Genomic DNA, 115,343 nt, shown 5'->3' with positions numbered 1-115,343 from the left:
GCTTTCCTCGGGGCCCTCGGCATGACCGGGCTAACGGCGTACGCCGGCCTGCTCAAGGTTGCGGAGTTTGCGCCCGGCGACGCTGTGTTCGTCTCCGGGGCCGCAGGCGCCGTAGGCTCACTGGTTGGCCAGATCGCCAAGGCCATGGGTGCATCCCGGGTGATCGGTTCCGCCGGCACACCCGCCAAGGTGGCCCGGTTGCTTGAACTCGGCTTTGATGCCGCCTTCGACTATCACGACGGGCCCGTTCTGGCTCAGCTGCAAAAGGCGGCCGGCCCCGGCGGAATCGACGTCTACTTTGACAATGTGGGCGGTGAGCACCTGGAAGCAGCCCTGGCCACCCTTAACGTCGGGGGACGGGTGGCGATGTGCGGCGCCATTGCGCAGTACAACTCCACCGAACCGACCCCTGCACCCCACAACCTGATGCTCGCCATCGGCAAGCAGCTCACCCTCAAGGGCTTCCTGGTGGGCGGGCAGCGGCAGCACGCCGCGGAGTTCGCCGAAAAGATGGCCGCCTGGCTGGCTGACGGCACGGTCCGCTACGACGAGACCATCGTGGACGGGCTCGAGAATGCCCCGCGGGCCTTTATGGACCTGCTCGACGGCGCCAACACCGGCAAGATGCTGGTCCGCCTCTGACGTTTCCTGGCGTTTCGCCCTGCAGGTGGACCGGGTAGGGGCCGTACTTCACTGCGGCCCCTACCGGTTGGTAACAACTTGTAAACAATCTCCCGAATGGGGTCCGGGTGTGCTAGGGAGACGTGTCGCAGGCCACTAAAGTAGGTGCCATCAGTGCGCTCCGGCGCAGTGCTGCGGGCTGTCAGTGAAAACAGAATTTCAATGCAGAAACGGACACTCATTGAATTCCAGCCGTAGCGCCACTCTCTTCATCCTGGAGGAAAATTGAAGAAATCACTGCGTGCACACATCAAGCGCGGTTCAATGGCCGGCCTGGCTACCGTCAGTGCCTCCGCCCTTCTGTTGACCGCCTGCGGCGCAGCCCCTGAAGCCGGAAGCACCTCGTCAGCCGGGGCCAGCGACTACACCGGCTGCATCGTCTCCGACTCCGGCGGATTCGATGACCAGTCCTTCAACCAGTCCTCCTACGAAGGGCTGAAGAAGACTGAGAAGGACCTGGGGATCAAAGTCAACCAGGTGGAGTCCAAAACCAACAACGACTTCGAACCGAACCTGCGCGCCATGGTCACCGCGGGCTGCGACCTCACCCTCACGGTGGGCTTCCTTCTCGGCGACGCCACCAAGCAGCAGGCAAAAGCCAACCCCGACAAACATTTCGCCATCATCGACTTCGCATACGACAGCCCGGTCGCGAACGTCAAGCCGATCATCTACGACACCGCCCAGGCAGCCTTCGTCGCCGGCTACCTCGCGGCAGGCACCACCAAAACCGGGAAAGTGGCCACCTTCGGTGGCAAGAACATCCCCACGGTCACCATCTTCATGGATGGCTTCGCCGACGGCGTGAAGTACTACAACAAGCAGAAGGGCAAGGACGTCCAACTCCTTGGCTGGAACAAGGACGCCCAGGACGGGACGTTCACCGGTGACTTCGAAAAGCAGGACGTCGGCAAGCAGGTCACCCAGAACTTCCTGGACCAGGGCGCCGATGTCGTGCTGCCCGTCGCCGGGTCGACCAGCAAGGGCGCGGGGGCGGCGCTGAAGGATGCCAAGGCCGCCGGCAAGGACGTCAAGCTGATCTGGGTTGATTCCGACGGCTACCTCACAGCCCCTGACTACAGGGACATCATGCTCTCCTCGGTCATGAAGCAGATGCGTGAAGCCACGGAAACCATCGTCAAAGAGGACACCGAAGGCAAGTTCAGCAACACCCCGTACGTCGGCACCCTGGCCAACGGCGGCGTGCAACTGGCCCCCTTCCACGACCTCGATTCCCAGGTCCCCGCCGACCTCAAGTCCGATCTCGAACAGATCAAGAAGGACATTGTGGACGGCAAGCTGAAAGTCGAGTCCAAGTCAAGCCCGAAGACCTGATTCCTGCCTGAAGCGCCACCCCCGGCCGGTCCATCACCGGCCGGGCGGTGGCGCTTCTTGCTGCTGCCTGCTCACTTTTGGGCCACCGCCCGCTCATCACCGGACTGCAACCACTAGGCTGGTGCTGCAGCCACATATCCCGTCCGGTCGATCACTGGACGCTTCGAGATTGGTCAGAGTTTTTGAAACTTGAACTCAGAGGGATCACTAAACGCTTCGGGACCCTGCTCGCCAACGATCACATCGACGTGGTGGTTGAACCCGGGCAGATCCACTGCCTGCTGGGCGAGAACGGTGCCGGAAAATCCACCCTCATGAATGTGCTGTATGGCCTTTATGAGCCGTCCGGGGGTGAAATCCTCGTGGACGGCAAGGCCGTTTCCTTCCGCGGCCCCGGCGACGCCATGGCGGCCGGAATCGGCATGGTGCACCAGCACTTTATGCTGGTCCCCGTCTTTACAGTCGCCGAGAACGTGGCCCTCGGGGCCGAACCCACCAAGGCCGCCGGCTTCCTCAACCTGGATGAGACACGCCGCCGGATCAAGGAGATCTCGGACCAGTATGGATTCCGTGTGGATCCCGACGCCCTGGTGGAGGACCTGCCGGTGGGCGTCCAGCAGCGCGTGGAAATCATCAAGGCGCTGGTCCGGAACGCGAAGGTCCTGATCCTGGACGAACCCACTGCTGTGCTGACGCCGCAGGAAACGGACGAACTGCTGGACATCATGCGCCAGCTCAAGTCCGGCGGCACCTCCATCGTCTTCATCTCCCACAAGCTGAGGGAAGTGAAGGAAGTCTCGGATACCATCACGGTGATCCGGCGCGGAAAAGTGGTGGGCACGGCAGATCCCGCCGTCCCCACCGCCGAGCTTGCCGCCATGATGGTGGGCCGGGCCGTCAGCCTGACCCTGGACAAGGCGCCCGCCCAGCCGAAGGAAAAGACCTTCGAGGTCCGCGACCTGACCGTCATCGCGCCCACCGGCCACCATGTGGTGGACGGCCTGAGCTTCGACATCGCCCGCGGTGAAATCCTGGCAGTGGCCGGGGTGCAGGGCAACGGCCAGACCGAACTGACCGAGGCGATCCTCGGCCTCCAGGACCGCGTTTCGGGCTCCGTCAAACTGGACGGCAAGGAGCTGCTGGGCCGGTCGGTCAAGGAAGTCCTGAAGGCCGGGGTCGGATTCGTTCCGGAAGACCGCAAGGTGGACGGGCTGGTGGGCACGTTCTCGGTGGCTGAGAACCTGGTCCTGGACCTCTATGACAAGCCACCGTTCGCGAAGGGCATCAGCATGAGCCCGGCGAAAGTGCTGGAGAACGCCAAGGCGCGCATCGGCGAGTTTGATGTGCGCACGCCGTCGGCTGTTGCCGCCGCCGGCACGCTCTCCGGCGGCAACCAGCAGAAAGTGGTGATGGCCCGCGAGCTTTCCCGTCCGCTGCGCCTGTTCATCGCATCCCAGCCCACCCGCGGCGTGGATGTGGGATCCATTGAGTTCCTGCACCGCCGGATCGTGGCCGAACGCGACCGTGGCACGCCGGTGATGATCATCTCCACTGAGCTGGACGAGGTGATGGAACTGGCTGACCGGATCGCAGTGCTCTACAAAGGCAAGCTGGTGGGCGTTGTCCCGGCCGGGACTGGCCGGGACGTCCTGGGCCTCATGATGGCGGGAATCCCGCCGGAGGAACATGCTCGCGCGCAGCCAGCCACCCAGCAGAGCACTGGCCAGGCGTCCGCCGCTGCTGCCACGGCCTCCACTTCCGACGCCGAAGGAGGCGACCATGTCTGACAAGCATCTCCCCAAGCACGCGGCCGGCGAACCCGGCCCCGAAGCCCAGTCAGCATCGCCCGTGGAAGACCGGACGGCCGCCGTCGTCTCCGTTGATACGGCCGGCGGTGCCATGGAGCCCTCAGCCGTCCCGGCCACTGCACAGAGCGGGCAACTCCCGGGCGGGCCGGACACCGTGCTCCGCAGGATCTTCACCGGCAGCGGCATGGTCTCGGTCCTCGCCGTACTGCTGGCGCTCATTTTCGGCGGGCTCCTGATTGCCAGCACCGACAAGCAGGTGGCCACCACCTCCACCTACCTCTTCGCCCGCCCGACTGATTTCCTCTCAGCAGTGTGGAACGCGGCCACCCGCTCCTACGTGGCCCTGTTCCAGGGCTCGGTCTTCAACCCGCGGGGCAACAGCGTTGCCGCCCAGTTCGCACCGTTCATGGAGACGCTCACCATCGCTACGCCGCTCATCACTGCCGGCCTCGGCGTCGCGCTGGCCTTCCGCGCGGGACTCTTCAACATCGGCGCCCAAGGGCAGATCATCGTGGCCGGCATCCTGGCCGCCTGGGTAGGGTTCGCCCTCCACCTGCCCCTGGGCCTGCACCTGCTGCTGGTCCTGCTGGCCGGCATCATCGGCGGCGCCCTTTGGGGCGGACTCGTCGGCGTCCTGAAGGCACGGACCGGCGCCCACGAGGTCATCCTGACCATCATGTTCAACTACATTGCGCTGTACTTCCTGCGGTACTTGCTGAACACGCAGGCCTTCCAGCGGCCGGGGGAGACCAACCCCATCTCGCCCATCCTGGACCCCAGTGCCGTGTACCCCCAGATTTTCGGCACCCAGTACCGCCTGCACCTCGGGTTCCTCCTGGCCATCGCCGCCACCGTCCTGGTCTGGTGGTTGCTGAACCGCTCCACCGTGGGCTTCGAGTTCCGGGCCGTCGGCGCCAACCCCAAGGCTGCACAAACCGCCGGCATCAACGTCTCCCGCTCCACCATCCTGGTCATGGCCATTGCCGGCGGGCTGGCTGGGATGTCCGGCGTGGCCCAGGTGGCGGGCACCGAGAAAGTCCTGACCGACGGCGTCGCGGCCACCTACGGGTTCGATGCCATCACCGTCGCCCTCCTGGGACGTTCGACACCGTGGGGCACCTTCGCAGCGGCCCTCCTGTTCGGCGCCTTCCGCGCCGGCGCGGTCCAGATGCAGATCCAGACGGGAACCCCCATCGACATCGTCCTGGTGGTCCAGTCCCTGATCGTGCTCTTTATCGCGGCACCACCCCTGGTCCGGGCCGTCTTCGGCCTGAACCCCCGGCGCAGGAAGCAGGCCCGCACTGCCAAGCCCCGCAAGGCAGCAACCACCGGAGGTGCAGCATGAGCACAACAGTTTCCTCGCCCCGACCCGGACAGCCGCAGCCGGGCAACGCCACCCCTGAATCCGGTCCGGCCGCCGTTTCCCTCAAGCCGGTGACCTGGCGGACCCCGATCCTGCTCACCGCCTTCGGACTGATCGCCCTGGTCTTCTTCGGCCTGATGGCACCCAATCAGACCGCCAGCTTCGGGGTTTCGACCGGTGAGGACTTCTTCCAGCTTCCGGCCCTGCAGGTGAACGCATTTGCCGGCGGAATCGTCCTGTCCGTCCTCCTGCTGGGGCTTGCCGGCTATGCCGTCTACCTCAAGACCAAGGGCAGGCCCGCTCCAGGCTGGCTGACCGTGACGTTCATTGTCCTGTTCGTGGCCGCGTTCCTCATCTGGGTGGTGGGCGGTGCCCGTACCCCGAACATCTCCCTGGCCGGCCTGATCGCCGGCTCCGTCACGCTCGCGGTCCCGCTGGTGTTCGGCTCGCTCTCCGGCGTCCTCTGCGAGCGGGTGGGCGTGGTGAACATCGCCATCGAGGGCCAGCTCCTGGGCGGAGCCTTCACCGCAGCCATCGTGGCCACCATGACGCAGAACCCCTTTATCGGCCTGGTGGCTGCCGCCCTGGCTGGAGCCGTGGTGTCCATGGTGCTGGCGCTGTTCAGCATCAAATACCTCGTCAACCAGATCATCGTGGGCGTGGTGCTGAACGTCCTGGTCTCGGGCGTCACAGGCTTCCTCTTCAGCACGGTGATGCAGGCCAACAAGGCCCAGTTCAATTCGCCTCCCGGGCTGGACATCATCGAGATTCCCGTCCTGTCCAGCATCCCGATCGTCGGGCCCATCCTGTTCCGCCAATCCCTGGTGGGATACCTGATGTACATCGCGGTCCTGGTGGTCTGGGTTGGGCTGTTCAAGACCCGCTGGGGCCTTCGGGTGCGGGCCGTGGGCGAGCATCCCCAGGCAGCGGACACCCTGGGCATCAACGTCAACGCCACACGGTTCTGGAACGTCACCCTGGGTGGGGCAGTGGCCGGCATCGGCGGGTCCTTCTTCACCCTGGTGGCGATTGACAGCTTCACCAAGGAAATTTCGGGTGGGCGCGGCTTCATCGCGCTGGCGGCCCTGATCTTCGGCCGGTGGAACCCGATCGGTGCGTTCTTCGCCGCGCTGCTGTTCGGGTTCGCTGACAACCTGCAGAGCATCGTGACCATCATCGGAACCCCGGTACCCAGCCAGTTCATGGCCATGCTGCCCTACCTGGTGACAGTCCTGGCGGTGGCCGGGCTGGTAGGCAGGTCCCGGGGCCCGGCGGCCAGCGGCATTCCCTATGTCAAGGGCTGACGCAGCGGTGGGGGGAGAAGACCCGGACTGGTCCGCCCTGGAGGCTGCCGCCGTAGCCGCCATGCGGAACGCCTACGTTCCCTACTCGAAGTTCCCGGTGGGGGCGGCGGCACTGACCGAGGACGGCCGGATTGTCAGCGGCTGCAACGTTGAAAATGCCAGTTATGGGCTGACCCTGTGTGCCGAGTGTGCACTGGTGGGTAACCTGCACATGACCGGCGGCGGACTGCTCAAGGCGTTCTACTGTGTGGACGGCAACGGCAATGTCCTGATGCCCTGCGGGCGCTGCCGCCAGCTGCTCTATGAATTCCGCGCGCCCGGCATGGAACTCATGACCACCCAGGGCATCAAGACCATGGACCAGGTGCTGCCCGACGCCTTCGGTCCCGAACACCTGGAGGAAACCCGGTGACAGGCAACCGCGCAGCGAACAACAAAGCCGAAGCGTTCGACGCCGTCGATATCATCCGCATCAAGCGGGATAAAGGCACCCTCAGCCCGGAACAGATTGACTGGACCATTGATGCCTACACCCGTGGCGTCATCGCGGATGAACAGATGGCCGCCCTGAACATGGCCATCCTGCTCAACGGTATGGACCGTATCGAAATCGCACGCTGGACTGCCGCGATGATCGCATCCGGCGAGCGGATGGACTTCTCCAGCCTGCGCCGTCCGGACGGCGGCCTGAAGTACACCTCGGACAAGCACTCCACCGGAGGTGTGGGGGACAAGATCACGCTGCCGCTTGCGCCCCTGGTGGCCGTTTTCGGCGTTGCGGTTCCGCAGCTCTCCGGCAGGGGACTGGGCCACACCGGCGGCACGCTGGACAAGCTGGAGGCGATCCCCGGCTGGCGCGCCTCCCTCAGCAATGATGAAATCCTGGCCCAGCTCCAGGACGTGGGCGCCGTCATCTGCGCGGCCGGGGCGGGGCTGGCTCCCGCCGACAAAAAGCTGTACGCGCTCCGCGACGTCACCGGCACAGTGGAGGCGATTCCACTCATCGCCTCCTCGATCATGAGCAAAAAAATCGCTGAAGGGACCGGCTCGCTGGTCCTGGACGTCAAGGTGGGCAGCGGCGCGTTTATGAAGGACGAGGCCTCGGCCCGCGAACTCGCGGAGACAATGGTGGCCCTGGGCAAGGATGCCGGGGTCAACACCGTGGCCCTCCTGACGAACATGAACACCCCGCTCGGGCTCACCGCGGGCAACGCCATCGAGGTGGAGGAGTCCGTGGAGGTACTGGCCGGCGGCGGCCCTGATGATGTGGTGGAGCTGACCGTCCGGCTCGCCGGGGAAATGCTCGCCGCCGCAGGAGTCCACGACGCCGACCCCGCCGCCGCGCTCAAGGACGGCCGCGCCATGGACGTCTGGAACCGCATGATTGAGGCCCAGGGCGGCGACCCCCGGGCCAAGCTGCCGGTGGCCCGGGAATCCGAGGTGGTCTACGCGCCGGCCGACGGTGTACTGGTGGAACTGGACGCCCTGGCCGTGGGAGTGGCTGCCTGGCGGCTTGGCGCCGGCCGCGCCCGCAAAGAGGATGTTGTGCAGGCAGGCGCCGGCGTGCGCATGCATGCCAAGCCCGGTGCCGTGGTCCGGGCGGGCGAGCCCCTGATGACCCTGCTGACCGATACCCCGGAACGCTTTGCCAGGGCCACGGAAGCGCTGGAACACGCTGTGGTTATTGCGCCCGAGGGATCCCGGCCGGCGCAGCGCCTGATCATCGACCGCATCGCATAGGCCCCCATGCAGGCCATCAATGACTTCATCCTCGCCGCAGCCGGGCAGCCATGGGTGCTGTTCCTGGTCCTGGCCTGTTGCGTCATTGACGGTTTCTTTCCACCCATTCCCAGCGAATCCGTGGTGGTGGGCCTCGCTGCCGTGGCCGCCACCGCCGATGTTCCCAACCCCTGGCTCCTGATGCTCGTGGCAGCGCTCGGGGCCTTTTCCGGGGACAATATCGCCTACGTGATCGGGCGCAGGGTGGGCACCCGCCGCTGGGCGTGGATGCGGGGACCCCGCATGCAGAGGGCCTTCCATTGGGCGGGCCGGGAACTGCGCAAGCGCCCGGCCTCGCTCATCCTCGTGGCCCGGTTTGTGCCGATCGGCAGGGTGGCCGTCAACCTCACGGCCGGTGTCACGCACTATCCCCACCTGCGCTTCGTGGGCCTGACCGTCCTTTCGGCATCCCTCTGGGCCGGCTATTCCGTGGGTATCGGGCTGTTTTTCGGCCAGTGGTTTGAAGACAACCACCTCCTGGGCGCCGCCATCGCGATCGTTTGTGCCGTGGCTCTTGGGATCGTGGTGGACCTTGTGATCAACCGGGTCCGGCGCCGGCCCCGGACGGTGGAGCGGATAAAGGAACCAGAAGCGTAGTTGAACCGTTGTTCGGGCAGGCCGGGGCGTAGCGAATTACGCCATGGCCATGGGACACTTAGGAACGATTTCCGCTTTGGCTGTGCCGCTTAGGCCCGTGCCATTTTGCATAGGAGCAAGACCCGCGTGGAGTTTATTAATGAGGCCGTGCTCCATGCAGCGGGCCAGTGGTGGATCTACCCGGTCCTGCTGTTGTTTTTCTTCGTGGACGGCTTCGCCATGGTGGTCCCCAGCGAGACCCTCATCGTGGCCCTTGCTGCTTTCGCCCGGCACAGCGGAGAACCGAACCTGTGGATCCTCGGACTCACAGCCCTGGTGGGAGCCATGGCCGGAGACAACATGGCCTTTATGCTCGGACGCAGGATTGGCCTGAACCGGTGGAAATGGATGCGCCGGCCCAAGGTCCAGAAGGCGTTCGGCTGGGCGCGCTATGAACTGGACAAGCGGGGCGCCGTCCTGATTTTCACTGCGCGCTACATTCCCTGGGGCCGGGTGGCCGTGAACTACGTCGCCGGAAGCACCGGGTTCTCCCACCGCCGCTTCTTCATGCTGGACGGCTTCGCCTGCCTCACCTGGGTCGGATACTCCATCGGAATCGGCGTGCTGGCGAGCTCCTTCCCGTGGCTCCACAACAATCCGCTGCTCAGCGCCGGCATCGCAGTGGTGTTCGCCATCGTCCTGGGGATCCTCATTGACCACCTGCTCCGGTGGTGGCACAAGCGCCTCGCCCGCAACGACGCCCAAGAAGTGGACGGGTGGCTCGACGACGGCCCGTCCGGAGCAACGAAGCCGGATTCCGGCAGCATGGAAATGCTCGCCCCGGTGGTTGGTGACGGCGAGGCCGCCACCAAGGAGCGGCTGGCATAGAACCCCTGCCCACCCTAAGGTTGGTACGTGACTGAGCCTATTGTTGACGCTGCCCCTGCCATCGATTTTGACCTGAAGAGCCTGCCGAAGGTGTCCCTTCACGACCATCTGGACGGAGGACTCCGCCCGGCAACCATCATCGAGCTGGCCGGGGCCGTTGGCCACACCCTTCCGTCAACCGATCCGGTGGCGCTGGGCCAGTGGTTCCGCGAGTCCGCCGATTCCGGCTCCCTGGTCCGCTACCTGGAGACCTTTGACCACACCGTTGCCGTGATGCAGACCGCCGAAGGCCTGTTCCGGGTTGCCAAGGAATTTGTTGAAGACCTTGCTGATGATGGCGTGGTGTACGGCGAAGTGCGGTGGGCGCCGGAGCAGCACCTCCAGAAGGGCCTCACCCTGGACGATGCAGTGGAAGCCGTCCAGGAAGGCCTTGAGGCCGGCGTTGAGGCAGTGGGGGAAACCGGACGCGAAATCCAGGTGGGCCAGCTCATCACCGCGATGCGCCACGCCGACCGCGGCCAGGAGATTGCCGAACTGGCTGTCCGCCACAGGAACAAGGGCGCTGTGGGCTTCGACATCGCCGGCGCCGAAGATGGTTTCCTGCCCTCCCGCTTCCGGGACGCCTTCACCTACCTGGCCCAGCACAACTTCCCGGCCACCGTCCACGCCGGTGAGGCAGCCGGGCTGGACAGCATCCAGTCCGCCCTGGTGGACGGCCGCGCACTGCGACTGGGACACGGCGTCCGGATCGCGGAGGACATCATGGTGGAGTTCGACGACGACGAGGACACCGAGGACACGATCGGCCTGGTGACCCTGGGCGATCTCTCCAGCTGGGTCCGGGACCGCGGTATCGCCCTGGAGGTCTGCCCGTCCTCGAACCTCCAGACCGGTGCCATCGCCAGCTTCGGCGAGGGCATCGAAAGTCACCCGCTGGACATGCTGTACCAGCTGGGCTTCAACGTCACCATCAACACCGACAACCGGCTGATGAGCGGCGTCACGCTGACTGACGAGTTCGAACTGCTGGTGGAAACCTTCGACTACGACCTCGACGACCTCCTGGAGCTGACCCTGAACGCCGCCGAGGCATCCTTCCTGCCGCTGGAGGAGAAGGAAGCGCTCGTCGAGTACATCAACGACGCCTACGCGAACCTTGGCTAACGACCAGGACGCCGGCAGCTCCCCGGCGGGGGAGCTGCGGAATGGGCCCACAGCGGCAGGGGTCCCCGGGCGAGCCTGCGAGCTGGGGGAGCTGCTGGGGACTATCGCCGCGCTGCGCAAGCACTGTCCCTGGACGGGCGCCCTGACGCATGAGTCCCTGGTGGAGTACCTCCTCGAGGAGGCTTACGAGGTGGCCGAAACCATCGAGGCAAGAATCGCGGGCGCAACCATGGGCGAGGCCCACTTCGACGCCGAACTGCAGGGCGAGCTGGGCGACGTCCTGCTCCAGGTGGTACTGCACGCCCGCCTAGCGGAGGAGCGCGGCGCCTTCAATTTCGATGACGTGGCGCGCGGCTTGAATGCCAAGATGGTCCGGCGCAACCCCCATGTCTTCCGCCCGGACGGGTCCCTGCAGGACAGCTTCCCGGCCACTGTGGATGAGATCGTGCAGAAGTGGGACTCGGTGAAACGGGCCGAGCGGCCGGAGCGGCAGGACCCCTTCGCAGGGATCCCGGTGGCCCTGCCGGCGCTGGCCCGGGCCCAAAAATCCATCGACCGTGCGGCACGGGCCACTCCGGTGGTTGGGTCCGTCGCAACCGGGGAAGCCCAACCACCGGCGGAAACCGGCCCCTTCGCGTCGGAAGAAGAACTCGGCGAGGTGCTGCTCGCCGTCGTACGTTCCGCCCACGCCGGCGGATACGACGCCGAGCGTGCCCTCCGCGGCGCGGTCCGGAACTACCAGCAGCACCACCCGCTGGGTTAACCGCACCATCATGACGTCCGGGGGCTGGATAGGTTTCCGTAACCCGGACCACTCTCGACTACGCTGGTCCCTGACGAGTACGTCGAGTTTTCAGCTGTATTTCCCCCGTTAATCGCCCATAAGGAGCAAATTCATGGCGCTTATCGATGCCATCCACGCCCGCGAGATCCTCGATTCCCGCGGCAACCCGACCGTAGAAGTTGAAGTTCTCCTTTCCGACGGCCAGATCGGCCGCGCGGCAGTCCCCTCCGGTGCTTCCACCGGCGAGCACGAGGCCGTTGAACTGCGTGACGGCGACAAGGGCCGTTACCTCGGCAAGGGCGTCCAGAAGGCCGTTGACGCGATCATCGACCAGATCGCTCCGGCCCTGACCGGTTTCGACGCCACCGACCAGCGCAGCATCGACCAGGCCATGCTGGACCTGGACGGCACCCCGAACAAGGGCAAGCTGGGCGCCAACGCCATCCTCGGCGTCTCCCTGGCCGTGGCCAACGCCGCCGCCGCCTCGGCTGACCTGCCGCTGTACAAGTACCTGGGCGGCCCGAACGCCCACGTCCTGCCGGTCCCGCTGATGAACATCCTCAACGGTGGCTCCCACGCCGACTCCGACGTGGACATCCAGGAATTCATGATCGTGCCGATCGGTGCCGAGACGTTCTCCGAAGGCCTGCGCTGGGGCGTCGAGGTTTACCACAACCTCAAGTCCGTGCTCAAGGAAAAGGGCCTGTCCACCGGCCTCGGCGACGAAGGCGGCTTCGCGCCGAACCTGCCGTCCAACCGTGCAGCCCTGGACCTGATCCAGGAAGCCATCAAGAACGCCGGCTACACGCCGGGCAAGGACATCGCCCTCGCCCTGGACGTCGCCTCCTCGGAGTTCTTCAAGGATGGTGCCTACCAGTTCGAAGGGAAGGCCCTGACCTCCGCCGAGATGAGCGCCTACTACAGCGAACTCGTCGCCGACTACCCGCTGGTCTCCATCGAAGACCCGCTGGACGAGAACGACTGGGACGGCTGGAAGACCCTCACTGACGCCATCGGCGACAAGGTCCAGCTGGTCGGTGACGACCTCTTCGTCACCAATCCCGCCATCCTGCAGCGCGGCATCGACACCAAGACCGCCAACTCCCTGCTGGTCAAGGTGAACCAGATCGGCTCCCTCACCGAGACGCTCGACGCCGTCAGCCTTGCCCAGCGCGCCGGTTACACCACCATCACCTCGCACCGCTCCGGCGAAACCGAGGACACCACCATCGCCGACATCTCGGTGGCCACCAACGCCGGCCAGATCAAGACCGGCGCCCCGGCCCGTTCCGAGCGTGTTGCCAAGTACAACCAGCTGCTGCGCATCGAAGAGGAACTCGACGACGCCGCACGCTACGCAGGCCGCAGCGCGTTCCCGCGTTTCAAGGGCTAGTAGCCGCATAAACCAATAACCGGTGGCTATGGTTGAAAGACCATAGCCACCGTTGTTGTTTCGGCATTGTTCCAGCCCAGCTAGTGGCGGCCCCAGGCAGGCTGCGTGTTTCAGGAGTGTCATGGCTACCCGCCGTCCCAAAGTCCCCAAGGTTGCCTCGCCCCGTTCAGGCGCAACGCAGGCAATCCATGAGACCGCCGACGTCATCCGCGCTGATTTTGGTTCGGGCAAGGGAAAACCAGGCGCCGGCCCGGCGGGTCCTGAAGCGTCTGCTCCGGCTGCGGGCTCCGCACGCGACAACCACCGCTCTGCGATCGCGGACAAGGCTCCCGGCTCACGCCCGGCCAAGGGGTCACCCCCAGCAAAAGGGTCCGACGGCGGCGCGAAGGGGAGCGGTGCCCACGGCACCGCCCGGACGGCCGCAGGAGCGGCCGAAGAGCAGCAGCCTGTACCCGCCAAGGCGTTCTCCGGGCGCATGCTCGCACTTGCCGTGGTGATGATTGCCATCACCGTCATGCTGGCACCCACGGTCAAGATCTTCTTCGACAAACGGGCCGAAATAGCAGCCCTGAACGCAGATATCGCTGCCCGCGAGGCCGAAGGCAACAGCCTCCGCCAGCAGGTCTCCCGCTGGCAGGACCCCAACTACGTGAAGCAGCAGGCCCGCGACCGCATTAACATGGTTATGCCGGGCGAAACCGGATACTGGGTCTTCGGCAGCGATCTGCCGGCCGGAGAAAGCAGTAGCCAGTCCGGTGCAGCAGCACAAGACCCCGCCGATCTGCCGTGGGTGGATTCCCTGTGGGAGTCCATCACGCGCGCGGCCACAGACTGAACCGCAACAGGAAGGACGGCCAGCGACAGTGGAACCCTACACGGCAGCCGCCCGGGACGAATCCCGCCAACCATCAGCACACGACCTTGAAGTCTTAAGCCGCCAACTGGGACGGCCGGTGCGTGACGTGGTGGAAATTCCTGCACGCTGCGTCTGCGGCAATCCCCTGGTGGCGGCCACCGCTCCGCGCCTGGGCAACGGAACGCCATTTCCCACCACGTTCTACCTGACGCACCCCGTCATCACCTCGGCTGTTTCCAGGCTGGAAGCGGCAGGCGTGATGAACGAGATGAATGACCAGCTGGCCGGCGATGAGGAACTCGCCGCCGCGTACCGTTCCGCCCACGAGGCCTACCTCGCGGACCGCGCCGCCATCGGTGAGCGCTCCGGCATCGGGGCTGTTCCCGAAATTGACGGGATCTCTGCCGGCGGCATGCCCACCCGCGTCAAATGCCTCCACGTCCTGGTGGGCCACTCGCTGGCCGCCGGCCCCGGAGTCAACCCGCTCGGGGACCAGGCCATTACAGCCATCCGCGAGTGGTGGACGGCAGACCGGTGCTACTGCGACGGCGCCTGGGATACCTCCGGGGAAGCGCCCTCCAGGGACCTGAGCCGCCACGGCCCGCAGGGGCTGCCGGACATCGTGGGACGCCCCGCACCCGTCCGGAAATCCTCCGGCACCACAGAGGCGGCGAAATGACACGCGTCGCCGCCATCGACTGCGGCACCAACTCCATCCGCCTCCTGATCGCGGACATAGGGCGCAGCAACGGGACCACCACCCTCACGGATGTTGTGCGCGAAATGCGGGTGGTCCGGCTGGGCCAGGGAGTGGACGCCACCGGCGAACTCGCACCGGAAGCCCTGGAACGCACCTTTGCGGCCACCGCCGATTATGCCCGGCTCATTAAGGAGCACGAAGCGGTGAAGGTGCGCTTTGTGGCCACCTCGGCCAGCCGTGACGCCCGGAACCGGGACGTCTTCGTGGACGGAATCCGCGCCCTGCTGGGCGTGGAACCCGAGGTCATTTCCGGCGATGAGGAAGCCGCCTTGTCCTTTGCCGGCGCCAGCAGCGTCCTGCCCATCCTGGACGGCCAGGAGGTACTGGTAGTGGACCTCGGCGGCGGAAGCACCGAGTTCGTCCTCGGCACTGCAGCCGGGGTGACGGCGGCCAAATCCGTGGACATCGGATGCGTCCGCCTCACTGAACGCCACCTGCGCCAGGACCCGCCCACCGCGGAACAGATCGCAGCCGCCCAGGCTGATGTGGACGACGCCATCGCCCGCGCACGGCAGGACGTTCCGCTGGAACGCGCCACCGCCGTCGTCGGCGTGGCCGGATCCATCACCACCATCACCGCTCACGCCATGCGGCTGCCCGAATATTCGCCGGACGCGATCCACGGCACCGAACTGCCCTTGGAGACTGTGCGTGCCGCCGCCGGCGACCTCCTGGCCATGGACCGATCGCGGCGCGCCGCCCTGCCGTATATGCACCCCGGCCGGGTGGACGTCATCGGCGCAGGCGGACTGGTCTGGGGCCGGATTCTCGAACGGCTGGCCGGGTTGACCGGCGGGCGGATCTCGACGGCCACGGCCAGCGAACACGATATTCTCGACGGCATCGCCCTGAGCATCGGCTGACCGCCCATGCAGAAACAAACAACCGGCAAGATACCACCGCCCGGGCGGGCCGGCGCGGCCCTGCTGGCACTGCTCCTGGCCGCCTGCTGCCTAGGAACGGGACTGTTCACGGCACCGGCAGCCCACGCCGACGAGTGGCGCGACAAGCAGTACTGGCTGGCGGAATCCGGAATCACCAAAGCCTGGGAAGTCTCCAAGGGCGCCGGCGTGAAGGTCGCCGTGATCGACAGCGGCGTCGACGCCAAGCACCCGGACCTCAAGGGAGCCGTGGTGGGCGGCTACGACGCCTCCGGCTCCGGGCAGCCTGACGGCCAGAAAGTGGTGGGCTCCAAGACCGAACACGGCACCCTGGTGGCAACCATGCTCGCGGGGCGGGGCCACCAGCCTGCCGCTTCCACAGCCAGCCCGTCGCCCGGACCCGCAGCCCTTCCTCCTGACGGAATCGTGGGCGTGGCCCCGGAGGCGCAGATCCTCTCCGTCTCCACCTGGCTGGGTTCAACGAACCCCTCCGGCAAAAGCGACCAGGACCAGATCCCGGAAGCCGTCCGCTGGGCGGTGGACAACGGCGCCAAGGTCATCAACATCTCCCTCGGCAGCACCACCCCGCAGTGGCCGCAGAGCTGGGATGCGGCCTTCCTGTATGCCGAGCAAAAAGACGTGGTGATTGTGGCCGCTGCCGGCAACCGGGTGGGCGGCAACATCCAGGTGGGCGCCCCGGCCACCATCCCGGGCGTCCTCACCGTCGCCGGCCTGGACCGCAAGGGAGCCGCCAGTGTCGATGCATCCTCGCAGGGAATCAGCATCGGTGTGGCTGCACCCGCCGAGAACCTGCTGGGCGGAGTTCCCGGCGGCAGCTACGCGGAATGGGCAGGGACCTCCGGCTCCACGCCCATTGTTGCCGGCGTCGCCGCACTGATCCGGTCCAAGTGGCCGGACATGACCGCAAAGCAGGTCATCAACAGGATCGTTGCCACGGCCAAGGACGCCGGTGCCCCCGGCAAGGATCCCCTGTACGGCTTTGGCGTGCTCAACGCGGAGGCTGCGCTCAAGAACGACGTTCCTGAAGTGTCGGCCAATCCCCTGGGCACCATTGCCGAGTGGATCCGGGTCCACCGCCGGGGAAACCTGGCCACGCCCGCTCCGCTGCCCACCGCCGAGGTCCCCAGTGAAGTGCCCACCCTCCCGGAGGCCACCGTGCCCGCAGCGAAGCCGCCGTCCCAGCGGGACAGTGCCCTGGGCGCCGCCGTCGTGATCGGTTTCGGCCTGCTGTTCGTTGCCATTATCGCGGCAGCGGCCATCCAGTTGAGGCGCGCTGCCAGGAACCCGCGAGAGCTGCCGGAAGAGCCGGACACCGGCGTGATTGGCACGGTGGATTCAGGCCGGAAAACCTAAGTTTGCAGCCTTCCGGACAGTTAGTGAAGATTTTCACAAACTGCTGTATCCTTGAAACTATGGCAACCACCCCAGAGCTCCAGGACCGTCCCAGGGTACTCGTCGTCGGCGGCGGGTACGTCGGCCTGTACGTAGCACTCAAACTGCAGAAGAAGATCGCGAATGCCGGTGGCATCGTCACCCTCGTGGATCCACTGCCCTACATGACCTACCAGCCCTTCCTGCCCGAGGTGGCCGGCGGCAACATCGAGGCCCGCCATGCCGTGGTCTCCCACCGCAAGCACCTCCAGCAGACTGAGCTGATCCAGGGCCGCGTCACCGCGATCGACCACGCAAACCGCACCGCCGTGGTGGCACCCGCCGACGGTGGGGCGCCTTTCGAGGTTCCGTACTTCGACGTCGTCATGGCCGCCGGCGCCATCACCCGTACCTTCCCCATTAAGGGCCTCGCGGACAAGGGCATCGGCCTGAAGACCATCGAGGAAGCTGTTGCCCTCCGCAACAAGGTCCTGGAGCGCATCGAACTGGCCTCCACCATGACCGATCCCGCTGCCCGCGCCAAGGCCCTCACCTTCGTGGTGGTGGGTGGCGGTTTTGCCGGCATCGAGTGCATCACCGAGATGGAGGACCTCGCGCGGGCCGCCGTCCGCAACAACCCGCGCATCAAACAGGAGGAAGTCCGCTTCGTCCTGGTGGAAGCCATGGGCCGGATCATGCCGGAAGTTACCGCCAAGCAGGCCGAATGGGTTGTGGAGCACCTCCGCAGCCGCGGCATCGAGGTCCTGCTGAACACCTCGCTGGACAGCGCTGAAGGCGCCCTCAAGCTCATCAACCTGCCGGACAAGACCCCGGCGCAGGAATTCGAAGCAGACACCCTTGTGTGGACCGCCGGCGTACAGGCCAACCCCATGGTCCGTTCCACCGACTTCCCGCTCGAACCACGCGGCCGCGTCCGCGTCCTGCCGGACCTGCGCATCGCCGGTGACGAAGGCATCATCGACAACGCCTGGGCCGCCGGCGACGTCGCCGCTGTCCCGGACCTCACCGGCAAGGGCCTCCCGGACGGCACCTGCGTCCCCAACGCCCAGCACGCGCTCCGCCAGGCCAAGCGCCTCGCAAAGAACCTCTGGGCCTCCCGCTGGGAGAAGCCGCTCAAGGACTACAAGCACAAGAACCTTGGTGCTGTTGCAGGCTTCGGCGAGTGGAAGGGTGTTGCGAACATCAACCTCGTGGGCAGCATCGGACTCAAGGGCGGGCTCGCCTGGCTGGCCCACCGCGGCTACCACGGCATGGCCATGCCCACGTTCGAGCGCAAGTTCCGTGTGATCTTCAACTGGATCCTCAGCTTCTTCGCGGGCCGCGACACCACGCAGCTGATGGACCTGGACAACCCGCGCGGTGCCTTCGTGGCAGCTGCCACCCCGGCTCCCAAGCCGGCTGCTGCACCCGCTGCACCCGCTGCGGACACCGCACCGCCCGCAGGCGGCGCAGGCTCGGCGGAAAAGACGAAGGTCGATCCGAAGGAATCGGTTACGGCCAACGCCAAGTAGAACCGGTTCTGCCTTAACGCACGACGGCGGCTGTCCCCTTCCGGGGATAGCTGCCGTTTGCGTCTGTGCGGCTGAGCCCCTGCGGCCGCCCTGCGCGCTCGCCCTGCCGCCCGGGCGTCCCGCCGTCGTGCCCTGCGGCCTCCTAGACTGGCAGCATGACTGGCGAGAAAAACCTCCAGGCCCTGCTCGCAGGAATGCACCCGGTGCAGCGCACGGGTGAATACGTCTACGTCCTGTGGCCGCATGGGCGGCCGCTGGCACCCGGCATCGAGGCTGCGGTCCGCGAGGCCGAAGGCCTTACCGTGGTGCTGCCCAGGGCCGAGGCGGACAAGGAAGGGCTGTCCTATGACTTTGTGGGCGCCTGGATCACCTTGCAGATCCATTCCGCACTGGAAGCCGTGGGGCTGACTGCCGCAGTCAGCAGGGCCCTCACGGACGCCACGATCAGCTGTAACGTACTGGCAGGCTTCCACCACGACCACCTCCTGGTGCCGGTCGCCGAAGCAGCCCGGGCCCTGGAGGTACTGGCTGAACTTTCCGCCCGCAGCCGGCAGCGCCAGGTGCCGGGACAGCTCCAGGAAAGGGCTGAGGGGCCACCGGTGCCTGAGCTGCAGTTGCGCGATGAAACCCCCGCCGACCGGGAGGCTATCCTCGCCCTGACGGCTGAGGCGTTCGCCATTTCGCCGGCTACCGGTCTTCCCGCCGAGGGGGAGCCCGTGGAAGTCAAGGTGCTTCGCGAGCTGTTCGAGGCCAAGGAGTACCTTCCAGGCTTCAGCCTGGTGGCGGTGCTGGCCGGCGAGGTGGTGGGCCATGTCATCAGCACGCGTGGCTGGGTGGGCGGGCACGAACTCCTCGGCCTCGGCCCCATCGGTGTCACCCCGCGGCTGCAGAGAAAGGGCATCGGGTCTGCCTTGATGAAGGAGACCATTGCCCGGGCCAACGCCGCGGGGGAGAGCGGCATCGCCCTCCTCGGCAGCCCCGAATACTATCCGCGGTTTGGCTTCGTTGCTGCTGCCACGCTGGGCGTTCTCGCGCCCGAGGATGCGTGGGGCGACCATTTCCAGCTCCTGCCGCTCGCCCTGTGGCCGGGCGGCGTCCATGGCGTCTTCCGGTATGCCGAACCGTTCACCCGCCTCTGACGGGATACCATGGAGCCGTTGCCCCAGTAGCCCAATTGGCAGAGGCAGCGGACTTAAAATCCGCGTGTTGTGGGTTCGAGTCCCACCTGGGGTACAAACTGAGCCGGCCCGAAGGCCGCGCATGAGGAAGCCGTCCGCACTGTGGGCGGCTTCCTGCATTTAATTTCGCATATGCAACGACCGTTATATAGATGTGACCTCAGTCACTTATGTTCGCATGGGATATGCATTAGCTTGAAGCTAACTCAGGAACACCTGATCCTCGGCGCAACGGCGCCGGCACGTTCGCATCCCCGTCATCCATGGGCCTGTTTCGGAAGGCAAGTTTATGTACCGAAAGAAAGTCTTCACCTCGTTTGCCACAGCGGCTGCACTCAGCCTGCTGCTGTCCTCCTGCGCCAATCAAGCGGGCCCGGGCACAAACGAGACTTCGTCAGCTGGAGGCAAGGTTGACGTTCCTGCCATTTCCAAGGTGGACGTTCCCTCGGCAGCCGTCCTTCCCAAGGGAGATGGAAAAGCGACCTGCCCAGCCACCACCACCCTGGCTTTTGCGGGTGCGCAAACAGGCCCCAACGCCCAGCTGGGTGTGAACATCTTCAACGGCATCCAGTTGGCCATCAACCAGCACAACCAGGCGAATCCGGGCTGCCAGGTGCAGTTCAAGAAGTTCGACACTGAAGGCGACCCGAACAAGGCCACGGGCCCGGTAACCCAACTGGTCAGTGAAGAGGCAGTTGTCGGTGTCATCGGCCTCCCGTTCTCCGGCGAATCCAAGGCGACCGGCAATATTTTCGAACAGCGTGGACTGGTCCACATCACCCCGTCCGCTACAAACCCCTCGCTGACCGAAAACGGTTGGAGCACGTTCTTCCGCGGTCTGGGTAATGACGCCGTGCAGGGGCCGGCCGCAGCCAAGTTCCTGACCGGAAAGCTGGGCGCCAAGAAGGTCTACCTGGTCCAGGATGACTCGGACTACGGCATCGGGCTCGCTACGTCAACCACCAAGGGACTTGGGGACGCCCTGGCTGGCTCGGATAAGGTGACCACCGGGCAGAAGGACTTCTCGGCGGTTATCTCAAAGATCATCAACGCCAAGGCGGACGCTGTTTTCTACTCCGGCTACTATGCTGAGGGCGCTCCGTTCATCCAGCAACTCTCCGGCAAGGGCTTCACCGGTACCTTCGTTGCTCCCGACGGTGTCAAAGACGATCAGTTCATCAAGCAGGCGGGCGACGCTTCCAACGGCGCCTTCTTCACCTGCCCCTGCATCCCGGGCGAGCTGATCCCTGACTTCGCCTCAGCCTACAAAGAAGTTTCCAAGGGCGCTGCGCCTGGCACATACTCCATTGAGGGCTACGATGCAGCAACCGTACTCCTCTCCGGAATCGATGCGGGCAAGCAGTCCCGGCCGGATCTGCTGGCCTGGGTCAAGTCCTACGACAAGGACGGGCTGAGCAAACACTACAAGTGGGATGCCAAGGGAGAACTCCAGGCGCCTACGGTCTACGGCTACAAGGTCGAGAACGCCAAGATCGTTCCTGTCGGCCCGATCGGCGAGTAACAACTCCATGAAATCGGCTGTGGGGCCAGCAGATGCGGCCCCACAGCCTTTTCGTGATTCGGCGACAAAGAGACCATACCCATCACCGCCGACCCGGCGGCCGCATGCTACTGGATCAGGATGTTCCCCATGCTTCCCCTGCTTGTCCATTTACCCCCCATCGAAAATGACTGGATAACGTTTGATATCCCGTCTCTCCAGCAGAACTTCTGGAGTGCCACGTTTGACGGCCTGACCTTTGGAGCTATCTACGCGCTCGTCGCGCTGGGCTACACGCTGGTCTACGGCGTCTTGAACCTGATCAATTTCGCCCACTCGGAAGTATTCATCGTTGGCTGTTATGCCGTTTTCTTCACCCTCAGCAACCTGGGCTTCGGACCCTCCGTTCCCCGCCTGGGTATCTTGGCGATCGTGCTCAACCTTCTGTTGGCGCTGGTGGTCGCGATGGCCGCCTCGGCGGTGACGGCCTTCCTGCTGGAAAGGATCGCCTATAAACCGCTGCGGAAGCGCAACGCCCCACGACTGGTGTTCCTGATCACCGCAATCGGCGCTTCCTTCACCATCCAGTACCTGATCTACCTTTGGCGTGGACCGAGCCCCGAGCTTGCGCTGACCATGTTCCGGCCTACACCCATCTTCGACGTCTTCGGAACGATCGTGGATTCGCAGCAGCTGCTCATCATCATCGCTGCCGTCATCATGATGGTGGGCATTGAGCGCTTCATCAGCAAGTCACGCACCGGCCGCGGTATTCGTGCGGTGGCCCAGGACCCGGATACGGCGACGTTGATGGGCGTGAACAAAGAGCGGATCATTATTACCACCTTCGTTATTGGTGGTCTGTTGGCGGGAGCCGCCGCCTTGTTCTACGTCATGAAAATTCCGTCCGGTGTCCAGTACAGCGGTGGATTCATCTTAGGGATCAAAGCCTTTGCTGCCGCGGTGCTTGGTGGCATCGGCAACGTCCGCGGCGCGCTCCTGGGCGGACTGCTCCTGGGCCTGATCGGCAACTGGGGACAGATCCTGCTGGGTAATTCGCAATGGACTGATGTTGTGGCATTCGTGGTCCTGGTCCTGGTGTTGCTGCTGAGACCGCAAGGCATCCTGGGTACTTCCCTTGGAAGGAGCAAAGCATGAGCATGACTGACGGGCCCACGCCTCTTCAAACGGCCGCGGCGAAGCAGGCAGCCGTGGACCGTGAGGCTGCCGAAACCAGCCCGGGGAGAAGCGTCACCCCCAGACGTGGCGGCGGGCGCAAGCCCGGAGCGCTGTCCGAGCGCTGGAATGCGCTCTCACGCCAGCAACAGTGGGCCTTCCTGATCGTTGTTGTGGTGCTGGCCTACTTGTTGCCCTTGTTGAACCCGCCCATCATCACCACAGAGCCCGGCAATAACTTTGCCTTGGCTTGCTTTGACATGGCCCGCTTCGCGCTGGTGGCTGTTGGACTCAACGTGGTGGTTGGGTACGCGGGCCTGCTGGACCTGGGTTATGTGGCCTTCTTTGCTGTGGGTTCCTACTGTGCGGCAATGCTCACCAGCCCTGACTCGCCTTTCCTGCATATTCCGTACCTGTGGACCATTCCGGTTGCCATGGCTGTGACAATGTTTTTCGGCGTGGTGCTCGGCGTGCCCACGCTTCGGCTGCGCGGCGACTACCTTGCCATCGTGACCCTCGGGTTCGGCGAAATTGTGCGCATTCTTGCCACGATCATTCCTGCGATGAAGGGCCAGGTGGGTTTCCAGAACGTGGGCCACCCGCCAGGGACGGCAGCGGACGGGGCTCCCATCTTTTCCAATTCCAACGGTGTGCCCTGGTACTGGTTGACCCTGACCATCATCATCATCATTACGCTCCTGGTGGGCAACCTCGAACGCAGCCGGGTGGGGCGGGCTTGGATTGCCATCCGGGAGGACGAGGACGCGGCTGAAATAATGGGCGTGCCAACCTTCAAATACAAGGTCTGGGCCTTCGCCATCGGTGCTGCGGTAGGCGGCCTTTCCGGCGCGCTGTTTGCCGGCCAGGTCGGGTTCGTCAACAACCAAAAATTCGATGTCACGACATCCATCCTGTTCCTGGCTGCCGTTGTGCTGGGCGGAGCGGGCAACAAGGTGGGCGCCATCCTGGGCGGGGCCCTGGTGAGCTATATTCCCTTGAGGTTCACGGCCATCGCAGAGTACAAGTACCTGATCTTCGGTATCGCACTGGTACTCATCATGATCTTCCGCTCGCAGGGGCTGCTCCCGGCCCGTCAGCGGCTGCTCGCCTACGGCCGGACCGCCTTTAACAAGGCTTCCGGCAGGGACGGCAAGGAGCCGACGGCGCCCGGTAGCGGGCCTTCCGCTACCGGGACACCCACGGGCGGCCAGAGAGGAGCGGAAGCATGAGCGCGGAAAAGGCGGCCACCGGTTCCAGTGCAGTCCCGGAACCTGCTGACGTGGACCCGTCGGTTGCCGTAGCCCCAGGGATGGATATTGAGGCCCTGGCAGAGGCAGGGGTGGACCAGGACCTGGCGGAGAAGGTTGCCCCGGACCGCGACATCGCAGTGGAGGTGGGGGATAACATTGTTGAGGTTCAGAACCTGACCATCAAGTTCGGTGGCCTGGTGGCGCTGGATAACATCAGCTTCAACATCAAACGAGGAGAGATCCTCGGACTCATCGGTCCGAATGGGGCCGGCAAGACCACCTGCTTCAATGCCATGACGGGTGTCTATAAGCCCACCAGCGGAAAGGTGCTGCTTGAAGGACAGGCCCTGAATGGCCTTAAGCAACACAAAATCACACGGCTGGGCCTCTCACGGACCTTCCAGAACATCAGGCTGTTCGGTGAGATGACGGCGCTGGAAAACGTGGTGGTGGGCCTGGACGCCCGGCACCGGACCAGTGTTGGCGGAGCATTGCTGCGCCTGCCAACCCACATCAGGGAGGAAAAGTCGGCCATCGAACGGGGGATGGCGCTCCTGGACTTCGTCGGCATTGCTGACCACGCCCACTTCCTCTCCCGCCACCTGCCATACGGTTACCAGCGCAGGCTCGAAATCGCGAGGGCGCTGGCCACGGATCCGAAGGTGTTGTGCCTGGACGAACCGGCAGCAGGGTTCAACCCGGCGGAAAAAGAAGAACTGATGGCGCTCATCCGGACCATCAGGGACGAGGGATATACAGTTCTCCTGATTGAACATGACATGAAGTTGGTCATGGGAGTGACGGACCGGATCGTTGTCCTGGAATTCGGCAAGAAAATCGCTGACGGATTGCCGCACGAAATCCGCGAAGACCCGCGAGTGATTGCGGCTTACTTGGGAGAGCCTGAAGATGACCTTGCTTGAAGTCGAAGGTGTTTCGGTCTACTACGGACGGATCCGGGCGATCCGGGAGATGTCCTTTACGGTCAATGAAGGCGAGGTGGTGGCACTCATTGGCGCCAACGGTGCCGGCAAGACCACCACCATGCGGACCATCTCCGGCCTGCTCAACTGTGCCGGCGGGAAGATCAAATTCGCCGGTGAGGACATCACGAAAATGAAAGCCCACCTCCGGGTGGTGCAGGGAATCTCGCAGGCCCCCGAAGGGCGCGGCATCTTTCCCGGCATGACGGTCAGGGAGAACCTGGACATGGGAACGTTCGGCCGGAAGGACAGGAGCGGGGTCTCCAAGGACCTGGACCGCGTGTTTGATCTGTTCCCCCGGTTGAAAGAGCGGGAAAAGCAGCTCGGCGGCACCATGTCCGGCGGTGAGCAGCAGATGCTGGCCATCGGCAGGGCATTGATGTCAAGCCCCAAGCTACTGCTGCTGGATGAACCCTCCATGGGGCTGGCCCCGCAATTCATCCGCCAGATCTTCAAAATCATCAGGGAAATCAACAACCAGGGCACCACTGTCCTGATGGTGGAGCAGAACGCAAACCAGGCCCTTGCCGGAGCGCATCGTGCATTCGTTTTGGAGACAGGGCAGATCACGCATAGCGGGACGGGCAAGGAGCTCCTGGCAAATCCTTCCGTCAAGGAGGCCTACCTGGGCGTCGGTTAGGGGGAGCAGCTGCCGCGCCGGTCACGGTTGGGTTGCACCGCAGGAGTAGCGGGAACTTTTAGCGGTGCCCCCACGTGAAAATTGGTAGCGTGAACCTAGGAGTTCACAACTCACCCATCAAATGGAGGAATCCCGCAATGGCACTTGGCGGCAACCCGATCTTCAACGGAAAGAGCTTCCGTGGAGCCACCCAGGCACCGCCTGTCCCGCAGGCGCCTTACGGGCGGCAGCCGTATGGCCAGGCGCCCTACGGGCAACAGCCGTATGGCCAGGCTCCCTACGGCCAGCAGGGCTACGGGCAGCGGCCCATGACCGACGAACAGCTGCAGCAGATGTACAACCAGCCTGCAGCAGGCCCGGCGGACACCGGCCGGATGACGTTCGACGACGTCATTGTCAAGACCGCACTCTGCCTCGGTGCCGTCATCGTAGGCGCGGCCGTCACGCTCACCGTCGGCCTGGGCCTCGCCTCGCTGCTGATGATTGTCGGTGCCCTGGGCGGCTTCGTTCTGGCCCTGGTCAACACGTTTAAGAAGCAGCCCTCCCCGGCGCTCATCCTTGCCTACGCCGGACTGGAAGGCCTCTTCCTCGGCGGCCTGACCCGCATCCTGGACACCCAGTACCCGGGCGTCGGCCTGCAGGCAGTGGTAGGTACCCTCTCCGTGTTTGCAGTGACGCTGCTGCTATTCAAGAGCGGCAAGGTCCGGGCCACGCCCAAGGCCATGCGCTTCTTTATGATCGCGATCGCGGGCTACGCCCTGTTCTCCCTGGTCAACCTCGTCATGATGCTTACCGGAGTAACCCAGGAGCCGTTCGGCCTGCGCAGCGGCATCGTTGGCGTCCTCATCGGCGTCTTCGCCATCGGCCTGGCCGCGTTCTCCCTGATCATGGACTTCACCAGCATTGAGGCCGGCGTCCGCAGCGGAGCCCCGCAGCGGTTCTCCTGGACGGCCGCCTTCGGCCTCACCGTCACCCTCGTCTGGCTGTACGTGGAAATCATCCGCCTGCTGGCCATCCTGCGCGGGGACGACTGACCGCACAGCGGCATACCGCCGTCGCACGCCGAACAGGCAACTGCGAAAACGACTGTGGGCCCCACCGGAAGGTGGGGCCCACAGTCGTTTGGCGATCTAAGCGATCCGCATGGCGCCGGCGGCCGGCGTCACCGTGAAGATGTCCGGTGCGGTGAAACCGGCACCGGCAAAAGCTTTGACGACGGCGTCACGCACCTTTTGCTCGGCGCTGACGGGCGTGAGGGCGATGGCGGCGCCACCGAAACCGCCACCGGTCATGCGGGCGCCGATGGCACCATTGGCGCGGGACGTGTCCACGGCAAGATCCAGTTCCGGGCAGGAAATTTCAAAGTCGTCGCGCATCGAGACGTGGCTTGCGTCCAACAGGGCGCCGATCGAGGCAGGCCCTTCGGCCGCGAGGTATTCCACGGTCTGGAGGACCCGGTCGTTCTCTGTGACCACATGGCGGACCCGGCGGAACGTCACTTCGTCCAGGAGGCCGGCGGCCTCCTCAAGGTCACCCACCTGGACGTCCCGCAGGGCCTTGACTCCGAGGACCTCGGCGCCCAGTTCACACGAGGCACGCCGGGACGCGTAACCGCCGTCGGCATGGGAGTGCGAGACCTTGGTGTCGATCACCAGCATCACCAGGTCCGCCGGTTCCGTTTCGAAGGGAACCAGGCTGACATCCTGGTTCCGGCAGTCCAGGAATACGGCGTGGCCTTTTGAACCGCGCAACGATGCTGACTGGTCCATAATTCCGGTGGGCGCCCCCACGAAGTCGTTCTCAGCCTGCTGCGTGGCCAGGACCATGTCCTCCGCCTTCAGCTCCGCGCCCGTCAGTTCGTTCAGTGCCGAGATGACCGCGCACTCGATGGCGTGCGACGAGGAGAGCCCTGCCCCGAGTGGAACATTTGATTCCAGCAGCAGGTCAATGCCGGGAACATCGATACCCCGCTGGCGCAGTGCCCACATGACTCCCAAGGGGTACTTAGTCCAGCCTTTGGCCGAGCCCGGCTCCAGGGAATCCAGCGAAGTGGTCACTACGCCCTGGTCCCCGTAGGTAGAAAGCAGCCGCACCGTGGAATCGCCCCGGACCCCTACGGCCACCCGGGCCGTCCGGTCAATGGCGAACGGCAGCACAAATCCCTCGTTGTAGTCGGTGTGCTCGCCGATCAGGTTGACCCGGCCCGGCGCCTGCCAGATCCCGGCAGGAACGCCGCCGAACTCCCGGCTGAACCGGGCGGCGAGATCCTCGGTACCGGCCGGTCCGGGGGTGGTAAAGGAATCGGGAACGGCGCTCACGCGGTGGCTCCTTCAGGAAGGGCTGCCTCAAGGGCAGCGGGGGATGGGGTGGAGGCCGGAACGGTGACGTTCCGCAGCCGCTCGGCCACACTTTCCGGGGTGGTGTCATTGATGAAGGCACCCATGGCGGCCTCCGACCCGGCGAGGAACTTCAGCTTGTCGGCAGCCCGGCGCGGCGAGGTCAGCTGCAGGTGCAGGTAGCTTGCGGGGCGCAGCAGTGGGTCCAGGGGTGCCTGGTGCCACGCCGAGATGTACGGCGTGGGGGTGGGGTAGAGGGCGTCCAGGCGTTTGAGCAGGTCCAGGTAGATGTGTGCCAGTTCGTCCTTTTCCTCCCCGCCGAGCGCCGCCAGGTCCGGGACCTGGCGGTGGGGAACCAGGTGGATTTCGAGGGGCCAGCGGGCAGCGAAAGGGACATAGGCGCTGAAGTTCCCGCCCTCCAGGACCATCCGGCTGCCGTCCTCGCGTTCGGAGCGAAGCAGCGAGCCCGTAAGCGTTTCCCTGCCGTCCGCGGCATCGTAGAACTTGCGGGCCGCCGCACCGAGGACTCCGGCCCGCGGGGTCACATACGGGTACGCATAAATCTGGCCGTGCGGGTGGTGCAGTGTCACGCCGATATCCGCACCGCGGTTTTCAAACGGAAACACCTGCTTGATGCCCGGCAGCGCGCTCAGGGCCTCGCTGCGCTGTGCCCATGCCTCGATGACGGTGCGGGAACGAGCCTCTGTCAGTCCACTGAAGGACCCAGTGTGGGCAGGCGTGAAGGCCACCACCTCACAGCGCCCATAAGCGGGCACCGTTGTCCCCCAGGCAGCTTCCGCCGGGACCGTCCCGAGGGCCGGGCCCAGCGACGGGAAGCGGTTCTCGAACACCACCACGTCGTAGTCGTCAGCGGGAATCTCCGAAGGGTTGCTGGCGGTGGTGGGGCAAATGGGGCACTGGTCCGCCGGCGGCAGGTGCGTGCGGCTCTGCCGATGCGCAGCAACAGCAACCCACTCACCGGTCAGGGCATCAAAACGGGCTTCTCCCGGTTCCCCGCGCGCCGGCAGGCCGCGGTGGTCCGTGGTGGTCTCCGCCGTGCGCGTCTTCGGGGCGTGGGCGTCGTCGAAGTAGATCAATTCCCTACCGTCGGAGAGCCTGGTACTGGTGATTCCCGTCATGAATCCGTCCTTTGGTGGTGCAGCAACTTAACAATATTCTGCCACACCCCGCTCAAAAGAGAATAGAAACAAACAAAAAGTAACACCCGGCTGGAGTGCAGGGACAGGAGTGGGGCTGTACGGTATTGCTCATGAGTTCCGATTCATCCCTTGAAACCAGCGTTTCTTCAGGCTACCGGGCGTATGCCACGGGCCGGCAGTATGAGCTCCGCCGCGGGGATGCCCTCGCTGTTGTCACCGAGCTGGCTGCCGGGCTCCGCCTGTACAGCAGGGGAGGAGTGCAGCTGACGGAGACCTACGACGATGACCAGATTCCGCCTGGCGGCTGCGGCATAACCCTGGCTCCCTGGGCCAACAGGGTTGAAGACGGACAGTGGTTCCTGGACGGCAGGAAGCAGCAGCTGGACATTACCGAGGTGGCCCGGAACAACGCCAGCCACGGCCTCCTCCGGAACGCCTCCTATGCGCTGGTCGACGAGTCGCAGCACTCGGTCACGCTTGAGGCCACCATCTTTCCCCAGCACGGCTACCCTTTCCTGGCGCGCCACCGGGTGCAGTACCTCCTCGCGGAAGACCTTGGGCTTGTTGTCCGCCAGACGCTCGTTAATGACGCGAAGTCCCCGGCGCCGTTTGTCCTCGGAGCCCACCCGTACCTCCGGCTTGGTGACACGCCTGTCGAAGATCTGGTGCTGACGGTTTCCGCTGACACTCAACTGCTCGCCGATGAGCGCCTGATCCCGCGCAGCGGTGCCCCGGTCCAGGGGGATACGGACTTCCGGGCCGGGCTGCACGTTGCGCCGCTGAGCGTGGACGTTGCCTTGGCCGGCCTGCAGTTCGAAGGGGGCAAGGCGCGCCACACCCTGGCGGCGCGTGACGGCAGTCAGGTCAGCCTCTGGCAGGACGAATCCTGCCAGTTCGTGCACGTCTATGTGAGTACGCAGTACCCCGGCCGGAACCGTGCGGTGGCAGTTGAACCCATGACGGGGCCGGCGAATGCCTTCAACTCCGGGCACGGCCTCCGCTGGCTGCCGCCCGGGGAATCCTTCACCCTGTCGTGGGGAATCGACTACAGCCCGGGCGCCGCGGGGTAGCAGTTTCCCATTCGGCCACGGCTGCGGAAGTATAAGGCTATGACGCCAGCCGAGGATCCCGTTACGCCCGACCCTCAACCGCCAGTACGGCAACCCGCCGCGCCACTGGCCCAGACAGGTCCGCCGCTGCGGGTCCTGACGGACCGTGAACTGGATAAGGACATTCCGTACGGGGTGCGCATCGCTGCGTCCTGGGCCTGGCGGCTCGGACTCATCCTCCTGGTGTGCGGCGCGCTGGTCTGGCTGCTGCGCCAGGTAAGTTTCCTGATCATCCCGGTGATGGTCGCCGCGCTCCTCGCCGGCCTCCTCAGCCCCGTGACCTCGTGGCTGCGGCGCCGGGGACTTCCCGGCGGCCTGGCAGTGGCCGCAACAGTCCTCGGATTTATCGGACTGATCGCCGGATCGCTGGCATTGGTCGGCAGGCAACTGCTCATCGGATTCGGCGAGCTCTGGTCCCAGGCACTGGAAGGCGTGAAGCAGGTCCAGGACTGGCTTTCAGCCGGGCCGCTGCACCTGACCGCCGCGCAGATCGACCAGTACGTCAAGGAAGCCACCGATGCGCTGCAGAACAACAGCAGCAGCATCCTCAGCGGGGCCCTGTCCTTTGGCAGCACCGCCGGCCACTTTGCCGCGGGAATGCTCCTGGCGCTGTTTATCCTGATTTTCTTCCTCCTCGAAGGCGACCGCATCTGGGCGTTCCTGGTCCGGCTACTGCCTCGAAAGGCCCGGGCCGCGGCGTTCGGCGCAGGCCGCAAGGGCTGGTCCTCGATGGTCAGTTACGCCCGCATCCAGATGTTCGTCGCAATGGTGGACGCCGTGGGCATTGGTGTTGGCGCCGCCATCATCGGCGTTCCCCTGGCGCTTCCGCTGGGTGTGCTGGTGTTCCTGGGTTCCTTTATCCCGGTAGTCGGGGCACTGCTGACCGGCATCATTGCTGTGCTGCTGGCTCTTGTTGCCAACGGCCCCGTCAACGCACTGATCATGCTGGCCATAGTGCTGCTGGTCCAGCAACTGGAAGGCCACATCCTCCAGCCGCTGGTCATGGGCAAAGCCGTTTCCCTCCACCCGGTGGCGGTGATCCTTTCCGTTGCGGCCGGCTCCTACCTGGCCGGGATCCCCGGCGCGCTGTTCTCGGTGCCCATCCTCGCCGTCGCAAATTCGGCCATTCGCTACATCGCCGCCAGAACGTGGGAACATGAACAGGTGCTGGCAGCGCCTGGCGGCTCCGTTACGGCCGGCGTCGGCGCGGACAACACCATTACGCTTGTTGATCCGCCGGATGCCCTCAGGCACGGCAACGACGCCGCGGCCGGCACAAACGCAGAACATCCCGGTGTCCGTACCAACGAAGCGGCGCCGGGGCCGAAATCCAGAGGAGATTAGTCCGTGAACATCCTTGAAACCCTTCCCGTCACGCTGGACGATGTCCTGGAGGCGCAGAAGTTGCTTGACGGGATTATTGCGCGGACCCCGGTGGAATCATCACGCGCACTGGGCAAGCTCGTGGGCGGAGACGTCTACTTCAAGTGCGAGAACCTGCAGCGCGCAGGCTCGTTCAAGGTCCGCGGCGCCTACGTCCGGATGGCCCGCCTGTCGCCGGAAGAAAAGAAGCGCGGCGTGGTGGCCGCTTCTGCAGGCAACCACGCCCAAGGCGTCGCAGTGGCCGCCAAGAGCCTGGGGATCAAAGCCCGCATCTACATGCCGCTCGGGGTGGCCCTGCCCAAGCTCGCCGCCACCCGCAGCCATGGTGCGGAGGTCATCCTGCACGGACACAATGTGGACGAGGCGCTGGCTGAAGCCCAGCGCTACAGCAACGAGACCGGCACAGTCTTTGTCCACCCGTTCGACAACGTGGACGTTGTTGCCGGGCAGGGAACACTGGGACTGGAAATATTGGAGCAGGTGCCGAACGTGGACACCGTCCTCATGGGCGTCGGCGGCGGGGGACTCCTGGCCGGTGTCGCCGTCGCCATCAAAGCACGCGCCAAGGAACTGGGCCGGGAAATCCGCATCATCGGCGTGCAGGCGGAGAACGCCGCAGCCTACCCGCCCTCACTCGCTGCTGATGCACTGGTGCCCCTGAAAAAGGTATCCACCATGGCCGACGGCATTGCCGTGGGCCGGCCCGGCCAGCTGCCCTTCAGCATCATCCGTGAGTTGGTGGACGATGTGGTGACGGTCAGCGAGGACTCCCTGGCACGCGCCCTGATTTTCCTGCTCGAGCGGGCGAAGATGGTGGTTGAGCCGGCCGGTGCCGTAGGTGTGGCCGCCCTCATGGACGGCAAGATCGAAAATCCCGGAACCACCGCAGTGGTCCTCTCGGGCGGCAACATCGACCCCATGCTGATGCTGAAGGTCATCCAGCGCGGCCTCTCCGCCGCGGGCCGCTACATGACTGTCCGCATGATGCTCGACGACCGCCCGGGTTCGCTGGCCACCATCGCCAGGATCATCGCCGAGAACGACGCGAACGTCACCGGCCTGGACCACACACGCGTGGGCGGGTCAATCAGCATGGGGGATGTCTCCATCACCGTCAACCTGGAAACCAAGGGCCACGAGCACGGCGAGCAGGTGCTCAGCGCGCTCCGGGCCGAGGGTTTCCAGCCCATCGTGGTGCACTAGGAGGCCTGATGGCCGGACTGACGGACAACAGGGGTTTCGGAGACCGGCGCACCATTGCCGCCCGGGCAAAAGGCGGGCTGCTGGTGCTGGGCAGCTTTGTGGCGCTCCTCTTTGCCATCGAACTGTTCAATGCGCTGATGCTGCGCTCGCTCAACCGGACGTTCGGGCTGCGGCCCCGGAGCGCCGACGGGCTGCTGGACATCTTCACCTTCCCGCTCCTGCACGCCAACCTGAACCATCTGTTGTCCAACAGCCTGCCGCTGATAATTTTCGGCTTCCTGGTCTTCCTGTCCGGACTGCGGGTCTTCCTGACGGCCCTGGCCTTCAGCTGGCTCGGATCGGGACTGACAGTCTGGCTGATCGGAACCGCCGGAATCACCGTGGGTTCCTCGGGCCTCGTTTTCGGACTGTTCGCCTTCCTGCTGGTCCGCGGGTTTTTCAACCGCAGCTGGCGCCAGATCCTCCTGGCAGTTGTGCTGTTCATGGGCTACGGGAGCATCCTGCTGGGTGTACTGCCGTTTGTTACCAACTACGTCTCCTGGCAGGCCCACCTCGGAGGTGCTGCCGGGGGAGTGGTGGCGGCGCTGCTCCTTCGCCCCCGCGGGGCCGGGGCGGGCAACGACTTCTGACCGCCGTCGATATCCCCGGACAGTTCTGAACCCAAAGCAAAAGCGCCGGCCGCCCCTCGGGGCGGCCGGCGCTTTTGTCTGTTCTTGCCGCTATCCGGCGTACGGCTTGGCGGAAAGGATCTCTACTTTGATGTCCTTGCCGTTGGGCGCCGTGTAGCTGAGCGTCTCGCCTTCCTTGTGGCCAAGGATGGCAGCGCCCAGCGGTGACTTTTCGCTGAAGACGTCGATATCGGAATCGCCGGCGATTTCACGGGAGCCGAGCAGGAAGGTTTCTTCGTCACCGGCGATCCTGGCAACCACGATCATGCCGGGCTCCACGATTCCGTCATCGGCCGGAGCCTCACCCACGTGGGCATCGCGGAGCAGCACCGTCAGCTGGCGGATACGGGCTTCGATCTTGCCCTGTTCCTCCTTGGCGGCGTGGTAGCCGCCGTTTTCCTTCAGGTCACCCTCCTGCCGGGCTGCTTCAATCTTCTGGACGATCTCTGCCCGGCCAGGGCCGGAAAGGTGGTCCAGCTCTGCCTTCAGGCGGTCAAAAGCTTCCTGGGTAAGCCAGGCTGCAGCTGCGCTGTTGGTGGTAGACACGGACTTCTCCTCTAATGGTCCTACATGCAAAAGACCCCGCCACGGTGGCCACTTGTGGAACAGTAACCAGCTCAGCGGGGTAAAGGTATTGCTCCATTGTAGTCAATCCCGTGGGTTTAACCGAACCTGGGAGCGGCGCGGATCACATCTTTCAGCCCGGGTTGCCCGGAATCCAGCAGCTGTCCACCACGCCGGAGACGGAAAGGGACTCTGTACGGACCGGAACCCGTTGCGAAACGGTCCGGCCGCCGTCGGCTGTTTCCTCAGCCTCTGACGGCGGGATGTCAACGACTTTCCAGCCCACGACGGCGAACTTGGAGTCCAGCGCCTTGATGGCGCACTGGACGGCCGTTCCCGGCTCCCTTGTGACCTGGAAGTCCACCTCGGCCAGCGTGGCGTCCGCGGTGGCATAGCCGATGTCTTTGAAGCTCACGGTGGTGAGGGAGTTCGATGTGGAGACCCAGGCCATGAATCCGATCCCTGCGGCCAGTGCAGCACCGCCGATGGCCCGCTTTGAAGCAGGGGAGAGCCTGCGCTTTTGGGCGCCATAACGATTGGCTAGGCTAGTGTTCGCGGGCTCGGATGGGGCCGGCTGGTCCGGGGAAGTCACCAGACCAGTTTAGTGCCCATCCGCGGGGGCCTTCCCGTCCGGCGGAGCGCCGGTTTAGCGGCCCCGCTCAGCGATACGAACAGCAGCCATAAGCCGCAACTAAGAATAGAGGAGCAGTCCTTCGATGACAGCGTCCAGCAACACCCCGAAGTGGGAGCACGGCCCGCTCCGGCTGCTCGCCGTCCATGCCCACCCGGATGACGAGTCCAGCAAGGGTGCTGCCACCATGGCGAAGTACGCTGCCTCAGGCGTGGAAGTCATGGTGGCCACCTGCACTGACGGGTCACGCGGGGACATCCAGAACCCGGCAGTGGAAGGGGAGCCGCACCCCAAGCGGGACATGGCCGGTGCGCGGCGCTTGGAAATGGAGCGGGCCGCCGCGATCCTGGGCATCAAGCAGCGGTGGCTGGGCTTTGTGGACTCGGGCCTGCCCGAGGGCGATCCGCTGCCGCCCTTGCCGGCGGGATCTTTCGCCACGCTGCCGCTGCATCACGCTGCTGCCCCGCTGGTACGCCTGGTCCGGTCCTTCAAGCCGCATGTGATCCTGAGCTACGACGAAAACGGCGGTTACCCCCACCCGGACCACATCATGGCCCACCGCGTGGCCGTTGAAGCCTTCGACGCCGCGGGTGATCCGACGCGCTACCCGGAGGCGGGCGAACCGTGGGAGCCGGGGAAGCTGTACTACGACCGGGCCTTCAGCCCCGAGCGTTTCCGTGCCCTTCATTTCGCCCTGGAGGAGGCCGGCCTTCAATCGCCGTACGCGGAGCGGCTCGCCGCGTGGCTGGAGTCCGACGCCGAAGGCCACACTCCGCCGCCGGCCCCCCACCCCACCACCACCCAGGTGGACTGCGGCGACTTCTTTGAAGTGCGCGACGACGCCTTGCGGGCGCACAGGACACAGGTGGACCCGCTGGGGTTCTTCTTCGCTGTCTCCCCGGAGATGCAGCGCCGGGCGTGGCCGTGGGAGGACTATTCGCTGATCAGCTCCCGGGTGCAGTCTGAGCTGCCGGAGAAGGACCTGTTCGCGGGGCTAAGATAGAACCGGCAGGCAATTTCTATGCCGCGTAGAAGAAGTGCCCGGACCAGGGCTGCTGTATCTGCTGCCTGCTGACACCCGTTCCATAGAAGGTATTCAACGTGCAACGTCTGCTCCTCAGCCTGGCCACCACCCCCACGCCCCAGCCCACGCCGTCACTGCGCGAGGGAATTACGCAGGACCAGGTCACGCCAGGGCTCCTGGGCTTTATTATGACGGCATTTTTTGTGGTGGCCACGGCATTGCTCATTGTGGACATGGTCCGGCGGATCCGGCGCGTCCGCTACCGCGCGCAGGTGGAGGAAGAGCGCATTGCGGCTGCTTCGGCAGCTGACATCGAAGCGGCAGAGGCTGCCGAGGCGGGATCTGCCGTGGCGGGGCCTGCGGCAGATCCAGAGGCCGGCGATTCCTTCCAGGGACCGGCCGACGGCGGCGCGGACGCGGGTCCCGGCAGCCGCCGCCAGTAACTGGCTAGCTGAGCACGGCCAGGGTTATTGCCGCGAAGTGCGCGGCGAAGGCAACCACGGTCAGCGCATGGAACAGTTCGTGGAAGCCAAAGTGGTGGTAGCTGAAGTTCGGCTTCTTCAGCGCGTAAAAGACCGCCCCGGTGATGTAGAGCGCCCCGCCCACGCAGATGAGGACGGCGGCAGGAATGTTCGCCTGGAAGAACTGCGGAAGATAGAACAGCGATCCGCAACCCAGGGCGATGTAGATCGGAACATAGAGCCAGCGCGGCGCATCCGTCCACAGCAGCCGGAACAGCACGCCCAGTACGGCGCCGGACCAGATGACCCAGAGGAGCAGGACGGCCTGGGGCCTTTCCAGGAGGGTCCAGGCCAGTGGCGTGTAGGTCCCTGCGATCACCAGCATGATGTTGGTGTGGTCCAGCCGTTTGAGGACCATCTTCACCTTCGGGGACCAGTTGCCGCGATGGTAAACGGCGCTGATGCCGAACAGCAGCACCCCCGTGGCGGCAAAGACTGATGAGGTGACCTTGCGGTCCATCGTCGGGGCCAGCGCCACGAGGACGATGCCGGCCACCAGGGCCAGCGGAGCGGTCACTGTATGGATCCAGCCGCGCCACTTGGGCTTGATCATCAGGAGCTCGGCCAACCGGACTGCGGCCTCGTCCGCAGCGTTCGTTGCGGGGCTGTTTCCGGCGCTTGTCTTGCCGTTCTGTTGCGGCGTCCGGGGAGCGTCCGGGGTGTCGCTGTTCATTGCTCCAGAATAACTTACGCCTCAGTAAGTTACCTGCGAGTAGCAATGGAGGTGCATGCGATTCCGGTCCGGCCAGCACCGCCAGCACCGCCAGTGCCGCTGCGGACGGTAGCCTAGGATGTGCAAAGCGGAACGTACAGCAAGGAAGTCAGGTGAGAGAGCGCGTGGAGTTGCCCGGGTTCCTCTACGGCTTTTATGAGCGAAGGCTGCTCAAGGACCTGTCCCGCGACCGCATTCCCCGGCACATCGGCGTGATGGTGGACGGCAACCGGCGCTGGGCCAAACAGTTCAATGCCCCCACCAGCCAGGGCCACCAGGCGGGCGCGGACAAAATCCACGAGTTCCTTGGCTGGTGCCAGGAGCTCGGGATCAAGGTGGTCACGCTGTACATGCTTTCCACGGACAACATGAGCAGGTCCAGTGAAGAGCTTGACCTGCTGATGGGCATTATCGCCAACACCCTGGACCGGCTGGACGAGGACGCCAACATTTCCGTGCAGGCCATGGGTGCCCCTGAGCTGTTGCCGGACTACCTGGGCCAGCGGCTTAACAAGCTGACCTCGCGCACCCCGGTCCGGGAAAAAATCCATGTCAACGTGGCCGTGGGGTATGGCGGCCGCCGGGAGATTGTTGATGCGGTACGCGAACTGCTGCACGACGCCGTGGCGCAGGGCAAGGACATCAGCAAGCTGGCAGACGAACTTTGCGTGGACGACATCTCCCGGTTCCTCTACACGCGCGGCCAGCCCGATCCGGACCTGGTGATCCGCACCTCCGGCGAGCAGCGCCTCTCCGGGTTCCTGATGTGGCAGAGCGCCTACAGCGAGTTCTATTTCTGCGAGGCGTTGTGGCCCGCCTTCCGCAAGGTGGATTTCCTGCGTGCCCTCCGTGATTACGCCGGCAGGCAGCGGCGCTTCGGAGCCTGACCCGCCCGGTTTACCGGGTGTTCACGCATCAGCAACAGGAATCGCCGCGTAATGGTTGCGGAAATTACTTCGGATGGATTTACGTTATATCCATCAGCAGGCAAAACCGCCGGCTGATCGGGGAGGCCAGTACATGGAGCGAGACATCGCGCCGGTTGTATGGGAGGCCGGACCCGGCCTCATGGCCGAGCCGGCTCACCACTAACACATCCGGGCTTGCGCCCGGGGCTGGAGTCGATGTGGCTACTTCTGAACAACTGCCCGCGGTCCTTTCAGACCAGGGAGAGAAAGCTACCTCTCGCGCCATGCGAGCCACCTTGGAAACCGGTGCAGCGGAAGACGCTGCGGCCGGTTTTGCTGTTTCTGGAAGGGAAGCCACCATCCACACCTTTGTGATCGACACCTCCGTCCTGCTCTCCGACCCCCGTGCGTTGCTCCGCTTTGCCGAACATGAGGTCATCGTGCCGGTTGTGGTCATCACCGAGCTTGAGGCCAAGCGGCACGATCCCGAACTGGGCTACTTCGCCCGGAAGGCACTGCGGCTCCTCGACGACCTGCGGATCAAACACGGCGGCCTGAACCGGCCCATTCCCATCGGTGACGACGGCGGCACCCTCGAGGTGGAACTGAACCACATTTCCTCAGAGGTGCTTCCGCTGGGTTTCCGCAGCGGAGACAACGACAGCCGCATCCTCGCCGTCGCGAAGAATCTAGCGAATGAAGGCCGGAACGTCACCGTTGTGTCCAAGGACCTGCCGATGCGCGTCAAAGCCTCGGCGATGGGGCTCACCGCCGACGAGTACCGCAACGAGCTGGTAAAGGACTCAGGCTGGACCGGGGTGGCCGAGGTGGAAGCCGGCGAACAGGAAATCAACACGCTCTACGGGCACGAGCCCGTCTTTATCCCGGCGGCCGCTGAGCTGCCGGTCAACACCGGACTGGTCCTCCTGTCCAACCGGGGCTCGGCCCTCGGCCGTGTCGGCCCCGACAAGCAGGTCCGCCTGGTGAAAGGTGACCGCGACGTTTTCGGCCTGCACGGACGGTCCGCGGAACAGCGGCTGGCCATCGACATGCTGATGGATCCCGCCGTCGGGATCGTGTCCATCGGCGGCCGGGCCGGAACCGGCAAGTCGGCGCTTGCCCTGTGCGCCGGCCTGGAGGCGGTGCTGGAGCGCCGCGAGCACCGCAAGGTGATCGTGTTCCGGCCGCTCTACGCGGTGGGCGGACAGGAGCTCGGCTACCTCCCCGGTTCCGAGTCCGAAAAAATGAACCCTTGGGCGCAGGCTGTTTTTGACACCCTCGGCGCACTGGTGAGCCAGGAGGTGGTGGAGGAGGTCATGGACCGCGGCATGCTTGAGGTCATGCCCCTCACCCACATCCGCGGCCGCTCGCTCCACGATGCTTTTGTGATCGTGGACGAGGCCCAGTCGCTTGAAAAGAATGTCCTGCTCACGGTCATGAGCCGCATCGGCCAGAACTCGAAGATCGTCCTCACCCACGACGTCGCCCAGCGCGACAACCTCCGCGTCGGACGCCACGACGGAATCGCCGCCGTCGTCGAAACCCTGAAAGGACACCCGCTCTTCGGCCACATCACCCTGACCCGCTCAGAGCGCTCACCCATCGCAGCCCTGGTAACAGAACTCCTCGAAGGCTAAGTCACCTGGGCAAGGGGCCGTGGCCAGGTTCGCCGGGCCACGGCCCTTGTGCGTGCCCATGCCAGGTTCTGCGGGCGAGGTCCTTAGCCGGGCCACGGCCTTAGAGCGTGTCCGTGTTTGGCTTCGTCCGGTCCGAGTCCTTCGCCGTCGCTTAGACACCTCCCGGCGCGCCGCTACGGTCGCTGGGCGACCTGCACGCCGCTATGGTCGGCGATGCGCTCCTACACGAAGCACTCGGACCGGCCGCGTGCCTAGGCGCGCCTTGGGCGCCAACAGGCACAAGGCGGGTTACGGGCCTTCTCGTAGGAGCGCATCGCGAAGCATCGGCCGCTGGAGGTCGCTCAGCGACCGAAGGCGGCCCTATGCGTCGTGTCTAAGCGACGGAGAAGGACCGTGGCCCGACGAACCTAGCCACGGACGCACACCCCAGCGACGGCGAAGTGCTGGGGGCGGACGAACCCGGCAACAGTGAGGCACTCAGGTGATCTTCAGGAACGCCGCCGCGGCTTCGTGGCCCTGAACCTCCAGGGTCCAGTCGGGGCGTTTGAATGTCTGCGGGGTGAGGCGGACGTGCTGGACTGTTTCTGCCTTGGTGCCCCAGGCTTTCCGGGTGGTGCCGTTGAGTTCGTAGCCGAGGGAGCGGGAGACGCCGAGGGAGGCTTCGTTCCAGGCGGCGGCCTCGGATTCTGCGACTTCGGCGCCCAGCCAGTCAAAGGCCCAGAGTGCGACGGCGCTGCGCATCTCCTTGCCGAAGCCGCGGCCCTGTACGGACTGCTTCAGCCACGATCCGGTGCTGACTGTCCTGAGGGCGGCGAAGTCCTTGGCCCCGACGTCCTGGCAGCCGATGAATCGGCCTTCGTGCCAGATGCCGAGGAGCAGTGTCCACGATTCCGGGGTGCATTCGGCGCGGCACCGCCAGTACCAGCGGGCCATCTTGGGGCCCAACTCCTCCTCCGGCAACTCTGTCCAGGGGGTGCTGAACGGGTTCCTGCCTGCGTCGTGGATCCCGCTGTGGGCGGCTTCCACTGCCGGCGCGATGTCCTCATCCAGGATGGGGCGCAGCTCCAGCCGCGGCGTGGTCAGCTTTAGCTCGAACAGCGGCCAGATGGAGCTTGGGGTAGTCATCCGCGAAGCCTAGCGGATCGGCGACGACGGATCTGTCACGCTCAGGCCGGGATGTCCCAACTGATATGCCGCCGGACATCGGTGAGGTTCATGGACTGGGCCAGGAAGAGATCGTCGAGCATGTACTCGTCGACGGCGATGATGCGCAGCCAATGCCCGTGTTCTTCCGCCCCGGGTTCCAGCGATTGGCTTGCCACGCACACACCCGTGCCCAGGTCCACCCGGATCCGTGACTTTCCCGGCAGGCACAACGGCGCCGCGGGATGCGCGGGATGGTAAGTGGGGGTGGGGGCCACCACTGCTTCCAGGACCGGACGGCCCTCATGCTCCCGCTGGCTGACCCCGTGCACTTCCACGGTATTGCTGCCGGGGAATTCGATGGGCACCGGGGCGTTGCCGGCCAGTTCCACCGGGTCCAGGGCCGCGGAAAACCGTCCGTTTCCGAATCCCGGCTCGCCGTAGGCTGCTTCCGGCCGGCGGCGCACGAGGCCCTGGCCGTCGTAGACGGGCGTGACCAGATGCGGCGGGAGGAGCCAGGACTTCCGGGTGGCACTGACGTACAAGCCGTCCTTGGAATCGTTGATTCCGGTGGTGCTGTGCAGGACAAGTCCGTCCTCGGTTTCGAGCCGGAGTGCGCCCGGGCGGCGCAGCCATGCCCGCACCAGGGGTGCTGCCGGGCTGGGTGCCTCGGCGAAGGGCTCATCCCAGTATTCAAAGCGCAGGGACTGCCACTTCCAGGGGGAGGACCTGCAAAGATTTCGGAACATGGCCGGATCCGCGGCGGCTGAACTGCTGTCCGGAGTCGTCCGGTGACGGGAGTCCCAGGTCGCCATATCCACAGTTTACGCGCGGGCGCTGCAGGGGCCAGCGGAAATCCAGTAGCATCCGAGGGTGATCCAACGACTGGGCGAACTATGGCAGCACACTCCGCCGGCCTTTTGGCTGGTGCTTGCTGCTTGTGCCTACTTCGTGGTGATGGCTGTCAGGCTCACCGTTATCGACGTCCGGCATCACCTCCTGCCCAACCGTATCGTCTTCCCGTCTTACGCCGTGGCCGGTGCACTCCTGCTCGCGGCGGCAGTTTTTGCCGGGGCGGGAATCGGCGCGGTCCAAAGTACTGGTGGTTCGCTGGCCGGCCTGATGGCGGTGCCGGCCCTCCGGATCCTGGCCGGTGGGGCCATCCTGTGGCTTTTCTACTTCCTGCTCCGGTTTGTGTACCCGCCGGGGATGGGATTCGGCGACGTGAAACTGGCCGGAGTCCTGGGCATGTATCTTGGCTATCTTGGCTGGGGCCACCTGTTTGCCGGTACCTTCCTGGCGTTCCTGCTGGGCGGCCTGTGGTCCCTTGCCTTGCTCGCCGCGCGCAGGGGGACCCTGAAATCGTCCATTCCGTTCGGGCCATTTATGCTCGCCGGCGCCGCGGCGGCGATGCTGCTGCCCGCCTGAAAGGCCGGACCAGCCTGGGGCGCAGGCAGTTCGGTAGGCTGGCTTAATGCCTGCGCCTGACTACGTCCTGAAACTCCGCAAGAAAATCGGCAACGATCCCCTCTGGGTCCCCGGCGTCCGGGGCGTGGTGGTTGATGACGCCGGCCGCGTCCTGCTGGCCCGGCGGGCGGACAACAGGCAGTGGGCCCTGATCAGCGGAATGCTCGATCCGGGGGAGCAGCCGGCGAGCGGCCTGGTGCGGGAGATTTTCGAGGAGACGGCGGTGGTGGCCGAACCGGAGCGCGTTGTCTCCGTCGGCGCGGTGGGTCCCATCACCTATCCAAACGGCGACGTCTGCGAGTTCCTGGATGTGGTGTTCCTGTGCCGCTACGTCTCGGGAACGGCCCGGGTGAATGATGACGAATCGATCGCCGTCGGCTGGTTCGGCCTGGATGAACTCCCCGACCTCATGGCCGGGCACCTCACCAGCATCCATCGTGCCCTCGCCCCGGCCGAAGCTGCCCATTTCGAACCGTGACCGCACACCCCCCGGCCTAGGGTCCGGGCGGAGAACAGGGCCGCCGCAACCCCCAGGATTGCGGCGACCCTCGCGGCGGTCCGGACGACGACGGCGGTCAGTTGCGCTGGGAGACCAGCTCGCCGTCGTCGTCCTTGACGCTGTCCTGAACCCCGGCGGCTTCCGTCGTGACCGCAGCAGCGGCAGCCAGCCCGGCGGCGAGGCGCTCAGCCTCCTCACCACCGACGGCTTCGCCGCGGGCCACCATACCGGCGGTGTCCGAGAGCGGGATCTGCTTCAGCGTCAGCGCCAGGAGCAGCGCCACGGCGATGAACGGGATGAGGTACCAGAACACCGGGGCGAGCGACCCGGCATAGGCGTTGACGATAGCATCGCGCAGCTGCTCCGGAAGCTGGTTCAGCGCCTGCGGATCCAGGGTGCTGGTGGACTGCGATGCCTGCTCGGCGGACGCGCCGGCGCCGGTAAAGGCGCGGGTCAGGGACTCGGAGAGCCGGTTGGTGAAGATCGAGCCGAAGATGGCCACGCCCATGGCCGCGCCGACCTCACGGAAGTAGTTGTTGGTGCTGGTGGCGGTGCCGATCTGGTCGGCCGGGACGGAGTTCTGCACCACCAGGACCACCACCTGCATGATCAGGCCCAGGCCGGCGCCGAAGAGGAACAGCTGGACACAGATGACCCAGATGGGGGTACTGGCGGCGAGGGTGGTCATCCAGAGCATGGCAACCATCGTGAAGGCGGCGCCCAGGATGGGGTACATCTTGTACTTGCCGGTTTTGGAGATCCGGATGCCCGAATAGATGGAGGTTCCCATCAGGCCCGCCATCATGGGCAGCATCAGCAGGCCGGACTCGGCCGCGGAGGTGCCCGAGGACATCTGCAGGAACGTGGGGACGAAGGCGATCGCGGAGAACATGCCCAGGCCGAGCGTTAAGCCGATGGCCGTGGCGTTGACGAAGATCCGGTTGCGGAACAGGCTGAGGGGGATGATGGGGTCCTCGGCGCGCCGCTCCACCATCACGAAGGCAGCGGCGGACAGGACCAAGCCGGCCCCGAAGGCCCAGGTGAGTGGCGAATCCCAGCCTTCGTCCTTCTTGCCGCCGAAGTCGGTGAAGAAGATCAGGCAGGTAGTGGCAGCAGAGAGCAGCACAACGCCCAGGATGTCGATCCGCTTTTCGGCCTTCTTGTTGGGCAGCGTCAGCGTGAACCAGGCAATGGCAAACGCGGCGATGCCGATGGGGATGTTGATGTAGAAGGCCCATTCCCAGGTCAGGTGGTCAACAAAGAAGCCACCCAGCAGGGGACCGGCCACCGCGGAAAGGCCGAAGATCGCGCCCAGCGGGCCCATGTATTTGCCGCGGTCCTTGGCGGGCACGATGTCGGCGATGATGGCCTGCGAGAGGATCATGAGTCCGCCGCCGCCCAGGCCCTGGATGGCGCGGAAGACCACGAAGCCCCAGAAATCGGTGGCAAGGGCGCAACCCACGGATGCGAGCGTGAAGAGGGCGATGGCTATCAGGAACAGGTTGCGCCTGCCGAGGACGTCACCGAATTTGCCGTAGATGGGCATCACGATGGTAGTGGCCAGCAGGTACGCGGTGGTGATCCAGGCCTGGTGCTCCACCCCGCCCAGCTTGCCCACGATTGTGGGCATGGCCGTCGAGACGATGGTCTGGTCCAGGCTGGACAGCAGCATTCCGGCGATCAGCGCGGAGAAGATGATCCAGATGCGTTTCTGGGTCAGCAGCAGGGGACCCGCTGGTGGCTTGGTGGCGATACTCATGGTTGTCCTTCTGCGGCGGTGGTTTCCGGCTGTTCGAATGGCTGGGAGAAGAGGAGGCTGGCTGCAGAAATGTTCTCCATCAGCAGCTCTTTGTAGGGGCGGGTGTTGCCGTCGGCGAAGTAGGCCATGCTGCTTTTCCGGGCGATGGTGCTGAGCAGCGCGACGGCCATCTGGACCACAGGGTGGTCAGTGGCGACGCCTTCCCGCTGGGCCACGTCACGGGCAAACTGCGCTTCCCGCCGCTCAGTGACTCCAATAAGGCGGAGGATCAGCTGCGGCTCCTTTTTGACCACAGCGATCAGCTGGCGGGTTTCCTCCTCCGAGGCCTCCATATCCTCGGACAGCCGCAATGAAAGCCGGACGAGGTCCCGGAAGAGAGTGGAGGACATTTCTCCCGGCGGTGAGGAGGCGCCGCCGTTGATGAACTCCTGGAGGATGTCAGCGGGCATGTCGTCGTCCGCGTGTCCGATCACGGCGTCTTCCTTGGCCGGAAAGTAGTTGAAGAACGTGCGGCGGGAGATGTCGGCGCGCTCGCAGACTTCCTCGACGGTGTAGCCGTTCAGGCCGCGCTCAGCAGTCAGGGCGCGGGCGGCAGCAGTAATGGCCGCCCGGGTTGCGGCGCGTTTCCGTTCACGGAGCCCGCCTTCGATTACTGCACTATCATTCACAAAGTAAAGTTTTGCACTATTTCTCGCTCAGTGCAAGTTTCCTTCGGTCCCCGAACTTGCGGGGAGGAGGTGAGGGCAGGCAGCAGCACGACGACGGCCGGCACCTTTCGTGTGAAAGGTACCGGCCGTCGTCGAACTTGGGCGGTTAGTGCCGGGGCTAGGCCTTGTGGGCCGGGGCCGTCATCGTGGTGACATCAAGGGCCTTGTCGAGGTCGGCCTCGGAGACCTTGCCTTCGCCTTCACCGACGAAGCCCAGCTTCTCCGTGGCCTGGCGGACGGTGAGGCCCTCAGCCACAGCGGTCTTGGCGATCTTGGCCGCGTTCTCGTACCCGATGTACTTGTTCAGCGGGGTGACGATGGACGGTGATGCCTCGGCCAGGAAGCGGGCCCGCTCCACGTTTGCCGTGATGCCGTCGATCATCTTGTCCGCCATGACGCGGCTGGTGTTGGCCAGCAGGCGGATGGACTCGAGCAGGTTGGAGGCCATGACGGGGATGCCAACGTTCAGTTCGAAGGCGCCGTTGGTGCCGGACCACGCGATGGCGGTGTCGTTGCCGATGACCTGGGCGGCCACCATGATGGACGCCTCGCAGATGACCGGGTTGACCTTGCCGGGCATGATCGAGGAGCCGGGCTGCAGGTCCGGGATGGCGATCTCGCCCAGTCCCGTGTTGGGGCCCGAACCCATCCAGCGGAGATCGTTGTTGATCTTCATGAACGAGATGGCAATGTTGCGCAGCTGGCTGGAGGCTTCAATGAGGCCGTCGCGGTTGGCCTGGGCCTCGAAGTGGTCGCGCGCCTCGGTCAGCGGGAGGCCGGTGTCGGTGGCGAGCAGTTCGATCACGCGCTCCGGGAAGCCGGCCGGAGTGTTGATGCCGGTGCCCACGGCCGTGCCGCCGAGCGGAACTTCGGCAACCCGGGGGAGTGAGGCGTTGATGCGCTCGATGCCGTAGCGGACCTGCGCGGCGTAGCCGCCGAACTCCTGGCCGAGCATTACCGGCGTGGCATCCATGAGGTGGGTGCGGCCGGACTTCACGACGTCCTTGAACTCCACGGCCTTGCGCTCCAGCGACTCGGCCAGGTAGCCGAGGGCCGGGATGAGGTCGTTGATCAGGGCCGACGTGGCAGCGACGTGCACCGACGTGGGGAAGACGTCGTTGGAGGACTGCGAGGCGTTCACATGGTCGTTCGGGTGGACAACCTTGTCGCTGCCCGCAGCCTTCAGGGCACGCGAGGCGAGCTCGGCGATGACCTCGTTCGTGTTCATGTTCGAGGACGTGCCGGAGCCCGTCTGGAAGACGTCGATGGGGAAGTCGCCGTCGTACTTTCCGGCAGCCACCTCATCCGCTGCGTCTGCGATGGCCTTGGCAAGCTCGCCATCGAGCACACCCAGTTCAGCGTTGGCCTGGGCGGCAGCTTTCTTGACCCGGGCCAGTGCTTCAATATGCGCACGTTCCAGGGTCTTGCCGGAGATGGGGAAGTTCTCCACTGCCCGCTGCGTCTGCGCGCGGTACAGTGCGTTCACGGGGACGCGGACTTCGCCCATCGTGTCATGTTCAATGCGGAACTCTTCAGTGGAAGTCATGGGGCTAGCTTAGGGCGATCCGGCATCCCATCGAAAACCGTGAAGAGCATGCTACGGGCGGGTTTTTGCCCGTGCCCTAGAGCTCGCCGATCCCGGAAACCACGTTGGCGCGGCCCTCCGCGAGGCTGTACGAGAGGCCTATAACGGCGGTGCGTCCGCTTTCAATTGCGTCCGAAATCACACGGGAGCTGTCCACCAGCCGCTGGGACGTCTGCTTGACGTGCTCCACCACCATGTCATTGACCTCATGCTTTTCCTGGCGCATGGAGGTGAGGACCGACGGCGTGATGCGCTCCACCAGGTCACGGATGAAGCCCGGCGGCATCTCGCCGGTGTCAACCGCGTCCTTGGTGGCGCTGACGGCCCCGCAGCTGTCATGGCCCAGGATGGCGATCAGCGGCACCCCGAGCACGCCCACGCTGTACTCCAGCGAGCCGAGGACGGCGTCGTCAATGACCTGTCCTGCCGTGCGCACCACAAAGACGTCACCGAGGCCGACGTCGAAAATGATTTCCGCGGCGAGCCGTGAGTCCGAGCAGCCGAAAATCACGGCGAAGGGGTGCTGGTTCTCCACAAGCGAGGACCTGCGTGAGGAGTCCTGGTTCGGGTGGGAGGATTCACCGGCGACGAAGCGTTCGTTTCCTTCACGCATCCGGCGCCAGGCAAGGGCAGGAGTCAGGTAGGTAGTCACCCTCCTTACTTTATGGGGCAGGAGTGGGCGAGGGTGAAACTGTGACGGCGGGATTGCTGTCCAGGGACTTCACGACGGCGTCTGCCAGGGTGGCGAATTCGTCCAGTGAGGCGGCTCCGGAGAGGATGACAGTGGTTCCGCGGTACTCCAGCACCATTGATTTTTCGCCCTTGCCCGTGTCGCGGAGTTCCCATTCCCGGCCGCCGGCGTTGCGGGTTCCGGTGACGGGTGCGTTCCGGGTCTGCTGGAGGAGCCAGGTGGGGTTTGCGTTGCGGGTCTGGACGAGTCCAATGAAGGACTCCTTGGGCGTGATGTAGCCGACCTCCCAGGCAGGCACTCCGCTTGCCGTGCCGGCAGGCACTCCGCTTGCCGTGCCGGCTTCCCACCTGGCGTAGTTCGGCCGGAAGGCGTTGCCGGTATCCGGCGCCACCGGTGTGAATCCGGCCACATCTGTTGCGTTCCGGGCTGCGGCGCTGACGTCGATATCAGGCCGGTAGCCGTCGCTGTTGGGGGACGGGTTCATCAGGACAATGGGCAGGAACGCCGCGATGCTGACCGCAAGTGCAATGATCATGCCGATCACCGAGGCGTTGGCCCGCTTGGCCGCAGCAGCCGGAATTACAGGCTTAACCGGGGCCGGCCCGCCGGCTGCGGCGGTTCCGCTGTTGCTTCCGGATCCGGCTGGTTCGGGGGTGGGGCTGGTCTTTTCCTGCATTTCGCTCACCCCTCCATAGTCCCCCATCCCGGTACACAACTCACACTCGCCCATGCGGCGGCGGACCGCCGCTTCCGGCAGGACGAACGGGCACATTGCGGCGCCGCGTCATGCCGCAGCCCGAAGGCGGCGCCGCGACTATGATCGATATCAGAGGAATCACCGCTCAGCTGTTCCGGCGGAGCGGGTTCAATGATCGCCACTCGAAGAAGAGGTTCACGTGTCACCAGCGTCCATGACCCAGAAATACTCCACGATCTCCCCGTCCCTGGCAGTGGGACATGACGAGCCGGACCGCAACCTTGCCCTCGAGCTCGTCCGCGTCACCGAGGCAGCAGCCATCGCCGGAGGACACTGGGTTGGCTTCGGCGACAAGAACACGGCCGACGGCGCCGCCGTCGACGCCATGCGCTCGTTCCTCCAGACCGTCCACTTCAACGGCGTAGTGGTCATCGGCGAAGGCGAAAAAGACGAAGCCCCGATGCTCTTCAACGGCGAGCGGGTGGGTGACGGCACCGGACCCGAGTGCGACGTCGCCGTCGACCCCATCGACGGAACCAGGCTGACCGCCCTCGGCATCAACAACGCCCTTGCCGTGCTGGCAGTGGCCGAACGCGGCTCCATGTTCGACCCCTCAGCGGTGTTCTACATGGAGAAACTCGTCACCGGCCCGGAAGCTGCGGACATGGTGGACCTCCGCCTGCCCGTGAAGCAGAACCTGCACCTGATCGCCAAGGCCAAGGGCGTGAAGGTCAACCAGCTCAACGTGATGATCCTTGACCGCGACCGGCACCGTCCGCTCGTGGAGGAAATCCGTGAAGCCGGCGCCCGCACCAAGTTCATTATGGACGGGGACGTTGCCGGGGCCATCGCCGCAGCACGTTCCGGCACCGGCGTTGACGCGCTGATGGGTATCGGCGGCACGCCCGAAGGCATCGTCGCGGCCTGCGCCATCAAGTCCCTGGGCGGCGTGATCCAGGGCCGCCTCTGGCCCACCAGCGACGAGGAAAAGCAGAAGGCGATCGACGCCGGCCACGACCTCGAGCGGGTCCTCTCCACGAACGACCTCGTCTCCAGCGACAACTGCTACTTTGCTGCTACCGGCATCACCGACGGCGACCTACTCAAGGGCGTCCGGTACTCCAAGGACAAGGTCCTCACCCAGTCCATCGTGATGCGTTCCAAGTCCGGCACCATCCGTTTTGTGGACGGCGAGCACCAGGCCAGCAAGTGGGAAGGGTACGCCCGCAAGAGCTGATCCCCTGCCTGCCTGACACCGATCCCCGGGGCGCCAGCGTGCTCCGGGGATTTGGCGTTTCAGGCCTTGGTATAGGGTTGAAGCCATGATTCCTGCTGTTGTGCCCTGTACTGACCGCGCCCTCTGGGACGAATACGTTGACCGGTTTCAGGGACATCCGCAGCAGCTGTGGGGCTGGGGCGAGACCAAAGCGATGCACGGCTGGTCCGTGGAACGGGTGCTGGTCAACGACGCCGGCAAGACCGTCGGTTGTGCCCAGTTGCTGGTCCGCCGGCTCCCGTTCCCCTTCCGCGCCCTGGTCTACATTCCCCGCGGCCCGATGTGTTCAGTGGAAGACGCCGCGGCCGTCCTGGCCGGCCTGGCGGACCATGCGGCCGTCCGCCACCGCGGAGTGGCGCTGAGCATCGAACCGGATTGGGACGCGGACTCCGCCTTCGCCGGTGCCGTGGCCGCCGCCGGTTTCCGGGCCACCACCAATACCGTGCTGATTCCGCGGACGCTGATCCTGGACCTAACCAGGACGGACGATGAACTGATGGCGGAAATGTCCAAGTCCACCCGGGCGAACATCCGCAAGGCCATGCGCAGCGACGTCGAGTTCCGCAAGGTCAAGAATGACGCCGAGCTCGACCAAGTGCTTGCGATCTATCACGAGACCGCTGAGCGTGCCGGCTTCGGCATCCATGAAGACCAGTACTACCGCGACATCTTCAAGAACATGGGGGACGGGTCACCGATCATCGCCGCGTTCGACGGCGAACAGATGCTGGCCTTCGTCTGGCTGGCCAGGAGCGGGGCCACCGCCTTCGAACTCTATGGAGGCGTCTCGGCTGTTGGACAGAAGCAGCGGGTGAACTACGGCGTGAAATGGGCCGCCCTGCAGGCCATGCGCGAAGACGGATGCTCCCGCTACGACTTCAACGGCCTCCTCAACGACGGCATCTCCGACTTCAAGAAGCAGTTCGCCAAGCACGAAAACATGCTCCTTGGAACTTGGGAAAAACCGCTCTCGCCGTTCTACCCCGCGTACGCCCAGGCCATGCCCCTGGCCCGCCGCGGACTCCAGCAGGGGCGGCGGCTCCTGAAGACCGCCGCCGGCCGCCTTCGGCCACTGATCCGGAAGCTCCGCCCGGGCAACTGACCAGGTAAGCCAGGTCAAAGGGCGACGGCGGCACCCGCTTGGGTGCCGCCGTCGCCCTTTTGCTGTTACCGACCGCGGGTTGCAGCCTGCGGCAAGCCGGTAGTCACTGCGAACGCCAGCGCCGGTTCGGTGCTGCCCGCCACGGGATGAACGTTGACGGGCGCCTCGGCCGCCGCCAGGAAGGCGCTGCCGCCGCGTGAGAGTTGCAGGTCTCCCTTAGGGGAATCCAGGTAGATGTCCCCGGCCACCACAATCACCACTGCGGCGCCGGACTGTGCCAGCGGAACGGGGCCGGCGTCCGGGGCGAGCTCGATCCGCTGGAGCTGGAATTCCTCGAAGGGCGGCCGGAACAGCTCCTGGTCCATCACGGTCCGCTCGGCCGGAAGCATCGGCACGGCGACAGGCTGGAAGTCGATGGTCCGCAGCAGTTCCGGGACGTCCACGAATTTCGGCGTAAGCCCGCCGCGCAGCACGTTGTCAGAGGACGCCATGACCTCTACGCCGAGCCCGTGAAGGTAGGCATGAACGTTCCCCGCCGGCAGGTAGACCGACTCACCCGGCTCCAGCGAGATGCGGTTGAGCAGCAGTGAGATCAGCACTCCGGGGTCACCCGGGTATTTCTCGTTGAGGCTGATCACCGTGGCCAGCTCAGTTTCGTACGGTGCCAGCGGGGCTCCGGACAGCAGCGCGGCAACCACCAGGGCAGTGTCGCCGGCCACTGACTGGCCGCCCGTGATCAGCCGCTCGAAGGCCGCCCGGAGGCCAGCGCTTTCATCGGCCGCCCCGAGATCCTCAACCAGGGCACCGATCAGCGCGGGCGCCCCACCTTCCACCGCATCAAAAGCGGCCGCAACATGCTGCAGGATTTCCCGGGTTTGCGCTGCCGGGCGGAAACCGCACAGCGCCTCAAACGGCGTCAGGGCGAAAATCATCTCGGGTTTGTGGTTGTCATCCCGGTAATTCCGGTTGGGGGCGTGTGCGGCGAGGCCCTCGGCGTTCTCCCGGGCAAAGCCGGCCCTGGCCTGCTCAAGGCTCGGATGGACCTGCAGGGACAGCGGCTGGGCGGCAGCCAGGATCTTGGCCAGGAAGGGCAGCCGCGGGCCAAAACGCGCTACCGACTCCGCCCCAAGGAAATGCTCGGGATCACGCGAGATCAGAGCGTCCAGGGCAGTGGCCGAGCCGTCCTCCGGAACGCGGGCCACCGAGGGGGAGTCTGGGTGCGCGCCGATCCACAGCTCCGCTTCGGGCCGGCCGGACTCGGTGCGTCCCAGCAGGGCGGCGATCGCCGTCGTCGATCCCCAGGCATAGTCCCGAAGGACGTTCTCAATCTCGTACAAGTCGGTGTCCGTTTCCTAGGTCTGGAGGGTGTGCCTACAAAGGGGCGCACTGGCCGTTAGTGGCGACGAGCTGGCGGATGGCCTCTTCATCGCCCTCGAGCTTGAGCTGGGTCAGCATCTCTTCAGTGATGGGCTCACCGTCCGGGGTGGTGGTCACAGGAGTGAAGTCCGACGGCGCGGGAGACTGTTGCGCCGGGGTCCCGCCGGCGGGCGTCAACGCTGCGGGGGAGCGGAGCGCGGCAGCCTGCAGGTGTCCGCCGCCGGTCGGAGCCGCCACCAAGGCGTCATCCGGGAGCCCTGCGGACTGTGCGCCGGACGCAGAGGCCAGGAGCTGGTCCACCCGCTCATGGATAAGGTCGAAGTCAGGAACAGTGGAGAAGGAAGCATCAAAGTCCGGCGGCCCGATGGTGAGCCGCTTGACGTCCTGGCCGCGCGCCTTGATGGCGAGGTCCAGGAAGCTGCCCAGCTGGGCCGAGGAGATGTTGGAATCCACGACCTTGGTTCCGGCGTTCGCGATGTCCTCGAATTTGGACAGCAGGGTGGCGGGATCCAGCTGTTTCAGCATTGCCTGCTGCACGCACTGCTGGCGCTGGATGCGGGAGTAGTCATCCACGTACTCGCGGGACCGGCCGTACCAGAGCGCATGGTCGCCGTCGAGGGTCTGGTCTCCGGCCGGGATCCAACCGATAGGCATGCCGTGGGTCTTGGTGGCCTCATCGAAATAGCCGCTCATGGGCACCCAGCCGCCGGCTTTGATTTTGATTCCGCCCATGGCGTCGATGAGCTTGGAAAAGCCCTCCATGTCCACCAGGACGTAGGCCTGGACGGTAAGGCCCAGCGTTCCGGAGACGGCCTCAAGCGTGGCCTGGGCGCCGGGATCCGCCACGCCCGGATAGAGGTCCGCGTGCTCGTTGGTCACTTCGGTGTTGATGGCGTTGATCAGGCACTCGTCGCCGCAGTTGTAGCCGTCAGGGTAGATGGCCCGCATGGGGGAGTCCGCACTGAACTGGGCGTTCTGGAAGTTCCGTGGGATGGAGATGATGGCTGTCTGGCCGGTCTTGGCGTCCACGCTCAAAACGGAAAGACTGTCGGGGCGCCGTCCGGTGCGGTCATCTCCGGCGTCTCCGCCCATCATCAGGAAGTTGTAGCGGCCTTCCACCGGTTCCATGGCGGGGCCGGCGGAAAAGATGCTGCCGATGGCATTCCGTCCCACGTTGAGCAGGTAGGCAGCATAGCCGAGTGAGCCGCTGCCCAGGACCATTGCCAGCACGAGGGAAATCACGACGGCGGGCCGGGCCGGCGGCGCCAGCAGCACCGGGCGGATGAGCCTCAGGGTGTTGATGAACAGGATTGCCCAGCCGGCCGCCAGTGCCACCATCACGATGATGATGGCGAGCGAGGCGAAGGGATTGGTGATGAGGTTGATGAGCAGGGGCCGGTTGGCCAGCAGCAGGATGACTGCCAGCACCAGTGCTGCCCAGACGCAAAGCGTCACCCGCAGCGCGGCGCGGCCGAGTTTGCGGTCGCCCGCCACGAGCTGGGCGCTGCCGGGAACCAGAAGCGTCATGAGTACAAGCACAAAGCCGCGCTTGGTCCGGACCTGGGGAGAGGCGCTGACCGGGTAGCGCACGGGGTCGGTCAGCGCAGTGTCCGAAGCCGACTGCTGGATGTTGCTGCTGGACATGGCCGCCTTCCTAACGGCTGCCCCGGAGCGTGCCGTTGCCTTCGGCGAAGACCTCGCTGACCTTCTGCCGGAGGTTTGCCCCCTTGCGGGCGGCCACGGCATTGAGGTCTGCGGCGAACTCGATAAGGTCCGCCCGGAGCGAGGCAGCAAGCTCATCAGTGCCTGCTGCCAGCATCCTGACCGCGAGGAGTCCGGCGTTGCGGGCTCCCGCGATGGAAACCGTGGCCACGGGAACGCCCGCGGGCATCTGCACGATGGAAAGCAGGGAGTCCATCCCGTCGAGGGTCTTCAGCGGTACGGGTACCCCGATCACGGGAAGGGGCGTGACGCTGGCCAGCATTCCCGGCAGGTGGGCGGCGCCACCGGCACCTGCGATGATGACCCTCAGCCCGCGCTCGTGCGCCGTCTGTCCGTAGCGGATCATCTCCGTGGGCATACGGTGGGCAGACACAACATCGGCTTCGAACGGGATGCCGAACTCTGCCAGGGCGTCCGCGGCTGCTTCCATCACGGGCCAGTCGGAGTCGGATCCCATCACCAGGCCCACCAGGGGGCTTGCTGCGGAACTCTTGGACGGGGTGGCTGCTGCGCTCATGCGTTCTCCTCGAAAATTGCTGGCGGTTCTTCGGCCGGCACCCGCCCGTCGCGGATGATGCCCGCCACCACTGCGGCACGGCGTCGAACGGACTCAACATCCGCCGTCGACGTCCCCGCCAGGTTCACGTGGCCGATCTTGCGGCCGGGGCGCACGGACTTGCCATAGCAGTGCACCTTGGCGGCCGGTTCGCTGGCAAGAGCCAGCGGGAAAGCGGAAAACAGGTCCTGGTTGTCGCCGCCCAGGAAGTTCTTCATCACCACAACCGGCGCCAGGGCATCCGTGGCGCCCAGGGGCAGATTCAGTACGGCCCGAAGATGCTGTTCAAACTGGCTCGTCACCGAGCCATCCTGCGTCCAGTGTCCGGTGTTGTGCGGCCGCATCGCGAGTTCGTTGATCATAAAGCCGGCCCCTGTACCCGGCGTCTCGAAGAGTTCCACGGCCAGGACGCCGGTGACTCCAAGTTCATTGGCGATCCGCAGGGCCGCGTCCTCTGCGGCCGCAGCAACCTCCACCGGGATATCGAGGGCGGGGGCGATGACTTCGTCGCAGACGCCGTCAACCTGGACAGTGTGCACTACCGGCCAGGCCCGGGCTTCGCCGTCGGGTGTCCGTGCGACCAGCGCGGACAGTTCACGGGTGAATTCCACTTTGGCTTCAGCGAGGAGGGGGCTCATGGCCTCGAACCAGTCGCCGGTGCCGGCGGCTTCTTCCGGGGAGGAGATGATCCGTACACCCTTGCCGTCGTAGCCGCCGCGCGGCGTCTTCAGCACCACGGGCCAGCCGGTCTTCTCACCGAAGCTGACGAGTGCAGCGGCATCGGAAACGGAGGCCCAGGCGGGATTCGGCAGTTCCAGGCGGTCGATAGCAGCGCGCATCACGAGTTTGTCCTGGGCATGGACGAGGGCGTCCGGCCCGGGCTGGACGTTGACCCCGGCTTCCTGCAGCGCCCGGAGGTGGGCAGTGGGAACGTGCTCGTGGTCGAACGTCATCACGTCCAGGCCCTTGGAGAATTCCAGCAGGGTCTGGAAGTCCTTGTAGTCGCCCACGGGCGAGGAGGGCACTGCCGTGACGGCCGAAACGTCGTCACTTTCGGCAAGGACGCGGAGTTCGAAGCCGAGTGCTGTTGCGGCCGGGGCCATCATTCGCGCAAGCTGGCCGCCGCCAACCACACCTATTACTGGAAAAGTCACATGTGCCAGCCTACCGAAAACCGCCCCGTATCCCGCCTTCGGGCCACGGCGGCGGCTTAGTTTTTTGGTGGGCGGGGCGTCAGGTGAAGCAAGTCAGGGGGCTGCCACCCAGCTTCGGGGGCTAAAATGAGCCTTTGGCCGTGTGGCCCATTGTTTCAACGGCCATGGAGGGTCATGTTTAGCGCACTTGCAGATCGCATCCGGGGGCTCGCCTCGCTTTTCTGGCGCGAGGTGGCCAAGTTTGGTGCCGTGGGCGGTGTGGCATTCGTCATCGATAACGGCCTCACCTATTACCTCATGCACGGGCCGATGACGGACAGTGAGGCCAAAGCGCGCTTTGTGGGTGCCTCGGTAGCAACCATCTTTTCCTGGATTGCGAACCGGCTCTGGACCTTCCGGCACCGCCGGCAGGCCAACGTGCTGCGCGAGTTCCTGATGTTCATCCTCATTAACGGCATCGGCATCGGCATCTCCACCGGGTTCACCGCCCTTGCCAAGTACGGGCTCGGCGTGACGGACAAGAACCTGCTGTTCTCCGCCGGAGTTGTGGGCATCCTGGTAGCCACAGTGGTCCGGTTCTTCGCCTACCGGTTCCTCGTGTTCAACCAGGAACTGGACCAGGAGCCCGCATTCTCGCATGACCACGAGCTCATCGAACTCCACCATGCCAAGGATTCCGGTACGGCCACCGCTGTGACAGAGCCGGAGACGGAACCATTTGCCGGGGACACGGCGCAGCCGAAAAAATAGGGGGCGGCCGCCCGAGCAAGAGCGGTAGTCCCGGACAGGGGCGGCAGCTTAAGCAGCAGGGCCGCCGCATGGGAAGCCTTTTTCAGCTCCCATGGATGCGTTCTGCGGCGAGCAGCTTCCCGGCGTCCGCCACATCCGGGTGCGTGATCACCACTGAACCGCCGCCGCGCCAGGCGCCCAGTGCATCGGCCAGGGCCGCCTCAAGCCCGGCGCTGCCCGGGACGTGCAGCCGGACGCCCTCTTCATGGGGCACTGCGAAACTGTCCAAAAGATCCCCGTGGAGGTGCCGGCGCCCGTCGGATGCGACGATGGCGCAGGCCGAAGGATCGGGGTCGGCGTGCTGCATAAAAACGTCCCCGTGGGAGCGCACTTCCGCAGAGTAATCGAGACAGCCGGCCGGAAGTACCCCGTCCCATCGCATCGCGAGGGCCGGCAGCGCAACTGCCACCACGGCGTCGTACTTTCCTGCCACAGCATCCGGTGCGGCGGTGACCAGGTAATCGGCGCCCTCCCCGTTCAGGACAGTCTCAAGGCCGAGTTGCCAGGCGGCCAGCGCCCAGACCAGCGACTTCCAATGCGGAGGAAGGTCCAGCGCCAGCTGCATGCCGGGCCCGGCGTCCAGTTCGTCCTGGAGGAGGTTGCTGGTTTTGGCCACCCAGTTGTCCAGCACCTTTCCGGACAATTCCACCCTCTCCGCGTCAAGGCCGTACCAGGTGAGCCGCGGGGCAGTGGAGTTGCCGGAACGAAGGCTGGTCATCAGGTGGATTGCGGGGATTGTCATGGCTCAATCCTGCCATCCGCTGATCCGCCGGTCATCCGTTGCTTCCCAGCGGCTCCCCGGCCCGCGGCCGGATGTGATACTTATCACTTCCGGTACTAAGCGTGCTTGCTATTTAAGGGCGGAGCGGCTATTTTCCGCGCCGGCACGCGCCTTTTGGCGTTCCTGCCGCCGGATTTCGCTTCTGACGGGGCGACGCCGCGCCGGAGCCGGTGAGAAACGCGGGCGTGGCGTGCGAAACTTCGGAGGCTTTACTGATTATTATCCGGGCAGCGGCTTGACTCACCCTAGTTACACGCGTGTAATTAGATAACTAAAGGCAACTGCGTAAATACCGGCACACAACCGAGTGCCGACGTATCCAGGCAGTAGCTGCAACATCAGGAGGGTCGCCATGGGGCAAGCAGAGCGTATCCAGGAAGATGCCGTCGTGGCCGGTCAGGCGTCGGTGAGATACCGTGCACGGGGGGTGCCGAGCGATTGGTATGTTGACCCGGCCGATCCTGATGCGGCAGAACGGTACAACAGCAACAACAAAGACTTTCTCCAGGACCAGGCAACGGCATTCCTCGCCGCCCCACGAAGCCCTCCTGGACGGCGGCGAGGACCGGGAGGACGAGCTTGACCCGCCAATGGAACTGGCGGCTCCCGGAACATCCCAGCCGGTCTGGATCGGCCTGCCCTTCCAGCCGGACTTTGGCGACGAAGGCGAGCTTGGCTGGCAGACGGACGCCTTGTGCGCCCAAACGGACCCCGAGGCATTCTTCCCTGAGAAGGGCGGATCCACCCGCGATGCAAAAAAAGTGTGCGGTGCCTGCAACGTCCGGTCACAATGCCTGGAGTACGCCCTGGCGAACGACGAACGGTTCGGCATCTGGGGAGGCCTGTCCGAGCGTGAGCGCCGGCGGCTAAGGAAGCGAGCAATCTAATTCATCAGGAAGTCCATGTCACTGCCGTTGTGGTTGCCCACAACGGCAGTGCCTATCTCCCCAGAACCCTGGCCGCACTGGCGGATCAGACCCGGCCGGCAGACTACGTCATCGGGGTCGACGCCGGTTCCCGCGACGATTCGGAGGTCCTCCTGCAGCGGGCCTTGGGTGTGGCGCACGTTGTAAGCCACCGCGGGAAGAGCGGCATGGGCGCGGCGGTAAACGCCGGCCTTGCCCAGCTCGCACCCTTGCGGGGCGACGCCGCCTCTGGCGGCTCGGAGTGGATCTGGCTGCTCCACGACGATGCAGCGCCCGCCCCCGAAGCCTTGGCTGAACTTCTCACCGCCGTTGAACGCGCGCCGTCTGTCACCGTGGCAGGCTGCAAGCAGCTGGACTGGCACGCCGAACGCCAGTTGATCGACGTCGGTCTTTCAACGAGCCGTTGGGCCGAACGGCTGACCCTGATCGATGCCGATGAACTGGACCAGGGGCAATACGACGGCCGCACCGATACCTTTGCCGTGAATTCGGCAGGCATGCTGGTCCGCCGGGACATCTGGGAGCAGCTGGGCGGCTTTGACCCGGCGTTGCCGGGCAGCGGCGACGACGTTGACTTCTGCTGGCGCAACCGGCTCGCGGGACACCGCGTGGTGGTTGTCCCCGCGGCCAGGATGTTCCACGTGGCCCACCGGCCCCATGCGCTGGGGAATGCGGCTGCAGCGCGAAAGGCGCAGGTCCATCTGCGCCTGAAGCATGCACCGCTGTGGATGGTGCCGGTCCACGCGGCGGCCGCCCTGCTGGGAAGCATCTTCAAGTTCGTGCTGAGTATTGCCGTCAAGGATCCCGGGCACGGCATTACTCAACTCGTTTCGACGTTTTCTGCGCTGGGCAGGCCCCGCTCGGTTATCAAGGCCAGGCGGACCGCCCGGAAGACGCGCAGGATCAGGCGTTCCGTCATCCGCAAGCTGCAGACACCGCGGCGGGAGGTCTGGAGCCACCGGCGTTCGCTGATGGAAGCCCTGGGCTCGGATACCAACTCGGTTGACGACCTCGAACACGACCCCCTGGCGCATCAGCCCAGCGGTGACGCTTCTGACGACTTTGCCGCGCTGGCCACCAGTAAACGCGGCTGGATAGGTAACGGGGCGCTGGCCGCCGTCATCATCTCCTCCGTCACGTCGCTGCTGGGACTGACCGGAATCTTCGGAGCCCCAGCAGTATCCGGCGGCGCACTGATTCCGGTGGCCGCGGAGCTGGGTGACATCTGGCACCACGCGTCCAGCTGGTGGATCTCGTTGGGCGCCGGACTCCCGGGCCGCGGGGACCCCTTCGGCTACGTCCTCTGGATCCTGGGGGTGCTGGGCGGCGGCGACGCCAATGCGGCCATGGCCTGGCTGCTCCTGCTCAGCACGCCGCTGTCCGGCCTGACAGCCTGGTTTGCTTCCGGCGGACTGACTGTCCGCCGTCGGCTCCGCCTGGCGGCAGCGCTCTTCTGGGCCGCTGCCCCGGCCCTGCAGGTGGCCCTGAACCAGGGCCGGCCCGGGGCCCTCATCGCCCACATCATGATTCCCCTGCTGGCCCTTGCCCTGCTGCGGGCTACCGGCTCGGCGGTGGGCCAGGGCCGCTTCGAGGCGCCGGCGCAGGGCGACCGCCGCTTCACCGACAAGCCGCCGGTCAAGCCCGGGATCAACGGGATGCCGTCCTGGACAGCGGCCGCGGCGGCAGGCCTGGCCATGGCGGTAGTGACAGCTTCGGCGCCCTCCCTGCTGATTCCGGCCACCGTGGTGATATTTCTGTGCGGGCTCCTCCTGCGGCGCCGCGGGCGCACTGTGTGGTGGGCGCTGCTGCCCACCGCCGCCCTGTTCATCCCCTTCGGCCTGTCCACCCTCGACAGGCCCCGGGCCGTGCTGGCCGATCCCGGCGTGCCGCTGGCCTTCGACGCAGCTCCGTTGTGGCAGCAGCTCCTCGGCCAGCCGCTTGAGTTCGGCCAGGGAAGCGGCCTTTCCGGGCTTCCCTATTTCGCCGGCGGCACCCTGCCCTGGGCAGTGGTGCTTGCTTTCCTGGTAGCCGGCCCGGTCCTGCTCCTGGCCGTCGCTGGCATCTGGCTGCCAGGCCAGCGGACCGGAATTGCCAGGGGCCTGTGGATTGTTGCCACCATTGCTCTGGCCGGAGGCTGGACTGCCGGGCAGGTCGCCGCCGGCATCAACGCCAACATCATGGTCACTCCCTTCCCCGGGCCGGCTGTTTCTGCAGCAGCCTTTGCCCTTCTTGGCGCCGGCCTGCTGGGGGCGGAGCAGCTCCTCCATCGTGCGGACCGGGCGGCAGCAGGAGGCGCGAAGCACAAGCTCGCACTGCGGTCCGCCGCAGCATTGGGCATGGCGCTCCTCGTCGTTGGGCCCTTGGCCGGCATGGCGGCCTGGTCGGCGCAAAACCTCCTTCGTACCACCCCCGCAACAGCGCAGGTGCCTGCCGACCCTGGCCTGCCGTTGGGCACACCCCGCCTGGTGGAAGCCGCCGGCCAGCGCATCCTGCCGGCCACGGCCATCGACCGGGGGACCGGGCCTGAACAGACGCGCACGCTGTTGATCAGCACCCGCGATGACGGCACCTATGACGCCTCGTTGATGCGTGGTGCGGGCACCACACTCGACAGCCTCTCGGCCATCGCCTCGGCGCGAAACATCCTGGGCACCCCGGGCTCCGAAACAGTCCGCGACGACGACGCGGTCACCGCCGCGGTCCGCCGGGTAGTCGCCACCCTCGTTGCAGGCCAGGGCGTGGACCCCCGGACCGACCTGGAGCAGCTGGGCGCCGGCTTTGTGGTGCTGCGGGCGGCCGATACCGCGGCGCAGCTGACCGCAAGCAGGATGGACGCGGTGCCGGGCCTCATTGCTGTGGGGCAGACCGACGTCGGCTGGCTCTGGCGCATCACCCCGCTGAACCAGCCGGCACTGCAGCCGGCAGACATCACGCACCGGGTGCGGATCGTCGACGGCAGCGGCGCCGCGATCGGCCTGGTACCTTCGGGCTACGACGACGTCGATGCCGCAATTCCCGAGGGTCCGGAGGGCCGCCTCGTGGTGCTCGCGGAACGGGCGGACCCCGGCTGGACCGCGTGGCTGGACGGCCGGAAGCTGACCGCAACCACGTCCGGGTGGTCCCAGGCATTCACCCTTCCGCCCTCGGCCGGCCACCTGACGGTGCGGTACGAAAACCCAGGCGCCCTGTGGGCCGGAATCGGCCAGGCCGCTGTCATCGGGCTCACGGTGATGCTGGCCGTCCCCATGCCGGCCCGGCGCCAGCGAACCGGCCTTTCACGGGATGAAGGCTCCCTGCGTAAGGAACACCAGAATGCATAACGACTCTGTCTCCCCGCCAGCACCGCAGGCCGTACCTGCCAGCGGGGAACAAACCCAGGAGAGCGCCGTCCCGGCAAAGCGCCTTGGGAACGGCCGGAAAGCCCTCGTGGCAGGCCTCGCGTCCGCGGCGGTCATTATGGCCGGCGCGGGAGCCGTGGTTGCGGCCGGGTCCCTCCTTCCGCAGGCCGAATCCAGCCGCAGCGTCCTTGCGGGGGTGTCCGCGGTTCCGGCCGGAAGCAGCGTGGGAGTCTGTCCCGGGCCCGCCCGCCTGCTGGAAGGCACGGAAGCAGGCACTGACCCGCAGTTCAGCCCGGAGTCAGAGACGGCCGCCAGTTCCCTCACGGGGGCCGTGCTCAGCGCCGGCGGCGTCCTGCCGGCAAGCCGCCTCACGGAACTCAACGGCAGGACTACCGTCGATATCGCCAAAGCGCCCGGCCAGCCTGCACCCACCGGTGCTCCCCAGGAACTCCTGGCAGGGGTGGTGGCGGGCCGGCCGGTGAATCAGGTGCGTGTGCTCAGCGCAGATGCCGCAGCCAACCAGAAGGCCTCCGCTGCGGCAGCCATGAAGTTCACAGCAACAGACGGCGACCTGCAGGGCACAGCGGCCGCCAGCTGCCAACAGCCGTCCAACGACCAATGGCTTGCCGGTGCCAGTACCACCGTGGGCCGCACGTCCGTGCTGATGCTCGCCAACGCTTCCACGACCCCGGCCACGGTGAGCCTGGAGCTGTTCGGCTCCAGTGGACAGATTCAGGCGCCGGGAAGCCGCGGCCTGCTTGTTGCCCCCGGTACTTCCCGGCCGGTGGTACTGGCCGGCCTCGCCCCGGGTGAATCACAACTAAGTGTGCACGTACGCAGCGCGGGTGGCCCCGTGGCAGCGGTCATCCAGCAAAGTGTCCTCCGGGGACTCACCCCGGGAGGCGTTGACTTCATTGCCCCCGGCGCCGCACCGGCCGTCCGCCAGGTGATGACCGGCGTCGACATCCAGGACGCCGGCCAGGTTGCGTCGCTGACGGTAAAGTCCGGATACGAGGACGCCGGGCCGGCCCTGCAGATCACCGTGCCAGGCCCCTCCGACGCCGTAGTGGAGGTCAAGCTTTACGGGCGGGACGGCCAGAAGGCCCTGCCCTCCGGAGGCGTCATCACCGCAAAAGCGGGGGCGGTCACGGAGATTCCGCTGGCAGGTGTCCCGGCCGGCCACTACACAGTTGCGGCATCATCTGATGTCACGTTCGTGGCCGCCGCGCGGGTGACCCGTGGCCTCCAGGACAGCAGGGCGGTGGATGTGGCGTGGGCGCCATCCGGGGTGAGGCTGGGCAGCCAGCACGTGGTCCCGGTTCCGCCGGGTGGGCAGCGCACCCTGGTTTTTGGTGCCTTGGAGAACCGGGCCACTATCACCTATGCAGCCATCACGGCGGACGGCAAAGTCAAGGCGCCGTCCACGGCGGACATCGCCGGCGGAACGACGGCGTCCATCACGATTCCGGAAAAGGCTGACGGTTCCGACGTCGTCGGCTATGTGGTCTCGGCATCGGGGGACGCTGCCTACGGTGCCCTGCTGCTGCAGCAGGACGGCAGGGACGACATCTCGTCGCTGGCTTTCCTGCCGGCAGCTGCCGGACAGGAAACAGTACCGGTGACGCTCAGCTACTGACGCTGGCGTCAGTACCGGCGCCGGTAGACGGGATCAAGGGTTTCGGGGGCAACACCGAGCATTTCGGCGGTGTGCTCCACCACCACGTCATGGACCAGGTCCTGGAGGTCGTCGAGGCCTCCGCTGGCCTGCTCCACCACGCGCCGGTACACCGTAATCATCGGGCCGTCCCCGTCCGTGCCAGGAATGTAGGCGCCCATGGGGGCCGGGGTCGAATTCGCCGCGAGCTGTTCGAGGTCAGGAGGAATTTCATCCACGCCGAACCGGACGCCGTCGAGAGTCTTGCCCCAGATATCGTGAAGCCTTTGCGCGGAGTCCAGCACCATGTCATCGAACCGGTCCGAGCGCGTGCGGTAACCGGGATGGGTGGGCAGCATCATTTCGCCCCGGAGGCCGCGTCCGTGCCGGTTACGGCGGCGGGCCATAAAGCCCTTGCCGGGCAACGCGGCGCCTTGGTCCTTGCGGGCATCCGGGTCAGCCAACCGGACCGTAAAACCTGATTCATGGTTCGATGACTGCATACATCGACTGTAAACCCGGGCGAACAATTACGCGACACATTGCCGCCACCTTCACGGGCGCGTCGACCCGAAGCCGCAATGCGGCGTTTTGGGGTGGACAGCGAGTAGTCTGGGATGTCGTGGGAGCTATCCGTCAGTGTTCGAGATCTGCGTGCCGCCAGTCAGCGGTGGCTACCCTGACGTACGTCTATGCGGACTCCACCGCGGTCCTCGGTCCGCTGGCCACCTATGCCGAGCCCCATTGCTACGACCTGTGCGAGCAGCACGCCGGCTCCCTGACCGTCCCGCGGGGCTGGGAGGTCCTGCGCCTCGCCATGCCCACCACCCCGCAGCAGCCGGGCCCCGATGACCTGCTGGCCCTGGCCAATGCTGTACGGGACGCCGCTGCATTGCCGGCCCAGCCGCAGCCGGCCACTGCCAAACGCGGGCCGCACTCAGCCCTGGAAGCTCCGGCCGGAGCGGAAGGTACCCGAAGGGGCCACCTGCGCGTCCTGCGGGAACCGTCCTGAACGGATCTGGCGGTACGCTGGAAGCTGCAATTCCGTCCGCTACCGGCGCCAGCGCGCCCGCCAGGGAGCATGTACCAATGCCAAAGATCAGTCCTGAACTGCTGTCCGTCCTGCGTTGCCCCGTGACAGGTTCGCCCTTGGTACAGGAGGGCGAGGAACTTGTTGCCACCGCCGCGGACGAGTCCGGAGTGAAGCACCGCTACGCCATCGAGGACGGCATTCCGCTCTTGCTTCCGCCCGAACTGCTGGCAGCCGCCGCTTCCGCTGGTTCGGACCAGCACGATGCGTCCATGGCTGCGCCGCCCGCAGAGTAGCCCCCACGACGTCCCCCCGACCACAGGCTCCACCCGGCCACCGGCGCCCCGGTGCCGCAGTACCCGGACACAGCACCGGCCACACCGCCGGACCAAGTAAAGGATTTACCCATGGCTTTTGATTACAAGGTTGCCGACATCTCGCTGGCTGAAGCCGGCCGGCACCAGATCCGCCTTGCCGAGCACGAGATGCCCGGCCTGATGTCCCTGCGCGAGGAGTTCGGCCCCAGCCAGCCGCTCAAGAGCGCGCGGATCGCCGGATCGCTGCACATGACCGTGCAGACCGCCGTGCTGATCGAAACGCTGACGGCCCTCGGCGCAGAGGTCCGCTGGGCTTCCTGCAACATCTTCTCCACCCAGGATGAGGCAGCTGCCGCCGTTGTGGTGGGCAAGGGCACCGTGGAGGACCCGCAGGGCGTGCCAGTGTTCGCCTGGAAGGGTGAAACCCTGGAGGAATACTGGTGGACCGCCGAGCAGATCCTCACCTGGCCCGGTGCCGAATCCGATCCCGAGCTCGGCCCCAACATGATCCTGGACGACGGCGGCGACGCCACCATGCTGGTGCACAAGGGCGTGGAGTTCGAAGCAGTGGGCAACGTGCCCTCCGCCGACCCCGCCGACTCCGAGGAGTACGGAATCTTCCTGGAGGTCCTCCGCCGCTCCCTCGCGGCGGACCCGAAGAAATGGACCCGGACAGCCGCCACCATCAAGGGCGTCAGCGAAGAAACCACCACCGGCGTGCACCGCCTCTACCAGCTGGCCGAGCAGGGCAAGCTGCTGTTCCCCGCGATCAATGTCAACGATTCCGTCACCAAGAGCAAGTTCGACAACAAGTACGGGATCCGGCACTCACTCCCGGACGGCATCAACCGCGCCACCGACGTGCTCATGGGCGGCAAGGTCGCCGTCGTCTGTGGCTACGGCGACGTCGGCAAGGGTGCGGCCGAGGCACTCCGCGGCCAGGGGTCCCGGGTCATCGTCACCGAAATCGACCCCATTTGCGCGCTGCAGGCGGCGATGGACGGCTACCAGGTGGCCAAGCTTGAGTCCGTGCTGGCCCAGGGTGACATCTTCATCACCACCACGGGCAATAAGGACGTCATCATGGCCGAGCACATGGCGGGCATGAAGAACAAGGCGATCGTGGGCAACATCGGCCACTTCGACAACGAGATGGACATGGCCGGGCTCGCGAAGATCCCGGGCATCAGGAAAGTGGAGATCAAGCCGCAGGTCCACGAGTGGGTTTTCGACGCCGGGACCGCAGCTGAGCGTTCCATCATCGTCCTGTCCGAAGGCCGGCTGCTGAACCTGGGCAACGCCACAGGTCACCCGTCCTTCGTGATGAGCAACTCGTTTGCCAACCAGACCATTGCCCAGATCGAGCTGTGGACCAAGAAGGACCAGGCGGCGGGCGAGCGCGAGTACGAAAACCAGGTCTACGTCCTGCCCAAGGTCCTGGATGAAAAGGTGGCACGCCTGCACCTGGACGCCCTGGGTGTAGAGCTCACCGAGCTGACCAAGGACCAGGCGGAGTACCTGGACCTCGACGTGGCCGGCCCCTACAAGCCCGAGCACTATCGTTACTAAGAAGTAAAGCGCCCGGGTGCCCACCGCACCCGGGCTGTTACTTTTTGCGCCTAGGATCAAAATATGGAGCCTGAAATCAAGCCCCGCCGGACCGGCGGAGCCAAGAAGATTCTTGTGGTGGCGGCCGTATGCCTCCTCGCCGCCGTAGGCGGCGTGTTCGCCGCGGGAGCCCCGGGAGCCGCCCGCGGCGCGATCGAATCCGAGGCAGGCTCCGCCGTCAGGACATCTCCCGGGCTCGCCCTGCCGGTGGTCGCCCCCGTGAAACTGGAGGCCGCACCCGCCAACGGTGCCAAACAGGTTAATCCTGCTGCGCCGGTGTCGCTGAATGTGGCCAACGGCACCATTGAACGGGTCACCCTCACCAGCACCGGCGGCGAGACCGTGGAAGGCAGCATTGACGCCAAGGGCACCGGCTGGACCGCGGCTGGAGCGTTGAAGTTCAACACGGACTACAGCTACACCTACGTGGTCAAGGACAGTGCCGGACGCGAGACAAGCACCACGCAGACGTTCAGCACTGTCTCCAGTTCCCATGAAGCCGATGCCGCCATCTATCCCCTGGACGGCATGAAAGTGGGTGTGGGGCAGCCCCTGCAGGTCATCTTCAGTGAACCTGTCACCAACCGCGAGGCCGTGGAGAAGGCCATCACCATTTCCAGCAGCGCCGGCCAGGCGGGCGCTTTCCACTGGTACAGCGACACCATGGTCCGGTACCGGCCCGAAAACTTCTGGGCCGCGAATTCCACCATCACCATGGACATGAAGCTGTTCGGCGTGGACTTGGGGAACGGCCAGATCGCCAACTTCAACAAGAAGGTGAACGTCTCCATCGGCGACAAGAAGGTGGCGGTGGCTGACGCTACAGCCCATACCTTCACGCTGAGCGTCAACGACCAGGTGGTCAAGACGCTGCCCGTCAGCATGGGGGACCAGCGCTTCCCGTCTGCCCGGGGCTACGGCGTTCTGATGGAGAAGAAACGCTATGACCACTTCCGCGCCTCGAGCATTGGACTGAAGCCGGACGACCCCGCTTACTACGGCGACGTGGACGTCGAATACACCATCCGGCTTACCCTCAGCGGCGCGTATATCCACCAGGCCCTGCCGTCCGCCTTCCCGTTCATCGGCAACACGAACGTCTCCCATGGCTGCATCGGGTTCGCTCCCGACGGCGCTGCCTGGGTTTTCGACAACATGGGCACCGGCGACGTGGTCCAGATCGTCAACACCGAGGGTGACTTCGCGGCCCACACTGACGGCTTCGGTGACTGGAACATCCCCTGGGGCGAATACGACAACTAGCGCAACTGCCGGAACCGGCGCAGCTGCCGGGGCCTAACCGCTGAAAGGCAGCCGGTGCAGCCGCTCACCGGTCTCAGCATTCCGCCGTCGGGCCTTGCCCAGCCTGGCCAGCTCCCTGCTCCGCCGTTCGGCAACGACGGCGGCAAGGTAGTCGTCAGGGCTGGTTCCGGGAGGCGGGGGAGGAGCCACGTGGGCCGCCAGTTCGGTGGCGATTGACTCAGCCATTCCGGCCCTGGACAGGGGCGCCATGCGGCCGGCCTGCCGGATGAACTGGGATGCCCGCCGCGCCGTCGCGTCCGGAATCCTTCCGATGTCAGCTGCAGCCGCCCAGGCCTGGAGCCGGGGCGGAACGAACACGGGCGCGGATTGTTCCACCGGTACCCGCCTGCGGATGGCGTACGTCCCGGCCAGCAGGTCGCCCAGCCGGCGTGACCTCTCATTAAAGAGGGCCACGGCGATGGCAAGGCCGCCGAAGGTCAAGTAGATTTCCAGGAATCCGGTCAGGCCGCGGATGAGGGCATGGCGGAAGCGGATGGCGCCCCCGTCCTCCCGGACTACGCGGAGGCCCACCGCAAGCTTGCCCAGCGAGAGCCCGCGGCTCAGGGTCTCCACCGCCACCGGAACGATTACCAGGCAAAAGACCACACTGGCAAGGACCAACGCCCGCTGGGCGGCCCCGTCCAGGTCCCCGCCGGCGGCCGACAGCCCTATCAGGATCACCACCAGCAACACGATGCTCAACGCCATATCCAGGAGCAGGCCCAGGGCGCGCGCCGCGAAGGAGGCCGGACGCAATTCCAGAACGACTGCTTCCCCCGTGACGATCGAACTCACACTGGTTCCTGTTCCTAGCGGCTGATGTTGCAGACGCAAGTCTAGTGCCGGGCGCTAGGCTGATGCCGTGGATATGGACGCGTTCTCCGCCGTCAATGCGGACAAGTGGTCCCGGTTGCACCACTTGGCCTACAAGGCCAGGCTCACCGGGTCCGAAGCAGACGAACTGCTGGCCCTGTACCAGTCCACGTCCGCCCACCTGTCGCTCATCCGGTCCCTGGCTCCGGAAAGCGGCCTCTCCGCGTCCCTTTCGGCCACGCTGGCGCAGGCCCGGACCCGCTTCACCGGAGCGCGCTCCAATGTGGTGGCGGACCTGGCGCGGTTCTTTGTGGTGGCCCTTCCTGCGGCGCTGTACCGGCTCACCTGGCTCACCCTGGCATGTGGTGCCGCGTTTGTCCTCATCGGGACGGTGTATGCGCTGTGGATAGCCGGGAGCCCTGAGGCATTGCGGGCAGTGGCCTCCGAGGCGGCGGCCCGGCAGTACGTCGAAGAAGACTTCATCAACTATTACTCAGAAAACCCTGCCGCCTCCTTCGCCGGTGCCGTCTGGACCAACAACGCCTGGATCAGCGCACAAGCCGTGGCCCTGGGGATCACCGGCGTGTGGGTGCCCATGATCCTGTTCGCCAACGCCCAAGGGGTAGGCATTGCCGCAGGCATCTTCACCGCAGCCGGCAAGCCGGATGTTTTCTTCAGCTACATCCTGCCGCACGGCCTGATGGAACTCACGGCAGTGTCCATCGCCTGCGCCGCCGGCCTGCGGATCTTCTGGGCCATGGTTTCGCCCGGCCCGCGTACCCGGGGCAGGGCCGTGGCCGAGGAAGGGAGGTCTCTGATCACCGTTGCCCTGGGGCTGATCCTGGTGCTTTTCGCCTCCGGACTGGTGGAAGGGTTCGTGACACCCAGTGCGCTGCCGGTGTGGGCAAAGATCGGTATCGGAGCCTCAGTACTGGCAGGGTACTGGCTCTATGTTGTCGCGTGTGGCCGGCCTGCCTACCTGGCGGGGGAGCGCGGCGACCTGCGCCGCGAGGAGGCGGGCTATTCCGGGATCGCTGCCTGAATCGTTGTAAACCGTCCGGGGTGGTTCCTCGCCCAGCCGGAATCCCGGACGGTAGGCTCGTCAACAGAGAAAGCGCGCCGGTGGACCCGGAACCCGGCGTGAAGACCCAACGGAAGTGGACGCTGCTGTGAAAGACGAAACTCCTGCCCGCGCCCGACGTGCCGAGCCAGAGCCGGACCCGGTCCTGGACACATCAGAGGACTCCGACGAGCCGGCGTTCTCCTGGCTGACCGGGGGCACCGAATCCGACAGCCCCGCCGCGGACGGCTCTCGTGAACCGGACCGCACCGATTCAGCCGCCACCGGATCGCCCGGCACCGAACCCGGTACTGTCCGTGAGCCTGACAGCGACCGCGGACCGGTCGGGGATGAAGACGCCCCGACTCGGGTGCATGCAGGGAATGCGCGATCTGCAACTGCAGGAGCCACGGCCGCAGGAGCCACGGCCGCAACCGGCGCGGCTGCCTCACGTCAGGGCAACGTTGACCAGCCGGAAAGCCGGGCGGACCGCAAAGCCGCCGAGGCCGCCGTCGAAGAGCCGGGGCCGGCTGCAAGCCACGGAAGCTCCCCCGTTTTCCGGGAGCAGCTTCCCACCTCGGCCCTGCAGGTCCGTCCGCCCCAGGAGGAGGTGGAGCGCCGCAATGCCCAGCGGGAGAGCGCGGTAAACGCCAAGCCCGTGGCCCCGCGGGTGATGCAGGTCCTGCTCGCCATTTTCTTCCCGCTGGTTTTGCTGATCCTCGCCGTGCGGGCTGTGACCAGTCCTCTGTTCCTGTGGGTGGAATACAACCGTCCCGGGTTTCCCGGCGACGGCTACGGGTTCAGCACCGACGACAGGATGACCTACGGCTCCTACGCCGTGGACTACCTCAACAACTGGGCGGGGCCGCGCTACCTGGGGGACCTGGTGTACCGCAGCGGCGGCAAGCTCTTCAAGGACGGCGAAGTCAGCCACATGGCGGACGTCAAGCTGGTGATCCTGTCCACCTTCGGCGCCGGCGTGCTGCTGGTCCTGGTGAGCCTCATCGCTATCCTTTACCTGCGCAGGCGCAGCTCCGGGGGCGTCAGGAGGGGCCTGTTCGCCGGCGCCATCATCACGCTGGTGCTGATCCTCGGCCTGGGAACGCTGGCCGTGCTGGGCTGGCAGCAGTTCTTCACGGAATTCCACCGTATCTTCTTCGCCGAGGGCTCCTGGACGTTCAGCATGGATGACACCCTGATCCGGCTGTTCCCCGGCCAGTTCTGGATTGACGCCGGAATGGTGATTGGCGGCCTGGTAGTGGTGACTGCGCTGGTGACGCTGGTCCTCACCTGGCCTACACGCCGCCGGCGTGGCCTGCTGAAGGACGGAGACGGCGGGGCAGGGGAGCAACCCGCTGATCAGGCGTAAAGCCTGGCGATCTCGGCTTCGAAATCGCGTACGACGGCGTGGCGCTTCACCTTGAGCGACGGCGTGAGATGACCTGATTCGACCGTGAGTTCAGCGTCCAGCACGCTGAACTTGCGGATGGACTCCGCCTTGGACACGAGCTGGTTCGCCTGGTCCACCGCATCCTGGACAGCGGCCACCACCTGCAGATCGCCGGCCGCCTCGCGGATGGTCCGGGAAGGCAGGCTCCGCTCCGAGCACCAGTTCGCCAGGCCCTCGGGATCGAGGGTCACCAGGGCTGAGATAAACGGTTTGCCGTCACCCACCACCACGGCGTGGCCCACGAGCTGGTGTGCGCGGATTTTTTCCTCGAGCGGCCCGGGCGCCACGTTTTTGCCGCCGGCCGTGACCAGCAGATCCTTTTTGCGCCCTGTAATGGTGAGGAAGCCCTGCGGGTCCAGTTCCCCGAGATCGCCGGTGCGGAAGAAACCGTCAACAAAAGCCTCGGCGTTCGCGGCCTGGTTGGCGTGGTAACGCCGGAAGACGCCGATCCCCTTCACCAGGATCTCCCCGTCTTCGGCCACCCGGACGGTCGTGCCCGGGATGGGGATACCCACTGATCCCACCCGGGTACGCGACCGGGGTGTTCGCCGTGCACGGGGCCGTCGTTTCCGTCAGGCCGTACCCTTCCAGCACCGGGATCCCGGCGCCGCGGAAGAAGTGGGCGTCATCCAGGCCCAGCGGGCTGGCGCCGGAAACGGTGTACCCCACCTGGCCGCCCATGGCCTGGCGGAGCCGCGGGTAGAGCACCCGGTCAAAGATCCCGTGCCGGATCCGGCACAACAAGCCGGGGCCGTTGCCCTCACCGCGGCTTCGCCGGTCCTCCGCCTTGGAGTACTCAATGGCAGTGGCAGAGGCTGCACTGAACAACCGGGCTTTGCCCCCTGCAGCTGCCTTGTGGGCCGCGGCGGCACGTACCTTTTCAAAGATCCGCGGAACCACCAGCAGGAAGGTGGGCCGGAATGAACCAAGGTCCTCCGGGAGACCCGCCGCGCCCGGTGAGTGTCCCAGCGTGGCACCGGCGGTCAGGCAGACCACCTGCACTGCGCGGGCCAGCACATGGGCGAGCGGCAGGAACATCAACGTCCGGGCCTGATCCTGGAGCAGCAGCTCCGGAAGGAAGGCAACGATGTTCTTGGCTACCAGGGCGAAGTTGCCGTGCGTGATTTCGCACCCTTTGGGCTTGCCTGTGGTTCCGGAGGTGTAGACCAGGGAAGCGACGTCGTCCAGCACCGCCTTGCTCCGGTGCCGTTCCAGCTCGGCATCGGTGACACCCATCCCTGCAGCGGCAAGGCTCGCGAGATTGGGGGCATCGCCGTCGGAATCCATCCGGACCACGTTGACCAGGCGGTCCCGCAGCAGGGGCGAGCCCGCCAGGACAGCCGTTACAAGCCCCGCCTTGCCGCGGTCCTGCGCGAACACGCGCCGGACGCCGGCGTCGTGCAGGATCCACTCCACCTGGCTTGCGGAGGACGTTTCATAGATGGGAACGGTCACGCCGCCGGCAAACCAGATGGCGAAATCCACCAGCGTCCACTCATAGGAGGTAGCCGACATCACAGCTACGGTGTCACCGGGCTCGAGCCCGCCCGCGATGAGGCCCTTGGCAAGGGCGCTGACGTCCTGCAGGAATTTCTGCGCCGGCACATCCACCCAACCGTTGGGCCCCTTGCGCCGGTACAGGGCATGGGCAGGGTTGGCCGCCTGCCGCTCCAGTAACAGGTCCGTGACGTTGCTGGCAGCGTCAAGCTCAACCAGCAGTTCCGTGCTCGCTTCTCTCACAGCAGGTCTCCGTTCCGCTGCCACGCCGCGGGCAGCGGCTCCTTCGGGGGTCTTCTGACATCCTGCCCTAGATCCAGGACGGCATCCACATACGAAGCCTCCACTCCTGGTACTGGATGATCTCGGCGGCCCAGACCGGATAGAAGAAGGCGGAGAGCAGCATTGCCGCCGCGACAAACACCACCAACACATACAGGCCGGACCGGCGGCGCCAGGGCGGATCCGTCGTTTTCCCCAGGACCAGCCCCAGGCAGTAGACCAGCGCCAACAGCAGGAACGGCTCGAAGGACACCGCGTAGAAGTAGAACATGGTCCGTTCGGGGTACATAAACCAGGGCAGGTATCCGGCGGCCATGCCCGCCAGCACGGCCCCGGCCCGCCAGTCACGGCGTCCAGCCCACCAGAACAGGAGCACCACCAGCGAAATGGCGGCCGTCCACCAGATCAACGGATTCCCTACGGACAGGATGGCGGCCGTACACCGGTCAAAGTCGCAGCCGGGGGTACCGCGCTCGGGGGATTCGTAAAAGAACGACGTCGGCCGGCCCATCACCAGCCAGCTCCAGGCACTTGCCTCATAGGGGTGTTCCGAACCCAGGCCCTGATGGAACTTGTACGCCTCCAGGTGGTAGTGCGCGAGGGACCGGACCGAGTCCGGCAGCCATCCCCATTCCGCGGAAGGATTGCTCTGCGCCCAGCGGCGGAAGTAGGCGTCCTCCGACCGGAACCAGCCCGTCCAGCTCGCGGCGTAAACCACCGCGGCAACCGGAACCATGCCCAGGAAGGCTGGAACCCCGTCCCTGATGATGCCGCCGCTGATCCAGCCGCGGATGCCGGCAACCCGGCGCGCGCTGAGGTCCCACAGCACGGTAAGGACGCCAAATCCGGCAAGGAAGAACAGCCCGGACCACTTGGTTCCCACGGCGAGCCCCAGGCAGACGCCTGCAGCGATCCGCCACCAGCGGATCCCCAGCCAGGGCCCGGACAGGAGCTGCGCCGGAGTGGGACGTCCCCCGCTGGCGTCCGCTGCACGGGCAAGCCGGGCGGCCAGCCGCCGTCGTCCGTCATCCCGGTCGAGCAGCAGGGCACCGAACGCCGCAAGGACCCAAAACATCAGGAAGATGTCCAGCAGCGACGTCCGGGACATCACCAGGTGGTGGCCGTCCACGGCCAGCAGGAGGCCGGCGGCTCCCGCCAGCGGCAGGGACCCGAAGAGCTTCAGCGCGATGAGCGACAGGAGCAGGATGGACAGGGTGCCCGCCAGGGCCGCGGAGAAGCGCCAGCCAAAGGAATTGTCCGCGCCGAAGAGCCACATGCCGGCGGCTATCATCCACTTTCCCGCCGGGGGATGGACAACATATTCGGGGGTGTTCAGGAGCACGCCGGGGTTGCCGGCGTTGAAGGAATCATTGGCTTTGTCCGGCCACGCCCGTTCGTAGCCGCTCATAAGGAGCGAGTAGGCATCCTTGACGTAGTAGGTCTCGTCGAAGACCAGCTTGTGCGGGCTCTCCAGCCGGACGAACCGGAGAACCCCGCCTGCGACGGCCGTCAGGACCGGAACCAGCAGGAACCACAACCGCAGTGACGGCGGGTAGTCCCGCCATTGGTGCGGACGGTCCAGCAGCCGGGCCCGCAGGGATTCAACGGTAAAAGCCTCGGCTGGCCGGGTGATCCACGAACGGACCGGGGCGTTTCCGGGCTGGCCGCCGGCTCCAGGCGGGCTTTTAGTGGACGCCGCAGGTGTGGCGTGTCCGGCCCCGGCTGGCCGCGTCGAGGTCTGCGTCACGAGCCCCATGCTACCTTTTGCGGCTGGCAGCGCCCGCAGCAGTAGGCTGGTGGCGTGGATCCTAACCCCAGCACCTTCCCTGATTCCGGCACTGCAACCCCCGGCCGGGCCGGTGGAGAGCCCGCAGGGAATACGGGAGCGGTCGTGGCACCAGGGCCGGGGGCCGGGCGGATCGTGCTCGCCGCCACACCGATCGGCAACACCGGCGATGCCTCGGCCCGCCTGGTGGAACTGCTGGCGACGGCGGACATCGTTGCCGCCGAGGACACCCGGCGGCTGCACCGCCTGGTCCAGAGCCTGGGGGTCACAGTGGCCGGCCGGGTCATCAGCTATCACGAGCACAACGAGGCAGCCAAGACTGCTGAGCTCCTCGACCAGGTCAGGGCGGGTAAGACACTCGTTATGGTCACCGACGCAGGAATGCCCGCAGTATCCGATCCCGGCTTCCGGTTGGTGGAAGGCGCCGTGGCCGCAGGCCTGGCCGTCACTGCCGTCCCTGGACCATCGGCGGTCCTGACAGCCCTGGCGCTGTCCGGCCTGCCCACCGACCGCTTCTGTTTTGAAGGATTCCTGCCGCGGAAGGCCGGCGAAAGAGCCTCGCGCCTTGCGGACCTTGCCGGAGAGCGGCGGACCATGGTGTTCTTCGAGGCACCGCACCGGCTCGAAGCGATGCTGCGGGCCCTGCGGGAACGCTTCGGACCCGACCGCCGCATCGCCGTATGCCGCGAACTGACCAAGACCTATGAAGAAGTGATCCGCGGGTCCCTGGGCGAACTCCTGCAATGGGTTGAGGGCACCGAGGTCCGCGGTGAGATCGCCGTTGTCCTGGCGGGGGCATCCGAGCAGGCCGCCGGATCGCCGGAGGACCACGTGGCCGCCGTCAATGAACTTGTGGCGCAGGGCATCCGGCTCAAGGAAGCCGTGGCTGCCGTGGCTGAGGATGTCCGGGTGAGCAAACGGGAGCTTTATTCGGCAGTGTTGGCTGCCCGCTGAGCACGCTGGCGCCGCCCTCAAGGCGCTGTGCAGGTGCACAGCCCCTTCCTGTTTTGGTAGTGCGTACAGGCGTAGACCGGTTGCGGGCACGGCAGTAGTCTGGCAACTAATCAGCCCGCACCACCGCGGCCATCCCGGCCGCTTGCCGGCGGGCTGCAATAACCCTACTGACGAGGGAGTCATCGTGACTGTCACTGCACAGCCGGCCGTTTCCGCAGAACGCGAAAGCGCCCTTTTGGCCTCTGTTCCCACCGGCCTGCTTATCAACGGTGAGTGGCGGGATGCCGCCTCCGGCAAGACGTTCGACGTCGAGGACCCTGCCACAGGCAAGGTGCTGTTGAGCATTGCCGACGCCGGCCCGGAGGATGGTGCCGCCGCCCTGGATGCCGCCGCGGCTGCGCAGGAGTCCTGGGCGAAGGTCCCGCCCCGCGAGCGCGGGGAAATCCTGCGCCGCGCCTTCGACCTCGTCACCGAGCGGGCCGAGGACTTCGCCCTGCTGATGACCCTGGAAATGGGCAAGCCCCTGGCCGAAGCCCGGGGCGAAGTCACCTACGGCGCCGAGTTCCTGCGCTGGTTCTCCGAAGAGGCCGTCCGGGCCTTCGGCCGCTACTCCGTCTCTCCGGATGGCAAGTCCCGGCTGCTGGTGACCAAGAAGCCCGTGGGCCCCTGCCTGCTGATCACGCCGTGGAACTTCCCGCTGGCCATGGCCACCCGCAAGATCGCCCCCGCAGTTGCCGCTGGCTGCACCATGGTCCTGAAGTCCGCGAACCTCACGCCGCTGACCTCCCAGCTGTTCGCCGCCGTCATGCTGGAGGCCGGCCTGCCCGCCGGCGTCCTGAACGTCATCCCCACGTCCACGGCCGGTGCCACCACCGGCCCGCTGATCAAGGATTCCCGGCTGCGCAAGCTCTCCTTCACGGGCTCCACCGAGGTGGGACGCCGCCTGCTCGCCGACGCCTCCGAAACCGTCCTGCGCACCTCCATGGAGCTCGGCGGCAACGCCCCGTTCGTCGTCTTCGAGGACGCTGACCTCGACGCCGCGGTCACGGGTGCCATGCTCGCCAAGCTGCGGAACATGGGCGAGGCCTGCACTGCGGCCAACCGTTTCATCGTGCACGAATCCGTCGCCGCCGAGTTCGCGGAGAAGTTCGCCGCGAAGATGAAGGAGATGACCACCGCCCGGGGCACGGAGCCGGAGTCCAAGGTGGGCCCGCTGATCGATGCCAAGAGCCGGGACAAGGTCCACGAACTGGTGTCCGACGCCGTTGCCTCCGGTGCCAAGGCCGTCCTGGGCGGCGGTCCGGTGGAGGGACCGGGCTACTTCTACCAGCCCACCATCCTCTCCGGCGTCACCGAAGGCACCCGGATCCTTTCCGAGGAGATCTTCGGCCCCGTAGCCCCGATCACCACCTTCAGCAGCGAAGACGACGCGGTGCGGCTGGCCAACAACACTGAATACGGGCTGGTTGCCTACGTCTTCACCAAGGACCTCAACCGCGGCATCCGGATGGGCGAACGGCTGGAGACCGGCATGCTGGGCCTGAATGCGGGCGTCATCTCCAACGCCGCTGCACCCTTCGGCGGTGTCAAACAGTCCGGCCTGGGCCGCGAAGGCGGCCTCGAGGGCATCGAGGAATACCTCTACACCCAGTACATCGGCATCGCCGACCCCTACGCCGGGCAGTAGCTTCGACTGCCGGCGAAAGCCGCCGCCTGCCCTGGTGCAGGAGCGCCTGGATCTGGAAGGCCTGTATCAGGAATGTCCGGACCAGCGCGCTGACCAGGTGCGCGCGGCGGCTTTCGCGGCTTTGCCCGCGGCTGCCCCTGCGGCCTTGAACGTGATCCTGAACGGTGTGGCGAGCAGGCGTGCCAGCCGTCCAACGACCGACGGCGGCAGCCAGAGGGCGTGCAGCCGCCGCAGGGTGGAGGCGTTGGCCCGGAACGCTGTTTCAACCGCCGCTATGCGGCTGCCGGCCACCCCGTTGGCCAGGGAGGCATTCCGCCCGGTTCCGGCGTGACCCGCTTCAGGCACCCCGTCCACTACTGGCGGCCCGTACTTTTGGCGTTCGAATTCTGCAGTCAATGCCGCCGCGGCCTGGTGGGCGCCCTCGTCCATTCCGCCCGGTTCCCCCAACAAAGCTGAGCTGCGGAGCCGGGCCGAGTACGCCCTCGGCGTCTCGCTCGGCTCTGGCGGCAGGCCATAGTCGGTCCCCAGGTCCACCATTTCGTTCCATGCCAGCGGCACGGCAGCGGCCGGATCAGCAGCCCTAAGCCGCCGTGCCCGGATGCCAGTCCTGACGAGCCGGGGGGACGCGGCGAGGAGCGCGGCTCCCAGGAGCGCCCCGGTACCGAGCAGCCAGGGCAGGAGCTGGTTTCCGGTGTCAGCGGTTCCGCCCGCCCCCGGAACAGGAAGCGGGGCGGCGCTCGGTGCCGGAGCGGGTGCAGGTGTGGCGTCCGGGGTCAGGTCGTCGCCGTTGTCCAGCGAGCCCGGGGACGAGGATGCGGAGCTTTCCGTGGCGTAGTCGGGCACCACGCCACGGGACGGGGTCGGCTCGAACGGGACCCAGCCCAGGCCCTGGAAATAGAGTTCCGGCCAGGCATGGGCATCCCTCGCATCCACTTCATATTCGGGCAGTGCGCCCTGGCCGGCCACTGATACGGTTGCGCCGGTCAGTCTGCCCGGTGCGTATCCGACAGCGATCCGGCTGGGGATCCCTTCGAGCCTGGCCATCACGGCCATTGCGGAGGCGTAGTGGATGCAGTATCCGCTCTTCTGCTCCAGGAAGTCGGCAAGGACCGAGAGGCCGTTTCCGTCGTAACCGCCCTGCACCGGGGACTGCAGCGAGTAGGTGAATTGCGCGGACCGCAAGTACTTCTGGATGGCCATCGCCTTGTCGTAGGGCGTGGAGCTTGGACCGGCCACGGTGTCAGCCGTGGTCCGGACGATGTCCGGAACGTTGCCCGGGATCCTGGTGAAGTCGTCCGCGATGCCCTGCACGGGCGCCGAAGACCTGGCCAGCAGTCCGGCCGTCAGCTTCGGAACGGTGGTGGTGACCAGGTACTCCTGCCGGCGGGAGGTGGTGTCCGTCCCCTTGATGCTCAAAGTGGCAGGATCCCAGGTCCACCGGCCTTCCAGCCCCCGCACGGATTCCGGCGCGTAAGGAACCGGCAGGTAAGGGCTGGTGAAGGTTCCGGTGTCTATTGCCGTGAGCAGTTGCTGCTCTTCGGCCACCGCATAGCCGGGGTCGATCTCGTTGCCCAGCGGCCGCCGGGAGGCGTTGCGGTCATCCGGGCCCCAGGAGTCGCCGTCGAAATTATCCACGGTGACAGAGCGCAGGTACAGCGGCGTAGGGGAGTTGGTGGCATAGCTGATGCGGCCGCTCCCGGCCGGGGTGCGCAGGCTGTTGCCGAGCGTGATCATGGGATTCAAACCGGTGGAATTGCCCCATGGATTAATACGGGAACCTTGGGGAAAGGTGCCCTGGTCGAAGCCGGGGATGGCCAGCGGCAGCACCAGGGCGGCGGCCACGGCCACAGCCCCGGTCAGGACTGCCCTCCGCCCTTGGCCGGGGCTCCGCGCCGAATCCGCTGGTGTCCGCGGGTCCGGTACGTACCACTGGCTGCATGCCAGGATCATCAGGTACCCGGCAACAGCGGCAGCGAATCCCCAGAAGCCGACGCTTTGGGGTTTGATCATCGCCGGCACCACCATGATGGCGAGCAGTCCCACGCCTGCGGCGGCGGGCATGCCGAGCGGTACGGCCAGCGCGTCCACCAGGATCACGGCCAGGCCCAGAACGGCACAGATCACCATCACGATGCCGACATTGGGCGCCACCGGAGCGGTCTCGGAGAGCACTGTTTCGCTGGCGCGGCGGATCAGCCGGTCGAGCTCCGCCAAACTGCCTCCGGTGGGAATGATGCCCGCGAAGCTGGTGCCGCGGAAGAATGTCAACGTCAGGATGGCACCCAGGGAAAGGAACCCGCCGGCAGTCACCAGCAACGGCTGCGCCCGGACAGAACGCAAGGCAGCAAGGGTAAGGCTGACCACCAGCACGGTGGTGAAAACCGGCCAGTACCAGGCCCAGCCCCGCAACACACCGTTCAAGGACAAGGCGGCCCCGGCCACCGCCAGGGCAATGGAACCCGCCATCACCCACGGGTAGGCGCCCACGCGGCTACGTCCCGCCGGGGGTCCTGCCGGCGGCTGTTGCCGGCCCGTTCCGGAGCTCCTGGCCGGTGCAATGGTCAACGCGCCACCCCCGCTCCGCGCCGGACCTCCGTCGCCGGGAGTTCCGGCACGGCAAGGTCCTGGTCGAACTGGTTCCATGCGGCCGCGACGGAGACGCCGGGGGCCACTGCCGCCGCGCGCCAGCCGCCCTGCCGGAGCTTCTCCAGGGCGTCCTCGAACTCCGCCGGCCGTTCCGCCACGATGATGGCGAAGGCGTTGGTTCCGTAGCCTGCGGCGGGGGCAAGGGACAGCGCCTCCAGCGCTGAGATCCTGCCCAGGACGGCAATCACCGGTCCCCGCATCCGGTGCGCGGAGAGCTTGTCCATGAGGTTGTCGTCAAACGGCGGGGGCCCTGCCTCCTGGTGGCCGTGGGATTCCCCGGTACCGAAGAAGTCCCTGCTTCCGGCCTCGCCGCGCGCGTGGGGCCCTGTGAGCTGGATGGCGGCAAGGCTCTCCGCGATGGACTGGAGCCCGGAAGCCCCGCTGTACTCCTCCAGCTCGGGTTCCGGAGCCGAGGGCGAACGCAGGAATGCCGGTTCCCCGCGCGCGTCCAGGAGGCGCAGGCCGTAGTTGCGCTCGGCCAGGTGGGCGCTGATGGACATGGCCGCCACCACGGCCCACTCGAAGGTTTCGCTGCTGATCATCGTGTGGCCGTCCTGGGCCGCGTTTCCCGCCGGGGCGGCGCCGGAGCTGCCGGAAAAGGCCCCGAACCGGTGGTCCAGGATGATGGTCGCCTCGGGCGTAGTGACGGATTCCTCCTGGCGGACCATCAGTTCACCGTGGCGCGCGGTGGCCGCCCAGTGCACGCGGCGCATCGGGTCCCCGTGCCGGTATTCGCGGGTCATCACGTCGTCGTCGCTGGGGTTCGCCCGGATCCTTGTGGCCGTGACGCCGTCGTTGCCGCGGGCGCCGGCCAGCCCCGTCAGAGGAAGGACGACGGCGGCGGGCGTCACGGTGAGTGTGTCGCCTTCGTCAATTGCCTGCCTGTGCAGCGACAGGCCGAACGGGTCGGTGAACTCCGCCGTCACCGGTCCGATCAGGAACTGTCCGCGCTGGGCGGAGCGCAGGTGGTATTCGTACCTGCTGGTGCCGCCGGTGGCGGAGCGGGAAGGGAACCGGAAGGCGGGCGACTCGCCGAACCTCGGCGGCAGCCGTTCCTCCATGGTGGCGCGGCCGGTTCCTGCTCCGGTCCGTGCCACCGCAAGCCTGACAGTGGTGGGCGCGGACGTCTCCACGGGGGAGGGATTGAATTCGCGGTAGACCTGGAAGCGGGGTTTGACCAGCCGGATCCCCGCGAGGGAAACCACGGGGAGGACGAAGAGGAGCACTGCCAGGCTTAAGAGGTCCCGGCGGCCCATAACGTGGGCGGCGGCAAGTGCTGCTGCCCCTGCGGCCAGCATGCCCCAGCCGCGCCGGGTGAAGAGGTGTCGGGGCAGTCGGTCCAGCAGCGCCATGGCAGTCCGCCTAGTGGTTCCTGCTCAAGCCTGCCACGGGGGCGTTCCGGCCGGCACCGGCGGAGACCCTGGCCCCGGTATCGGACGGTTTCTGCGTGACAGGCAAGCGGGACAGGATGCCGCGCAGGACGCTGTGCGCGCTTTCCCCTGCGCCCGCCGCTTTCCGGTCCAGGATGATCCGGTGCGCCAGGACAGCTTCGGCAACGCCCACAACGTCGTCCGGCAGGACAAAGTCTCGGCCATCCAGGGCGGCGGTGGCCTTCGCAGCGCGCAGCAGCTGCAGCATGGACCGGGGGCTGGCACCGAGGCGAAGCAGCGGACTTTCCCGGGTGGCCCGGCCCACGGACACTGTATATTCCTTGACCGCCTGCGAGACGTAGACCTGCTGGACTGTGGCGATCATGGCGGCCACGTCAGCGGTGGTCACCACCGGGGTGACTTTGGCCAGCGGTGAGGCCGACTGGTGGGTTTCCAGCATTTCGATCTCGGACTCCTTGTCCGGATAGCCCATGGAGATCCGCGCCATGAAGCGGTCCCGCTGGGCTTCAGGCAAGGGATACGTTCCCTCCATCTCGATGGGATTCTGCGTTGCCACCACCATGAACGGCTCGTCCAGCCGGTAGGAATGGCCGTCCACCGTCACCTGGTGCTCCTCCATGCACTCCAGCAGCGCCGACTGGGTCTTCGCTGACGCCCGGTTGATCTCGTCCCCGATGACGATGTTCGCGAAAACCGCGCCGGGCCGGAACTCGAAAAGCCTGGAGGACTGGTTGTAGATGGACACTCCCGTGACGTCGGAGGGGAGCAGGTCCGGGGTGAACTGGATCCGGTTGACAGTACAGTCGATGGTCCGGGCGAGCGTCTTGGCCAGGAGCGTCTTGCCCACGCCCGGCACATCCTCCAGCAGCAGGTGGCCCTGGGCGAGCAGCACCGTCAATGCGAGCTTCGCGGCGTCCGATTTCCCGTCGATCACCGTATTGACGGTCGTCAGGATCCGCTGGCTTGCCTCGTGGAAGGACGTGGCATCCATGGCCGCGGGCCGGTGGCCGTTCAGGTGGCTCACGGGCTCTGCGACTCCCGCAAGGTTGCGGTTCGCAGCGCTCACATCATCGGCAGTGCGTCGGTGGGATTCCATCGGCAACCTTTCAGCCCGGGGTTCTCCTGGACGGGACAGCTGGCCCTGCCTTCGCCCCTCGGTGGGCGTCCGCATGTGTTCATACCAGACTACTAACACAACTGCCGCAGCAGACAGAGAGTTCCAACAAATATGGGGCCACACTGTCGGTTTAGGCTTGATGAATGTGCAATCCGATGATCCCCGCCGCTTACCGTGCTTCCGCTGCCGGCGGTACCTCGGAATCCGAAGGTTCCCGGCAGCGGGAGTTTCCCCCCGCTCCTGAGCCCTTGCCGGTGCCGGTCATGGACAACCACACCCACCTTGACTTTCCGGACGGGGAGGCGCCGGTGGGCATCAAGGAAGCGCTGGATGCGGCTGCGGCGGTAGGTGTCCAGGGTGCCGTGCAGGTGGGCACCGACCTGGAATCGTCCCGGTTTACGGTCCAGGCGGTGGACCTGGATGAGCGGCTGCTGGGGGCAGTGGCACTTCACCCCAACGATGCCCCCCGTTACGCCGCGCGCGGCCAGCTGGAAGAGGCGCTGGCGGAAATTGAGCAGCTCGCTGCCCATCCCCGGATCCGTGCCATCGGCGAAACCGGCCTTGATTTCTTCCGGACCGAGGGGGAGGGCCTGGCCCACCAGCGGTACTCCTTCCGCCGCCATATCGACATCGCGAAGCGGCTGGACCTGACGCTGCAGATTCACGACCGTGACGCGCACAGCGACGTGGTGCAGGTACTGAAGGAAGAAGGGGCCCCGGAGCGGGTGGTTTTCCACTGCTTTTCCGGGGACGAGGAACTGGCGGCGACGTGCAACCGGGAAGGCTGGTGGATGTCCTTTGCCGGGACGCTGACGTTCAAGAACGCGGCCAACCTGCGGGCTGCACTCGCGGTCGCGGACCCCGGGCTCATCCTGGTGGAAACGGATGCCCCGTTCCTGACTCCACATCCCCACCGGGGGCGGCCCAATGCCAGCTATATGGTTCCCTACACGGTGCGCGCCATGGCTGAATTGACAAACCGTGACCTGGCCTCGCTCTGTGCCGGCGTCAGCCAAAATACCGTGCGGGCCTACGGAAAATGGGATTAGGAACACACTGCCTGCACCTGCCAAAACAAATACTTGGTATGCAAATTTCTTGGCGGCTTTATAACGCTACGGTTACAGTGGAAAACTATTAGCCGGGGTCGGGGAAGGCCACCGGATAAGTTCACTCCACTTGCAGCTTGATATGCCGGCCTTGTTCCGGCCTGTCCTCTACTAGGAGTGTGGCGGCGCGACGGTGCCCGGACTACCCCTCCCTGGAGGCATGCCCGGGCATTTTATTGCGCTCTCCCCGTGCCCGGACAGGACTAAAGTTACGGGCAATCGTGGTCAAGTTCTTTACAACGGACGGCAAGTTCAGCTTTTTCAAGGTTGGAACCCAGCTTCTGGTGCTTTGTGCACTGGTGGTGGGTCTCGTAGCTTTCGTGGGCAATAACAAAACCATCACGCTGAACGTTGATGGCAAGGTGACTTCCGTTCAAACCTTCGGTGGCACAGTGGGGCAGGTCGTCAAAAGCGCCAACCTCGAACTGAAGCCGGCGGACCGCGTCTCCCCGGCCATCGACGCCACCGTCCAGAACGGCACGGTCATCAACGTCAACCAGGCCAAGGAAGTCAAAGTCAGCCTTGACGGCTCCGAGAAAACGGTGAACACCACCGCCCAGGACGTTGAAGATCTGGTCACCGAGCTCGGTGTCGCAAGTGCATCGTCCGTCTCGGCCCCCAAGGACGCCCAGCTGGCTGTGGCAGGATCCTTCGTCTCCATCTCCACCCCCAAGGCCGTCAGCATCGTTGCCGACGGCAAGGTGCAGGCGGCTACCACCACCGCCGCCACCGTGGGCAAGGTCCTGGAAGATGCGAGCCTGACCCTCGGCGCAAACGACCGGTCCTCCCAGCCCGCCAATGCCCCCGTGGTCAACAACATGGTGATCAAGGTCTCCCGTGTGGATACCGGCCAGACCGCGGTGACCAGCGAGGAAATCGCCTTTAAGAGCGAAATGGTCGAAAGCGCCGAGCTTTTGAAGGGTGAAAAAGAAGTCACCCAGGCCGGTTCCGCCGGCAAGGTGGAGAAGACCTACAAGCTGGTCCTCGTGGACGGCCGCGAAGCGTCCCGCACGCTGGTCACCGAATCCGTCACCGCGCAGCCGGTCACCGAGAAGATCACCGTAGGCACCAAGCCCAAGCCGGTGGCCCAGGCCGCCCCCGCAGCCAGTGCCGGTGCCAACACCGGTGCCGCCGCCCCGGCCATGATGAACGAAGCCATGTGGGACAAGATCGCCCAGTGTGAATCAGGCGGAAACTGGTCCATCAACTCGGGCAACGGCTACTACGGCGGCCTCCAGTTCGACATCCGGACCTGGATCGGATCAGGCGGCGGCGCGTACGCCCCGAACGCCAGCCTCGCCACCAAGGCCCAGCAGATCGACGTCGCCAACCGCGTCTACGCGCAGCGCGGCCTGCAGCCCTGGGGCTGCGGCTGGGCTGCAAGCAGCTGACGCAAGGCGCGACTGCACTGCAATACACAGCGGCCGGGCCCGGATCTTCCGGGCCCGGCCGCTGCATTTAATCGCCCTATTGTCCGGCAGGGCGGGGCCGGCATGCGGGATAGGATACCTAGGTGACTGAACCCATCCCCGCCGCGCCCGCACCGCTGTTTGGTGCCTCCGACATACGCCGGCTGGCGGAAGAGATCGGTATCCGCCCCACCAAGACCCTGGGCCAGAACTTCGTGATCGACGGCAACACCATCCGCAGGATCGTGGCCGCGGCCGGTATTGGACCGGACGAAACAGTGCTGGAAGTGGGCCCCGGCCTCGGGTCGCTTACCCTCGGTCTGCTGGACGCAGCCGCCGGCGTGGTGGCAGTGGAGATCGACCCAGTACTGGCCGCGAAGCTCCCGGAAACCGTCAAGGAATGGCGCCCCGCCGCCGTCGGAAGCTTCCACCTGGTCCAGGCGGACGCCATGAAGGTCACGGAACTCCCCGTGCGGCCCACCGCGTTGGTGGCCAACCTGCCCTACAACGTGGCCGTGCCAGTTGTACTGCACCTCCTGCAGCATTTCCCCAGCCTCCAACACGGACTGGTGATGGTCCAGGACGAGGTAGCTGACCGGCTCGCCGCACCTCCCGGATCCAAAACCTATGGCGTGCCCTCGGTGAAGGCCGCCTGGTACAGCAGGATGCGCAAAGCCGGCGTCATCGGCATGAACGTCTTCTGGCCGGCACCCAAGATCCACTCCGGGCTGGTGTCCTTCACCCGCCATGAGCCGCCAGCCACCACCGCCACCCGCGAGCAGGTCTTCGCCGTGGTGGACGCCGCCTTCGCGCAGCGCCGCAAAACCCTGCGCGCAGCCCTTGCCGGCTGGGCAGGCAGCGCCCCGGAGGCGGAACGCTGCCTGGTGGCTGCCGGCGTCGACCCCACAGCCCGTGGCGAAGTGATCGACATTACGGCCTTCGCGAGGATCGCCGAAGCCCGCGAGGCCCGCCCGTGAACGCCCTCCCGGGACGGTTCGCCGCCAGGAGCGTCCGGGCAAAGGCGCCGGGCAAGATCAACGTTTCCCTCGACGTCGGCCCGCTCCGGCCTGATGGCTACCATTCGGTGGCCAGCGTCTACCTCGCCGTGTCCCTGTACGAGGAGGTGGCGGCCACCAGCACCGAAACACCGGGGATCACCGTCAGCCTCAGCCCGGACAGCACCCTGGACCTGGACGCCGTCGATATCCCCTTGGACGAGGACAACCTGGCGTACAAGGCGGCAGCCATCATGGCGGACGTCTCCGAGCGCACAACAGGCGTCCACCTGGAGATCACCAAACGCGTACCCGTGGCAGGCGGCATGGGTGGCGGCTCAGCGGACGCCGCGGCAACCCTGCTGGCCTGCGACGCACTCTGGAACAGCGGGCTCTCCCGCGAGGAGCTGGCCCACCTGGCTGCGGAGCTGGGCGCCGACGTCCCCTTCTCCCTGCTGGGCGGGACCGCCGTCGGCCTCGGGCTGGGCGACGAACTTTCCCCGGCCCTGGCCAAGGCGCAGACGGACTGGGTCCTGGTCACGGCCGACTACGGACTCCCCACCCCCGAGGTGTACAGGACATTGGACAGGTTGCGGGCCGCGGAAGGCATCGAAGGTGCCGAGCCCACCGGCGTGGACCCGCAAATCCTCACCGCCCTCCGCGGCGGGGAGGCGGAAGCGCTGAGCCGCGTCCTGGTCAACGACCTCCAGCGGGCAGCCATCGAGCTGGCACCTTCATTGCGCGATACTCTGGGAATCGGTGAATCCCATGGTGCCGTTGCAGGGATCGTCTCAGGCTCCGGCCCCACTGTCGCACTGTTGGCCGATGATGCCGTTGCCGCAGAAGGCCTGGCGGAGAAGATGCGGCGCTACGGCTTGACGGCCCTCGCTGTGCACGGCCCCGTGCCCGGGGCACGCATCATCTCCGACACCCTCCTTTAAGACGTATATTTCCCAGCAGCAGAAAGCAGTTCCCTTTGGCACACCTTCTTGGCGGCGAAAACCTCACCGTCTCCTATGCAACCCGCACCGTCCTGGACGGCATTACCCTCGGGCTTGAGGAGGGTGACCGGATTGGCATGGTGGGCCGGAACGGCGACGGTAAGTCCACGCTGATGCGCCTGCTGGCGCTGCGTTCCACCCCCGACTCCGGCAGGGTCACCAAGCGCGGCGACGTCAATGTCGGGTACCTGGACCAAAGCGACGTGCTCGACGGCGACCTGACGGTGGGTGCCGCAATCGTGGGGGACCAGGCGGATTACGAATGGGCGCGGAACCCGCAGATCCGCGAGATTATGGGCGGGCTGGTGTCCGACGTGGACTGGCACGCCAACGTGCACGCCCTGTCCGGCGGGCAGAAGCGGCGTGTGGCACTGGCCAAGCTCCTGATTGAGGACCACGACGTCATCATGCTGGACGAGCCCACCAACCACCTGGACGTGGAGGGCGTGGCCTGGCTGTCCCGGCACCTGAAAACCCGCTGGCGTGCCAACCAGGGCGCCTTCCTGGTGGTCACCCACGACCGCTGGTTCCTTGATGAAGTCTGCAACAAAACCTGGGAAGTCCACGATGGAATCGTGGATCCCTTCGAAGGCGGTTACGCCGCCTACGTGCTGGCACGCGCTGAACGGGACCGGATGGCCTCGGTGGTTGAGGGCAAGCGCCAGCAGCTGGTCAAAAAGGAACTGGCCTGGCTGCGACGCGGCGCCCCCGCCCGGACCGCAAAGCCGAAGTTCCGGATCGAGGCAGCCAACGCCCTCATCGCCGACGTTCCCGAACCCCGGGATTCCATGGCGCTGAGCAAGATGGCCACGGCCCGCCAGGGCAAGGACGTACTGGACCTTGAGAACGTTTCCCTGGACTTCCAGGGCAGCGACGACGGCCGGAAGCTCTTCGACAACATCACCCTCCGCCTGGCCCCTGGCGAGCGGCTGGGGCTGGTGGGCGTCAACGGCGCCGGCAAGACCACGCTCCTGAAGCTCCTCAATGGTGAAATCACTCCCGACGCCGGCAAGGTCAAGCGCGGCAAAACGGTGGTCACCGCTGTCCTCACGCAGGAAGTCAAGGAGCTCGACGACGTCTCCGACCTGCGCGTCATCGAGGTCATCGAGCGGGAAAAGCGGTCCTTTAACGTGGGCGGCAAGGAATTCAGCGCCGGCCAGCTGGTGGAGCAGCTGGGGTTCACCAACGAAAAGCAGTGGACCCCGGTCAGGGATCTGTCCGGTGGTGAGCGCCGCCGCCTCCAGCTGCTTCGGCTGCTGGTGGGGGAGCCCAACGTGCTGATGCTCGACGAGCCCACCAATGACCTGGACACCGATACCCTCGCAGCCGTGGAGGATGTGCTGGACGGCTGGCCCGGCACGCTGGTGGTAGTCAGCCACGACCGGTACCTCCTGGAGCGCGTCACCGACCACCAGATGGCACTGCTCGGCGACGGCAAGATCCGCGGCCTGCCCGGCGGCGTGGACCAGTACCTGGAACTGCGCGAGTCCGCCCTGGCCGGATCAACCATCACGGGCGGCGGCAACCCCGTCACCAGTGGCGGCTCCAGCGGCGCAGCCGCGGCTCCCGCCGGCCCTTCGGAGGCCGAGAAGCGGGATGCCCGCAAGGCCAAGAACCGCATCGAACGCCAGCTCAAGAAGCTCGATCAGCAGGAGAAGAAACTCCACGACGACATGGTCAAGAGCACGGAGAAATCCGACTTCGACGCGCTCGCCGGACAAAACAAGCAGCTCAAGGACCTGGCCGACGAAAAGGACACCCTCGAACTCGAATGGCTCGAGGCCTCCGAAGTCCTCGGCGAGTAGCCCTCTTTGAGTGCGGCCTGAGTCGCGGCTTGGGTGCCGCAGCCGGCCCTTCGCCGTCGCTTAGCGCGTAGGTCCCTTCCCGACGCTCGCAAGCTCGCGTCGGGGCCCTCGGGACGACGCTTCGACGCATAGGGGCACCTGCGGTCGCTGAGCGACCTCCGGTGCCCGATGCGCCGCGATGCGCTGCATTCCGAAGGACCGCCTCCGGCGAGGAATGTTGCCTCACGTCGTGGAGCCTGAGGCAACCCGTGCGGAACGTTCGGCAGGGGGTACTCGTGGAGAGCGCCCGAATGTAGATGCCGGCTATTGCACGGCGGCGGAAGACGCCCGATCATGACCGTCGGCAGTTGGTTTCGTTCGAAGTTCCCCAAACGGAACGCTCGGCAAGAGCGGTGCGGGGGGCCTTCGCGTAGGAGCGCATCGCGGCCCATCGTGGCGTGGAGGTCGTTCCGCGACCGAAGCGTCACCTATGCGTGCCCTACCTGTTTCGGCGCAATTGCAGCCGGCGGAAGGCAGAGGAACGGCCCGGGAACGGGGGAGCAGCCTGGGGGCAAAGCCCCGTGTCGCGCGGCGCCCCGAACCCGTGGCAAAATAGGGACTTGTGCCCGGGGCTTACGCCGTCGGCACGGTCCGCTCTGGTGTAATGGCAGCACCCCGGCCTTTGGAGCCGTGGAGTATAGGTTCGAATCCTATGGGCGGAACTGCTGTGCCAGGAGCGTTCAGTAGCATGACAATCGGTGCCCCGCCGGCCTGGAGCCGGGCGGGCACCGTAAGTGCCAGCGAAACCAAAGCAAGGAGAGCCCGTACGTGATCCCCGAGAAAACCGGCCCGGCCGCAGTCATCGTTCTGGCGGCAGGCGCCGGTACCCGGATGAAATCGCGTACCCCCAAGATCCTGCATGAGATCGGCGGCAGGTCCATGGTGGGCCACGCCCTCCTGGCCGCCCGCAGCATCAACCCCCGCCAGCTCGCCGTGGTGGTCCGCCACGAACGCGACCTGGTGGCACGCCACCTCGCCGACGTCGATCCGGCCGCGGTGATTGTGGACCAGGACGACATCCCAGGCACCGGGCGTGCAGTGGAGGTGGCCCTGCAGGCCCTCGACGCGGAGCAGAACCTCACCGGAACCGTTGTGGTGACCTACGGCGACGTGCCGCTCCTGTCCGGCGGCCTGCTGGCCGAGCTCGTGGCCACCCACGAACGCGACGCCAACGCAGTCACCGTCCTCACGGCGGTCCTGGACGACGCCAGCGGATACGGCCGGATCCTCCGCGGTGACGACGGCACCGTGACCGGCATCCGCGAACACAAGGACGCCTCCGACGCCGAGCGCCTCATCCGTGAAGTCAACTCCGGCATCTACGCCTTCGACGCCGCCGTCCTCCGCGACGCGCTGGCCCACGTCACCACCGACAACTCGCAGGGCGAGAAGTACCTCACCGACGTGCTCGCCCTGGCGCGGCGGGCAGGCGGCCGCGTGGCCGCCGTCGTCACTGCCGACCGCTGGCAGGTGGAGGGCGCGAACGACCGCGTCCAGCTGGCCGCCCTCGGCGCTGAACTCAACCGCCGGATCGTGGAAGCCTGGATGCGTGCCGGCGTCACCGTGGTGGACCCGTCCACAACCTGGATCGATGCGTCCGTGACCCTCGACGAGGACGTCCGGATCCTGCCCAACACGCAGCTGCACGGCGCCACGAGCGTGGCGCGGGACGCCGTCGTGGGCCCCGATACCACCCTGACCGACGTGACCATCGGTGAAGGCGCCAAGGTGGTCCGCACCCATGGTTCCGGCGCCTTCATCGGCCCGGATGCCGCCGTCGGCCCCTTCACCTACCTCCGCCCCGGCACCGTCCTGGGTGAAAGCGGCAAGATCGGCGCGTTCTACGAGACCAAAAACGTCCGCATCGGACGTGGTTCGAAGCTGTCCCACCTTGGTTACGCCGGTGACGCCGAGATCGGCGAGGACACCAACATCGGTTGCGGAAACATCACGGCTAATTACGACGGCGAGAAGAAGCACCGCACGGTCATCGGCTCAGGCGTCAGGACCGGCTCCAATACAGTGTTCGTTGCCCCGGTCACCGTGGGGGACGGTGCCTACAGCGGCGCCGGCGCGGTGATCCGCAAGGACGTTCCGGCGGGTGCGCTCGCCGTGACGGTAGCGGCACAGCGCAACACGGAGGGCTGGGTCCAGGCCAACCGCCCCGGAACCCGCTCCGCCGAACTGGCCCAGGCAGCCACCACCAATTCCTCAAGTACCCCGGCATCTACAGAAGAGGGCAAGCAATAATGAGCGAAATTACGGCGCGCGGCGAAAAGAAGCTGGTGCTGGCCACCGGCCGTGCCCACCCCGAGCTGGCCCGGGAGATCGCCAAGGAGCTTGGCACTGAACTGCTGCCGGTGGACGCCTACGACTTCGCCAACGGTGAGATCTACGTCCGTGCCGGCGAAAGTGTGCGCGGCACGGATGCCTTCGTCATCCAGGCGCACCCGGCCCCGCTGAACAACTGGCTGATGGAACAGCTGATCATGATCGACTCGCTGAAGCGTGCCTCCGCCAAGCGCATCACCGTTGTTTCCCCCTTCTACCCGTACGCTCGGCAGGACAAGAAGGGCCGCGGCCGCGAGCCCATCTCGGCCCGCCTGGTGGCAGACCTCTACAAGACTGCCGGTGCCGACCGCATCATGAGCGTGGACCTGCACACGTCCCAGATCCAGGGCTTCTTTGACGGCCCCGTGGATCACCTGATGGCCATCCCGCTGCTGGCCGATTACATCCGGACCCGCGTGGACGCCGAAAACATCACGGTGGTCTCGCCGGACACCGGCCGCGTCCGCGTCGCGGAGCAGTGGGCCGAACGCCTCGGCGGCGCCCCGCTGGCGTTCGTGCACAAGAGCAGGGACCTGACCGTTCCAAACCAGGCAGTTTCCAAAACCGTTGTGGGCCAGATCGAGGGCCGCACCTGTGTCCTGATCGACGACATGATCGATACCGGCGGAACCATTTCCGGCGCCGTCAATGTGCTGATGAACGCAGGGGCCAAGGACGTCATCATCGCAGCTACGCACGCGGTCTTCTCCGAGCCGGCCGCCCAGCGCCTCTCGGAGTCCGGCGCCCGTGAAGTAGTGGTCACCAACACCCTCCCGCTTTCGGCCAATCAGCGCTTCCCGCAGCTGACCGTGCTGTCCATCGCCCCGCTGATCGCACGCGCCGTCCGGGAAGTGTTCGACGACGGCTCCGTCACCAGCCTGTTCGACGGCAAGGCCTGAGGAGTCCGGCAGTTGCCTGCCAAGTCCGGTGGTGGAGCCTGTCGAAACCTCCTGACGGGTTTCGCTCCCCACCCGCACCCTGGCCTCGCTAGCTCGGCCAGGGAACCCTGCGGGCGTGGGCCCAGGCTCAACCACCGCAGCCGTTTTCAGGAATCGGGTCCGGCGCTGGTAGGATTCTTAGCGATACCTTGGCGAGGGAGAGCGCCGGTTACCGCGGCTGCGGGCACCGGATTGCAGTCTCCGTTATCGACTGGGTCTGAATCTCCCTTCGAAGTGGGTCCGGCATCGGCCGCCCGGCGTTGAAGGTCGCAACAGACCTCCGCCCTTGCTGAACACCGTTTAGTCTTCAAGGAGATGTCCATGTCTGAGCAGAAGCTCGCAGCAGAAGTACGCACCGAATTCGGCAAGGGCTTCGCCCGCCGCGCCCGGATGGCCAACCAGATCCCTGCCGTTATCTACGGCCACGGCGCAGAGCCCATCCACATCACCCTCCCCGCCAAGGCAACCACCCTGGCCGTCCGTACCGCCAACGCCCTGCTGTCCCTGGACATCAACGGCGAAGGCCACCTGGCCCTGGTGAAGGATGTCCAGCGCGACCCCATCAAGCAGATCATCGAGCACATCGACCTGCTGACCGTCCGCCAGGGCGAAAAGGTCACCGTTGACATCCCCGTTCACGTTGTTGGTGAAGTTGCCCCCGGCAACGTCTTCAACCAGGAACTGACTGTCATCTCGCTCGAAGCCGAGGCAACCCACCTGCCTACCGCCGTCGAGGTTGACATCGAAGGCCGCACCGCCGGCCAGCACATCCACGCTTCGGACCTGGTCCTGCCCAAGGGTGCTGTCCTGCTCGCTGACGCTGACGCACTCGTGGTGAACATCTCCGAGGCCACTGAAGCCGGCGAAGAAGGCGCTGAAGAAGCTGCCGGCACCGCCTCCGAGGCTGCAGCCGAGTAATTTCGCTTCACCTTGTGCCAGTGGCCGGATCCTCATGGGGGTCCGGCCACTGGCATGTGTGCGGCCCCCAGCCGCGCCGCGACCGGAAACCGCCCACCTTAGGATTGATTCATGACTGACACCTGGCTGATTGTCGGCCTCGGCAACCCCGGACCGCAGTACCAAGGCAACAGGCATAACGTCGGCCAGATGGTGCTTGATGAACTCGCAGCCCGGATGGGATCGGGGTTCAAGACACACAAGGCGCGTGCCCAGGTGGTCGAAGGGCGGCTTGGTATCGGTGGGCCCCGGGTGGTGCTGGCCAAACCCATGAGCTACATGAACGTCTCCGGCGGGCCGGTCTCGGCAGTGGCCAACTTCTACGGCATCGCACCGGACCACGTGGTCGCCTTACACGATGAAATCGACATCCCCTTCAACACAGTGAAGCTCAAGCTGGGCGGGGGAGAAGGCGGCCACAACGGGCTGCGGGACATTTCCAAGGCGCTCGGCACCAAGGACTACCTCCGCGTCCGGGTGGGGGTTGGCCGGCCGCCGGGCCGGATGGACACCGCAGACTTCGTGCTGCGTGATTTCGGTACTGCCGAGCTCAAGGAGTTGCCTTTCCTGCTGGATGAGGCGGCCGATGCAGCGGAGCTGTTGTTGCGGGACGGGCTGCTGGCGGCACAGCAGAAGTTCCATCCTGCGAAGTCTGAGCGATAGCAACATAAAAACTTAAAGTCGCCCGAATCTGTTTCCTTGTCTGCGCGACGAGGTACTCTGTCTGCAAGGCGGGGGAGCAATGGGGCTACATCCCGCCACCAGGGGACGTAGGGGATAAGTTCATGTCAATTGAGCCGCTTAGCTGGGGACGTGGGGCAACACCTCAGGGCGCAGGGCTGCAAACCGAACCCTCCGGCACACCAGGGGGGCAACGGTGGTCTGCCCCTGCCCGCAGCGCAAACCTCGAAGCCGTGCGTGCCGCGCTGACTTCCGAAGATTCCCTGGGCGTCATTATCACCGGCGGCCGCGGGGTGGGGAAGTCATCACTTGCCCGGGCTGCCGTGGCCGATCTTGGCCCCGATGCCTGGTCGCTTCAACTGCGCAGCGGCCCCGCCGGCGCCAACACGCCCTACGGATGCCTCTCCTTCCTGCTGGCCCGCCTTCCACAGGCCTACATGGGTTCGCCCACGGCCATCCTGCGGGGCATCACTTCGCTGATCCGGAGCGATGCCGCCGGACGGCCCTGCGTCCTTACCCTTGATACATCCGGAACCATCGACGACATGAGCGCCGGGGTGCTCCTGAACGTGCTCCTGACCGGCACCGCCAAGATCATTGCGGTCGCACCAAAGATCAGCGATCTTCCCGCCGACTTCCACTGGCTGCTCACAGACAGGCGCCTGACCGAGGTCCGGCTCAGCAACCTCAATGAGCTGCAAACCCGCCAGGTGCTGCTGTCCCTGCTGGGCCACCGGGTCTCGGCCTCTCTGGTCAACACCTACCACAACATTGTGGGCGGCAACCCCCTGCTGCTGAAGGCCCTGGTAACCGAGCAGAAGCTCTCGGGAAACCTCGTCCTGTCCGACTCCGTCTGGACCCTCCGTGACAAAGTGGTGCTCGACGGCGCCGCCAGCCTTGACGATATTGTCCGCTCCCGCTGGTCCAGGGAAACGCCGGAAACCCGGGAAGTCATCGAAATGCTCTCCTGCGCCCGGCGGGTGGAACTCTCCGGGCTCACTGCCATCTACAGTGCCGACATCGTGGCGGATATGGAGGACGGGGGCCTGCTGGAGATCGACGACTCCGACCACCGCTGGGTGTCGCTGCGGGAGAAATACATCGGCGATGTAGTGCGCTCTTGGTTAAGCATTGCCCGCCGGCGGGAGCTGCGGAGTGTGCTCCTCAGCGGGACGGAACCGGAGCCGGCCGGGATGACTGTCGATGAGCTGATGGCTTTCGCCGCCTGGACCCATGAGTGCGAGGCCGACCTCAGCCCCGCAATGGCCCTCGCCGCGGCCGAAGCCGCGGTTCAGCTTTTTGACCCCCGCTTCGCCCTGGCCTACGCGGAGATGCTCAAGAGGACAGACCCGGAGTGGGTGCCGGCCCAGCGGCAAAAGGCCGCCGCATACCTTCAGCTGGACCTGCCCGTCCAGGCCCTGGCTGCCCTGGATGACATCTCGCAGCCCGAACTGGACAGCGTGGGAGTCGAAGAGTACGCACACGTCATTGCGGCCAAGGCCCGGGTGATGCTGTGGCTGCCGGAGCACGCAGAGAAGGTCCCGGCCCTTCTTGCCGAGGCCCGGCAAAAGCTGGATGCGGCCCGGGGCCAGGCCGCATGGCCGCACCCGGCTGTCGCCGCCGCTCATCGGGTAGCACTGAGCGGGTTCGAGTACCGGGCGTTCGCCGGTGATTACGCTGCAATGATTCCGGAGCTCAAGGCAGCAGCCGATCCCGCACTCAATCCGGACACCTCCTACCGGATGCAGGCTTCCATCATCCTGATGACCGCACTGTCCTTGACGGGGCGGGAAATGGACGCGTTGAGCCTGATGCGGCGGCTTGGCGGACAAATTTCGGACGCATCGCACGTGGTGGGCCTGCGCGAGCAGTACACCCGGGAGGCCTTCGTGGTACTGCTGACCGCCGGGCAATGGCGGCGGTGTATCGACCTGGTGGGACCGCACATTGACGGGGAATCAGACCGCATGCCTTACCGGAGCGCCGCGTCCGAACTTGCCGCCGGGCTGGCCTATGTCTATTCCGGCCGTGGCGGCGCTGCCCTGGACCCCTTGATTTCGGCTGTGGCCCAGCTGGAGCTCCAGCCGGGCCAGAGCGCCCTTCGCTCGGCGTATGCCGCAACGGCCTTGGCATACGCCCAGACGGGCAACGCGCCCCAGGCACGCAAGTATCTCGGCAAACTCCAAAGGACTCCTGGTAAATCCAGTTTTTCCGCCGAAAACATCATTGAGTTCTGCGCCCAGGTTGCCGGACGTTGGCTGGGGGATTCCGAATCCGTTGCCGGGCTGAAGCAGTCAGCCCAGCGGAACGCTAAAGCAGGGGTTTACACCATGGCAGGCATCAGCCTGCTCGCTGCCACTGTCAACGGCAGCGACGCGGACTTCCGCCTCCTGGAAGACATCGCCGGGCACCGGCAAGGCCCCTTGGCAGAGGTCTCCCGGCTCATCGCCGCGGGCAGCAGGACCAAGGATGCCAAAACCCTCCTCACAGCGGGCGAACTGGCGGCCACGCTCGAACTGGACGCGGTAGAGGCGCGCTGCATGGCATTGGCCGTGGACTTCGCGCGGCAGGACGGCGACGCGGTTTCAGCCCGGACCGCCCAGGCCAGGCTGGACATCCTGGCGGCAACTGTGGCAAATCTTCCCATCGTGCCCAGCAGCGGCAGTCCGCTGCTCACCGCACGGGAGCGCCAAATCGCCCGGCTCGCCGGCCGGGGAGCCTCAAACCGTGATATCGCCCTGGAAATGGGTGTATCAGTCCGGACCGTTGAAGGCCATTTGTACCAGGTCTTTACGAAGCTCGGCGTAACTTCCAGGGGTGATCTGACTGGACTCGTCTAACGGCCACAAACCGGCAACGGCCCACCGCGCCCTTACTGGGCGGCGTGAGCCGCTGGAACGGATCTGCAATATTGTCCGGAACGGCACCAGCCACGCGATTTTCCTGATGGCACGGCCGGGCATCGGCAAAACGTCCCTGACAGAGGCAATCGCCGAGCGTCTCGCCGGGCAGCTGAACATCCTGCAGATCCACGGCAGCTCCGCCCTTGCGGCCGTGCCTTTCGGCGTCCTCACCCCTTACACGGGAGACCTGACCGCTGAAGAGTCCGTCTCGCCGGTAGCGGTACTGCGTTCCATGTGGACCTACTTTGAAAAGCTAAAGGCGGGCAGCGGCGCCCCGGTCCTGCTGATAGTGGACGATGCCCATCACCTGGACGAGGCCTCGGCCGGCGTGGTGGCGGACCTCATCTCTGCCGGATGGGCAACGGTGGTTGCTGCCGCCAGGCCCCGGCCCGGCCTCCCGCAGCCGCTGGACCAGCTCTGGTATGACGGCCTTGCCGAACGGGTGGACCTCCGGCCCCTGAATCGGGATCAGATCGACGAAGTCCTGGCCCACGTCCTGGATGGGACCGTCCCGCCGGCCACCATCGACTCCATCTGGCAGGCGTCGGGCGGCAACCCGCGGATCCTCGACGCACTGCTGCACGATGCCGCCGAAAGCGGAGTCCTCGCCAAGCGGAACGGCATCTGGGTACTGCTTGGCCACCTGCCGGCGGACGGCCCGCAGCTCACGACGGTGGTGACCAAGGACCACCTCCGGCGGGGACCGGAGGAACAGGAGGCCCTGAAGCTCATCGCCCTCGCCGGGCCCGTGGGCCGAAAGGTGATCGAGGACATCAGCGGGGCCTCCGTGGTCCGCTCCCTCCTTGACCAGCAGATGATTTCCGAGAGTTCCGGGGTTCCGGCCGAGCTCTTCATGTGGAACGCCCTCTTCGCCAAAGCGATCAGGAACACCCTGTCCGTGTCCCGGAGCCTGCAACTGCTGGAAAAGATCCGGGCCCACCAGGACGGCGCGGCCCTGCGCGGCGAGGGCATGCTTCGTTCCGTGGAGTGGGCCTTTGAGGTAGGCCTGCGCATTCCCGACGACGAGATGCTGCGCGCCGCCCGTGAAGCCTTGCGGCGCTTCCGCAATGACAGCGCCCGAACCATAGCGGCCAAAGTCCGGGATCCGGCATTGGTGCCCCTGGCCAAAGCTATCCAGGCCCGGGCGCTGTATAACGAGGGGATGTACGGGCCGGCCGCCGAGCTGCTTGATGCCTGCTGGCGGCAGCTGTCCGGTACCGGCGAGGGCCCCGCCGTCGTCCTTCTCCGGGCGGCCGCCCACCAGGCGAAGGGCGCACCGCTCAGGCCCCTGGCCGATGACATGCGGGAACACATCCGGCAACTGGATGACGGGGACCGTTTCGCGCCGGAGCAGCTCCTGCACGTCGTGCGCCTCCTCGAGCTGGGTGCGGAAGTGGACGCCGAAGCGCTGGCCGCGGAGGTGAGGGAGATCAGGAACAGCCCCTCCCCGGATGCGGGAGGCGAACCGGTCAGGGCCTTGGGTGAGGCGCTCCTGGCGCACGCCCTGGCTGCCGCCGGCCGGGCTTCCGAGGGCCTGGATTCCGCGCTCCTGGCCGCTTCCGAGTTGCCGCCGCTGGAGGACAGCCTGTTCTTCTACACAGAGTTTGTACTGGGCCGGCTGGTGACCGACTACCTTGCCATGGGGGAATGGGAATCGGCCGGGCGTGAACTCGACAATTACGCCGCCAGCCACTCGCCCGGGGCCGACACCTTCAACGGCAGTCTGCAGATACTGCGCGGGTACTCGCTCCTGCGGCAAGGCCGGATGGAGCGTGCGTACCAGGTGTTGCTGCCGGCCGTGGAGGCACTCCGCCTGAACGATCCGCTGCAGCTGTTCCGCTTCGGTTCAGCGTTGGGTTTTTATGTTGCCGCAAGGCTGGGGGACACGGCTCAGGCGCAGCGCCTGGAACAGGACTACAGCGATGCTGCGGCAGGAGGCCCGGCCCACGAGCTGCTGGCCGCTGCCTACAACGCCGCTGCCGCCGAATACCTGTCCCGGGACGGCAAGGGCCTTGCCGCGCTGCATACGCTCGCCACCACGCATGACGCCACCGCGCGGGCCGGAACCCTGCTCGAACTCCTGGCCATCTGCTGGGATCTGGGCGACCCTTCCGTCATCCCGGTGGTGCAGTCTGTCGCCGGGACGGTGGAGGGCCGGTGGGCGCAGGCCATGCTGACCCTGGCTACCCGCTGGGAAGAGGCTGACGGGGATGCCCTGATGGAAACGGCCTCCAACCTGGAGGAATCGGGCTTCGTGAACCTGGCACGGGAGGCCTACGCCCGCGCCAGCACCCTTTTGGAGCAGGCAGGGGAACGCCGTCGCTCCCGGCAGGCCGTTGCCATGCGCGAAAAATGCGACCACGAACTGGGAGAAAGGTTCCGCGAAGGCCGCTTTATTGCCGCCGCTCCCGCCGTCCACCTCACCCGGCGCGAACAGGACATCGTGGAGCTGGCCGTACAGGGCCTGACAGACCGTGAAATCGCCCAGCGGCTCATGGTGTCGGTGCGCACGGTGGAGGGCCACCTGTACCGCACGTACGTCAAGCTCGGCGTGCGGAGCCGGGATGAGCTGGAGTCGGCCCTGCCCAAGTAGGCCTCCTGGAAACCGCCTGGTTGACCTTCCCTGAAGGGACGGTGTGGCCCGCGCGCCCTCTGCCTGCACGCCCTCGCGGCACCCTCGCGTGATTCTTCGAAGCCTTTCGGGTATCGGCGCCCCATAGGTAGTCCCACGCGGTGGAATTCGAGTACACCCTACTCGTGTGCACGGTGTACTCCGGAGTATTTACTTATGGAAGCAAAGCAAACGGTACGAAAGAAGCCGAAGCTTTGAGAACAAAATGAAGGCCTTGTATCCAACAAACTTCCGGTCCCTCGGGACCGGGCTGGACGGGGCCGGCGACGTCAGAGTCTTCTGAGACCGAGACTCTCCCCCCAGCCGTCGCCGGCCCTCCACTCCGCGGGCTGAAGCCCGGAGCGACTGTGGCGGCTGCCCCTCCGGGCGGCCGCCACAGCCGTGCTGTGGGACAATTGGGTGTCATCCGTTGGCATTTCAAGGAGTTTGTTTTGGCCGTAGTATCAACGCCAGCCACACTGGAACGCGCCTTGCCTGTGATGGACAACGCCGAAGTGCAGCGCATCCGCAACGACTTCCCGGTCCTGGACCAACTGGTCAACGGCCGCCCGCTGATCTACCTTGACTCCGGAGCCACGTCGCAGAACCCGCTCAGCGTCATTGAGGCCGAGCAGGAGTTCTACGAGCAGCGCAACGCGGCGGTGCACCGCGGCGCCCACCATCTTGCGGTCGAGGCCACCGAAGCCTTCGAGGACGCCCGGCAGACGGTGGCGGATTTCGTTGGCGCCGACTACTCCGAGATCATCTGGACTTCCAACGCCACCGAAGGCTTGAACCTCCTCAGCTACGCCCTGTCCAACGCCGGCCTGTGGGCTGCCCAGGGCAGGGGCGATGGCCGGCTCAAGGAGCTCGCCCTGTATCCCGGTGACGAGATCGTGGTGACCGAGATGGAGCACCACGCCAACCTCATACCCTGGCAGGAACTCGCCTTCCGCACCGGGGCAACCCTGCGGTACATCCCTGTGGACGACGACGGCGGCCTCCGGATGGACGTGGCCCGCGACACCGTGAACGGCCGGACAAAAGTCTTGGCCTTCACGCATGCCTCCAACGTCCTGGGAACGATCAACCCCGTCAGCGAACTCGCAGCCCTGGGCCGGCAGGCGGGAGCCCTGGTGGTACTTGATGCCTGCCAGTCCGCCCCGCATATGCCGCTGGACGTCAAAGAGCTGGATGTTGACTTTGCGGTGTTCTCCGGGCACAAAATGCTCGCGCCCACCGGGATCGGCGTGTTCTACGGGAAGCAGGACATGCTGGATATCCTGCCGCCATTCCTGACAGGCGGTTCCATGATCACTACGGTGACCATGGAGCGGGCCGAGTACCTCCCGGCCCCCCAGCGCTTCGAAGCCGGGACCCAGCGGATCTCGCAGGCTGTGGCGTTGGCCGCGGCCGTGAACTACCTGACGGAAACAGGGCTTGACCGGATCCACCGCTGGGAGGCCGAGCTCGGCCAGCGGATGGTCACGGGCCTGGAGTCCATCCCGGGAATCCGGGTCCTGGGGCCCGCGGCGGGGCAGGACCGCATTGGGCTCGCCGCATTCGACGTGGACGGCGTGCACGCCCATGATGTGGGCCAGTTCCTTGACTCGCGGGGGATTGCCGTGCGGGTGGGCCACCACTGCGCCCAGCCGCTGCACCGCCGGCTGGGTCTGACGGCCACCACCAGGGCGAGCGCCTATCTTTACAACACCACCGACGACGTGGACCAGTTCCTGGATGCCGTCGCCGGCGTACGCGCCTACTTTCGCGCCTAAGACACCCCACACCCTGAAGGTAAAACCATGAGCCTCGACCAGCTGTACCAGCAGATCATCCTCGATCACTCCAAGGCCCGCCATGGCAGCGGCCTGGCCGGCACGGACGCGCCCGACGGCTCCACGACGGGCCAGTCGCACCAGCTCAACCCGGTATGCGGCGACGAAGTAACCCTGCGCCTGGCAGTGAGCGACGGGAAAGTGGCACAGGTTGCCTGGGACGGTGCGGGCTGCTCCATTTCCATGGCCTCTGCTTCCGTCCTGACCGACCTGGCCGAGGGAATGACGGTGGCGGAACTCCACGGGGTGATTGACAGCTTCCGCGAGGTCCTGAGGTCGCGGGGAAAAATCCACGCAGACCCGGATCTCCTGGGCGATGCAGCAGCCTTCGAGGGAGTGGCCCGGTACGCGGCACGGGTCAAGTGCGCCATGATTTCCTGGGTTGCCGCCGAGGACGCGCTCAACCAGGCTGCCTGATAACGCAGAAACGTCCGGCCCTCCTCCCGTGTGGGAAGAGGGCCGGACGATTCTTTGTGCCGGGTCCCCGGGGGCCTAGCCGGCCAGCCCCAGAATTCCAATCACGGCGGTGGCTGCGCCAAGCACCATCGAGATGCTGACCAGCACCACGTGAACGGTGAGGAACCTGGTGGCCTTGCCTGTGGCGTCCCTGGCGCGCGGATCCTTCATGACCCGGCGCAGGAACTGCGGCCAGACCACCAGGGACCATACCCCGGCGATGATCAGGACAAGCGCCGGGAAGACGGGCAGCTCCACGAACCTAGTGGCTTTCCAGCCAGGCCTGCGCCTGCTGGGCCTGCAGGTTCAGGGCCTTGGCCACCATCGGTTCGGCAGCGTCGGCGATCTTGCCGCCCAGGAACGGAACCGAGGACTTGACCGCACCTTCAAGCTCCACGCGGGTGCCGCCGTCGGCCGCTACCAGCCGCTGCACCGCGGTGACATCGACGGGGGCGCCGGCAATCTTCAGCGAAATGCTGCTCTGCCGGGAACCGTCCGCGGCGGGGGCATCCCAGTTCTCCACCTGGGTGACTTTCAGCTGCTCGCCCACGAACTTGCGGGCGATCTCCGGCAGGCGGGTCGTGGGCAGGGTCCGGACTGAGGTGGCGCTGAAGGCACCGGCAACGTCGCCGTCCACGGTGAAGGATTCCAGGCTGCCGCCGACGAGCTGGCTGACGTGGCGCTGGAAATCCTCGTTCACCAGGACAGCTGCAACGCTGGGGACGGAGTGCGGAAGGGTGGTGGTTGCGCTCAGGGCCATGGGTCCTCCTGGGACATGGGGGTCGGATTAGGCTCCAAACATCCTACGGGGTCCGGGCGCCGGGCTCCGCATCCACCAGCTTCCGCGCCGCCCCGGTGATGTTCCTGGCCATGGCCGGGAAGATCAGGCTGTGGAACGGCAGGACCCCCAGCCAGTACAGCCGCCCGCTCAGCCCCTTGGGGAAGAAAATAGCCCGCTGCCGGTAACGGCTGCCGGTCCCGTCCGGCTCAACGGACAGCTCCAGCCAGGCGCGTCCCGGAGCGCGCATTTCGGCCCGCAGCCGCAGCAGTTTCCCGTGCTCGATCCGTTCCACCCGCCACCAGTCCACTACTTCACCGGTGGCCAGCGTATGCGGATGCCGGCGTCCCCGCAGCAGCCCGGCCCCGCCCGTCAGCTTGTCCAGCCAGCCCCGCACCTGCCAGGCCAGCGGCAGGGAGTACCAGCCGTTCCGCCCGCCGATGCCCTCGATCACCGTCCACACCCGGGCCGGATCCACGTCGCCATGGAAGGTCCGTTCGTCGATGTACACCTTGTGCCCGGCCCAGTCCGGGTCACTCGGCAGGGGATCGGCGGCAGCTCCGGCGCTGGCCCATATGGTCTCCACCTGGCCGTCGCGTTCCTTCCCGAGGGCAAGGGCGACGGCGGTGCGGTAGGGGGTCAGGCCGCCGTCGGGCCGCGGGATGTACCGGTCGATGTCGTGCTCGTTGGACACGGCGTCGTGCTGCAGGGACTGGACCAGCGGCATGGCCATGGACAGCGGGATGGGGGTGGTCAGGGCAACCCACATCCCGGCCAGCTTGGGTGCCGGAACCGGCAGCGCCAGTACCGGCCGGAACGGCAGGCCCGGCTTCGGCGGCATACTCCTGCATCATGCCGGCGTAGGTGAGGACCTGGCGGCAGCCGACGTCGAAGGTGCGGCTCAGCGGGCCGTCCAGGGACGCCGCTGAGACGAGGTAGTACAGGACATCGCGCACCGCGATGGCTTCGATCCGGTTCCTCACCCAGCTGGGTGCCGGCATCAGCGGCAGCGTTTCGGCGAGATGGCGGATCATCTCGAAGGACGCCGAACCCGAGCCGATGACCACCCCGGCCTGGAAGACGATGGCATCCACGGGGGCGTTCAGGAAGACCTGGCCCACAGCCTCGCGGGACCGCATGTGGGTGGAAAGCTGCACAGCCTGGGGGTGGAGCCCGCCCAGGTAGACGATCCTGGTCACACCGGCGGCGGCCGCGGCGTCGGCAGCGGTCCGCGCCATTGCCCGTTCCTTGGCTTCAAAGCCGGACCCGGCGGCCATGGAATGGACCAGGTAGTAGAAGACGTCGACGCCGGCCAGGGCCGCCCGCAACGCCCCGCCGTCGTCCAGGCTGCTTTCCACGACCTCCACCTTGTCCCGCCAGGGGACGCCGGCGATCTTGCCGGGAGAGCGCACCAGGACTTTGACCGTGTGCCCCTCGTCCAGGAGCCTGGGCACCAGGCGTCCGCCGATGTAGCCGGTGGCGCCGGTCACCAGGACGGTTTTGCCTGGAGGCCGGGTGCTGCTGGTTCCGCTCATGCTGTGCCCTTTCGTCGGTGTTTCTTGTCCTGTGTCTTGTGTTCTGTCTCTTCCACCTGTAGCAGTTCGGAGCCGCGGCGCCTTTGGACGGCCGGCATGTCGCCGGCTGGGGGTAGGCTGGGATTACCCGGGATTCGCAGCGAATTTCGGGTTTTCGCGTTGCCTGCTTTTTACGTAACACCACAGGAGCTTCTGCCATGAGCCTTCCCGGCCCGTCCACCGCCGGCACATCCAGCACGGGAAAGTCCAGCACGGGCAAATCCAGCACCGGCAAACCCAGCCTAGGCCCTTCGCTGGAGGGACTGCGCCCCGCCCTCGCCGCGGACCAGACTTTCGCCCGGGTCCGCGCCGAGGCTGCCCGCGGCTTCGACGTCCGTGGGCAGGACTACCAGATCAGTGCGCCGGCCGGGCTGCGGCCGGTGCTGCTCGCGGAGATGGCCGACGGCATTACCGCCGCGGGGGGAGGGAACGGCGACGCCGGGCCGGGCGTGGTGCTGGCCGTCACCGCCACCGGGCGGGAAGCCGAGGACCTTACCGCCGCGCTGCGCGCGTACCTGCCTGCTGACTCGGTGGCTGAGTTCCCCAGTTGGGAAACACTCCCGCACGAGAGGCTTTCGCCGCGCTCGGACACGGTGGGGCGGCGGCTGTCCGTCCTGCGGCGGCTGGCGCACCCGGAAAGTTCGACGGCGGGAGCCCTCCGCGTGGTGGTGGCGCCCGTCCGCGCCGTGGTACAGCCCGTTGTGGCCGGCCTGGGTGAGCTGGTCCCCGTCACCCTGAAGGTGGGCCAGGAGAGGCCGTTCGCCGAAGTGGTCCGCAGCCTGGCCGACGCTGCCTACGCCCGGGTGGACATGGTGACGCACCGCGGCGAGTTCGCCGTCCGCGGCGGCATCATCGACGTTTTCCCGCCCACCGAGGACCACCCCGTCCGGGTCGAGTTTTTCGGCGACGAAGTGGACCAGATGCGCTGGTTCGCCGTCGCCGACCAGCGCTCGCTGTCCTCACCGGGGCTGCACCACCCCACCGAACTGCACGCCCCGCCGTGCAGGGAAATCCTCATCACACCGTCCGTGATGTCCCGGGCAGCAACCCTCAAGTCCCAGCTTCCGGCCGCGGCCGACATGCTCGAAAAGATTGCCGGCGGGATTGCCGTGGAGGGCATGGAATCCCTGGCGCCGGTGCTGGTGGACGCCATGGTCCCGTTTGTGGAGCAACTCCCCGCCGGTTCCATCTCCGTGGTCATCGAACCGGAGAAGGTCCGGACCCGCGCCCACGACCTCGCGGCCACGAACGAGGAATTCCTCGAAGCGGCCTGGTCCACTGCCTCCGACGGCGGGACGGCCCCGCTGGACCTCAGCTCGCAGGCTAGCGCTGCGCTGCATTCCGCCAGCTTCCGGTCACTGGCGGAAACCCGGACCTCCTCCCTTGAGCACGGGGTATCGTGGTGGTCCATCACCTCCCTGGCCCAGGACGAGGAACTGCTGCCCGAGATCGACGTCCTGAACCTGCACGCACGCGAACCGCGCGGCTACCAGGGCGACGTCGCGGAAATGATGGACTTCATCGGGTCCCACGTGCGGGACCAGTGGCGGATCGTCGTCGCCACCGAGGGCCCCGGACCCGCCCAGCGGCTGGCCGAACTGTTCCATGACGCGGACATCCCCTGCGCCCGGGTGGACAGCCTGGACCACGAGCCCCAGGCGGGCATCATCGAGGTGACCACTGCCGCCGTCGGACGCGGCTTTGTCCTGGACGGACTCAAACTCGGCCTGCTCACCGAAGCGGACCTGCTGGGCCGGACCTCCGCCGGGTCGACCAAGGACATGCGCCGCATGCCCTCCAAGCGCCGCAACGCCGTGGACCCGCTGCAGCTGGTGGCAGGGGACCATGTGGTGCATGAACAACATGGCATCGGCCGCTTCGTGGAGCTGATCCAGCGCAAGGTGGCTGGCGGTGGTGACGGGGTGAGAGAGTACCTGGTGCTGGAATATGCGCCCTCCAAGCGCGGCGCTCCTGGGGACCGGCTGTTTGTGCCCACGGACCAGCTGGACCAGGTGACGCGGTACGTCGGCGGCGACACCCCGGTGCTGAGCAAGATGGGCGGTGCGGACTGGGCCAGCACCAAGTCCAAGGCGCGGAAGGCTGTCAAGGAGATCGCGGGCGAGCTGATCCGGCTGTATTCGGCCCGGATGGCCTCCCGCGGGCATGCGTTCGGCCCCGACACCCCCTGGCAGCGCGAACTCGAGGAAGCTTTCCCGTACGTGGAGACGCCGGACCAGCTGACCACCATCAATGAGGTCAAGGCGGACATGGAACGCGAGATCCCCATGGACCGGCTGGTGTCCGGGGATGTGGGCTACGGCAAGACCGAGATCGCCGTGCGGGCCGCGTTCAAGGCCGTCCAGGACGGCAAGCAGGTGGCCGTGCTGGTGCCCACCACCCTGCTGGCCCAGCAGCACTACGAGACGTTCACCGAGCGCTTCTCCGGGTTCCCTTTGCGGGTCAAGGCCCTGTCCCGGTTCCAGGGCACCAAGGAAACCAAAGAAACGGTGGAGGGCGTCAAGAGCGGCTCCGTGGACGTGGTGATCGGCACCCACCGGCTGCTGTCCAAGGACTTCGAGTTCAAGGACCTGGGCCTGGTGATCGTGGACGAGGAACAGCGCTTCGGGGTGGAGCACAAGGAAGCCCTGAAGAAGATGCGCACCAACGTGGACGTGCTGGCCATGAGTGCCACCCCGATTCCGCGCACCCTGGAGATGTCCCTCACCGGGATCCGGGAAACCTCCACCCTGGCCACCCCGCCGGAGGAACGCCACCCAGTCCTGACCTACGTGGGGCCTTACACGGACAAGCAGACCTCGGCGGCCATCCGGCGTGAGCTGATGCGTGAAGGCCAGGTGTTCCTGGTCCACAACCGGGTGTCCACCATTGAGCGCACCGCCGCCAGGATCCGGGAACTGGTCCCGGAAGCGCGGGTGGAGGTGGCCCACGGGCAGATGTCCGAGAGCCGCCTGGAGCAGATCATCGTGGACTTCTGGGAGAAGCGGTTCGATGTGCTGGTGTGCACCACCATCATCGAAACCGGCCTGGACATCTCCAACGCCAACACCCTGATTGTTGACGGGGCGGACAAGTACGGCCTGTCCCAGCTCCACCAGCTCCGCGGGCGTGTGGGGCGCGGCCGTGAGCGCGCGTACGCTTACTTCCTGTACCCGTCGGAGAAACCTCTGGGCGAAGTGGCGTTGGAGCGGCTCAAGGCGGTGGCCACGCACAACGAACTGGGCGCCGGCATGCAGCTGGCCATGAAGGACCTCGAAATCCGCGGTGCCGGCAACCTGCTGGGCGGCGAACAGTCCGGGCACATCCAGGGTGTCGGCTTCGACCTGTACATCCGCCTGGTGGGTGAGGCAGTGGCCGACTTCCGCGGCGAGGCCGAGGAGAAGGCTGCCGAGATGAAGATCGAACTGCCCGTCAACGCCCACCTCCCGCACGACTACGTGCCGGGGGAGCGGCTCCGCCTGGAGGCCTACCGCAAGCTGGCAGCAGCCCTCACCAACGAGGCCATCGACGAAGTCCTGGCCGAACTGGTGGACAGGTACGGCGAGCCGCCGCTGCCCGCCCAGAACCTGGTGGCGGTGGCCCGCTTCCGGGTGGGAGCCAGGGAATCCGGCCTGTCCGACGTGGCGTTGCAGGGCAACTTCATCAAGTTCTCGCCGGCTTCGCTTCCCGAGTCCAAGGTGATGCGCCTGAACCGGATGTACCCGGGATCGCAGTCCAAGCCCGCCCTCGATGCTGTGCTGATTCCCAAGCCGAAGACGGCGAAGATCGGCGGGCGGGACCTGCAGGACGCCGAAATCCTGGAATGGGCCAACGGTGTCATCCGCAACATCTTCTCCGACGCACCGCTGGCGGTGAGCTAGGAGTTGATGGGAGGACATCACGCCGCGTCGGGAGCCGCGGCGTGGGTAGCTGTTGCCTCGACGGGGCCGTACACACTGGGCTGGTATCCGCTGGACGCCACCGGGATTTTGATCGGCGGCATGGCGACGGCGGGAACCGCCCTGGTGTGCGACTGGGACCACCGGCACAGCACGGTGGCGAATTCCCTGCCGCCGCTGTCCAACGTGATCGCCGTTGGCATCGAGAATGCCAGCGGCGGACACCGGCAGGGCACTCACTCCGTACTCGGGGCGGGCTTTTTTGTGCTGCTGGCAACCCTCGCCGGGCAGATCCAGCTGCAGACGGAGTGGGGACTGCTGTCCGTAGGCGCCGGGCTGCTGTGCATGTTCATGATCAACATCGCGGCCAAGGCGCTGAAGTTGTTTCCGAAGTCCGGGTTCCTCACCAACTGGATTTTCGGGCTGGTCATGGCCGGGCTTGTCACCTGGTACGCCCCGGACCAGTGGACGTGGCTGCCCGTTTCGATGCTGATCGGTGTGGCGGTGCACATTGTGGGGGACATGATCACTACCGGGGGCGTGCCGTTGCTGTGGCCGCTGGTGGTCAGGCCGCCCAAACTGCTGCGCAAGGTGCCGCTGCTGCGCCAGGTCTGGCGGCCCAACGGCGCCCTGTCCCTCCCGCTGCTGGGCCGTGCCGGCTCAAAGCGGGAGTGGCTCCTGCTGATCCCCGTCAGCGCCTACGCCATGGTGGGGTTATGCGTGGCGGGCTGGTCAATCGCCCAGAGCCACTGGACCACGGTGGCGGCCGCAGCCGAAGCCTGGACCCGCATCTGGTTCTGATCCTGCGGCGGATCCGGTCCTAACCGCGGGCAGGTTCTGAAGCCCCTCGCGCACTAAACGTGAAGAGACCCCCTGGACACTGTCCAGGGGGTCTCTTGTATGTGGGATCGGGAATCCCAACTGGGTAGCGCGTAGTGTCGTTTTGGAGCGTCAAAACGGCACTTGATGCTACTTACTTGGGATTAGTGCTCGCCCGCGGAATCGGAGCGGCCCAGGATGGTCTGCGGGATCCAGTACGCCAGGGCGAACAGCCCCAGGCAGGCGGCCATGGGCCAGGGGTTTCCGAGCGTGAGGAAGGACAGCGAGTAGATGGCGCCGAGGAACAGTGCCATGCAGACCACGAAGAGAAGGATGCTCGTGCCGAGCTTGTTCTCGTTCTGGGGGGTCCGGAGAGCCCCTTCGTGAGACGCCTGGCCCTGGCTGGAAGCCGTGATCTTGCTGGACATTCGTTCCTCCTTGGCCCCGCGGGCCTCAATCTGTGGCGGCTCCGGTTGCCGTCAGTAGGAGGACGAACCCTGTTCACCCTTGACGATGGCGATGCCGGAGCTGGCACCAATACGTGTTGCACCTGCAGCAATCATAGCCTGCGCATCCTCGAGGGACCGCACGCCGCCGGAGGCCTTGACGCCAACACCGGGCCCGACCGTGCGGCGCATCAGGGCCACATCCTCCGCCGTGGCGCCGCCGCCATTGAAGCCGGTTGAGGTCTTCACGAAATCGGCGCCCGCCTGCACGGCTGCTTCACAGGCCAGGACCTTTTGGCTGTCATTGAGCAGCGCCGTTTCGATAATGACTTTCAGGATGGCCCCGCTGGCGTGCACGGCCTCCGCCACCGACGTGATGTCCTCGAGGAGCGCACCCTTCTCCCCGGCGCGGGCGGCCGCAATGTTAATCACCATGTCCACCTCATCCGCACCGTCCAGCACCGCGCCGCGGGCCTCGAACGTCTTGACGTCGGTGGGCGTGGCGCCAAGCGGAAAACCCACCACGGAGCACGTGAGGACGCCGGAACCCCTGAGGGCTTTCTTCACGGTCTTGACCCAGATGGGGTTCACGCACACTGACTTGAAGCGGTATTCGGCTGCTTCCGCGCAGACCTTCAGGACGTCAGCCTCGCTGGCCTCGGGCTTCAGCAGCGTGTGGTCGATGAAGGACGCTATGCTGCCCGGACCCGGGGCGCCGGCGGCGGCTGTTTGAACGGAAGGGGTGGCTTCGTTGCTCATGATGGTCCTCTCGAAGGGGCCGGTGGGCCGGGGCGTTGTAACGCCCGTGACTCGTTTCGGAACCATCTTGCCACAGTGGTGCAGCCCTCAACCGGGGGAAAGCCGGAACTCGCGCCCCTCAGGCGGCCGCCGGCAAAGCGGCCGGAACGGATGCCGCACCCAGAAGCTGGGTGGCGCAGGCGCCCGCCGCGGAAGCGGCAGCCACCAGCAGTCCCAGCCGGACGCCGTCGAACGCTGCCGCGTCACCGATAGCCCAAATACCGGGGACGGACGTGCGGAAGTCCTTGCTGATGACAATCCCGCCCGTGGCGGCCGTCTGCAGGCCCGCGCTGGCAGCCAGGCCGTCCCGGGACACGCGTTCCTCCGCCAGGACCACCAGGTCTCCGTTCATGCTGCTGCCATCTTCAAAAACAACGCCGGAGGCGGCGAGCCCGGCTGAGATACCGGGAACCACGGCGGCCGGGCGGGCCGTGGTGCGGATGGGGCGGACGCCCCTGGCACGAAGTACGGCTTCCGCCTGGCCGGCGGCAGCCCCGGTGCCCACCAGGATGCCCAGCGGCCGCCGGCCGAGTTCCTTAGTGACTTCGCTGACCGCCTCGCCGATCCGGGCGGCGTCATCAATGGTGGAGTAGCTGAGGCAGCGGCTGGCGCCCTCCACCGGGCTGGCCACCGGTGCTGATCCGGTGGCGATGACCAGCTGGTCGTAGCTGAATTCCATGCCGTCCGCCGTGGCGACAGTCCGGTTCTCCGGGTCGATGTGGCTGGCGGGCTGGCCGAACCGGACAGAGACCTGGGGGAGCAGTGCCAGTTCGAGGAGTTCCCCGGGGGTGTCGTCCCGGTTGCTCAGCACGGTGATGGTGCCGGCGAACCTGGCACGGTCAAGCTGGCTGACGAGGGCTTGGGCCGCAGGACCCGCCCCCGCGATGACGATGCGGGTGGCGGGACTGGTGGAGGTGGAGGGTGCCGGAGCGGACATGTGCTGGCCCTTTCGCTGGCGGCCGCTGAACGGCCGGAACTTCGTGATGGAACCCAGCCTAGGACCCTGCTTTTTCCGGAGTGTTTCCCTTCAGTTGCCGTTTATACGGGCCGTGTTCGCCAGTTTTTACCGGCTGGTAACAGAACCCGTGACCTGCCTCTCATCCCGCCGCCCACCGACACATTGCGGGGGCTTCAGGCGGAGCTAGACGCGGATGCGGTAGCCGCGCTTCACCACTGTCTCCACCAGGCGCCCGTCCGGCAGGGAGGAACGGAGCCTGCTTACAGTCATGTCCAGCGCGTGGACGGAACCGCGGAGTTCCAGCAGGTCGGACAGGGATTCGCGGGACAGGACCGCGCCGCCCGCCCCGAGCAGGGCGCGCAGCAGCAGCAGCGGGGCCGGCGCCAGTTCCACCGGCTGGCCGTTGATACGAAGGCTGCGGCCGCGCAGCTCGATGTTGCCGGATCTGGTGTCCAGCCGCCGCACATGGTTCAGGGCAAGGTGCTCGCACACGAGCCTGATGAGGGCGCCCATCCGGAAGCGTTCCGGAATCAGGGGTGTTATGCCCGCGTCCAGCAGGGGCTGCGCGGTCACCGGGCCCACCACGGCGGTGGTGACGTTCGTCTTCAGGCTCTCGATCAGCTGTTTGTAGACGCCCATTTCGTGGGCGGTGCTCCACAGGGCGTCGACGGCGGGCGCGCTGGTGAAGGTGAGGACGTCCAGGTTTCCGCTGCACACCGCCTCAATAAGGCGGGGAAGCTTGTCCTCGCCGTCAGGCTTCACCCAGCGGTACGGGGTGACGGTCAGGACGGTGGCACCGGACATCCGCAGGCGCTCCAGCTGCCGGACATCCGTGTAGCCGTGCAGCTGCACGGCGACGGTCTTGCCCCGGACACCCTCCGCGAGCAACATGTCCACCAGCGTTGCCGTGGTTTCGTCGCTGCTGATTCCGACGTCGGCAAGGCCCGCGGCGCGCACGGCGCCACGGGCTTTGGGCCCACGGACGAACATCCGGCAGGCTCCGAGGGTTTCCAGCAGCTCGTCGCCGATCCCGAAGGAATCCGCGGCTTCACACCAGCGGCGCATGCCGTAGGCGGTGGTGGCGATGCAGAGGTCCGGCTTGGCGGCGATGATGGCCCGGGTGTCGTCGATGAGGCGCATGTCCTCCTGTACCGGGGCGATCTTCAGGGCGGGGGCGTGCAGCACTTCAGCGCCGCGGCGTTCGAGGGCCTCGATCAGGTCCTGGGACCGCCGGTCCGAGGTGACGCCGATGCGGAAACCCTCCAGTGGCGCTTCTGCGGCGTCGGGTGTTTCTTCGACCTGCGGTGATTCGGCCGGTGCAAGTGCATTCATGGAGGTCAATCCTTTCACGAGCCCAGCAGCGAGGCCGCCAGCCTGTCCAGGTCGGCGGCGGCCTCAGCATGCCCGCGGTTGGCTTCAGCCACCCGAACCACCTCACCGATAACCAGCACAGCCGGGTTGCTGCAGCCTGCGGCCGCAGTGGTGATGGTGCCCAGGTCCGCGATGGTGGTGCGCTGCCCGGGACGGTATCCGCGTTCAACAACGGCCATGGGCATGTCGGCGCGCATGCCCGCCCGGCGGAGGCCCGCGGCGAGCTGGTGGAGCGTACCGATGCCCATCAGCACAACAATGGTTCCGCCCAGGCCGGCCAGGTGCTCGTGCTCCTTGGCGGTCAGCGGGGCGTGACCGGAGACCACGGTGAACATGTGGCTCACTTCCCGGTGCGTGACCGGGATTCCGGCGGCCGCGGGGACCGAGATGGCGCTGGTGACGCCCGAGATGACGCGCACCGGAACACCGGCCGCAACGCAGGAAGCAACCTCTTCACCGCCGCGGCCAAAGACGTACGGGTCTCCGCCCTTGAGCCGGACCACGTTGTTGCCTTCCAGAGCTGACGCGACCATCAGCTTCTCGATGTCACCCTGGCTGACCTTGTGGTGGCCCGGCTTCTTGCCCACATCCACCAGTTCCGCGGAGGTCAGGGACGGCAGGTCCTGGCAGGGCGCCAGCCGGTCATAAAAGACGACGTCGGCATCCCGCAGCGCTTTGACGGCACCGACGGTGAGCAGTTCGGTGGTTCCTGGGCCGCCCCCGACCAGCGTGACGTGCCCCACCGGTCCTGCGGCCGGTTCCGCCGCTACGGGAATCCGGGCTGCGCGGCACCGGTCCAGCAGGGCATCCCAACCGGCCTGGCCGTCGTCGACGGCGGCGACCAGGAACGGCCGCTCAGGCAGCGGGCCGTCATGGGCGGCACCCGCGGGGGTGCTGAGGCGGTAGACCACGGCGCCGGCGGCCTCATAGCGGCGGACCGCCTGGCGTGCCGCGTGGTCCGAGCCGGTGACCAGGACTTCGCGGCCGGTGAGATCAATGCTGAGCTGCATGCCTATACCTCGTTCTGGTTGCTGGACCGGACCGGGATGGAGGCCCCGATGAGGACTTTGCCTTTTTCTTCTGCCGTGGCAGGGCGCATCTGGCCGCGCTCGTCCGGAACGAAGGTGATGGAGTCGTCCTTCTGGTCCGGGGCGTTCACGAAGGAGCGGAACCGGCGCAGGCGCTCGGGGTCCTGGAGGGTATCTGCCCATTCGTCTTTGTAGGTGTCCACGTGCTTGGCCATGGCGGCTTCGAGGTCCTCGGCAATGCCCAGGGTGTCCTTGACCACCACGTCCTCAACGTGCTTGATGCCGCCGTCGAGCTCTTCCTGCCAGCGTGCGGTGCGCTGAAGGCGGTCGGCGGTGCGGATGTAGTACATGAAGTAGCGGTCGATGTACTTGATCAGCGTTTCGTCGTCGAGGTCCTTGGCCAGCAGCTGGGCGTGGGCCGGCGTGGCGCCGCCGTTTGCCGCCGACGTACAGGTTCCAGCCGTCCGCGGTGGCGATGACGCCCACGTCCTTGCCGCGGGCTTCAGCGCATTCGCGGGCGCAGCCGGAAACACCCATCTTGAGCTTGTGGGGGCTGCGCAGGCCGCGGTACCGCAGTTCCAGCTGGATGGCCATGGCCACCGAATCCTGGACTCCGAACCGGCACCAGGTGGAACCGACGCAGGACTTCACCGTACGAAGGCTCTTGCCGTAGGCTTGGCCGGATTCGAAGCCGGCGTCCACCAGTTCCTTCCAGATCTCCGGGAGCTGTTCCAGGCGGGCGCCGAACATGTCGATCCGCTGGCCGCCGGTGATCTTCGTGTACAGGTTGTACTTCTCGGCCACGGCCGCGATGACGCCGAGCTTCTTCGGGGTGATCTCGCCGCCGGCGATCCGGGGGACCACCGAGTACGTGCCGTCCTTCTGCATGTTGGCCAGGGCGCGGTCGTTGGTGTCCTGCAGGGTGCCACGGCCGGCGTCCAGGACATAGGCGCTGTTCTGGCTGGCCAGGATGTTGGCGATGGTGGGCTTGCAGATGTCGCAGCCGGCGCCGGTGCCGTACTTGGCCATGATCTCTTCGAAGGAGGAGAGTTCCAGGACCCGGATGGCGTCGAACAGTTCCTGGCGGGACAGTTCGATGTGCTCGCAGAGGGCCTTGGAAACTTCGACGCCGGACTTGGTGAGCTCGGTTTCCAGCAGTTTCTTCAGCATCGGGACGCAGGAACCGCACTGGGTGCCGGCGCGGGTGCAGCCCTTGAGCTCGGCGAGTTCCTGGACGGGGGCGTTGCCCTCGCAGGCGCCGCAGCCGTTGATGGCGTCACGGATGGACCCGGCGGTGACGTTGTTGCAGGAGCAGAGCGTGGCGTCGTCCGGCAGTTCAGTTTCGGGGGCGTCGCCGCCGCCGGCCGCGCTGAGGAAGGCGCCGGGCTCTGCGGGAAGTTCGCGGCCCAGGAGCGGACGCAGGCTCATGTACGGTGAGGCGTCGCCCACGAAGATGCCGCCGAGCAGGGTCTTGGCGTCGTCCGTGGTAACAATTTTCTGGTAGACGCCGCGGGCGGGATCGGCGTAGACGATCTCGAGGGCGTGCTCGGTCTTGGCAAAGGCGTCACCGAAGCTCGCCACATCCACGCCGGACAGCTTCAGCTTGGTGGCGGTGTCGAAGCCGGGGAACGTGGCGTCCCCGCCGTGCAGCCGGTCGGCCACGATTTCTGCCATGGTGTTGGCGGGGGCTACCAAGCCCAGGCACATGCCGCCATAGTTGGCTACTTCACCTATGGCCCAGATGCCCGGTACTTCGGTGGCGCAGTAGTCGTTGATGACTACACCGCCGCGCTGGCCCAGGCTGAACACCTGCTCCTCGCCTTCAGCAGCACGGAAGAGCTCATCACGCGGCCGCACGCCGATGGCGACAATCACGATGTCCGCGTCGATGACCCGGCCGTCAGCCATGAGGACGCCGGTGACCTGGCCGTCGTCGTCGGACAATACTTCCGACGGGAAGACGCCGCCGTGGACCTCGAAGCCCTTGGACTTGATCAGCCTGCCCATGGCCTGGCCTGCGCCCTCGTCTAGCTGCGTGGCCATCAGCCACTGCGAACCGTCAATAACGATCGGGTTGGCGCCCAGCTGCTCCGTGCCGGCGGCCGATTCGAGCCCGAGAAGGCCACCACCGATGGTGACGGCGTTGACCCTGCGGCCCAGCTTCTCGGTGAGGCCCGTGATGGCCTCGTTGATGGCCCACACGTCTTCGAGCGTGCGGTACACGTGGGTGTGTTCGGCGCCGGGGATGGGCAGGCGCGCTGCGTTCGAGCCGGTGGCCACCACCAGTTCGTCGTATTCGAAGACGTTGCCGGCAGCGGTTTCCACCGTCTTGGCTTCGGCATTGATCCTGGCTACGCGCTCGCCGGTCTTCAGCTCAAGCGAAGGGTGATCCCACATCGAAGCGGTGCCCAGGGTCAGGTCCACGTCTTTTTCGGTCAGGGCCTTGGAGAGCGCGACGCGGTCGTAAGGGAGGTGCGCTTCCTCGGTGAGGACCGTGACATGCCAGCCATCGAGGCCGCGGGCATGCATTGCGTCCGCAAAACGGTGGGCCGCTGGGCCGCCGCCGGCGACGACGATGCGGCGCGGAGTCTCGGTGTTTGAAGTCTGTTCGGTCACTGATGGGCCTTTCGCATGGGCCGCAGGCAGTTTTCCCGCAGCCTCCTCTGACGAGCTGTCCATCCAGACTAGGGAGACGCAGTTTCGCTTCAGTTTCCCAATTGTTTCGTCAACTTAACTTCTGCATCACGGGCGGGTTTCGGGCCGCGTGAGGTGTCTTTTACCCACTGGACACATTCACTGCACCCCGCTGAAACACCCGCCCCCTAGCGTGGAACACGGCCGCAGAGGCAGCCGAAGGCAAGGAAAACACGCACAGGAGAAGGAGCCGACATGACGGCAACACTGGAACTTGGGGCACTCGCAGCAGCCACCGACGAGGCCGCACCGGGCATCACCACCGGTTGGCACCGCGTCTGCCTGGTGGACGACCTGGAACCCGCCTGGGGCGAAGCCGCCCTCGTGGCAGGACGTCAGGTTGCCCTCTTCCGGACCGGCCCAACTGAGGTTTTCGCGGTGGCCCAGGAGGACCCGGCTACCGGAGCGCACGTAATGGCCCGCGGAATCCTGGGATCACGCGGCACGCGTCCCACCATCGCCTCGCCGCTGCACAAAGAGGTCTATGACCTCGAAACCGGCGAATGCTTCAGCACCCCGGGCCTGAGCATCGCAGCGTTCAGCACCCGCGTGGTGGACGGCTTCGTCGAAGTCGAGCTGTAAGGACGCGCAGTTCTAACCCGGAACAAGGGCGCCCGGCCGGGCGCCCTTTTCGGGTTTTGACTTCTTCTAAAGCCCCAGCGCCT

At 66.1% G+C, this 115,343-nt stretch carries 94 protein-coding genes, 2 tRNA genes and 4 pseudogenes (2 of these 100 cut by a window edge); 66 read left to right on the top strand and 34 right to left on the bottom strand.

Annotated elements, in window-relative coordinates:
• The 25 genes from QF047_RS14555 to QF047_RS14435 all read left to right on the top strand — a co-directional run.
• A protein-coding gene (locus QF047_RS14555) for an NADP-dependent oxidoreductase (protein ID WP_307278351.1) crosses the window boundary here: on the top strand, positions 1-642 show its 3' portion. It extends 378 nt beyond the left edge of the window; only the last 642 of its 1,020 coding nucleotides appear in the window; its start codon lies beyond the left edge, outside the window; it ends in the stop codon at positions 640-642.
• A gap of 303 nt (positions 643-945) precedes the next feature.
• Positions 946-2,016 carry a BMP family protein gene (locus tag QF047_RS14550; protein WP_307281969.1) on the top strand — a complete coding sequence of 357 codons (1,071 nt, stop codon included), beginning with the start codon at positions 946-948 and terminating at the stop codon, positions 2,014-2,016.
• Positions 2,017-2,198: 182 nt separating this feature from the next.
• A complete protein-coding gene (locus tag QF047_RS14545; protein WP_307278348.1) occupies positions 2,199-3,803 on the top strand; it encodes an ABC transporter ATP-binding protein in 1,605 nt (534 codons plus the stop codon).
• Positions 3,796-5,169 (top strand): ABC transporter permease, encoded by a 1,374-nt coding sequence (locus QF047_RS14540; protein ID WP_307278345.1) that lies wholly within the window; start codon positions 3,796-3,798, stop codon positions 5,167-5,169. The genes QF047_RS14545 and QF047_RS14540 overlap by 8 nt, the downstream gene beginning before the upstream one ends.
• Entirely contained in the window at positions 5,166-6,491 is a 1,326-nt protein-coding gene (locus QF047_RS14535) for an ABC transporter permease (RefSeq protein ID WP_307278341.1), read from the top strand. Before QF047_RS14540 ends, QF047_RS14535 begins: the two co-directional genes overlap by 4 nt.
• Entirely contained in the window at positions 6,478-6,903 is a 426-nt protein-coding gene (locus QF047_RS14530) for a cytidine deaminase (RefSeq protein WP_306638639.1), read from the top strand. Before QF047_RS14535 ends, QF047_RS14530 begins: the two co-directional genes overlap by 14 nt.
• Positions 6,900-8,231: a thymidine phosphorylase gene (locus QF047_RS14525; protein ID WP_307278336.1), complete on the top strand. Its 1,332-nt coding sequence runs from the start codon at positions 6,900-6,902 to the stop codon at positions 8,229-8,231. The genes QF047_RS14530 and QF047_RS14525 overlap by 4 nt, the downstream gene beginning before the upstream one ends.
• 6 nt (positions 8,232-8,237) lie before the next feature.
• Complete coding sequence (locus QF047_RS14520; RefSeq protein ID WP_306638640.1) at positions 8,238-8,867, top strand: DedA family protein; 630 nt, start codon at positions 8,238-8,240, stop codon at positions 8,865-8,867.
• Positions 8,868-8,993: 126 nt separating this feature from the next.
• Positions 8,994-9,734 (top strand): DedA family protein, encoded by a 741-nt coding sequence (locus QF047_RS14515; RefSeq protein WP_307278329.1) that lies wholly within the window; start codon positions 8,994-8,996, stop codon positions 9,732-9,734.
• Positions 9,735-9,761: 27 nt separating this feature from the next.
• The gene (locus QF047_RS14510) at positions 9,762-10,898 is read left to right on the top strand and encodes an adenosine deaminase (protein ID WP_307278326.1); all 1,137 of its coding nucleotides are present in this window, start codon (positions 9,762-9,764) and stop codon (positions 10,896-10,898) included.
• 82 nt (positions 10,899-10,980) lie between these two features.
• Positions 10,981-11,661: a MazG nucleotide pyrophosphohydrolase domain-containing protein gene (locus tag QF047_RS14505; protein ID WP_307281966.1), complete on the top strand. Its 681-nt coding sequence runs from the start codon at positions 10,981-10,983 to the stop codon at positions 11,659-11,661.
• A 133-nt stretch (positions 11,662-11,794) separates the two neighbouring features.
• On the top strand, positions 11,795-13,075 hold the full coding sequence (eno, locus tag QF047_RS14500) for a phosphopyruvate hydratase (RefSeq protein ID WP_306638646.1): 1,281 nt from the start codon (positions 11,795-11,797) through the stop codon (positions 13,073-13,075).
• A 121-nt stretch (positions 13,076-13,196) separates the two neighbouring features.
• Positions 13,197-13,910, top strand: a complete 714-nt coding sequence (locus QF047_RS14495; protein ID WP_307278321.1) for a septum formation initiator family protein — start codon at positions 13,197-13,199, stop codon at positions 13,908-13,910.
• A gap of 28 nt (positions 13,911-13,938) precedes the next feature.
• Complete coding sequence (locus QF047_RS14490) at positions 13,939-14,610, top strand: DUF501 domain-containing protein (protein WP_307278318.1); 672 nt, start codon at positions 13,939-13,941, stop codon at positions 14,608-14,610.
• Positions 14,607-15,554: a Ppx/GppA phosphatase family protein gene (locus tag QF047_RS14485; RefSeq protein ID WP_306638652.1), complete on the top strand. Its 948-nt coding sequence runs from the start codon at positions 14,607-14,609 to the stop codon at positions 15,552-15,554. The genes QF047_RS14490 and QF047_RS14485 overlap by 4 nt, the downstream gene beginning before the upstream one ends.
• 6 nt (positions 15,555-15,560) lie before the next feature.
• On the top strand, positions 15,561-16,946 hold the full coding sequence (locus tag QF047_RS14480; protein ID WP_307278312.1) for a S8 family serine peptidase: 1,386 nt from the start codon (positions 15,561-15,563) through the stop codon (positions 16,944-16,946).
• Between the two features lie 59 nt (positions 16,947-17,005).
• Positions 17,006-18,496, top strand: a complete 1,491-nt coding sequence (locus QF047_RS14475; protein ID WP_306638655.1) for an NAD(P)/FAD-dependent oxidoreductase — start codon at positions 17,006-17,008, stop codon at positions 18,494-18,496.
• A gap of 155 nt (positions 18,497-18,651) precedes the next feature.
• Positions 18,652-19,635, top strand: coding sequence for an N-acetyltransferase (locus QF047_RS14470; protein ID WP_307278307.1), 984 nt, complete (start codon positions 18,652-18,654; stop codon positions 19,633-19,635).
• 20 nt (positions 19,636-19,655) lie between these two features.
• Positions 19,656-19,729, top strand: a tRNA-Leu gene (locus QF047_RS14465).
• A 234-nt stretch (positions 19,730-19,963) separates the two neighbouring features.
• Positions 19,964-21,196: a branched-chain amino acid ABC transporter substrate-binding protein gene (locus QF047_RS14460; RefSeq protein WP_306638658.1), complete on the top strand. Its 1,233-nt coding sequence runs from the start codon at positions 19,964-19,966 to the stop codon at positions 21,194-21,196.
• Positions 21,197-21,325: 129 nt separating this feature from the next.
• Positions 21,326-22,333, top strand: coding sequence for a branched-chain amino acid ABC transporter permease (locus tag QF047_RS14455; RefSeq protein ID WP_306638660.1), 1,008 nt, complete (start codon positions 21,326-21,328; stop codon positions 22,331-22,333).
• Positions 22,330-23,580 carry a branched-chain amino acid ABC transporter permease gene (locus QF047_RS14450; RefSeq protein WP_307278304.1) on the top strand — a complete coding sequence of 417 codons (1,251 nt, stop codon included), beginning with the start codon at positions 22,330-22,332 and terminating at the stop codon, positions 23,578-23,580. The genes QF047_RS14455 and QF047_RS14450 overlap by 4 nt, the downstream gene beginning before the upstream one ends.
• Entirely contained in the window at positions 23,577-24,524 is a 948-nt protein-coding gene (locus tag QF047_RS14445; protein WP_307278301.1) for an ABC transporter ATP-binding protein, read from the top strand. Before QF047_RS14450 ends, QF047_RS14445 begins: the two co-directional genes overlap by 4 nt.
• Positions 24,517-25,224 carry an ABC transporter ATP-binding protein gene (locus QF047_RS14440; RefSeq protein WP_373427090.1) on the top strand — a complete coding sequence of 236 codons (708 nt, stop codon included), beginning with the start codon at positions 24,517-24,519 and terminating at the stop codon, positions 25,222-25,224. Before QF047_RS14445 ends, QF047_RS14440 begins: the two co-directional genes overlap by 8 nt.
• A 137-nt stretch (positions 25,225-25,361) precedes the next feature.
• Positions 25,362-26,258, top strand: a complete 897-nt coding sequence (locus tag QF047_RS14435; RefSeq protein WP_307278296.1) for a Bax inhibitor-1/YccA family protein — start codon at positions 25,362-25,364, stop codon at positions 26,256-26,258.
• A 96-nt stretch (positions 26,259-26,354) separates the two neighbouring features.
• On the opposite strand, the gene galK is transcribed toward QF047_RS14435, so the two are convergent.
• Positions 26,355-27,542 (bottom strand): galactokinase, encoded by a 1,188-nt coding sequence (gene galK / locus QF047_RS14430; protein WP_307278293.1) that lies wholly within the window; start codon positions 27,540-27,542, stop codon positions 26,355-26,357.
• Entirely contained in the window at positions 27,539-28,699 is a 1,161-nt protein-coding gene (gene galT / locus QF047_RS14425) for a galactose-1-phosphate uridylyltransferase (protein ID WP_307278290.1), read from the bottom strand. The genes galK and galT overlap by 4 nt, the downstream gene beginning before the upstream one ends.
• 131 nt (positions 28,700-28,830) lie before the next feature.
• On the opposite strand from galT, the gene QF047_RS14420 reads away from it, so the two are divergent.
• Genes QF047_RS14420 through QF047_RS14405 form a run of 4 tightly spaced genes read left to right on the top strand, consistent with a single transcriptional unit; the run spans position 28,831 to position 33,044 of the window.
• A complete protein-coding gene (locus QF047_RS14420; protein WP_307278288.1) occupies positions 28,831-29,790 on the top strand; it encodes an aldose 1-epimerase family protein in 960 nt (319 codons plus the stop codon).
• 39 nt (positions 29,791-29,829) lie between these two features.
• The gene (locus QF047_RS14415) at positions 29,830-31,173 is read left to right on the top strand and encodes an AI-2E family transporter (RefSeq protein ID WP_307278285.1); all 1,344 of its coding nucleotides are present in this window, start codon (positions 29,830-29,832) and stop codon (positions 31,171-31,173) included.
• 3 nt (positions 31,174-31,176) lie between these two features.
• Positions 31,177-32,415, top strand: a complete 1,239-nt coding sequence (ilvA, locus tag QF047_RS14410; protein ID WP_142044464.1) for a threonine ammonia-lyase — start codon at positions 31,177-31,179, stop codon at positions 32,413-32,415.
• A gap of 8 nt (positions 32,416-32,423) precedes the next feature.
• Entirely contained in the window at positions 32,424-33,044 is a 621-nt protein-coding gene (locus tag QF047_RS14405; protein WP_306638676.1) for a rhomboid family intramembrane serine protease, read from the top strand.
• A gap of 90 nt (positions 33,045-33,134) precedes the next feature.
• Here QF047_RS14405 and greA read toward each other — a convergent pair whose 3' ends face one another.
• Together greA and QF047_RS14395 are read right to left on the bottom strand one after the other, a co-directional pair.
• Positions 33,135-33,629, bottom strand: a complete 495-nt coding sequence (gene greA / locus QF047_RS14400; RefSeq protein WP_306638677.1) for a transcription elongation factor GreA — start codon at positions 33,627-33,629, stop codon at positions 33,135-33,137.
• A gap of 151 nt (positions 33,630-33,780) precedes the next feature.
• Positions 33,781-34,239 carry a DUF4307 domain-containing protein gene (locus tag QF047_RS14395; protein ID WP_307278279.1) on the bottom strand — a complete coding sequence of 153 codons (459 nt, stop codon included), beginning with the start codon at positions 34,237-34,239 and terminating at the stop codon, positions 33,781-33,783.
• A gap of 124 nt (positions 34,240-34,363) precedes the next feature.
• On the opposite strand from QF047_RS14395, the gene mca reads away from it, so the two are divergent.
• Positions 34,364-35,281: a mycothiol conjugate amidase Mca gene (gene mca, locus QF047_RS14390; RefSeq protein ID WP_306638679.1), complete on the top strand. Its 918-nt coding sequence runs from the start codon at positions 34,364-34,366 to the stop codon at positions 35,279-35,281.
• Between the two features lie 98 nt (positions 35,282-35,379).
• Complete coding sequence (locus tag QF047_RS14385; protein ID WP_307278272.1) at positions 35,380-35,745, top strand: hypothetical protein; 366 nt, start codon at positions 35,380-35,382, stop codon at positions 35,743-35,745.
• A gap of 4 nt (positions 35,746-35,749) precedes the next feature.
• Here QF047_RS14385 and QF047_RS14380 read toward each other — a convergent pair whose 3' ends face one another.
• Entirely contained in the window at positions 35,750-36,496 is a 747-nt protein-coding gene (locus QF047_RS14380; RefSeq protein ID WP_373427770.1) for a hemolysin III family protein, read from the bottom strand.
• Between the two features lie 164 nt (positions 36,497-36,660).
• On the opposite strand from QF047_RS14380, the gene QF047_RS14375 reads away from it, so the two are divergent.
• Together QF047_RS14375 and QF047_RS14370 are read left to right on the top strand one after the other, a co-directional pair.
• Positions 36,661-37,422 carry an isoprenyl transferase gene (locus QF047_RS14375; RefSeq protein ID WP_307281961.1) on the top strand — a complete coding sequence of 254 codons (762 nt, stop codon included), beginning with the start codon at positions 36,661-36,663 and terminating at the stop codon, positions 37,420-37,422.
• A gap of 239 nt (positions 37,423-37,661) precedes the next feature.
• Positions 37,662-39,080 (top strand): PhoH family protein, encoded by a 1,419-nt coding sequence (locus QF047_RS14370; protein ID WP_306638683.1) that lies wholly within the window; start codon positions 37,662-37,664, stop codon positions 39,078-39,080.
• A gap of 477 nt (positions 39,081-39,557) precedes the next feature.
• Here QF047_RS14370 and QF047_RS14365 read toward each other — a convergent pair whose 3' ends face one another.
• The gene (locus QF047_RS14365; protein WP_307278266.1) at positions 39,558-40,205 is read right to left on the bottom strand and encodes a GNAT family N-acetyltransferase; all 648 of its coding nucleotides are present in this window, start codon (positions 40,203-40,205) and stop codon (positions 39,558-39,560) included.
• Between the two features lie 41 nt (positions 40,206-40,246).
• Positions 40,247-41,038, bottom strand: coding sequence for a hypothetical protein (locus QF047_RS14360; RefSeq protein ID WP_307278264.1), 792 nt, complete (start codon positions 41,036-41,038; stop codon positions 40,247-40,249).
• A 58-nt stretch (positions 41,039-41,096) separates the two neighbouring features.
• Here QF047_RS14360 and QF047_RS14355 point away from each other — a divergent pair, with 58 nt between their 5' ends.
• On the top strand, positions 41,097-41,651 hold the full coding sequence (locus tag QF047_RS14355) for an A24 family peptidase (protein ID WP_307278262.1): 555 nt from the start codon (positions 41,097-41,099) through the stop codon (positions 41,649-41,651).
• A 46-nt stretch (positions 41,652-41,697) separates the two neighbouring features.
• Positions 41,698-42,168: an NUDIX domain-containing protein gene (locus QF047_RS14350; RefSeq protein ID WP_307278259.1), complete on the top strand. Its 471-nt coding sequence runs from the start codon at positions 41,698-41,700 to the stop codon at positions 42,166-42,168.
• Positions 42,169-42,265: 97 nt separating this feature from the next.
• Here the strand turns inward: QF047_RS14350 and QF047_RS14345 are convergent, their stop codons facing one another.
• The 5 genes from QF047_RS14345 to QF047_RS14325 all read right to left on the bottom strand — a co-directional run bounded on the left by QF047_RS14345 (position 42,266) and on the right by QF047_RS14325 (position 47,607).
• Complete coding sequence (locus tag QF047_RS14345; protein ID WP_307278256.1) at positions 42,266-43,948, bottom strand: MDR family MFS transporter; 1,683 nt, start codon at positions 43,946-43,948, stop codon at positions 42,266-42,268.
• The gene (locus QF047_RS14340) at positions 43,945-44,616 is read right to left on the bottom strand and encodes a TetR/AcrR family transcriptional regulator (protein WP_306638689.1); all 672 of its coding nucleotides are present in this window, start codon (positions 44,614-44,616) and stop codon (positions 43,945-43,947) included. The genes QF047_RS14345 and QF047_RS14340 overlap by 4 nt, the downstream gene beginning before the upstream one ends.
• Before the next feature lie 157 nt (positions 44,617-44,773).
• Positions 44,774-46,201, bottom strand: coding sequence for a class II fumarate hydratase (locus QF047_RS14335; protein ID WP_307278253.1), 1,428 nt, complete (start codon positions 46,199-46,201; stop codon positions 44,774-44,776).
• A 76-nt stretch (positions 46,202-46,277) separates the two neighbouring features.
• A complete protein-coding gene (locus QF047_RS14330; protein ID WP_306638691.1) occupies positions 46,278-46,892 on the bottom strand; it encodes a carbonic anhydrase in 615 nt (204 codons plus the stop codon).
• Between the two features lie 10 nt (positions 46,893-46,902).
• Complete coding sequence (locus QF047_RS14325; protein ID WP_307281959.1) at positions 46,903-47,607, bottom strand: DUF4245 domain-containing protein; 705 nt, start codon at positions 47,605-47,607, stop codon at positions 46,903-46,905.
• Positions 47,608-47,842: 235 nt separating this feature from the next.
• On the opposite strand from QF047_RS14325, the gene glpX reads away from it, so the two are divergent.
• Together glpX and QF047_RS14315 are read left to right on the top strand one after the other, a co-directional pair.
• On the top strand, positions 47,843-48,865 hold the full coding sequence (gene glpX, locus QF047_RS14320; RefSeq protein ID WP_200833416.1) for a class II fructose-bisphosphatase: 1,023 nt from the start codon (positions 47,843-47,845) through the stop codon (positions 48,863-48,865).
• A gap of 85 nt (positions 48,866-48,950) precedes the next feature.
• Complete coding sequence (locus QF047_RS14315; protein ID WP_307278246.1) at positions 48,951-50,006, top strand: peptidoglycan bridge formation glycyltransferase FemA/FemB family protein; 1,056 nt, start codon at positions 48,951-48,953, stop codon at positions 50,004-50,006.
• 65 nt (positions 50,007-50,071) lie between these two features.
• On the opposite strand, the gene manA is transcribed toward QF047_RS14315, so the two are convergent.
• Genes manA through QF047_RS14295 form a run of 4 tightly spaced genes read right to left on the bottom strand, consistent with a single transcriptional unit; the run spans position 50,072 to position 54,767 of the window.
• Positions 50,072-51,343, bottom strand: coding sequence for a mannose-6-phosphate isomerase, class I (manA, locus tag QF047_RS14310; RefSeq protein WP_307278244.1), 1,272 nt, complete (start codon positions 51,341-51,343; stop codon positions 50,072-50,074).
• 34 nt (positions 51,344-51,377) lie between these two features.
• Positions 51,378-53,027: an LCP family protein gene (locus tag QF047_RS14305; RefSeq protein WP_307278241.1), complete on the bottom strand. Its 1,650-nt coding sequence runs from the start codon at positions 53,025-53,027 to the stop codon at positions 51,378-51,380.
• A gap of 10 nt (positions 53,028-53,037) precedes the next feature.
• Positions 53,038-53,622, bottom strand: coding sequence for a 5-(carboxyamino)imidazole ribonucleotide mutase (purE, locus tag QF047_RS14300; RefSeq protein WP_306638697.1), 585 nt, complete (start codon positions 53,620-53,622; stop codon positions 53,038-53,040).
• A complete protein-coding gene (locus tag QF047_RS14295) occupies positions 53,619-54,767 on the bottom strand; it encodes a 5-(carboxyamino)imidazole ribonucleotide synthase (protein ID WP_306639285.1) in 1,149 nt (382 codons plus the stop codon). Before QF047_RS14295 ends, purE begins: the two co-directional genes overlap by 4 nt.
• Before the next feature lie 222 nt (positions 54,768-54,989).
• Between QF047_RS14295 and QF047_RS14290 the strand changes: the two genes are divergently transcribed.
• Positions 54,990-55,565, top strand: coding sequence for a GtrA family protein (locus QF047_RS14290; RefSeq protein ID WP_306638698.1), 576 nt, complete (start codon positions 54,990-54,992; stop codon positions 55,563-55,565).
• Positions 55,566-55,647: 82 nt separating this feature from the next.
• Here QF047_RS14290 and QF047_RS14285 read toward each other — a convergent pair whose 3' ends face one another.
• Positions 55,648-56,346 carry a TIGR03089 family protein gene (locus QF047_RS14285; protein ID WP_307278236.1) on the bottom strand — a complete coding sequence of 233 codons (699 nt, stop codon included), beginning with the start codon at positions 56,344-56,346 and terminating at the stop codon, positions 55,648-55,650.
• Between the two features lie 391 nt (positions 56,347-56,737).
• On the opposite strand from QF047_RS14285, the pseudogene QF047_RS14280 reads away from it, so the two are divergent.
• From QF047_RS14280 to QF047_RS14270, 3 genes and pseudogenes are all read left to right on the top strand, one after another.
• A pseudogene (locus QF047_RS14280) lies at positions 56,738-57,272 on the top strand (WhiB family transcriptional regulator).
• 29 nt (positions 57,273-57,301) lie between these two features.
• Positions 57,302-60,631: a glycosyltransferase family 2 protein gene (locus QF047_RS14275; RefSeq protein WP_373427769.1), complete on the top strand. Its 3,330-nt coding sequence runs from the start codon at positions 57,302-57,304 to the stop codon at positions 60,629-60,631.
• The gene (locus QF047_RS14270) at positions 60,624-62,285 is read left to right on the top strand and encodes a DUF5719 family protein (protein ID WP_307278233.1); all 1,662 of its coding nucleotides are present in this window, start codon (positions 60,624-60,626) and stop codon (positions 62,283-62,285) included. Before QF047_RS14275 ends, QF047_RS14270 begins: the two co-directional genes overlap by 8 nt.
• 8 nt (positions 62,286-62,293) lie before the next feature.
• Here the strand turns inward: QF047_RS14270 and QF047_RS14265 are convergent, their stop codons facing one another.
• Positions 62,294-62,806 carry a metallopeptidase family protein gene (locus QF047_RS14265; RefSeq protein WP_306638702.1) on the bottom strand — a complete coding sequence of 171 codons (513 nt, stop codon included), beginning with the start codon at positions 62,804-62,806 and terminating at the stop codon, positions 62,294-62,296.
• Between the two features lie 119 nt (positions 62,807-62,925).
• Here QF047_RS14265 and QF047_RS14260 point away from each other — a divergent pair, with 119 nt between their 5' ends.
• From QF047_RS14260 to QF047_RS14245, 4 genes are all read left to right on the top strand, one after another.
• Positions 62,926-63,315, top strand: a complete 390-nt coding sequence (locus tag QF047_RS14260) for a DUF3499 domain-containing protein (protein WP_306638703.1) — start codon at positions 62,926-62,928, stop codon at positions 63,313-63,315.
• Positions 63,316-63,392: 77 nt separating this feature from the next.
• The gene (locus QF047_RS14255; protein WP_307278228.1) at positions 63,393-63,629 is read left to right on the top strand and encodes a Trm112 family protein; all 237 of its coding nucleotides are present in this window, start codon (positions 63,393-63,395) and stop codon (positions 63,627-63,629) included.
• Positions 63,630-63,740: 111 nt separating this feature from the next.
• On the top strand, positions 63,741-65,219 hold the full coding sequence (ahcY, locus tag QF047_RS14250; RefSeq protein ID WP_307278226.1) for an adenosylhomocysteinase: 1,479 nt from the start codon (positions 63,741-63,743) through the stop codon (positions 65,217-65,219).
• A 63-nt stretch (positions 65,220-65,282) separates the two neighbouring features.
• On the top strand, positions 65,283-66,521 hold the full coding sequence (locus QF047_RS14245) for an Ig-like domain-containing protein (protein ID WP_307278223.1): 1,239 nt from the start codon (positions 65,283-65,285) through the stop codon (positions 66,519-66,521).
• Between the two features lie 33 nt (positions 66,522-66,554).
• Here the strand turns inward: QF047_RS14245 and QF047_RS14240 are convergent, their stop codons facing one another.
• Entirely contained in the window at positions 66,555-67,355 is an 801-nt protein-coding gene (locus QF047_RS14240; RefSeq protein ID WP_307278220.1) for an RDD family protein, read from the bottom strand.
• 67 nt (positions 67,356-67,422) lie between these two features.
• On the opposite strand from QF047_RS14240, the gene QF047_RS14235 reads away from it, so the two are divergent.
• Together QF047_RS14235 and QF047_RS14230 are read left to right on the top strand one after the other, a co-directional pair.
• Entirely contained in the window at positions 67,423-68,415 is a 993-nt protein-coding gene (locus QF047_RS14235; RefSeq protein ID WP_307278217.1) for a stage II sporulation protein M, read from the top strand.
• 127 nt (positions 68,416-68,542) lie between these two features.
• Positions 68,543-69,802 carry a TIGR01906 family membrane protein gene (locus QF047_RS14230; protein WP_307278214.1) on the top strand — a complete coding sequence of 420 codons (1,260 nt, stop codon included), beginning with the start codon at positions 68,543-68,545 and terminating at the stop codon, positions 69,800-69,802.
• Here QF047_RS14230 and QF047_RS14225 read toward each other — a convergent pair.
• Both QF047_RS14225 and QF047_RS14220 read right to left on the bottom strand, forming a co-directional pair.
• Positions 69,793-71,623, bottom strand: a pseudogene (locus tag QF047_RS14225) (long-chain fatty acid--CoA ligase). The gene QF047_RS14230 and the pseudogene QF047_RS14225 sit on opposite strands and share 10 nt — an antisense overlap.
• A 67-nt stretch (positions 71,624-71,690) precedes the next feature.
• On the bottom strand, positions 71,691-73,418 hold the full coding sequence (locus tag QF047_RS14220; protein ID WP_307278211.1) for a dolichyl-phosphate-mannose--protein mannosyltransferase: 1,728 nt from the start codon (positions 73,416-73,418) through the stop codon (positions 71,691-71,693).
• A 45-nt stretch (positions 73,419-73,463) separates the two neighbouring features.
• Between QF047_RS14220 and rsmI the strand changes: the two genes are divergently transcribed.
• Positions 73,464-74,402: a 16S rRNA (cytidine(1402)-2'-O)-methyltransferase gene (gene rsmI, locus QF047_RS14215; protein ID WP_307278208.1), complete on the top strand. Its 939-nt coding sequence runs from the start codon at positions 73,464-73,466 to the stop codon at positions 74,400-74,402.
• 184 nt (positions 74,403-74,586) lie between these two features.
• Complete coding sequence (locus QF047_RS14210) at positions 74,587-76,089, top strand: NAD-dependent succinate-semialdehyde dehydrogenase (RefSeq protein WP_307278206.1); 1,503 nt, start codon at positions 74,587-74,589, stop codon at positions 76,087-76,089.
• 66 nt (positions 76,090-76,155) lie between these two features.
• On the opposite strand, the gene QF047_RS14205 is transcribed toward QF047_RS14210, so the two are convergent.
• From QF047_RS14205 to QF047_RS14195, 3 genes are read right to left on the bottom strand one after another with little or no spacing between them, the layout of a single operon-like run.
• The gene (locus QF047_RS14205; protein WP_307278204.1) at positions 76,156-78,654 is read right to left on the bottom strand and encodes a DUF3488 and transglutaminase-like domain-containing protein; all 2,499 of its coding nucleotides are present in this window, start codon (positions 78,652-78,654) and stop codon (positions 76,156-76,158) included.
• Entirely contained in the window at positions 78,651-80,087 is a 1,437-nt protein-coding gene (locus tag QF047_RS14200) for a DUF58 domain-containing protein (RefSeq protein ID WP_307278203.1), read from the bottom strand. The genes QF047_RS14205 and QF047_RS14200 overlap by 4 nt, the downstream gene beginning before the upstream one ends.
• A gap of 10 nt (positions 80,088-80,097) precedes the next feature.
• Positions 80,098-81,222 (bottom strand): MoxR family ATPase, encoded by a 1,125-nt coding sequence (locus QF047_RS14195; protein ID WP_307278201.1) that lies wholly within the window; start codon positions 81,220-81,222, stop codon positions 80,098-80,100.
• Positions 81,223-81,386: 164 nt separating this feature from the next.
• Here QF047_RS14195 and QF047_RS14190 point away from each other — a divergent pair, with 164 nt between their 5' ends.
• From QF047_RS14190 to sufU, 14 genes are all read left to right on the top strand, one after another.
• Positions 81,387-82,292 carry a TatD family hydrolase gene (locus QF047_RS14190; protein ID WP_307278199.1) on the top strand — a complete coding sequence of 302 codons (906 nt, stop codon included), beginning with the start codon at positions 81,387-81,389 and terminating at the stop codon, positions 82,290-82,292.
• Between the two features lie 281 nt (positions 82,293-82,573).
• Positions 82,574-83,743 carry a resuscitation-promoting factor gene (locus QF047_RS14185; RefSeq protein ID WP_306638718.1) on the top strand — a complete coding sequence of 390 codons (1,170 nt, stop codon included), beginning with the start codon at positions 82,574-82,576 and terminating at the stop codon, positions 83,741-83,743.
• 122 nt (positions 83,744-83,865) lie between these two features.
• Entirely contained in the window at positions 83,866-84,738 is an 873-nt protein-coding gene (gene rsmA, locus QF047_RS14180; protein ID WP_307278194.1) for a 16S rRNA (adenine(1518)-N(6)/adenine(1519)-N(6))-dimethyltransferase RsmA, read from the top strand.
• The gene (locus QF047_RS14175; RefSeq protein ID WP_306638720.1) at positions 84,735-85,697 is read left to right on the top strand and encodes a 4-(cytidine 5'-diphospho)-2-C-methyl-D-erythritol kinase; all 963 of its coding nucleotides are present in this window, start codon (positions 84,735-84,737) and stop codon (positions 85,695-85,697) included. The genes rsmA and QF047_RS14175 overlap by 4 nt, the downstream gene beginning before the upstream one ends.
• A 35-nt stretch (positions 85,698-85,732) precedes the next feature.
• Positions 85,733-87,562 (top strand): ABC-F family ATP-binding cassette domain-containing protein, encoded by a 1,830-nt coding sequence (locus QF047_RS14170; RefSeq protein WP_306638721.1) that lies wholly within the window; start codon positions 85,733-85,735, stop codon positions 87,560-87,562.
• 629 nt (positions 87,563-88,191) lie between these two features.
• Positions 88,192-88,263 (top strand) — tRNA-Gln (locus QF047_RS14165).
• Between the two features lie 106 nt (positions 88,264-88,369).
• Positions 88,370-89,851, top strand: a complete 1,482-nt coding sequence (gene glmU / locus QF047_RS14160; protein ID WP_307278188.1) for a bifunctional UDP-N-acetylglucosamine diphosphorylase/glucosamine-1-phosphate N-acetyltransferase GlmU — start codon at positions 88,370-88,372, stop codon at positions 89,849-89,851.
• Positions 89,851-90,831, top strand: coding sequence for a ribose-phosphate diphosphokinase (locus tag QF047_RS14155; protein ID WP_306638723.1), 981 nt, complete (start codon positions 89,851-89,853; stop codon positions 90,829-90,831). The genes glmU and QF047_RS14155 overlap by 1 nt, the downstream gene beginning before the upstream one ends.
• Positions 90,832-91,191: 360 nt before the next feature.
• Positions 91,192-91,788 (top strand): 50S ribosomal protein L25/general stress protein Ctc, encoded by a 597-nt coding sequence (locus QF047_RS14150; protein WP_306638724.1) that lies wholly within the window; start codon positions 91,192-91,194, stop codon positions 91,786-91,788.
• 111 nt (positions 91,789-91,899) lie between these two features.
• Positions 91,900-92,490 (top strand): aminoacyl-tRNA hydrolase, encoded by a 591-nt coding sequence (pth, locus tag QF047_RS14145; protein WP_307278182.1) that lies wholly within the window; start codon positions 91,900-91,902, stop codon positions 92,488-92,490.
• 122 nt (positions 92,491-92,612) lie between these two features.
• Complete coding sequence (locus QF047_RS14140) at positions 92,613-95,348, top strand: LuxR C-terminal-related transcriptional regulator (RefSeq protein ID WP_307278178.1); 2,736 nt, start codon at positions 92,613-92,615, stop codon at positions 95,346-95,348.
• 52 nt (positions 95,349-95,400) lie between these two features.
• Positions 95,401-98,004 carry a LuxR C-terminal-related transcriptional regulator gene (locus tag QF047_RS14135; RefSeq protein ID WP_373427813.1) on the top strand — a complete coding sequence of 868 codons (2,604 nt, stop codon included), beginning with the start codon at positions 95,401-95,403 and terminating at the stop codon, positions 98,002-98,004.
• Between the two features lie 470 nt (positions 98,005-98,474).
• Complete coding sequence (locus tag QF047_RS14130; RefSeq protein ID WP_307278173.1) at positions 98,475-99,800, top strand: cysteine desulfurase; 1,326 nt, start codon at positions 98,475-98,477, stop codon at positions 99,798-99,800.
• 27 nt (positions 99,801-99,827) lie between these two features.
• Entirely contained in the window at positions 99,828-100,277 is a 450-nt protein-coding gene (gene sufU, locus QF047_RS14125; RefSeq protein ID WP_307278170.1) for a Fe-S cluster assembly sulfur transfer protein SufU, read from the top strand.
• Between the two features lie 75 nt (positions 100,278-100,352).
• On the opposite strand, the gene QF047_RS14120 is transcribed toward sufU, so the two are convergent.
• The 3 genes and pseudogenes from QF047_RS14120 to QF047_RS14110 form a co-directional block, all read right to left on the bottom strand.
• Complete coding sequence (locus QF047_RS14120; protein WP_306638731.1) at positions 100,353-100,574, bottom strand: SCO4848 family membrane protein; 222 nt, start codon at positions 100,572-100,574, stop codon at positions 100,353-100,355.
• Positions 100,575-100,578: 4 nt separating this feature from the next.
• Positions 100,579-101,076 (bottom strand): DUF2505 domain-containing protein, encoded by a 498-nt coding sequence (locus tag QF047_RS14115; protein ID WP_306638732.1) that lies wholly within the window; start codon positions 101,074-101,076, stop codon positions 100,579-100,581.
• A gap of 43 nt (positions 101,077-101,119) precedes the next feature.
• Positions 101,120-102,629 (bottom strand): annotated as a pseudogene (locus QF047_RS14110) (SDR family oxidoreductase).
• 197 nt (positions 102,630-102,826) lie between these two features.
• On the opposite strand from QF047_RS14110, the gene mfd reads away from it, so the two are divergent.
• Both mfd and QF047_RS14100 read left to right on the top strand, forming a co-directional pair.
• A complete protein-coding gene (gene mfd, locus QF047_RS14105; RefSeq protein ID WP_307278163.1) occupies positions 102,827-106,546 on the top strand; it encodes a transcription-repair coupling factor in 3,720 nt (1,239 codons plus the stop codon).
• Between the two features lie 6 nt (positions 106,547-106,552).
• Positions 106,553-107,365: a metal-dependent hydrolase gene (locus QF047_RS14100; RefSeq protein ID WP_307278161.1), complete on the top strand. Its 813-nt coding sequence runs from the start codon at positions 106,553-106,555 to the stop codon at positions 107,363-107,365.
• Between the two features lie 182 nt (positions 107,366-107,547).
• Here QF047_RS14100 and QF047_RS14095 read toward each other — a convergent pair whose 3' ends face one another.
• The 6 genes and pseudogenes from QF047_RS14095 to nirB all read right to left on the bottom strand — a co-directional run bounded on the left by QF047_RS14095 (position 107,548) and on the right by nirB (position 114,600).
• Positions 107,548-107,811: a hypothetical protein gene (locus tag QF047_RS14095; protein WP_306638735.1), complete on the bottom strand. Its 264-nt coding sequence runs from the start codon at positions 107,809-107,811 to the stop codon at positions 107,548-107,550.
• Positions 107,812-107,862: 51 nt separating this feature from the next.
• On the bottom strand, positions 107,863-108,588 hold the full coding sequence (deoC, locus tag QF047_RS14090) for a deoxyribose-phosphate aldolase (protein WP_307278155.1): 726 nt from the start codon (positions 108,586-108,588) through the stop codon (positions 107,863-107,865).
• Between the two features lie 118 nt (positions 108,589-108,706).
• Positions 108,707-109,564 (bottom strand): FAD-dependent oxidoreductase, encoded by an 858-nt coding sequence (locus QF047_RS14085; protein ID WP_307278153.1) that lies wholly within the window; start codon positions 109,562-109,564, stop codon positions 108,707-108,709.
• A 204-nt stretch (positions 109,565-109,768) separates the two neighbouring features.
• Positions 109,769-110,917, bottom strand: a complete 1,149-nt coding sequence (locus QF047_RS14080; protein WP_306638738.1) for a uroporphyrinogen-III synthase — start codon at positions 110,915-110,917, stop codon at positions 109,769-109,771.
• A gap of 14 nt (positions 110,918-110,931) precedes the next feature.
• Positions 110,932-111,966, bottom strand: coding sequence for a uroporphyrinogen-III C-methyltransferase (gene cobA / locus QF047_RS14075; protein WP_306638739.1), 1,035 nt, complete (start codon positions 111,964-111,966; stop codon positions 110,932-110,934).
• Positions 111,967-111,968: 2 nt separating this feature from the next.
• Positions 111,969-114,600: pseudogene (gene nirB / locus QF047_RS14070) on the bottom strand (nitrite reductase large subunit NirB).
• Positions 114,601-114,873: 273 nt separating this feature from the next.
• Between nirB and nirD the strand changes: the two are divergent.
• Entirely contained in the window at positions 114,874-115,260 is a 387-nt protein-coding gene (nirD, locus tag QF047_RS14065) for a nitrite reductase small subunit NirD (RefSeq protein ID WP_306638741.1), read from the top strand.
• A gap of 66 nt (positions 115,261-115,326) precedes the next feature.
• Here the strand turns inward: nirD and QF047_RS14060 are convergent, their stop codons facing one another.
• A protein-coding gene (locus tag QF047_RS14060) for a phospho-sugar mutase (RefSeq protein WP_307278146.1) crosses the window boundary here: on the bottom strand, positions 115,327-115,343 show its 3' portion. 1,735 nt of this gene lie beyond the right edge of the window; only the last 17 of its 1,752 coding nucleotides appear in the window; the start codon falls outside the window, past its right edge; its stop codon occupies positions 115,327-115,329.

The sequence above is a fragment of the Arthrobacter sp. W4I7 genome (genome assembly GCF_030816215.1).
Classification (GTDB): Bacteria; Actinomycetota; Actinomycetes; order Actinomycetales; family Micrococcaceae; genus Arthrobacter; species Arthrobacter siccitolerans_A.
Note: the sequence above shows the minus strand (reverse complement) of the source record. Positions and strands in the feature narration are given on the sequence as shown.

Bases quoted from the DNA above. Each gene is read 5' to 3' on its own strand.
- QF047_RS14550 (WP_307281969.1), top strand. From the start codon at position 946: ATGGCCGGCCTGGCTACCGTCAGTGCCTCCGCCCTTCTGTTGACCGCC.
- QF047_RS14540 (WP_307278345.1), top strand. From the start codon at position 3,796: ATGTCTGACAAGCATCTCCCCAAGCACGCGGCCGGCGAACCCGGCCCC.
- QF047_RS14535 (WP_307278341.1), top strand. From the start codon at position 5,166: ATGAGCACAACAGTTTCCTCGCCCCGACCCGGACAGCCGCAGCCGGGC.
- QF047_RS14530 (WP_306638639.1), top strand. From the start codon at position 6,478: ATGTCAAGGGCTGACGCAGCGGTGGGGGGAGAAGACCCGGACTGGTCC.
- QF047_RS14520 (WP_306638640.1), top strand. From the start codon at position 8,238: ATGCAGGCCATCAATGACTTCATCCTCGCCGCAGCCGGGCAGCCATGG.
- eno (WP_306638646.1), top strand. From the start codon at position 11,795: ATGGCGCTTATCGATGCCATCCACGCCCGCGAGATCCTCGATTCCCGC.
- QF047_RS14495 (WP_307278321.1), top strand. From the start codon at position 13,197: ATGGCTACCCGCCGTCCCAAAGTCCCCAAGGTTGCCTCGCCCCGTTCA.
- QF047_RS14485 (WP_306638652.1), top strand. From the start codon at position 14,607: ATGACACGCGTCGCCGCCATCGACTGCGGCACCAACTCCATCCGCCTC.
- QF047_RS14480 (WP_307278312.1), top strand. From the start codon at position 15,561: ATGCAGAAACAAACAACCGGCAAGATACCACCGCCCGGGCGGGCCGGC.
- QF047_RS14475 (WP_306638655.1), top strand. From the start codon at position 17,006: ATGGCAACCACCCCAGAGCTCCAGGACCGTCCCAGGGTACTCGTCGTC.
- QF047_RS14470 (WP_307278307.1), top strand. From the start codon at position 18,652: ATGACTGGCGAGAAAAACCTCCAGGCCCTGCTCGCAGGAATGCACCCG.
- QF047_RS14460 (WP_306638658.1), top strand. From the start codon at position 19,964: ATGTACCGAAAGAAAGTCTTCACCTCGTTTGCCACAGCGGCTGCACTC.
- QF047_RS14455 (WP_306638660.1), top strand. From the start codon at position 21,326: ATGCTTCCCCTGCTTGTCCATTTACCCCCCATCGAAAATGACTGGATA.
- QF047_RS14450 (WP_307278304.1), top strand. From the start codon at position 22,330: ATGAGCATGACTGACGGGCCCACGCCTCTTCAAACGGCCGCGGCGAAG.
- QF047_RS14445 (WP_307278301.1), top strand. From the start codon at position 23,577: ATGAGCGCGGAAAAGGCGGCCACCGGTTCCAGTGCAGTCCCGGAACCT.
- QF047_RS14435 (WP_307278296.1), top strand. From the start codon at position 25,362: ATGGCACTTGGCGGCAACCCGATCTTCAACGGAAAGAGCTTCCGTGGA.
- galT (WP_307278290.1), bottom strand. From the start codon at position 28,699: ATGACGGGAATCACCAGTACCAGGCTCTCCGACGGTAGGGAATTGATC.
- QF047_RS14420 (WP_307278288.1), top strand. From the start codon at position 28,831: ATGAGTTCCGATTCATCCCTTGAAACCAGCGTTTCTTCAGGCTACCGG.
- QF047_RS14415 (WP_307278285.1), top strand. From the start codon at position 29,830: ATGACGCCAGCCGAGGATCCCGTTACGCCCGACCCTCAACCGCCAGTA.
- QF047_RS14405 (WP_306638676.1), top strand. From the start codon at position 32,424: ATGGCCGGACTGACGGACAACAGGGGTTTCGGAGACCGGCGCACCATT.
- mca (WP_306638679.1), top strand. From the start codon at position 34,364: ATGACAGCGTCCAGCAACACCCCGAAGTGGGAGCACGGCCCGCTCCGG.
- QF047_RS14380 (WP_373427770.1), bottom strand. From the start codon at position 36,496: ATGAACAGCGACACCCCGGACGCTCCCCGGACGCCGCAACAGAACGGC.
- QF047_RS14365 (WP_307278266.1), bottom strand. From the start codon at position 40,205: ATGACTACCCCAAGCTCCATCTGGCCGCTGTTCGAGCTAAAGCTGACC.
- QF047_RS14360 (WP_307278264.1), bottom strand. From the start codon at position 41,038: ATGGCGACCTGGGACTCCCGTCACCGGACGACTCCGGACAGCAGTTCA.
- QF047_RS14350 (WP_307278259.1), top strand. From the start codon at position 41,698: ATGCCTGCGCCTGACTACGTCCTGAAACTCCGCAAGAAAATCGGCAAC.
- QF047_RS14345 (WP_307278256.1), bottom strand. From the start codon at position 43,948: ATGAGTATCGCCACCAAGCCACCAGCGGGTCCCCTGCTGCTGACCCAG.
- QF047_RS14335 (WP_307278253.1), bottom strand. From the start codon at position 46,201: ATGACTTCCACTGAAGAGTTCCGCATTGAACATGACACGATGGGCGAA.
- QF047_RS14325 (WP_307281959.1), bottom strand. From the start codon at position 47,607: ATGCAGGAAAAGACCAGCCCCACCCCCGAACCAGCCGGATCCGGAAGC.
- glpX (WP_200833416.1), top strand. From the start codon at position 47,843: ATGACCCAGAAATACTCCACGATCTCCCCGTCCCTGGCAGTGGGACAT.
- QF047_RS14315 (WP_307278246.1), top strand. From the start codon at position 48,951: ATGATTCCTGCTGTTGTGCCCTGTACTGACCGCGCCCTCTGGGACGAA.
- QF047_RS14305 (WP_307278241.1), bottom strand. From the start codon at position 53,027: ATGTCCAGCAGCAACATCCAGCAGTCGGCTTCGGACACTGCGCTGACC.
- purE (WP_306638697.1), bottom strand. From the start codon at position 53,622: ATGAGCGCAGCAGCCACCCCGTCCAAGAGTTCCGCAGCAAGCCCCCTG.
- QF047_RS14295 (WP_306639285.1), bottom strand. From the start codon at position 54,767: ATGATGGCCCCGGCCGCAACAGCACTCGGCTTCGAACTCCGCGTCCTT.
- QF047_RS14290 (WP_306638698.1), top strand. From the start codon at position 54,990: ATGTTTAGCGCACTTGCAGATCGCATCCGGGGGCTCGCCTCGCTTTTC.
- QF047_RS14285 (WP_307278236.1), bottom strand. From the start codon at position 56,346: ATGACAATCCCCGCAATCCACCTGATGACCAGCCTTCGTTCCGGCAAC.
- QF047_RS14270 (WP_307278233.1), top strand. From the start codon at position 60,624: ATGCATAACGACTCTGTCTCCCCGCCAGCACCGCAGGCCGTACCTGCC.
- QF047_RS14265 (WP_306638702.1), bottom strand. From the start codon at position 62,806: ATGCAGTCATCGAACCATGAATCAGGTTTTACGGTCCGGTTGGCTGAC.
- QF047_RS14255 (WP_307278228.1), top strand. From the start codon at position 63,393: ATGCCAAAGATCAGTCCTGAACTGCTGTCCGTCCTGCGTTGCCCCGTG.
- ahcY (WP_307278226.1), top strand. From the start codon at position 63,741: ATGGCTTTTGATTACAAGGTTGCCGACATCTCGCTGGCTGAAGCCGGC.
- QF047_RS14245 (WP_307278223.1), top strand. From the start codon at position 65,283: ATGGAGCCTGAAATCAAGCCCCGCCGGACCGGCGGAGCCAAGAAGATT.
- QF047_RS14220 (WP_307278211.1), bottom strand. From the start codon at position 73,418: ATGGGGCTCGTGACGCAGACCTCGACGCGGCCAGCCGGGGCCGGACAC.
- QF047_RS14200 (WP_307278203.1), bottom strand. From the start codon at position 80,087: ATGGCGCTGCTGGACCGACTGCCCCGACACCTCTTCACCCGGCGCGGC.
- QF047_RS14195 (WP_307278201.1), bottom strand. From the start codon at position 81,222: ATGGAATCCCACCGACGCACTGCCGATGATGTGAGCGCTGCGAACCGC.
- QF047_RS14190 (WP_307278199.1), top strand. From the start codon at position 81,387: ATGTGCAATCCGATGATCCCCGCCGCTTACCGTGCTTCCGCTGCCGGC.
- QF047_RS14155 (WP_306638723.1), top strand. From the start codon at position 89,851: ATGAGCGAAATTACGGCGCGCGGCGAAAAGAAGCTGGTGCTGGCCACC.
- QF047_RS14150 (WP_306638724.1), top strand. From the start codon at position 91,192: ATGTCTGAGCAGAAGCTCGCAGCAGAAGTACGCACCGAATTCGGCAAG.
- pth (WP_307278182.1), top strand. From the start codon at position 91,900: ATGACTGACACCTGGCTGATTGTCGGCCTCGGCAACCCCGGACCGCAG.
- QF047_RS14140 (WP_307278178.1), top strand. From the start codon at position 92,613: ATGTCAATTGAGCCGCTTAGCTGGGGACGTGGGGCAACACCTCAGGGC.
- sufU (WP_307278170.1), top strand. From the start codon at position 99,828: ATGAGCCTCGACCAGCTGTACCAGCAGATCATCCTCGATCACTCCAAG.
- QF047_RS14115 (WP_306638732.1), bottom strand. From the start codon at position 101,076: ATGGCCCTGAGCGCAACCACCACCCTTCCGCACTCCGTCCCCAGCGTT.
- mfd (WP_307278163.1), top strand. From the start codon at position 102,827: ATGAGCCTTCCCGGCCCGTCCACCGCCGGCACATCCAGCACGGGAAAG.
- QF047_RS14100 (WP_307278161.1), top strand. From the start codon at position 106,553: ATGGGAGGACATCACGCCGCGTCGGGAGCCGCGGCGTGGGTAGCTGTT.
- QF047_RS14095 (WP_306638735.1), bottom strand. From the start codon at position 107,811: ATGTCCAGCAAGATCACGGCTTCCAGCCAGGGCCAGGCGTCTCACGAA.
- deoC (WP_307278155.1), bottom strand. From the start codon at position 108,588: ATGAGCAACGAAGCCACCCCTTCCGTTCAAACAGCCGCCGCCGGCGCC.
- QF047_RS14085 (WP_307278153.1), bottom strand. From the start codon at position 109,564: ATGTCCGCTCCGGCACCCTCCACCTCCACCAGTCCCGCCACCCGCATC.
- QF047_RS14080 (WP_306638738.1), bottom strand. From the start codon at position 110,917: ATGAATGCACTTGCACCGGCCGAATCACCGCAGGTCGAAGAAACACCC.
- cobA (WP_306638739.1), bottom strand. From the start codon at position 111,966: ATGCAGCTCAGCATTGATCTCACCGGCCGCGAAGTCCTGGTCACCGGC.
- nirD (WP_306638741.1), top strand. From the start codon at position 114,874: ATGACGGCAACACTGGAACTTGGGGCACTCGCAGCAGCCACCGACGAG.